Origin of the sequence: Blastococcus saxobsidens, assembly GCF_002938435.1 — a bacterium.
Taxonomy (GTDB): domain Bacteria; phylum Actinomycetota; class Actinomycetes; order Mycobacteriales; family Geodermatophilaceae; genus Blastococcus; species Blastococcus saxobsidens.
This window is the reverse complement of the sequence record NZ_POQT01000011.1, coordinates 1-113,072: the sequence shown is the minus strand read 5'-3', so window position 1 is coordinate 113,072 and position 113,072 is coordinate 1. Positions and strand designations below refer to the sequence as shown.

At 73.6% G+C, this 113,072-nt stretch carries 108 protein-coding genes and 2 pseudogenes; 50 read left to right on the top strand and 60 right to left on the bottom strand.

Translation table 11 applies throughout. From position 1 onward, the window contains the following. Positions 1-258, top strand: a pseudogene (locus C5507_RS23095) (hypothetical protein); the annotation flags it as partial. Between the two features lie 272 nt (positions 259-530). Here the strand turns inward: C5507_RS23095 and C5507_RS09390 are convergent. The 4 genes from C5507_RS09390 to C5507_RS09375 form a co-directional block, all read right to left on the bottom strand. Continuing rightward, positions 531-722, bottom strand: coding sequence for a hypothetical protein (locus C5507_RS09390; protein ID WP_104528245.1), 192 nt, complete (start codon positions 720-722; stop codon positions 531-533). A gap of 105 nt (positions 723-827) precedes the next feature. Continuing rightward, positions 828-2,129, bottom strand: coding sequence for a citrate synthase (locus C5507_RS09385; RefSeq protein ID WP_104528244.1), 1,302 nt, complete (start codon positions 2,127-2,129; stop codon positions 828-830). Then, entirely contained in the window at positions 2,129-4,045 is a 1,917-nt protein-coding gene (locus C5507_RS09380; protein WP_104528243.1) for a glycosyltransferase family protein, read from the bottom strand. Before C5507_RS09380 ends, C5507_RS09385 begins: the two co-directional genes overlap by 1 nt. Before the next feature lie 48 nt (positions 4,046-4,093). Then, positions 4,094-4,312, bottom strand: coding sequence for a WxcM-like domain-containing protein (locus tag C5507_RS09375; protein ID WP_207225918.1), 219 nt, complete (start codon positions 4,310-4,312; stop codon positions 4,094-4,096). Positions 4,313-4,498: 186 nt separating this feature from the next. Between C5507_RS09375 and C5507_RS22820 the strand changes: the two genes are divergently transcribed. Further along, on the top strand, positions 4,499-5,644 hold the full coding sequence (locus C5507_RS22820; RefSeq protein ID WP_207225919.1) for a CatB-related O-acetyltransferase: 1,146 nt from the start codon (positions 4,499-4,501) through the stop codon (positions 5,642-5,644). Between the two features lie 25 nt (positions 5,645-5,669). Here C5507_RS22820 and C5507_RS09365 read toward each other — a convergent pair whose 3' ends face one another. Further along, positions 5,670-7,085: a class II fumarate hydratase gene (locus C5507_RS09365; RefSeq protein ID WP_104528242.1), complete on the bottom strand. Its 1,416-nt coding sequence runs from the start codon at positions 7,083-7,085 to the stop codon at positions 5,670-5,672. A gap of 170 nt (positions 7,086-7,255) precedes the next feature. Here C5507_RS09365 and C5507_RS09360 point away from each other — a divergent pair, with 170 nt between their 5' ends. Beyond that, positions 7,256-7,921: a hypothetical protein gene (locus C5507_RS09360; protein ID WP_104528241.1), complete on the top strand. Its 666-nt coding sequence runs from the start codon at positions 7,256-7,258 to the stop codon at positions 7,919-7,921. A 69-nt stretch (positions 7,922-7,990) separates the two neighbouring features. On the opposite strand, the gene glpX is transcribed toward C5507_RS09360, so the two are convergent. Then, a complete protein-coding gene (gene glpX / locus C5507_RS09355) occupies positions 7,991-9,055 on the bottom strand; it encodes a class II fructose-bisphosphatase (protein ID WP_207225920.1) in 1,065 nt (354 codons plus the stop codon). 113 nt (positions 9,056-9,168) lie between these two features. On the opposite strand from glpX, the gene C5507_RS09350 reads away from it, so the two are divergent. Beyond that, entirely contained in the window at positions 9,169-9,795 is a 627-nt protein-coding gene (locus tag C5507_RS09350) for a DUF4245 domain-containing protein (RefSeq protein ID WP_104528240.1), read from the top strand. On the opposite strand, the gene C5507_RS09345 is transcribed toward C5507_RS09350, so the two are convergent. From C5507_RS09345 to C5507_RS22205, 3 genes are all read right to left on the bottom strand, one after another. Beyond that, positions 9,783-10,007: an exodeoxyribonuclease VII small subunit gene (locus C5507_RS09345; RefSeq protein ID WP_104528239.1), complete on the bottom strand. Its 225-nt coding sequence runs from the start codon at positions 10,005-10,007 to the stop codon at positions 9,783-9,785. The genes C5507_RS09350 and C5507_RS09345 overlap by 13 nt on opposite strands. Continuing rightward, positions 10,004-11,236, bottom strand: coding sequence for an exodeoxyribonuclease VII large subunit (gene xseA, locus C5507_RS09340; protein WP_104528238.1), 1,233 nt, complete (start codon positions 11,234-11,236; stop codon positions 10,004-10,006). Before xseA ends, C5507_RS09345 begins: the two co-directional genes overlap by 4 nt. Before the next feature lie 168 nt (positions 11,237-11,404). Next, entirely contained in the window at positions 11,405-12,466 is a 1,062-nt protein-coding gene (locus tag C5507_RS22205) for a hypothetical protein (protein WP_130504327.1), read from the bottom strand. A 135-nt stretch (positions 12,467-12,601) separates the two neighbouring features. Here C5507_RS22205 and C5507_RS09330 point away from each other — a divergent pair, with 135 nt between their 5' ends. Further along, positions 12,602-13,573 (top strand): 4-hydroxy-3-methylbut-2-enyl diphosphate reductase, encoded by a 972-nt coding sequence (locus C5507_RS09330; RefSeq protein WP_104528237.1) that lies wholly within the window; start codon positions 12,602-12,604, stop codon positions 13,571-13,573. A gap of 73 nt (positions 13,574-13,646) precedes the next feature. On the opposite strand, the gene C5507_RS09325 is transcribed toward C5507_RS09330, so the two are convergent. The 7 genes from C5507_RS09325 to C5507_RS09295 all read right to left on the bottom strand — a co-directional run bounded on the left by C5507_RS09325 (position 13,647) and on the right by C5507_RS09295 (position 21,388). Continuing rightward, positions 13,647-14,192 (bottom strand): DUF6542 domain-containing protein, encoded by a 546-nt coding sequence (locus C5507_RS09325; RefSeq protein WP_158657551.1) that lies wholly within the window; start codon positions 14,190-14,192, stop codon positions 13,647-13,649. 298 nt (positions 14,193-14,490) lie between these two features. Next, positions 14,491-15,594: a DNA recombination protein RmuC gene (locus C5507_RS09320; RefSeq protein ID WP_104528235.1), complete on the bottom strand. Its 1,104-nt coding sequence runs from the start codon at positions 15,592-15,594 to the stop codon at positions 14,491-14,493. Positions 15,595-15,649: 55 nt separating this feature from the next. Then, complete coding sequence (locus C5507_RS09315) at positions 15,650-16,201, bottom strand: methylated-DNA--[protein]-cysteine S-methyltransferase (protein ID WP_104528234.1); 552 nt, start codon at positions 16,199-16,201, stop codon at positions 15,650-15,652. Next, the gene (locus tag C5507_RS09310; protein ID WP_104528233.1) at positions 16,201-17,700 is read right to left on the bottom strand and encodes a DNA-3-methyladenine glycosylase 2 family protein; all 1,500 of its coding nucleotides are present in this window, start codon (positions 17,698-17,700) and stop codon (positions 16,201-16,203) included. Before C5507_RS09310 ends, C5507_RS09315 begins: the two co-directional genes overlap by 1 nt. Before the next feature lie 112 nt (positions 17,701-17,812). Continuing rightward, positions 17,813-18,247, bottom strand: a complete 435-nt coding sequence (locus tag C5507_RS09305) for a hypothetical protein (protein ID WP_130504328.1) — start codon at positions 18,245-18,247, stop codon at positions 17,813-17,815. Positions 18,248-18,350: 103 nt separating this feature from the next. After that, positions 18,351-19,091: an LmeA family phospholipid-binding protein gene (locus C5507_RS09300; protein WP_104528231.1), complete on the bottom strand. Its 741-nt coding sequence runs from the start codon at positions 19,089-19,091 to the stop codon at positions 18,351-18,353. Beyond that, positions 19,088-21,388, bottom strand: a complete 2,301-nt coding sequence (locus tag C5507_RS09295) for an MMPL family transporter (protein ID WP_104528230.1) — start codon at positions 21,386-21,388, stop codon at positions 19,088-19,090. The genes C5507_RS09300 and C5507_RS09295 overlap by 4 nt, the downstream gene beginning before the upstream one ends. A 122-nt stretch (positions 21,389-21,510) precedes the next feature. Between C5507_RS09295 and C5507_RS09290 the strand changes: the two genes are divergently transcribed. Together C5507_RS09290 and ychF are read left to right on the top strand one after the other, a co-directional pair. Beyond that, positions 21,511-22,017 (top strand): hypothetical protein, encoded by a 507-nt coding sequence (locus tag C5507_RS09290; protein WP_130504329.1) that lies wholly within the window; start codon positions 21,511-21,513, stop codon positions 22,015-22,017. Between the two features lie 103 nt (positions 22,018-22,120). Beyond that, positions 22,121-23,194 carry a redox-regulated ATPase YchF gene (gene ychF / locus C5507_RS09285; RefSeq protein WP_104528228.1) on the top strand — a complete coding sequence of 358 codons (1,074 nt, stop codon included), beginning with the start codon at positions 22,121-22,123 and terminating at the stop codon, positions 23,192-23,194. Positions 23,195-23,213: 19 nt separating this feature from the next. Here the strand turns inward: ychF and C5507_RS09280 are convergent, their stop codons facing one another. The 6 genes from C5507_RS09280 to C5507_RS09255 all read right to left on the bottom strand — a co-directional run bounded on the left by C5507_RS09280 (position 23,214) and on the right by C5507_RS09255 (position 28,427). Next, complete coding sequence (locus C5507_RS09280) at positions 23,214-24,368, bottom strand: tyrosine-type recombinase/integrase (protein WP_092200919.1); 1,155 nt, start codon at positions 24,366-24,368, stop codon at positions 23,214-23,216. Between the two features lie 151 nt (positions 24,369-24,519). Next, positions 24,520-24,945, bottom strand: a complete 426-nt coding sequence (locus C5507_RS09275) for a type II toxin-antitoxin system VapC family toxin (protein WP_104528227.1) — start codon at positions 24,943-24,945, stop codon at positions 24,520-24,522. After that, a complete protein-coding gene (locus C5507_RS09270; RefSeq protein ID WP_092200914.1) occupies positions 24,942-25,202 on the bottom strand; it encodes a hypothetical protein in 261 nt (86 codons plus the stop codon). The genes C5507_RS09275 and C5507_RS09270 overlap by 4 nt, the downstream gene beginning before the upstream one ends. A 395-nt stretch (positions 25,203-25,597) precedes the next feature. Then, on the bottom strand, positions 25,598-27,073 hold the full coding sequence (locus C5507_RS09265) for an aldehyde dehydrogenase family protein (protein WP_092200911.1): 1,476 nt from the start codon (positions 27,071-27,073) through the stop codon (positions 25,598-25,600). 53 nt (positions 27,074-27,126) lie between these two features. Next, a complete protein-coding gene (locus tag C5507_RS09260) occupies positions 27,127-28,002 on the bottom strand; it encodes an alpha/beta fold hydrolase (RefSeq protein WP_092200908.1) in 876 nt (291 codons plus the stop codon). Positions 28,003-28,019: 17 nt separating this feature from the next. Then, complete coding sequence (locus C5507_RS09255; RefSeq protein ID WP_092200905.1) at positions 28,020-28,427, bottom strand: hypothetical protein; 408 nt, start codon at positions 28,425-28,427, stop codon at positions 28,020-28,022. Between the two features lie 166 nt (positions 28,428-28,593). Here C5507_RS09255 and C5507_RS09250 point away from each other — a divergent pair, with 166 nt between their 5' ends. Then, positions 28,594-29,562 (top strand): LysR family transcriptional regulator, encoded by a 969-nt coding sequence (locus tag C5507_RS09250; RefSeq protein ID WP_104528267.1) that lies wholly within the window; start codon positions 28,594-28,596, stop codon positions 29,560-29,562. Between the two features lie 905 nt (positions 29,563-30,467). Further along, the gene (gene mobF / locus C5507_RS09245) at positions 30,468-34,124 is read left to right on the top strand and encodes a MobF family relaxase (RefSeq protein ID WP_104528225.1); all 3,657 of its coding nucleotides are present in this window, start codon (positions 30,468-30,470) and stop codon (positions 34,122-34,124) included. A gap of 455 nt (positions 34,125-34,579) precedes the next feature. Here the strand turns inward: mobF and C5507_RS09240 are convergent, their stop codons facing one another. Further along, a complete protein-coding gene (locus C5507_RS09240; protein ID WP_242611341.1) occupies positions 34,580-35,557 on the bottom strand; it encodes a bile acid:sodium symporter family protein in 978 nt (325 codons plus the stop codon). A 444-nt stretch (positions 35,558-36,001) separates the two neighbouring features. Further along, entirely contained in the window at positions 36,002-36,520 is a 519-nt protein-coding gene (locus C5507_RS09235; RefSeq protein ID WP_104528224.1) for a hypothetical protein, read from the bottom strand. A 171-nt stretch (positions 36,521-36,691) separates the two neighbouring features. Between C5507_RS09235 and C5507_RS09230 the strand changes: the two genes are divergently transcribed. Continuing rightward, complete coding sequence (locus C5507_RS09230; RefSeq protein WP_130504330.1) at positions 36,692-37,042, top strand: hypothetical protein; 351 nt, start codon at positions 36,692-36,694, stop codon at positions 37,040-37,042. A gap of 12 nt (positions 37,043-37,054) precedes the next feature. Here the strand turns inward: C5507_RS09230 and C5507_RS09225 are convergent, their stop codons facing one another. The 3 genes from C5507_RS09225 to C5507_RS09215 all read right to left on the bottom strand — a co-directional run bounded on the left by C5507_RS09225 (position 37,055) and on the right by C5507_RS09215 (position 39,200). Then, positions 37,055-38,239, bottom strand: a complete 1,185-nt coding sequence (locus tag C5507_RS09225; RefSeq protein ID WP_104528222.1) for an NAD(P)/FAD-dependent oxidoreductase — start codon at positions 38,237-38,239, stop codon at positions 37,055-37,057. Positions 38,240-38,365: 126 nt separating this feature from the next. Beyond that, the gene (locus C5507_RS09220) at positions 38,366-38,596 is read right to left on the bottom strand and encodes a hypothetical protein (RefSeq protein WP_104528221.1); all 231 of its coding nucleotides are present in this window, start codon (positions 38,594-38,596) and stop codon (positions 38,366-38,368) included. A gap of 64 nt (positions 38,597-38,660) precedes the next feature. Next, positions 38,661-39,200 (bottom strand): dihydrofolate reductase family protein, encoded by a 540-nt coding sequence (locus C5507_RS09215; protein ID WP_104528220.1) that lies wholly within the window; start codon positions 39,198-39,200, stop codon positions 38,661-38,663. Between the two features lie 145 nt (positions 39,201-39,345). Here C5507_RS09215 and C5507_RS09210 point away from each other — a divergent pair, with 145 nt between their 5' ends. The 6 genes from C5507_RS09210 to C5507_RS09185 all read left to right on the top strand — a co-directional run bounded on the left by C5507_RS09210 (position 39,346) and on the right by C5507_RS09185 (position 45,385). After that, positions 39,346-39,798 carry a nuclear transport factor 2 family protein gene (locus C5507_RS09210; protein ID WP_104528219.1) on the top strand — a complete coding sequence of 151 codons (453 nt, stop codon included), beginning with the start codon at positions 39,346-39,348 and terminating at the stop codon, positions 39,796-39,798. Between the two features lie 93 nt (positions 39,799-39,891). Beyond that, entirely contained in the window at positions 39,892-40,209 is a 318-nt protein-coding gene (locus C5507_RS09205; RefSeq protein ID WP_104528265.1) for a PspC domain-containing protein, read from the top strand. Positions 40,210-40,306: 97 nt separating this feature from the next. Continuing rightward, on the top strand, positions 40,307-40,933 hold the full coding sequence (locus C5507_RS09200) for an LURP-one-related family protein (RefSeq protein ID WP_242611342.1): 627 nt from the start codon (positions 40,307-40,309) through the stop codon (positions 40,931-40,933). Positions 40,934-41,021: 88 nt separating this feature from the next. Further along, on the top strand, positions 41,022-42,011 hold the full coding sequence (locus C5507_RS09195) for an LLM class flavin-dependent oxidoreductase (RefSeq protein WP_104528218.1): 990 nt from the start codon (positions 41,022-41,024) through the stop codon (positions 42,009-42,011). A gap of 46 nt (positions 42,012-42,057) precedes the next feature. Next, positions 42,058-42,963 (top strand): DUF1028 domain-containing protein, encoded by a 906-nt coding sequence (locus C5507_RS09190; protein WP_104528217.1) that lies wholly within the window; start codon positions 42,058-42,060, stop codon positions 42,961-42,963. A gap of 130 nt (positions 42,964-43,093) precedes the next feature. Beyond that, positions 43,094-45,385: a putative bifunctional diguanylate cyclase/phosphodiesterase gene (locus C5507_RS09185; protein WP_104528216.1), complete on the top strand. Its 2,292-nt coding sequence runs from the start codon at positions 43,094-43,096 to the stop codon at positions 45,383-45,385. 95 nt (positions 45,386-45,480) lie between these two features. On the opposite strand, the gene C5507_RS09180 is transcribed toward C5507_RS09185, so the two are convergent. Genes C5507_RS09180 through C5507_RS09170 form a run of 3 tightly spaced genes read right to left on the bottom strand, consistent with a single transcriptional unit; the run spans position 45,481 to position 48,942 of the window. Further along, the gene (locus C5507_RS09180) at positions 45,481-46,290 is read right to left on the bottom strand and encodes a succinate dehydrogenase/fumarate reductase iron-sulfur subunit (RefSeq protein ID WP_242611343.1); all 810 of its coding nucleotides are present in this window, start codon (positions 46,288-46,290) and stop codon (positions 45,481-45,483) included. Beyond that, the gene (locus tag C5507_RS09175; RefSeq protein ID WP_104528215.1) at positions 46,287-48,233 is read right to left on the bottom strand and encodes a fumarate reductase/succinate dehydrogenase flavoprotein subunit; all 1,947 of its coding nucleotides are present in this window, start codon (positions 48,231-48,233) and stop codon (positions 46,287-46,289) included. Before C5507_RS09175 ends, C5507_RS09180 begins: the two co-directional genes overlap by 4 nt. A 10-nt stretch (positions 48,234-48,243) precedes the next feature. Continuing rightward, a complete protein-coding gene (locus tag C5507_RS09170; protein WP_249027816.1) occupies positions 48,244-48,942 on the bottom strand; it encodes a succinate dehydrogenase cytochrome b subunit in 699 nt (232 codons plus the stop codon). 164 nt (positions 48,943-49,106) lie between these two features. On the opposite strand from C5507_RS09170, the gene C5507_RS09165 reads away from it, so the two are divergent. The 3 genes from C5507_RS09165 to C5507_RS09155 all read left to right on the top strand — a co-directional run bounded on the left by C5507_RS09165 (position 49,107) and on the right by C5507_RS09155 (position 52,087). Beyond that, the gene (locus C5507_RS09165; protein ID WP_104528213.1) at positions 49,107-49,715 is read left to right on the top strand and encodes a sulfite oxidase-like oxidoreductase; all 609 of its coding nucleotides are present in this window, start codon (positions 49,107-49,109) and stop codon (positions 49,713-49,715) included. Positions 49,716-49,836: 121 nt separating this feature from the next. Next, positions 49,837-50,496 carry an FAD-binding oxidoreductase gene (locus C5507_RS09160; RefSeq protein ID WP_242611345.1) on the top strand — a complete coding sequence of 220 codons (660 nt, stop codon included), beginning with the start codon at positions 49,837-49,839 and terminating at the stop codon, positions 50,494-50,496. A 19-nt stretch (positions 50,497-50,515) separates the two neighbouring features. Further along, on the top strand, positions 50,516-52,087 hold the full coding sequence (locus tag C5507_RS09155; RefSeq protein ID WP_104528212.1) for a succinic semialdehyde dehydrogenase: 1,572 nt from the start codon (positions 50,516-50,518) through the stop codon (positions 52,085-52,087). A 57-nt stretch (positions 52,088-52,144) separates the two neighbouring features. Here C5507_RS09155 and C5507_RS09150 read toward each other — a convergent pair whose 3' ends face one another. Beyond that, positions 52,145-54,268 (bottom strand): catalase, encoded by a 2,124-nt coding sequence (locus tag C5507_RS09150; RefSeq protein ID WP_104528211.1) that lies wholly within the window; start codon positions 54,266-54,268, stop codon positions 52,145-52,147. 199 nt (positions 54,269-54,467) lie between these two features. On the opposite strand from C5507_RS09150, the gene C5507_RS09145 reads away from it, so the two are divergent. From C5507_RS09145 to C5507_RS09135, 3 genes are read left to right on the top strand one after another with little or no spacing between them, the layout of a single operon-like run. Continuing rightward, complete coding sequence (locus C5507_RS09145) at positions 54,468-55,334, top strand: formate/nitrite transporter family protein (protein WP_242611346.1); 867 nt, start codon at positions 54,468-54,470, stop codon at positions 55,332-55,334. Between the two features lie 47 nt (positions 55,335-55,381). Beyond that, positions 55,382-56,284, top strand: coding sequence for an ABC transporter ATP-binding protein (locus tag C5507_RS09140; protein ID WP_104528209.1), 903 nt, complete (start codon positions 55,382-55,384; stop codon positions 56,282-56,284). 8 nt (positions 56,285-56,292) lie between these two features. Continuing rightward, entirely contained in the window at positions 56,293-57,030 is a 738-nt protein-coding gene (locus C5507_RS09135) for a hypothetical protein (protein WP_130504331.1), read from the top strand. On the opposite strand, the gene C5507_RS09130 is transcribed toward C5507_RS09135, so the two are convergent. Further along, positions 57,015-57,572, bottom strand: coding sequence for a DUF1990 domain-containing protein (locus C5507_RS09130; RefSeq protein ID WP_104528207.1), 558 nt, complete (start codon positions 57,570-57,572; stop codon positions 57,015-57,017). The genes C5507_RS09135 and C5507_RS09130 overlap by 16 nt on opposite strands. Positions 57,573-57,598: 26 nt before the next feature. Continuing rightward, the gene (locus C5507_RS09125) at positions 57,599-59,161 is read right to left on the bottom strand and encodes a putative bifunctional diguanylate cyclase/phosphodiesterase (protein WP_130504332.1); all 1,563 of its coding nucleotides are present in this window, start codon (positions 59,159-59,161) and stop codon (positions 57,599-57,601) included. A 154-nt stretch (positions 59,162-59,315) separates the two neighbouring features. Between C5507_RS09125 and C5507_RS09120 the strand changes: the two genes are divergently transcribed. From C5507_RS09120 to C5507_RS09110, 3 genes are all read left to right on the top strand, one after another. Next, a complete protein-coding gene (locus C5507_RS09120) occupies positions 59,316-60,173 on the top strand; it encodes a HipA family kinase (protein WP_104528205.1) in 858 nt (285 codons plus the stop codon). After that, on the top strand, positions 60,170-60,559 hold the full coding sequence (locus tag C5507_RS09115) for a DUF3037 domain-containing protein (protein WP_104528204.1): 390 nt from the start codon (positions 60,170-60,172) through the stop codon (positions 60,557-60,559). The genes C5507_RS09120 and C5507_RS09115 overlap by 4 nt, the downstream gene beginning before the upstream one ends. A 110-nt stretch (positions 60,560-60,669) precedes the next feature. Beyond that, positions 60,670-62,904 (top strand): PhoX family protein, encoded by a 2,235-nt coding sequence (locus tag C5507_RS09110; RefSeq protein ID WP_104528203.1) that lies wholly within the window; start codon positions 60,670-60,672, stop codon positions 62,902-62,904. Positions 62,905-62,961: 57 nt separating this feature from the next. On the opposite strand, the gene C5507_RS09105 is transcribed toward C5507_RS09110, so the two are convergent. The 6 genes from C5507_RS09105 to C5507_RS09080 all read right to left on the bottom strand — a co-directional run bounded on the left by C5507_RS09105 (position 62,962) and on the right by C5507_RS09080 (position 67,209). Beyond that, the gene (locus C5507_RS09105) at positions 62,962-63,252 is read right to left on the bottom strand and encodes a 4a-hydroxytetrahydrobiopterin dehydratase (protein ID WP_104528202.1); all 291 of its coding nucleotides are present in this window, start codon (positions 63,250-63,252) and stop codon (positions 62,962-62,964) included. An 85-nt stretch (positions 63,253-63,337) separates the two neighbouring features. Continuing rightward, complete coding sequence (locus C5507_RS09100; protein ID WP_104528201.1) at positions 63,338-64,048, bottom strand: phosphoadenylyl-sulfate reductase; 711 nt, start codon at positions 64,046-64,048, stop codon at positions 63,338-63,340. Further along, complete coding sequence (locus C5507_RS09095) at positions 64,045-64,209, bottom strand: Insertion element protein (RefSeq protein WP_104528200.1); 165 nt, start codon at positions 64,207-64,209, stop codon at positions 64,045-64,047. The genes C5507_RS09100 and C5507_RS09095 overlap by 4 nt, the downstream gene beginning before the upstream one ends. Continuing rightward, positions 64,206-65,879: a nitrite/sulfite reductase gene (locus tag C5507_RS09090; protein WP_104528199.1), complete on the bottom strand. Its 1,674-nt coding sequence runs from the start codon at positions 65,877-65,879 to the stop codon at positions 64,206-64,208. Before C5507_RS09090 ends, C5507_RS09095 begins: the two co-directional genes overlap by 4 nt. A gap of 260 nt (positions 65,880-66,139) precedes the next feature. Continuing rightward, positions 66,140-66,676, bottom strand: coding sequence for an adenylyl-sulfate kinase (gene cysC, locus C5507_RS09085; RefSeq protein ID WP_104528261.1), 537 nt, complete (start codon positions 66,674-66,676; stop codon positions 66,140-66,142). Positions 66,677-66,726: 50 nt separating this feature from the next. After that, complete coding sequence (locus tag C5507_RS09080; RefSeq protein WP_249027815.1) at positions 66,727-67,209, bottom strand: RrF2 family transcriptional regulator; 483 nt, start codon at positions 67,207-67,209, stop codon at positions 66,727-66,729. Between the two features lie 27 nt (positions 67,210-67,236). Here C5507_RS09080 and C5507_RS09075 point away from each other — a divergent pair, with 27 nt between their 5' ends. Both C5507_RS09075 and C5507_RS09070 read left to right on the top strand, forming a co-directional pair. Further along, positions 67,237-67,998 carry a (deoxy)nucleoside triphosphate pyrophosphohydrolase gene (locus C5507_RS09075; protein ID WP_104528260.1) on the top strand — a complete coding sequence of 254 codons (762 nt, stop codon included), beginning with the start codon at positions 67,237-67,239 and terminating at the stop codon, positions 67,996-67,998. Between the two features lie 120 nt (positions 67,999-68,118). Next, the gene (locus tag C5507_RS09070) at positions 68,119-69,003 is read left to right on the top strand and encodes an endonuclease domain-containing protein (RefSeq protein WP_104528197.1); all 885 of its coding nucleotides are present in this window, start codon (positions 68,119-68,121) and stop codon (positions 69,001-69,003) included. Between the two features lie 139 nt (positions 69,004-69,142). Here the strand turns inward: C5507_RS09070 and C5507_RS09065 are convergent, their stop codons facing one another. Continuing rightward, positions 69,143-69,316 carry a CsbD family protein gene (locus C5507_RS09065; RefSeq protein WP_104528259.1) on the bottom strand — a complete coding sequence of 58 codons (174 nt, stop codon included), beginning with the start codon at positions 69,314-69,316 and terminating at the stop codon, positions 69,143-69,145. Positions 69,317-69,691: 375 nt separating this feature from the next. Between C5507_RS09065 and C5507_RS09060 the strand changes: the two genes are divergently transcribed. From C5507_RS09060 to C5507_RS09030, 7 genes are all read left to right on the top strand, one after another. Beyond that, a complete protein-coding gene (locus C5507_RS09060; protein ID WP_211295508.1) occupies positions 69,692-71,344 on the top strand; it encodes a peptide ABC transporter substrate-binding protein in 1,653 nt (550 codons plus the stop codon). A 141-nt stretch (positions 71,345-71,485) separates the two neighbouring features. Beyond that, positions 71,486-72,409: an ABC transporter permease gene (locus tag C5507_RS09055; protein WP_104528196.1), complete on the top strand. Its 924-nt coding sequence runs from the start codon at positions 71,486-71,488 to the stop codon at positions 72,407-72,409. Next, entirely contained in the window at positions 72,402-73,352 is a 951-nt protein-coding gene (locus tag C5507_RS09050) for an ABC transporter permease (protein WP_104528195.1), read from the top strand. Before C5507_RS09055 ends, C5507_RS09050 begins: the two co-directional genes overlap by 8 nt. Next, positions 73,349-74,401, top strand: a complete 1,053-nt coding sequence (locus C5507_RS09045) for an ABC transporter ATP-binding protein (protein ID WP_249027814.1) — start codon at positions 73,349-73,351, stop codon at positions 74,399-74,401. The genes C5507_RS09050 and C5507_RS09045 overlap by 4 nt, the downstream gene beginning before the upstream one ends. Beyond that, the gene (locus tag C5507_RS09040; protein WP_249027813.1) at positions 74,394-75,449 is read left to right on the top strand and encodes an ABC transporter ATP-binding protein; all 1,056 of its coding nucleotides are present in this window, start codon (positions 74,394-74,396) and stop codon (positions 75,447-75,449) included. Before C5507_RS09045 ends, C5507_RS09040 begins: the two co-directional genes overlap by 8 nt. Before the next feature lie 146 nt (positions 75,450-75,595). Continuing rightward, entirely contained in the window at positions 75,596-76,492 is an 897-nt protein-coding gene (gene mshB / locus C5507_RS09035) for an N-acetyl-1-D-myo-inositol-2-amino-2-deoxy-alpha-D-glucopyranoside deacetylase (RefSeq protein WP_104528194.1), read from the top strand. Further along, the gene (locus C5507_RS09030; RefSeq protein ID WP_104528193.1) at positions 76,489-76,914 is read left to right on the top strand and encodes a hypothetical protein; all 426 of its coding nucleotides are present in this window, start codon (positions 76,489-76,491) and stop codon (positions 76,912-76,914) included. Before mshB ends, C5507_RS09030 begins: the two co-directional genes overlap by 4 nt. 65 nt (positions 76,915-76,979) lie before the next feature. Here the strand turns inward: C5507_RS09030 and C5507_RS09025 are convergent. Further along, positions 76,980-77,705, bottom strand: a pseudogene (locus C5507_RS09025) (GNAT family N-acetyltransferase); the annotation flags it as partial. Further along, positions 77,683-80,544: a bifunctional diguanylate cyclase/phosphodiesterase gene (locus tag C5507_RS09020; RefSeq protein WP_158657550.1), complete on the bottom strand. Its 2,862-nt coding sequence runs from the start codon at positions 80,542-80,544 to the stop codon at positions 77,683-77,685. The gene C5507_RS09020 and the pseudogene C5507_RS09025, both read right to left, overlap by 23 nt. Positions 80,545-80,730: 186 nt before the next feature. Between C5507_RS09020 and fdxA the strand changes: the two genes are divergently transcribed. Beyond that, positions 80,731-81,057 carry a ferredoxin gene (gene fdxA / locus C5507_RS22815; protein WP_091448234.1) on the top strand — a complete coding sequence of 109 codons (327 nt, stop codon included), beginning with the start codon at positions 80,731-80,733 and terminating at the stop codon, positions 81,055-81,057. Beyond that, positions 81,054-82,172, top strand: coding sequence for a succinyldiaminopimelate transaminase (dapC, locus tag C5507_RS09010; protein ID WP_207225922.1), 1,119 nt, complete (start codon positions 81,054-81,056; stop codon positions 82,170-82,172). Before fdxA ends, dapC begins: the two co-directional genes overlap by 4 nt. Positions 82,173-82,229: 57 nt before the next feature. Here dapC and C5507_RS09005 read toward each other — a convergent pair whose 3' ends face one another. The 4 genes from C5507_RS09005 to dapD all read right to left on the bottom strand — a co-directional run bounded on the left by C5507_RS09005 (position 82,230) and on the right by dapD (position 86,342). After that, complete coding sequence (locus C5507_RS09005; RefSeq protein WP_104528190.1) at positions 82,230-82,736, bottom strand: nucleotidyl cyclase domain-containing protein; 507 nt, start codon at positions 82,734-82,736, stop codon at positions 82,230-82,232. A 167-nt stretch (positions 82,737-82,903) separates the two neighbouring features. Beyond that, the gene (locus C5507_RS09000; RefSeq protein ID WP_104528189.1) at positions 82,904-84,502 is read right to left on the bottom strand and encodes a zinc-ribbon domain-containing protein; all 1,599 of its coding nucleotides are present in this window, start codon (positions 84,500-84,502) and stop codon (positions 82,904-82,906) included. Between the two features lie 75 nt (positions 84,503-84,577). Next, positions 84,578-85,273 (bottom strand): hypothetical protein, encoded by a 696-nt coding sequence (locus C5507_RS23305; protein ID WP_130504111.1) that lies wholly within the window; start codon positions 85,271-85,273, stop codon positions 84,578-84,580. 79 nt (positions 85,274-85,352) lie between these two features. After that, positions 85,353-86,342 (bottom strand): 2,3,4,5-tetrahydropyridine-2,6-dicarboxylate N-succinyltransferase, encoded by a 990-nt coding sequence (gene dapD / locus C5507_RS08990; RefSeq protein ID WP_104528187.1) that lies wholly within the window; start codon positions 86,340-86,342, stop codon positions 85,353-85,355. Positions 86,343-86,452: 110 nt separating this feature from the next. On the opposite strand from dapD, the gene dapE reads away from it, so the two are divergent. From dapE to C5507_RS08965, 5 genes are all read left to right on the top strand, one after another. Beyond that, positions 86,453-87,565: a succinyl-diaminopimelate desuccinylase gene (dapE, locus tag C5507_RS08985; protein WP_104528186.1), complete on the top strand. Its 1,113-nt coding sequence runs from the start codon at positions 86,453-86,455 to the stop codon at positions 87,563-87,565. Then, on the top strand, positions 87,562-88,392 hold the full coding sequence (locus tag C5507_RS08980) for an LOG family protein (protein WP_104528185.1): 831 nt from the start codon (positions 87,562-87,564) through the stop codon (positions 88,390-88,392). Before dapE ends, C5507_RS08980 begins: the two co-directional genes overlap by 4 nt. Before the next feature lies 1 nt (position 88,393). Next, positions 88,394-88,762, top strand: coding sequence for a DivIVA domain-containing protein (locus C5507_RS08975; protein ID WP_242610891.1), 369 nt, complete (start codon positions 88,394-88,396; stop codon positions 88,760-88,762). After that, positions 88,755-89,213: an SRPBCC family protein gene (locus tag C5507_RS08970; protein WP_104528184.1), complete on the top strand. Its 459-nt coding sequence runs from the start codon at positions 88,755-88,757 to the stop codon at positions 89,211-89,213. The genes C5507_RS08975 and C5507_RS08970 overlap by 8 nt, the downstream gene beginning before the upstream one ends. Positions 89,214-89,401: 188 nt before the next feature. Further along, on the top strand, positions 89,402-90,304 hold the full coding sequence (locus C5507_RS08965) for a DMT family transporter (protein WP_104528183.1): 903 nt from the start codon (positions 89,402-89,404) through the stop codon (positions 90,302-90,304). Between the two features lies 1 nt (position 90,305). On the opposite strand, the gene C5507_RS08960 is transcribed toward C5507_RS08965, so the two are convergent. Further along, a complete protein-coding gene (locus C5507_RS08960; protein WP_242610892.1) occupies positions 90,306-91,808 on the bottom strand; it encodes a glycosyltransferase family 39 protein in 1,503 nt (500 codons plus the stop codon). Between the two features lie 92 nt (positions 91,809-91,900). Here C5507_RS08960 and C5507_RS08955 point away from each other — a divergent pair, with 92 nt between their 5' ends. Next, a complete protein-coding gene (locus C5507_RS08955) occupies positions 91,901-92,176 on the top strand; it encodes a hypothetical protein (RefSeq protein ID WP_104528182.1) in 276 nt (91 codons plus the stop codon). Here C5507_RS08955 and C5507_RS08950 read toward each other — a convergent pair. From C5507_RS08950 to C5507_RS08935, 4 genes are read right to left on the bottom strand one after another with little or no spacing between them, the layout of a single operon-like run. After that, entirely contained in the window at positions 92,128-92,688 is a 561-nt protein-coding gene (locus C5507_RS08950; RefSeq protein ID WP_104528181.1) for a hypothetical protein, read from the bottom strand. The two genes, C5507_RS08955 and C5507_RS08950, sit on opposite strands and share 49 nt — an antisense overlap. Continuing rightward, entirely contained in the window at positions 92,685-93,923 is a 1,239-nt protein-coding gene (locus C5507_RS08945; protein ID WP_104528253.1) for a molybdopterin-dependent oxidoreductase, read from the bottom strand. Before C5507_RS08945 ends, C5507_RS08950 begins: the two co-directional genes overlap by 4 nt. Then, positions 93,920-94,591: a TIGR04282 family arsenosugar biosynthesis glycosyltransferase gene (locus C5507_RS08940; protein ID WP_104528180.1), complete on the bottom strand. Its 672-nt coding sequence runs from the start codon at positions 94,589-94,591 to the stop codon at positions 93,920-93,922. The genes C5507_RS08945 and C5507_RS08940 overlap by 4 nt, the downstream gene beginning before the upstream one ends. Then, positions 94,588-95,241, bottom strand: coding sequence for a glycosyltransferase family 2 protein (locus C5507_RS08935; protein WP_104528179.1), 654 nt, complete (start codon positions 95,239-95,241; stop codon positions 94,588-94,590). Before C5507_RS08935 ends, C5507_RS08940 begins: the two co-directional genes overlap by 4 nt. Before the next feature lie 98 nt (positions 95,242-95,339). On the opposite strand from C5507_RS08935, the gene C5507_RS08930 reads away from it, so the two are divergent. Continuing rightward, positions 95,340-96,704 (top strand): hypothetical protein, encoded by a 1,365-nt coding sequence (locus C5507_RS08930; RefSeq protein ID WP_104528178.1) that lies wholly within the window; start codon positions 95,340-95,342, stop codon positions 96,702-96,704. A gap of 10 nt (positions 96,705-96,714) precedes the next feature. On the opposite strand, the gene C5507_RS08925 is transcribed toward C5507_RS08930, so the two are convergent. Further along, positions 96,715-97,779 (bottom strand): NAD-dependent epimerase/dehydratase family protein, encoded by a 1,065-nt coding sequence (locus tag C5507_RS08925; protein ID WP_104528177.1) that lies wholly within the window; start codon positions 97,777-97,779, stop codon positions 96,715-96,717. Between the two features lie 78 nt (positions 97,780-97,857). Between C5507_RS08925 and C5507_RS08920 the strand changes: the two genes are divergently transcribed. Beyond that, positions 97,858-98,403, top strand: coding sequence for a DNA-3-methyladenine glycosylase I (locus C5507_RS08920; protein ID WP_242610893.1), 546 nt, complete (start codon positions 97,858-97,860; stop codon positions 98,401-98,403). 112 nt (positions 98,404-98,515) lie between these two features. After that, positions 98,516-98,683 carry a DUF3117 domain-containing protein gene (locus C5507_RS08915; protein WP_012947303.1) on the top strand — a complete coding sequence of 56 codons (168 nt, stop codon included), beginning with the start codon at positions 98,516-98,518 and terminating at the stop codon, positions 98,681-98,683. Between the two features lie 141 nt (positions 98,684-98,824). Here C5507_RS08915 and C5507_RS08910 read toward each other — a convergent pair whose 3' ends face one another. Continuing rightward, on the bottom strand, positions 98,825-99,484 hold the full coding sequence (locus C5507_RS08910) for a class I SAM-dependent methyltransferase (protein WP_104528252.1): 660 nt from the start codon (positions 99,482-99,484) through the stop codon (positions 98,825-98,827). Positions 99,485-99,729: 245 nt separating this feature from the next. Here C5507_RS08910 and C5507_RS08905 point away from each other — a divergent pair, with 245 nt between their 5' ends. Both C5507_RS08905 and C5507_RS08900 read left to right on the top strand, forming a co-directional pair. After that, positions 99,730-101,193 (top strand): hypothetical protein, encoded by a 1,464-nt coding sequence (locus C5507_RS08905; protein WP_104528175.1) that lies wholly within the window; start codon positions 99,730-99,732, stop codon positions 101,191-101,193. An 88-nt stretch (positions 101,194-101,281) separates the two neighbouring features. Continuing rightward, on the top strand, positions 101,282-102,295 hold the full coding sequence (locus C5507_RS08900) for a class I SAM-dependent methyltransferase (RefSeq protein ID WP_242611347.1): 1,014 nt from the start codon (positions 101,282-101,284) through the stop codon (positions 102,293-102,295). 2 nt (positions 102,296-102,297) lie between these two features. On the opposite strand, the gene C5507_RS08895 is transcribed toward C5507_RS08900, so the two are convergent. The 3 genes from C5507_RS08895 to C5507_RS08885 all read right to left on the bottom strand — a co-directional run bounded on the left by C5507_RS08895 (position 102,298) and on the right by C5507_RS08885 (position 106,805). After that, entirely contained in the window at positions 102,298-103,800 is a 1,503-nt protein-coding gene (locus C5507_RS08895; protein ID WP_104528251.1) for a phytoene desaturase family protein, read from the bottom strand. A gap of 90 nt (positions 103,801-103,890) precedes the next feature. Continuing rightward, positions 103,891-105,549 (bottom strand): SpoIIE family protein phosphatase, encoded by a 1,659-nt coding sequence (locus tag C5507_RS08890; RefSeq protein WP_104528250.1) that lies wholly within the window; start codon positions 105,547-105,549, stop codon positions 103,891-103,893. A gap of 137 nt (positions 105,550-105,686) precedes the next feature. Continuing rightward, entirely contained in the window at positions 105,687-106,805 is a 1,119-nt protein-coding gene (locus tag C5507_RS08885) for a spore photoproduct lyase family protein (protein WP_104528173.1), read from the bottom strand. A gap of 52 nt (positions 106,806-106,857) precedes the next feature. Here C5507_RS08885 and C5507_RS08880 point away from each other — a divergent pair, with 52 nt between their 5' ends. Beyond that, positions 106,858-107,631, top strand: coding sequence for a LamB/YcsF family protein (locus tag C5507_RS08880; protein ID WP_242610894.1), 774 nt, complete (start codon positions 106,858-106,860; stop codon positions 107,629-107,631). Between the two features lie 4 nt (positions 107,632-107,635). Here the strand turns inward: C5507_RS08880 and C5507_RS08875 are convergent, their stop codons facing one another. Both C5507_RS08875 and C5507_RS08870 read right to left on the bottom strand, forming a co-directional pair. Then, positions 107,636-108,364 (bottom strand): ANTAR domain-containing protein, encoded by a 729-nt coding sequence (locus tag C5507_RS08875; protein ID WP_242610895.1) that lies wholly within the window; start codon positions 108,362-108,364, stop codon positions 107,636-107,638. 58 nt (positions 108,365-108,422) lie between these two features. After that, positions 108,423-109,544, bottom strand: a complete 1,122-nt coding sequence (locus C5507_RS08870; protein ID WP_242610896.1) for a hypothetical protein — start codon at positions 109,542-109,544, stop codon at positions 108,423-108,425. Between the two features lie 100 nt (positions 109,545-109,644). Between C5507_RS08870 and C5507_RS22665 the strand changes: the two genes are divergently transcribed. Together C5507_RS22665 and C5507_RS22660 are read left to right on the top strand one after the other, a co-directional pair. After that, positions 109,645-110,271 carry a 5-oxoprolinase subunit B family protein gene (locus C5507_RS22665; protein WP_242610897.1) on the top strand — a complete coding sequence of 209 codons (627 nt, stop codon included), beginning with the start codon at positions 109,645-109,647 and terminating at the stop codon, positions 110,269-110,271. Next, positions 110,272-111,120: a 5-oxoprolinase subunit C family protein gene (locus C5507_RS22660; RefSeq protein WP_130504113.1), complete on the top strand. Its 849-nt coding sequence runs from the start codon at positions 110,272-110,274 to the stop codon at positions 111,118-111,120. 119 nt (positions 111,121-111,239) lie between these two features. Here the strand turns inward: C5507_RS22660 and C5507_RS08860 are convergent, their stop codons facing one another. Next, complete coding sequence (locus tag C5507_RS08860) at positions 111,240-112,031, bottom strand: ABC transporter ATP-binding protein (RefSeq protein ID WP_104528171.1); 792 nt, start codon at positions 112,029-112,031, stop codon at positions 111,240-111,242. Further along, positions 112,028-113,072: FecCD family ABC transporter permease (locus C5507_RS08855; RefSeq protein WP_346193780.1), on the bottom strand; the 1,045-nt coding region annotated here is incomplete at its 5' end. The genes C5507_RS08860 and C5507_RS08855, both read right to left, overlap by 4 nt.

Below are 113,072 nucleotides of genomic sequence, written 5' to 3'. Positions count from 1 at the left end.
AAGTCCAGGGATCTCGCCTACGTCGCCCTCTTCGCCGCGATCGTCGCGGTGCTGGGTCTGCTGCCGCCGGTGAACGTGCCCGGCTTCCCCGTGCCGATCACGGCACAGACCCTCGGGGGTCACGCCGGGACGCGCAGCAGCGGCCTGGCGCAGCGCCAGGGCCTCCCGGAGCGCCTGGGCCTCCGCCGGGGTCAGGGGCGGTCGGCCCGTGGCACGTCCGCCGCCGGTGGCGCGGGGGGCCGGGGCGGTGCGCGGTGAGGAGGCGGCGCGGGGTGAGGAGGCGGCGCGGGTGGAGGCCGAGCTGCGGGAACGGGTCCGGCCGGTCGTCGTGGCGCGCGCGGGCGTACGCGTTGCAGGCACTGCGGCGTCCCCCGGGCGTCGTCGTCGTTACGGATGGGGCTCCTGGTGCGGGTGGGCACAGGAGCCGTCGACCATCCATCGACACGCCGGGGGAGGTGCTTGAATTCGTCCCGGAACGGGTTCACCCGTTCGGGGTGGGATGAACCTCGGGTGAGGCGGGGGGCCCCGGATCAGGGCGCCCACCAGGCGCCGTGCCGCTCGACGAGGGGGATGCGCAGCTCCGCGCCGTCCTCGGTCGAGACGACGAACTCGAGCTTGGTGATCCGCACCGGTGGTCCGTCGCCGTCGGGCTCCAGGAGCTGGCCGGTCGCCAAGGGCATGGGCGGCAGGGCGAGGAAGTCCTCGCCGGGGAGCTCGGCCATGCGCGGTCCTCTCGAATGCAGGGGCGCATCCACCGTAGGGACCGCACCGGGGTATGCAACGGGCCGGGTGACCCCGGAGGGTCACCCGGCCCGGTGGCGGGTCGGTCAGCGCTCGCTGATCGGCACGTAGCCCCGTTCGGTCGCGCCGGTGTACAGCTGGCGCGGGCGACCGATCTTGGTGGTCGGGTCGGCGATCATCTCGCGCCACTGGGCGATCCAGCCGGGCAGCCGGCCCAGCGCGAAGAGGACGGTGAACATCCGGGTCGGGAAGCCCATCGCCTGGTAGATCAGCCCGGTGTAGAAGTCCACGTTCGGGTAGAGCTTCCGCTCGACGAAGTAGTCGTCCTCCAGCGCGAGCTGCTCGAGCTGGCGGGCCAGGTCGAGCAGCTCGTTGCTGCCGCCCAGCTTGTCCAGCACGGTGTCGGCGGTCTGCTTCACGATGGCCGCGCGCGGGTCGTAGTTCTTGTAGACCCGGTGACCGAAGCCCATCAGCTTGACCCCGGGCTCCTTGTTCTTCACCCGGGCGACGAAGGACGGGATGTCGCCGCCGTCGCGCCGGATGGCCTCCAGCATCTCCAGCACCGACTGGTTGGCGCCGCCGTGCAGCGGGCCGAACAGCGCGTTGATGCCGGCCGAGACCGAGGCGAAGAGGTTGGCGTGCGAGGAGCCCACCAGCCGCACCGTCGACGTCGAGCAGTTCTGCTCGTGGTCGGCGTGCAGGACGAACAGCATGTCCAGGGCCTTCACCAGGTCCGGGTCCATGTCGTAGGGCTCGGCCGGGAAGCCGAACGTCATCCGCAGGAAGTTCTCGACCAGGCCGTAGGAGTTGTCCGGGTAGAGGAACGGCTGCCCGACCGACTTCTTGTACGCGTAGGCCGCGATCGTCGGGACCTTGGCCAGCAGGCGCAGGGTGGAGATCTCCACCTGCTCCTCGTCGAACGGGTCCAGCGAGTCCTGGTAGAAGGTCGACAGCGCGCTGACCGCCGAGGAGAGCACCGGCATGGGGTGCGCGTCCCGGGGAAAGCCGTTGAAGAACTGCTTGAGGTCCTCGTGCAGGAGCGTGTGCCGGCGCAGCTTGCCGTCGAACTCGGCGAGCTGGTCGGCCGTGGGCAGCTCGCCGTGGATCAGCAGGTAGGTGACCTCGAGGAAGCTGGACTTCCCGGCCAGCTGGTCGATCGGGTACCCGCGGTAGCGCAGGATGCCGGCGTCGCCGTCGATGTAGGTGATCGCCGACGTGCAGGACGCGGTGTTGACGAAGCCGATGTCCAGGGCGACCGTGCCGGTCGTGGCCAGCAGCTTGCTGGTGTCGAGGCCATCGGCTCCTTCGGTCCCGCGCTTGACGGCCAGGGGAAGTTCGCCACCGGGGTAGCGGAGGGTGACGTCTGAGGTGCTCGAAGTCTCGGTCATCAACTCAGCACGCTACCCAGTTCTCGGGCCGTGGGCACGGGCGCCTGCACGGGCATCGGCTCGGGTGCTGCGGGAGGGGTCCAGCACGGCGAGGCCAGCAGCACGGTCAACCGGTCCAGCGCCTCGGGCACCGGGCGCAGCTCCCCGGCAAGTCGCGGGCCGCCGTCCTGCGGTGAGGGCGGGCCCACGCTGATGTCCCCGCACGTCTCCGGGGTCTGCCCGATGTCCGCCAGCAGGGCGCCGATGGTGGCGCCGCTGATCGTCCCGTGGGCGTCGTCGGCGGCGACGAAGGGCAGGCTGACCGCCAGCCGGGGGTGGGCCCCGGCCAGCTCGAGGAGCCGCATGGTCCACTCGGGGTGCTGCTCCCAGCCGGCGGCCGCCTGCACGGTGAGCTTCGGGCCGGCATCCCGGTTGCACACGGCGAACACGTCGGCGAGCAGGCCGTCGTCGAAGAGCTCGCCCAGCGGCCCCCCCGACGCCTCCGCCGGCGGGCTCTGCGTCTGGGTCGGCGTGTAGCCGAGGAGGAAGGCCCCGTAGGTCCGGTCCTCGACGGCCGCGGGTGCGTCGTCGATGTCGCAGGCGGGCAGGGCGCGCGCCTGGCCGTAGAGCCGCTCCATCGCGGCGAGCCACTCCGGCCCGTCGTGCGCCCGGCGCACGGACTCCCGGGCCGCTGCTCCGTCCCGGGCACGGACCGCCGGGTCGTCCACCAGGCGTCGCAGCGCCACGGCGTACTGCTCGCGGGTGCGGACGCGGGGCAGGCCAGCCATCCCGGGGGAGTCCGCCTGGAAGATGTGCGCGGCGGAGTCCTCGGGGATGTCCTCGATGGTGAGTACCGGCAGCCCCAGCAGGGCCGCCTCCAGCACCGACGTGACCGCGCGGGTCGGGTAGCTGTCCAGGTAGATGTCGGCCAGCGCGTAGTAGGGCCCCGGGTCGGGCACCTGCCCGGTCGGGAAGACCCGGCCCGGGTGGCGCTTGGCCAGGCGCTCCCACACCCCGGTGGCCGGCGGGCCGACGAGCACCACGGCGAGCCGGGGCGACATGGCCAGCGCCCGGTCCAGCAGCTGGTCCATCCCGCGTCCCCACGTCGCGGCGATCTTGTGTTCTGCGGAGACCGCCACGGCGATCACCGCGTCGGGCCGGATGCCCAGACCGGCGCGCAGCTCCGCCGGGTTCACCGGCGACGGCGGGGTCTCCAGTGGTAGCGGCAGGATGCCCACCCGCTCCGGGGCGACGCCGCGGAGCGAGCGGGTCAGCCGGCTGGCCGCGGGGCGGAGGTCGCAGACCAGGTCGGCCGCCCCGACGCCGAGCCAGTAAGCGTGGTCGGCGTGGTTCTCGTAGATGGCCGGCGGCCGCGGCCCCGGCAGGTTGACTGCGGCGAGCGCGACCGCGTCGTTGGGGTGCACGTGCAGGACGACCAGGTCGGCGCGGTCCATCAGAGCGCGCAGCGCGGTGACCCGTGACGTGAGGTCCGAGGTGGTCGCCCGGAGGTCGTGCAGTCGGCCGCCCCGCGACAGCGTCACCTCGACGAGGGTGTCGGGGACCGGCACGTACTGGTTGGTGAGGACGACGTCGGAGGCCCGCGGGTCGCGGTCCATCCAGCGCCACGCCAGCCGGGTGTGGCCGCCGGTCCCGTAGGCCTCGGTGAGGACGTGCAGCACCCGGCCCGTGTCCCGTCCTCCGTCCACGGTCGGAGGCGTGGCACCACGCACGGCGTGGACCACCAGCCGCTCGAGTTCGGGATCGCTGAGCAGCCCGGTCGGCGCCTGCCACCCGTACGACGCGGCCATGGTCGCGGTCCGCAGGACCCGCTCGACGTCGCCGCGCGCCGCGTGCGTGCGCACCAGTTCGACGAGCCGGTCGTAGGTCCGCCGGTTGTCGTCGAGGACCTGGTGGGTGTGGGCAGGGGGGCGGTGCACGATGGGCCTCCAGCTACTCGGCCGGGCGCACGCCCGGGTCCGGGGTCGTCATCGGCGGACGGGCCGGAGGGCGTGACCGCTGTCGCCCCCGGCCCAGGACCCGGCGCGCACCTCGGCGAGGTACTCGTCGTGGTCGCGGATGTAGTCGTCGGGGTCGTACGGATCGAAGGCCAGGACCACCAGCACGGCGTCGGCCGTGCAGCGGTACTGCGTCCCCCAGATCATCGGGGCCATGTGCAGGCCGATGTCAGGCCGGTCGAGGACCAACTCCTGGCGCCGCGCTCTGAGGCGGGGAAACGCCGACGGTGCCGGTGCCGGGGGAGGACGGTGCGGCCGGGTTAGCGTCCCGGCTCAGTGCCAGGGCGCTGAGTGCCGCGTCTGGTTGCGGTGGTTGGAATCCTGGTTCGCGGCACCGGCCTGCCTGCCGGCAGCGGCTTGACATAGGAGCAACCCATGAGTCTGACCGTCGTGCTCGTGGCCGACACCCGGGCCAGTGCGGTGGAGGCGTCCCTGCACGCGCTGGTGCCCGCCGTCGAGCAGGCCGAGGCGGCTCTCGGCGCCGAGGTCGAGGTGCTCGTCATCGACAGCTCCGGGCGCACCGACGTCGCGGCGTTCCTCCGCACCGTGGACGGTGCTCGCGTCGTGCCCGCCGAGGGCGTGGACCGCGCGGGCGCCCTGAGCCTCGCGCTGTCCGGGACCACCGCCGACGTGGTGTGGTTCGGGGGCACCGAGGCGTGCGCCGCCCCCACCGCGCTCGCTGCCATGGTGCAGGTCGCGCTGCGCGTCGGAGGTCTGGTGGTGGCCTCGCCCGACGACCCCGCCCCCCACGTCGCCGCGCCGGCCGACCTCCTCCGCCGCCTGTGGGCGAGCGCCGGGGAGGGCGCCGATCCGGCCCCGGAGCTGGTCCGCCGGGCGCGCGCCGAGGAGGTCCCCGTGATCCCCGCCCCCGCCGCGGGGCTGGTGCGCGAGCGCGTCCGCCGGCCGCTGCAGGAGGCCGGCGCGGTCACCGGGCCGGGCACCTACGCCGGGAAGAATTTCGTGCTGCAGACCTACACGCCGCTGGACCGGGTGGAGATGGGCGCGTACTGCTCGATCGCCGACCAGGTCAGCATCGTGCTGCCCGGGGGCCGGCTGTACGACGAGGAGGGCGCCGAGCTGCAGCTGACGCTGCGGGGCCACCACCGGGAGCAGACGGCGTCCACGTTCCCGATCAGCATCCTCGTGCCGGACGAGCCGTACGACCTGCCGCCGCCCGGTGCCGTGGGCGAGCGGCTGGTCATCGGCGACGACGTCTGGATCGGCTACGGCGCCACGGTTCTCGGCGAGGTCACCGTGGGCACCGGCTCCATCGTCGGCAGCCGGGCCCTCGTGGTCAACGACGTCCCCCCCTACTCGGTCGTCGGCGGGGTGCCGGCGCGCGTGCTGCGCAAGCGGTTCGAGGACGACGTCGTCGAGCGCCTGATGCGGGTCCGCTGGTGGGACTGGCCGGAGGTCGCGGTGCACGGCGCACACCTCTGGTTCCTCCGGCCGGTGGCCGAGTTCCTCGACCACTTCGACCCGGGCTCGGTCGGCGGAGCGGGGAGCACTCCGCCGAGCTGAGCCCGGGCCGCACGGTGCTCGAGGCTCAGGGGTGGGTCATGGAGAGGACGTCGAGCGCCTCGTCGAGCTGCTGCTCGGTGAGCTTGCCCTCCTGGACGTAGCCACGCTCGACCACGACCTCGCGGATCGTCTTCTGCTCGGCCAGCGACTGCTTGGCGACCTTCGCCGCCTCCTCGTAGCCGATGTACTTGTTGAGCGGCGTGACGATCGAGGGCGAGGACTCGGCGTAGGTGCGGCACTGCTCGACGTTGGCCACGACGCCGTCGACGCAGCGGTCGGCCAGCAGCCGGCTGACGTTGGCCAGCAGGCGGATCGACTCCAGCACGTTGCGGGCCATGAGCGGCAGCGTCACGTTGAGCTCGAAGACGCCGGTGGTGCCGGCGTAGGTGACCGCGGCGTCGTTGCCGATGACCTGGGCGCCCACCTGGATGACCGCCTCGGGGATCACCGGGTTCACCTTGCCCGGCATGATCGAGCTGCCCGGCTGCAGGTCGGGCAGCTGGATCTCGCCCAGCCCGGTGCGCGGGCCCGAGCCCATCCAGCGCAGGTCGTTGGCGATCTTGACCAGGCCGACGGCGATGGTCTTGAGCTGGCCGGAACCCTCCACCAGGGCGTCCCGGGAGCTCTGCGCCTCGAAGTGGTCGCGGGCCTCGGTCAGCGGCAGCTCCAGCTGGGCGGCCAGCTTCTCGATGATGGCGGCGGCGAACCCGGGCGGGGTGTTGATGCCGGTGCCGACCGCCGTGCCGCCCAGCGGCAGCTCGCCGATGCGGGGGAGGGAGGCCTCCAGGCGCTCCACGCCGTAGCGGACGGCGGCGGCGTACCCGCCGAACTCCTGCCCCAGGGTGACCGGGGTGGCGTCCATCAGGTGGGTGCGGCCGCTCTTGACGACGGTGGCGAACTCCTCGGCCTTGCGCGACAGCGAGGCCTCGAGGTGGCGCAGCGCGGGGATGAGGGTGACCACGATGGCGCGGGTCGCGGCGATGTGGATGGCCGACGGGAAGACGTCGTTGGACGACTGCGAGGCGTTGACGTGGTCGTTGGGGTGCACCGGGGCGCCGAGGGTCTCGGTGGCCAGGGTGGCGATGACCTCGTTGGTGTTCATGTTGCTCGACGTGCCCGAGCCGGTCTGGAAGACGTCGATCGGGAAGTGCTCGTCGAACTCACCGGTGGCGACCCGGGCCGCGGCCTCGGTGACGGCGTCGGCGATCGACCGGTCCAGCACGCCGAGATCGGCGTTGACGGTGGCCGCCGCCCCCTTGATCGCCGCCAGGGCACCGATCAGCTCCCGCTCGATCGGGGTGCCGGAGATCGGAAAGTTCTCCACGGCGCGCTGGGTCTGCGCCCGCCACTTGGCCCAGGAGGGAACTCGGACCTCCCCCATGGAGTCGTGCTCGATGCGGAAGTCCCCGCCGTCCTGCGCTGCGCCGTTCTGCTGGGCCACGCTGTGCTCCCGGTGGTGTGGATGGTGACAGTGCTCCGCACGGGACCCTAGACACCCGTGGGAGAGGAGTCGGTCCCGCCCCGCGTGCGGTACGCCGAGGAGGACGTCGAGCGCCGGTGGCGCCCGGTCGATCCACGTGCCCTCGCGGCACGAGCCCCGAGGAGGGCCCCATGTCCCAGCCGCAGAGCCCTGACGGCACCACCTCCCCCCAGGGGCAGCCGGCCCCTGGCTGGCCGGCCCCGGACGCCTCCTGGCCCGCACCGGGCGGTCAGCCCACCCCCGACTGGGCGGCCACCACCCCCGCCTGGGGACCGACCGCTGCTGCGCCCGCCACCGCGCCGCCGGCCTCCGCGGATCAGGCCGGTCGCGGCCGCTGGGTGCTCGCCGGGACGGCGCTGGCCGGGGTGGCCGCCGGCGCGGTGGGGGCCACCCTGCTGGTGAGCGCGGTCTTCATCGGCAGTGCCGAGGACATCGGCCGGGCGATGGCCGAGGAGATGGCGCCGGCGATCACCGAGGGCGTGCGCGACGGCATGGTCGAGGGCAACCAGGAGTCGATGGATGCGCTGATGGGCGGGATGCTGGGCGAGGAGGGCATGGGCTGGTACGCCGGCGGCCCGATGGAGGACGTAGAGCAGTTCCCGCCGGTCGAGCCGGAGGACCTCGGGCCCGACCCGGCGCTCGACGGCTACGCCCAGAGCTGCTTCGAGGGCGAGCTGCAGGCGTGCGACGACCTGATGTACGAGTCGCCGCCCCTGTCGGCCTACGAGGAGTACGCCAGCACGTGCGGCGGCCGGGTCAAGGAGTTCACGGTGCCGGCCTGCACCGAGCTGGAGTGACGTGGTCCCACGGCTGACGACGACGGGGGCCGGGCCACGGCGGCCGGGCCCCCTGTCGTGCTGCCCGGGTCAGTCCTCCGTGTCGTTCCGGTCGAACGGCACCGCGGAGTAGGCCCGCAGCTTCTCCAGCGAGTGCAGGCTGTCGATCGAGCGGATGGTGCCCGACCGCGAGCGCATGACCAGCGACTGGGTGGTGCAGCCGCCGGCGCTGTACCGGACGCCGCGGAGCAGTTCCCCGTCGGTGATGCCGGTGGCGACGAAGAAGACGTCACCGCGGACCAGGTCGTCGATGTGCAGCACCCGGTCGAGGTCGTGGCCGGCGTCGAGGGCCTTCTGCCGCTCGTCGTCGTCCTTGGGCCAGAGCCGGCCCTGCAGCGCGCCGCCCATGCACTTGAGCGCGCAGGCGGCGATGATCCCCTCCGGGGTGCCGCCGATGCCCAGCAGCAGGTCGACCCCGGTGCCCTCGCGGGCCGCGGCGATTGCGCCGGCGACGTCGCCGTCGGTGATGAACTTGATGCGGGCGCCGGCCTCGCGGACCTCGTGCACGAGCTGCTCGTGCCGCGGGCGGTCGAGGATGCAGACGGTGACGTCCCCGACGGAGCCCTTCTTCGCCTTGGCGATGCGACGGATGTTCTCGGCGACCGGGACGGTGATGTCGACGACGTCGGCCGCGGCGGGGCCGGTGGCCAGCTTCTCCATGTAGAAGACCGCCGACGGGTCGTACATGGCGCCGCGCTCGGCCACCGCCATGACGGCGATGGCGTTCGGCATGCCCTTGGCCATCAGCGTGGTGCCGTCGATGGGGTCGACGGCGACGTCGCACTCCGGGCCGTGGCCGTCGCCGACCTGCTCACCGTTGTAGAGCATGGGCGCCTCGTCCTTCTCGCCCTCGCCGATGACCACGACGCCGTTCATGCTCACCGTGCCGATGAGCGCACGCATGGCGTCGACGGCGGCGCCGTCGCCACCGTTCTTGTCGCCGCGGCCGACCCAGCGACCGGCCGCCATGGCGGCGGCCTCGGTGACCCGCACCAGTTCCAGCGCCAGGTTGCGGTCGGGGGCGGGCCGGTCGGCGCTGAAGCCGTGACCGGCGGTCGTGGACGGGAGAGGGCTTTCGGGGACGGGCAGCGACACGGGTCCTCCAGGAGTTGGACCCTGTCCTTCCCCACCCTTCACGTGCACAGGGCAGGGCCCGGGACGGGGCCATGGGCGGTGAAGCCGGAGAGATTGCCTGCGATCCTAGGGGCATGACCGGAATCGGCCCGACGAGCCAGCGTCCCCAGCTCCCCGACGAGGCGGCCGGGAGCGACCAGCTCCCGCCGGCGCCCTCGGCGGTGGAGCGGGCCAACCGGCTGAGCGCGGCGAACATGCTGCGGTCGCTGCTGCCGCTCGTGCTGATCTGCCTGGCCGTCGTGGGATGGGCGGCCTTCCGGCAGAACTCCGTCGACCCGGTGCGCGAGATCGACCCCACGAGCACGATCCGTGCGGCCGACGCCCGGGCCGGCTACACCCTGCTGGTGCCGACCGGGTTGGACGAGGGCTACCGGCCCACCAGTGCCAGCACCGACGTCGGCTCCACGCCGGAGGGCGGCCCGGTGGCGCTGGAGATCGGTTACGTGACCCCGTCGGAGGCGTACGCCGGGTTCGTCGTCAGCGACTTCGCCGACGCCGACCCGGTGGTGGAGGTGCTCGAGGGGGCCACCGAGGAGGGCAGCGTCGTGCTCGGGGGCGAGGAGTGGACCAGGTCGACCACCGGACGCGGCGAGACGGCGCTGTCGCGGGTCGCCGACGGGGTGACCGTGGTCGTCAGCGGATCGGCGCCCGACGAGGAGCTGGAGACCGTCGCGGCCGCGGTGCGTCCCTACTCCGGCTGATCGGTGGGCGTGGCGGCGGCCAGCCGCTCGCGGGCGCGGTCGAGCCAGTGCTGGCACAGTGTGGCCAGCTCCTCACCGCGCTCCCACAGGGCGAGCGACTCCTCCAGCGTGAGCCCGCCGGCCTCCAGCCGCCGGACGACGTCGGCGAGCTCCTCCCGCGCCTGCTCGTAGGTGGTGGTCGGTTCCGGGGCGCGCTCGTCGGGGCTGCTCATGCGGGGTCCTCCTGGTCGGTGCTGCGGTCGACGCGGACGGGGAGCCGGCCACCGGCGACGCGGACGCGCAGCGGCTCGTCGTCGGCCACCTCCGCGGGATCGCGCACCAGCGAGCCGTCGGCCCGCTGGACGACGGCGTAGCCGCGCTCCAGCGTCGCGGCGGGGGAAAGGGCGGCCACCCGGGCGCGGGCGTGCTCGAGGTCCTGCTCGGCGGACTCCACCCGGTGGACCAGGGTGCGCCGGGCGCGGGTGCGCAGGCCGAGGACGTCGTCCTCCCGGCCGTGCAGCAGGCGCTCGGGGTCGGCGAGCGAAGGGCGGGTGCGCACGGACTCCAGCCAGCGCACCTGCTGCTCCAGCCGGGTGCCCACCAGGTGCCGGGCGCGGGCGCGCAGGCCGTCGACCAGCCGCCGCTGCTCCCCGATCTCCGGGACGATGCGGTGCGCGGCGTCGGTGGGGGTGGCTGCCCGCACGTCGGCGACGTGGTCGACCAGCGTGGTGTCGGTCTCGTGCCCGACCGCGGTGACCACCGGGGTGCGGCAGGCGGCGATGGCGCGCACCAGGCCCTCGTCGGAGAACGGCAGGAGGTCCTCCACCGAGCCGCCGCCGCGCGCGACGACGATGACCTCCACGTCGGGGTCGGCGTCCAGCCGGCGCAGCCCGTCGATCACGTTGGCCGCGGCGTTCGGTCCCTGGACGACGCAGTGGTGGGTGGTGAACCGCACGGCGGGCCACCTGCGGCGGGCGGTGACCAGCACGTCGCGCTCGGCGGCGCTGTCCCGGCCGGTGATGAGACCGACGACGCGCGGCGCGAAGGGCAGCGGGCGCTTGCGTGCCGCGTCGAACAGGCCTTCGGCGGTGAGCAGCCGGCGGATCCGCTCGATGCGGGCCAGGAGCTCACCCAGGCCGACGGCGCGGATCTCGGTCGCGCGGAGGGAGAAGGACCCGCGCGCCACGTAGTAGTCGGGGCGGGCGCGCACGATCACGCGGGCGCCCTCGGTGAGTTCCAGGCCGGGCCGCTCGGCGACGTCCCGGTGGCAGGTGACCGGCACCGAGAGGTCGGCCGCCGGGTCCCGCAGGGTCAGGAACACGGTGGCCGCACCGCTGCGACGGGACAGCTGGGCCACCTGGCCCTCGACCCACACCTCGCCCAGCCGGCCGATCCAGTCGGCCACCTTGCGGGCCACCGTCCGCACCGGCCACGGCGACTCGGGGGACGAGGGACCCGTCATTCCGTCAGCCTGTCATGGCGCCTCTGCAGGGGCCCGCGCCGAGCGTGCGAGGCGTGGGGGGCAGAGGGGTCCTCTTCCATGGCCCGAGCGTGTCAGACGGCACCGACACCGCCCCGGACGGCCCCGTCCGCGCGACCCAGGGAGGGGCCACGCGGACGGGGGTGTCGTTCAGAGGCCGCGCGGGGCCAGCGGGCTGCTCTCGACCGCCTGCTCCTCGAGCTTCTCCAGCCGGTTGCGCAGCATCCGCAGGTACGGCTCGCGGGCCTGGTCGGCCTCCTCGTAGGCGAGCAGGTCCGCCACGGTGCTCAGCGCGTACCCGCGCAGCCGGCCGCGGAGCTGGGCCACGGAGAAGGTGCCGTAGCCGTCGACCGGCTCGCCGGCGGGCGCCCCGGTGCCCGAGGTGCCGCCGGCGGTGCTGCCGTCGTCCGTGCCGGCCGCGGCGACGGGCGTGCCACCCTCGTCGACGGCCGTGTCGGTGCCGGTGGCCGTGCCGTCGGTGGCGGCGACGGTCTCGTCGGTGCCCGTGCCGTCCTGGGGGGCCTCGACCGCGGCGACGCCCTCGTCGGTGACGGCGCCCTCGACGGTCTCGATGCCGCCGTCGGGGGTGAGCACGTCGACCGTCGCGGCGCCGTCCTCTCGGGGGTCGCTGACGCCGGTGTCGCCGGACTCGAGCAGCGCCGACTCGAGGGCGTCGGCGTCCTCGGTCGCCGCCGCCTCGGCCGCGGGGGTCAGCGGGTCGGTGTCGGCGACCTCGGGCACCGCCTCGTCGATGGCGAGCTCGTCGAGCACCTCCTCGGTGCTCGGGGCGTCCTCGGTGACGGAGTCGACGGTCCGCTCGGCGGTGGCCACGGCGTCGGCGGAGTCGACCACCGCGTCGTCCACGGCGATCCCCGCGTCCGCCGCGGCGGCCAGGACGGGGGCGACGTCGTCGTCGGTGACGCGGTCGAACGCGGAGTCGCGGAAACCGGCGGTGGGCGCGGGGTCCTCGTCGTCGTCGTCGAAGGTGGCCAGGCCGGGCTCGGCGTCGCCGCGCAGGCCGGTGAACAGCTCGTCGCCGCGGGCGATCAGGCCGGCGTAGGTCTGCTGCACCTTCATGGCGTGCTGCATCGCCACGCCGATCACACGGACGGGCAGGCCCGGCAGCGTCTCGGGCAGCTTGCGTGCCTCGTCGAGAACGGTTGCCGCCAGACCGGCGGCGGCGCGGACGACCTCGGGGATCTCTCGGGACATGCGCACAGCGTGCCCCAGATGGTCAAGGCCGACACCCCGTGTGTCCTGTCCCACCCGGTGAACAGCCCTGTGCAGGGTCCCGTCGCGAGCCTGCGAGTGACGGGGGGCACAGGGTTTTTCAACTACCATGGGTGCATGGCTGATCAGCGCGGACGGGTCCTGCTGGCCGATCCCCGGGGGTACTGCGCCGGTGTGGACCGGGCGGTGATCGCGGTCGAGCGCGCCCTGGAGATCCACGGTGCGCCGGTCTACGTCCGCAAGCAGATCGTCCACAACAAGCACGTGGTGGCGACCCTCGAGCGGCGCGGCGCGATCTTCGTGGACGAGACCGACGAGGTGCCCGAGGGCGCGGTCGTCGTGTTCAGCGCGCACGGTGTCTCCCCGGCGGTGCACGAGCAGGCCGCGGCCCGCCAGCTGCGCACCATCGACGCGACCTGCCCCCTGGTGACGAAGGTGCACCAGGAGGCCAAGCGGTTCGCGCGCGACGACTTCGACATCCTGCTGATCGGCCACCGCGGCCACGAGGAGGTCGAGGGCACCTTCGGCGAGGCGCCGGAGCACATGCAGCTCGTCGACGGCCCCGAGGACGTCGCCAACGTGCAGGTGCGCGACCCGGAGAAGGTGGTGTGGTTGTCGCAGACCACGCTCTCGGTCGACGAGACGCTGGCGACGGTGGACCAGCTGAAGAACCGGTTCCCAGGGCTGCAGTCCCCGCCCAGTGACGACATCTGCTACGCCACGCAGAACCGGCAGCAGGCCGTCAAGCAGATGGCGGGGGAGTGCGACCTCGTGCTCGTCGTCGGCTCGACCAACTCGTCGAACTCGGTGCGGCTGGTCGAGGTCGCGCTCGAGGCCGGTGCGCGGGCGTCCTACCTCGTGGACTTCGCCTCGGAGATCGACGAGGCGTGGCTCGAGGGCGTCTCCACCGTCGGCGTCACCAGTGGCGCCTCGGTGCCGGAGATCCTCGTCAGCGAGGTGCTGGACTTCCTCGCCGAGCGCGGCTTCCCCGACGTCGAGACCGTGAAGGCTGCCGAGGAGCGGCTGGTCTTCGCGCTGCCGCACGAGCTGCGCCGGGCCGAGAAGGCAGCCAGGGCCGCCACCGATTGAGCGATCCCCCGCACGACGAAGCCCCGGTCCGCCTGCTGCGGACCGGGGCTTCGTCGTTGGTTCTCGGCGGGGCTCAGCGGCGGGTGGCGAGCCGGAAGAGCGCGAGGACGAGGGCCGCGGCGGTGGCGGCGGCCATGGTGGGAAAGCCCCGGACCAGCAGCGTGGCCATCGTGGGCAGGTTCAGGGTGGCCGACGGGGCCAGGCCGACGTTCACCGCGGCGACGAGGGCGAAGACCAGCGGCGGGGCGACGATCACCGAGAGCATGTCGCGGCGGCGGACCAGCAGGACGGCGGCCGCGGTGCTCGCGGTCAGGGCGACGAGGGTGATCAGACCCAGACCGGAGCCGGTGAAGGAGTCGACGGCGCAGCCGGCCAGCGTCAGCAGGAAGACCGCGACGATGGCGAGGAGGCCGCGCAGCTTGCTCTCCCGTTCGCGGGCGGGTGCGCCGACGCGGGCCACCGGTCGCTCTGCGGCACGGTCGCTCGCGCGCGGGCGGCCGGTCTCACGCGGAGCCGGCGCCGCCTGCTCGTAGCGGTCCCGGACGCGGTCGCGCTCGACGGGGCGACGTCGGTCGTCGGAGCGGCCGGGGCCGGGGACGCTGGAACGGGAACTGCGCATCGGGCGGTCCGCCGCGGCGGACGGGCGCGGGGCGCGGGCGGGGTAGGGCCGCTCCGGCCGCGCGCCGCTCTGCCAGGCGCCCGCTGTGCTCGCCGTGGCCATGGCGCACCTCCGTCCCGTTTCCCGGCTCCCCCGTCTGGTCGGCCGTTGGAACCACGGTAGCGACAGAAGTCGCCAGTCAGCCGGAGGACGGCGCCGCGTCGTCCGCTTCCACTGGTGACCCAGCGACGCGGGGCGATGGGTGTGACTCGCGGTGCGAACGAGTTGCCAACCTCCCGCAGCCTTCGGGGCCGGGCCGTCAGCCAGATGTGCCGTCGCGGTCCTCCTCCAGGGCGTCGAAGCGTGGCGGACCGAACGGCGCGTCGCGGTCGGTCGGTTCGGCGGGGCGCAAGGTGCGGACGGTCGCCTCCACCGCCGCAGGCTCCGGCACCGGTGACTCCGCCACTCCCAGGTCGTCGAACCGGCGGGCGGCGGTCAGCACCGAGCGCTCGTAGGAGCCGACCGTCTCGTTGTAGCGGGTGAGCGTGGTCGACAGCGCCGAGCCGAGGCGGGTGAGGTGCCCGGACAGGGTGCTGAGCCGGGCGTGCAGCCGCCGGCCGACCTCCAGCACCTGGTCGGCGTCGCGGGCCAGGCGCTCCTGCCGCCACGAGTAGGCGACCGTGCGCAGCAGGGCGAGCAGGGTGCTGGGCGTGGCCAGCACGACGTCGCGGGCGAAGCCGTACTCCAGCAACCCCGGCTCGGCCTCCAGGGCGGTGGTGAGGAAGCCGTCGGAGGGGACGAACAGGACGGTGAACGGCGCGGCCGGCCGGAAGGCGGTGGGGTAGCGGCGGGCGGAGAGCTGGTCGACGTGCGCGCGCAGCTGCCGGGCGTGGGTCGTGACCCGCTCCGCCCGCACCGCGCGGTCCTCGGCCTGCACCGCCTCGATGTAGCCGGTGAAGGGCACCTTCGCGTCGACGACCACCTGCCGGCCGTCGGCCAGGGTGACCACCAGGTCGGGGCGGACGCCGGCGCCCTCGTCGTTGGTGCCGGACGGTTGCTCCACGAAGTCGCAGTGCTCGAGCAGGCCGGCCACCTCCACGACCCGGCGCAGCTGCACCTCTCCCCAGCGGCCGCGCACGTGGGGCGTGCGCAGCGCGGTGACCAGGGCCGCCGTCTCGTGCTTGAGCTGCGCCGAGGCCTGGCCGACGGTGCCCATCTGCTCACGGAGCTCGCCGTGCGCGGTGGCCCGGGCGCGCTCCATGCCGGCGAGCAGCCGGTGCAGGTGGTCCAGCGACTCGTGCACCGGTTCCAGCCCGGCCTCCTCCGGGCGTCGACGGGCCAGCAGCATGACCACGCCCAGGGTGACGGCGGTGGCCAGCAGCGCACCGAGGAGGAGCCCGAGGAGCAGGGAAGCGGCGTCCATGTCGCGGAGACTGCCGGATGCGTCCGACAGTTCCGTGGAGGTCGGGCCGCTGCGATCAGGCCGGAACGGGAGCGTGCTCCGACTCGTGGTCGAGCAACCAGCGCTTCACCGGTGTTCCCCAGCGGAAGCCGCCCAGCCCGCCGTCGGAGCCGAGCACGCGGTGGCAGGGCACGAACAGCGCGGCGGCGTTGCGCGCGCAGGCGTTCGCCGCGGCCCGCACGGCGGCGGGCCGTCCGCAGCGGACGGCGAAGGCGGCGTAGGTGTCGGGCCGGCCGGCGGGCACCGTCCGCAGCACCTGCCAGGCCTCCTCGAGGAACGGTCCCGAGCGCTGGGCCACGGGCACGTCGTCGATCGCCGTGACGTCGCCGGCAACGAAGGCCTCCACCGCAGAGAGGACGGGCAGCCACGGGTCCTCGTCGGCGCCGCCGGGCCGCAGTGCGCGGTGGATGACGGGGAAGAGCTCACCGAGGTCCGCCGTCCACCCGCTGGCGAGGACGACGTCGCGGCCGGCGGGGTCCTCGCCGACGACCACGGTGAACGGGCCCGGGGGCGTGGACACGGTGGCGTACCGGACGCGCGGGGCGCCGGCGTCGAGCAGGGCGATCATCACGCGCTCCTGGACAGGTCGGGGGCGGAGGGAAGGGCGGGGCGGGTGAAGAGGGAAGGCACGGCCAGCGCCCACAGGTGCATGACGGCGTAGGAGCTCCACGGCCGCCAGCGGGTGGCTGCGTCGGTGTCGCTGCTGCCGAGCGCCGCCAGCGACTTCCGCAGGGCGAGGTCGCCGGGCAGCCAGACGTCTGGGTCGGCGAGGCCGCGCAGGCCCACGAGGGCGGCGGTCCAGGGGCCGATGCCGGGCACCGCGCGCAGCGCCCGTTCCGCCTCCGCCCGCTCCGCGCCGGGACCGAGCGCGACCGCGCCGTCGGCCAGCGCGGTGGCCAGCGCGTGCACCGTCCGGCGGCGGGCGCCGGTGAGGCCGACGGTCGTCAGGTCGGCGTCCGCCAGCGCCCCGGGGCGGGGGAAGGCGTGCGTGAGCGTGCCCACCGGCTCGGGCAGCGGCGTGCCGGTCGCCGTCAGCAGGCGTGCGGTGAGGGTGCGGGCGCCGGCCACCGACACCTGCTGGCCCAGCACGGCCCGCACGGCGAGCTCGTCGGCGTCGGGTGCGGCGGGGACCCGGCGTCCGGGCGCGCCGGCCACCAGCGGGGCGAGCGCCGGGTCGGCCCCGAGCACGTCGTCGACGGCCGCGGGGTCGGCGTCGAGATCCAGCATCCGCCGGCACCGGCTGACGGCAACCCCGAGATCGCGCAGTTCGGTGAGCCGGAGCCGCGCGGTGATCGCGGCAGCGCCGTCGGCCGCGGGGGAGAGCTGCACGACGGCCGGGCCGTGCGGCAGGTCGAGCACCCGGGAGAACGTCGTCCCGTCCCACTCCTCGAGCCCGGGCACCGCATGCACCCCCAGGAACAGCAGCACCTCGTCGGCCGCGTACGGGGCGCGCGCCGCCAGCCGGAGCGTCAGCCAGCCGGGCTGCCCGCCGGTCGTCGCGCGCCGGCCGCGGCGCAGCTCCGTGGGGGTCAGCGCGAACACCTCGCGGACGGTGTCGTTGAACTGCCGGATGCTGGCGAAGCCGGCAGCGAAGGCGACGTCGGCCATCGGCAGGTCGGTGGTCTCGATGAGCAGCCGGGCGGTCTGGGCCCGCTGGGCGCGGGCCAGGGCCAGCGGCCCGACGCCGAGCTCACCCACGAGCAGCCGGTTCAGCTGCCGCTCGGAGTAGCCGAGGTGCGCGGCCAGGCCCGGGACGCCGGAGCGTTCGACCTCGCCGTCGGCGATCAGGCGCATGGCCCGGGCGACGACGTCGGCGCGCACGTCCCAGTCCGGAGAGCCCGGCGCGGCGTCCGGGCGGCAGCGGCGGCAGGCGCGGAAGCCTGCGCCCTGGGCGGCCGCGGAGGTGCTGAAGAACGAGACGTTGCGCGCCAGCGGCGTGCGGGCGGGGCAGGACGGCCGGCAGTAGATGCCCGTGGTGTGCACGGCGGTGAAGAACCAGCCGTCGAAGCGCGCGTCCCGGCCGGCGACGGCGCGGTAGCAGCGCTCGTGGTCCAGGGCTTCGCTCACGGGTCGATCATGCCAGTGCCGGACGACGCGTTCTGGCGGTTTTCGGACGCCGCCGTGGCGGGGGCCATGCCGCCGTCGTCGACCGGGCGGCGGACCTTGCGCCCTCGCGGGATCAGCCGAGCGAGGCCGTCATGGAGAGCCTGTCCTCCGAGACCGTCGTGCACTCGAGCGTCAGCGGGCCGGCCTCGACCGACTCACCTTCCGCGCACGTCACGGTCCGGTCGCCGACCACGACGGTGGCCTCGCCGTCCTGGACGCCCTCGTACGCCAGGCGCGTGCCGAGCACCTCGACGTCCCCGGCGTCGGGGCTCAAACTCACGGTGCAGGAGGTCCCGGAGCAGTCCACCTCCCCGTCGACGCTCTCGGCGGCCGATGCCGCGGCGGAGGTGGCCGACTCGACCCCCTCGCTCGCGCTGGGGAGGACCGATGAGCCGGTGTTCTCCTCGGTGCCGGTGCCGGTGCCGGTGCCGGTGCATGCGGCCAGCGGGACCACGAAGAGGCCGCCGGCGAGGACGATCGCTGATCTTCGGCTGTGTCTGGTACCCATGGAACCAGGCTAGGGTGATCCAGGTCACAAATGGACCGATCGAGGGCGATCGCCACACACCTGTCATCAACCCTGACCGGGGGTCCGGACGACCTCCCCGGGGTCACGGCGCGACGACCACCCCGCTGCCCCCGGCCTGGACGTGGAATGCGGTGTCTCCCGCGGCGACCGCGACGATCCGCTGCCCGAAGGGCAACGGATCCATGGGCACCAGGAAGGTGAACCGCTGGCGCAGGAGGGCCTCGCCGGCGCCGTCGAGGACGGTGCCCGTCTGCAGTCCCGTCGGCCTCACCGACAGGCTGCCGTCGTCGGTGCCCACGGCGATCCGGGACGACGCCGAGATCGCCTGGCCGAACACCTCCACCGCCCCGGTGAGCAGCACCTCGCCGTCCGGGGCGCTCTCGACCACGACCGGTCGCCCGGTGACGTCCAGGTAGTGGTTGAGGTCCTCGAACGTGAGCGTCGCGCGTTCCCGGCTCTCCTCGATGTAGAGGGGGACGACGTTCTGCCCGACGAGGTCGCGGAACGCGACGTGCACGCCGGTCAGCTCCGCGGTCATCCGCTCCAGCCGCAGCGGCCCCGAGCGCAGGTCCTCGATGCCGATCTCCACGTGCTCGTACCGGCCGCTGAGCATCTGCGGCAAGAAGAAGGTGCCGCGGACCTCGACCGACGGGACCTCCAGCACGCCGGTCAGAGCCTGCACCTGCCTGGCCACGTAGCCCTCCACCGTCCAGCGGGCGAGGGTGTCGGCGCCCCACAGCAGCAGGGCGGTGCCGAGCACGACGCTGGCGGCGAGCACCGCGGTCGAGATCCGGACCCGGAGGGCCGAGAGGACGGCGGTCATCGCTTCGCCCCGACGAGCTCCAGCGCCTCGCCGCTGCCGGTGCTGCCGCTGGGGTCGCGAGCCGCTGCCAGTGCGGTGCGCCGCAGCTCCTCGGCCGACACCGCTTCGGTGCGCACCCTCCGGCTCGGCCAGCTGGCCGTGCGACCGAGCAGCACGAGCACGGCGGGCGTGAGCACCGGTCGGATGAGGAAGGTGTCCAGGAGCAGGCCGACCGCCATCGTGAAGGCCACCTGGCGGAAGGTGTCCAACGGGATGATCCCCACCATCGCGAACGTGGTGGCCAGGATGAGACCGGCTGCGCTGATGGCCCGGGCCGTGCTCGGCATCGCGACGGCGATGGCCCTGCTCAGCGGCAGCCGGCCGGACGCCTCCCAGATGGAGCCCACCGCGAAGACGTTGTAGTCCGAACCGAGGGCGACCAGCAGCACCGCCGTCGCGAACGGTGCGTAGAAGGTGATCCCGGGATCGCCGAGCAGGTACTGGAAGACGACCACGGTCAGCCCCAGCGCTGCGGCGACACCCAGCGCGCTGGTGATCAGCAGGGCGATCGGGGCCAGCAGTGCACGCAGGTAGGCCACGAGGATGACCAGCTCGACCGCCAGCGCCACCAGCAGCGTCAGCCGCAGGTTGTCCGCCGTCAGCTCCGCCAGCTCCCCGGCGATCGCGGTCTGGCCGGTGAGGGAGACGGTCGCGTTGCCGAGTCCGGCCTCTGCGGCGAGCACCTCCAGCCGGGAGTCCAGCGCCCGGAGGTCGTCGATGGCCGGCGCAGCCAGCGGATCGCTGTCCAGGATCACCACGAAGCGCGCCGCGCTCCCGTCGGCGGAGAAGACGACGCCGTAGTTGTCGGGCAGCGGGTTCTGCGCGGGGCCGAGCACCTCGGCGACACCGGGCTGGTCGGCGATGGCCGCCTGGAGCCGCTCGAGGTCCTCGCGTCGATCAGCGACCCCGGGCTCCTCCACGAGGATCTCCGTCGGCGCCTCCACGCCCCGCAGCCCGGCCTCCTCCAGGACCGCCGCCCCGCGGGCCACCGGGTCTCCACCGGGCAGGCCGCCGGTGAACGACAGGTCCAGGCGGAGGCTCGTCAGTGGCAGCGCGGTGAGGGCGAGGAACCCCACGCTCAGGGCTGCGGCGACGGCGGCCCCGCGCCGGTCGACGATGATCCGGACGAGCGTCCCGACCCCTCGCCCGGCCTTCTCCCGCGACAGACGGGGACCTCCCGGGGCGAACAGGCGCGCACCGAGGATCGCCATCAGCGCCGGCACGAGGGTGAGCGAGACCAGCACCCCGACGACCACCGTGAGCGACAGCGCGGGGCCGAACGCCCGGAACAGCTCGAAGTCGGCCGCCAGCAACGCCGCCGTGCCGGCCGCGACCGTGATGCCGGCGACGGCGATGATCGGCGCCTCCACCCGGGTGGCCTCGTAGGCCGCCTCCAGCCGGGGGAGGCCCCGCTCGAGCTGCTGGCGCAGGCCGGAGAAGAACAGCACGCAGTAGTCGGTGATCACGCCGATGAGCAGGGCGGCGATCAGCGGTTGCAGCTGGTCGGGGAGCGCGAAGCCCAGCGAGGAGGCCAGCAGTCCCAGGCTGCGGATCGCGACCAGGTAGCCCAGCCCGGCGGTGAGGAGGACGACGAACGGTGCGACGACGGAGCGGAAGGCCAGCCCCACCACCATCGCGATGAGCACCAGAGTCGCGATCTCGAAGATGTGGATGCGGGACTGCAGGTAGAACGCCTGCCGCACCTGGGCGGGGACCACCCCGGTCACGTAGGTCTGCACCGACCGCTGGTTGTCGAAGTGCGCCGCGTACTGCTGGGCGAGCGCCGCGGTGTCGTTGAGCGACGTCCCGCCGGTGACGTACAGGTAGGTGACCGCCGTCGTGGGCGACGAGGTGGGGATGGGGACGGCGGCGACGATGTTGCCGTCACCGGACGGCGCGGTGCCGTCGAGGTAGGTCTGGGTGTAGGTGAGGGCCCATAGCGCGATGTCGGCACGCGTGAGGACGCTCAGGCCGTCCGGGTCGTGGACCACCACGGAGGTCTCGGAGAGCACCGGTACGCGGAACGACGCCAGGCTGCGCGCCTGGGTGGCCACCGCTTCGCTCTCGGCCGGCAGCAGGCTGCCGATCCGGCCGCCACCGCCACCTCCGGAGGACGGCAGGGCCATCGACACGACGACGGTGGCGAGGATCCAGCCCGCGACCACGAACCAGCGGCCGCGCACCACCGCCCACCGGTAGCCGTGCGCGAGGCCGGCCAGGGGTGAGGACCGCGCCGGTCCGCGTCCGGGGGTGGTCATGGCTGCGCCCGAACGCTGGTTCCGGGCACCCGCACCTGGGCCTCCCCGTCGCGCCGCCGTCTGGCTACCGCACTGGCAGGGTAAGGGCCCCGAGGAGACGCCGCTGGACGCGAGGAGCCCCCATGTCCGAGCAAGGCACCAGGTCACCGGAGACAGGGGGCGTGCTGCGACGGGCGCTGCGCTGGTGGGCGCTCACCGGGGTGTTCCTGCTGGGGCTGGTCATCGGAGCGGTCACCATCGCCCTGCTGGCCGGGCGCGCGCCGGTGCCGTCGAGCGCCGCTCCCGGAGCCGCGGGGACGTCCGACCCGGGGGGCCCGGCCGCGGCAACCCCTGGCTTGCCGGCCGGCGTCACGGGGGAGCTGGCGGTCAACGCCGCCTGCCTGCGGGCGATCAACGCCGCGCAGGACACCGTGGACGTCGTCGACGATCTCGCCGAGGGCCTCGCCGCGATGAACGCGGCACGCCTCGACGAGGTCGTCCGCCGGCTGCAGCCGCTCCAGGAGCGGTTGCAGGTCAACATCGAGGACTGCGAGGTCGTCGGGCAGGTGCCGAGCCGGTCGCCCGGAGAGGCGCCCGCCACCTCCGGGAGCCCGGGGGCATCGGAGCCCCCGGCCTCACCGACCGGCTGACCGCTGCCGGGGAGATCCGCGGTTCCGTCGAGCGGTCCGGGCGCCCGGTCGACCGTCGATGACCCAGCCGGGTCGCTGCGACCGGCCCGTACGCTGGACTCCCGTGAGCCTCACCATCGGGATCGTCGGCCTGCCCAACGTCGGCAAGTCGACGCTGTTCAACGCCCTGACCAAGAACGACGTCCTCGCGGCGAACTACCCGTTCGCGACGATCGAGCCGAACGTCGGTGTGGTGGGCGTGCCCGACCCGCGGCTGGACACCCTCGCCGGGATCTTCGGCAGCCAGAAGATCATCCCGGCGACCGTCTCGTTCGTGGACATCGCCGGAATCGTCCGCGGCGCCAGCGAAGGCGCCGGCCTGGGCAACAAGTTCCTCGCCAACATCCGCGAGAGCGACGCGATCTGCCAGGTCATCCGCGTCTTCACCGACCCCGACGTCGTGCACGTCGAGGGCAAGGTCAGCCCGGCCGACGACATCGAGACGATCAACACCGAGCTCGTGCTGGCCGACATGCAAACGCTGGAGAAGGCCGTTCCGCGGCTGGAGAAGGAAGCCAAGAAGGACAAGGAGCGCGCCGGCCTGCTGTCCGCCGCCCAGGCCGCGCAGAAGATCCTCGACGAGGGCCACACCCTGTTCGCCGCCGGCGTCGACCCCGAGCCGCTGCGCGAGCTGAGCCTCATGACCACCAAGCCGTTCCTGTACGTCTTCAACGTCGACGCCGACGAGCTGGCCAACACCGAGCTGCTCGACGAGCTGCGCGGGCTGGTCGCCCCGGCCGAGGCGATCTTCCTGGACGCGCAGACCGAGTCCGAGCTCATCGAGCTGCCCGCCGACGAGGCCGCCGAGCTGCTGGCCTCCATCGGCCAGGACGAGCCGGGGCTGGACCAGCTGGCCAAGGTCGGCTTTCGCACGCTGGGCCTGCAGACCTACCTGACCGCCGGGCCCAAGGAGGCGCGCGCCTGGACCATCCCGGTCGGCGCGACCGCGCCCCAGGCCGCCGGTGTCATCCATACCGACTTCCAGCGCGGCTTCATCAAGGCCGAGATCGTCAGCTTCGACCAGCTGGTCGAGGCCGGCTCCATGGCCGAGGCCAAGTCCAAGGGCTGGGTCCGCATGGAGGGCAAGGAGTACGTCATGGCCGACGGCGACGTCGTGGAGTTCCGCTTCAACGTGTAGATAGGTATAAAACCGCAGGTCAGCGGCTTGTTGATCCCTCCGAATCCACACTCAGTCCACAAGAATCTGCGAGCAAGGCCTGCGCGGCGGTCCGGGTGCGGTCCTCGGCGCTCGGCCACAGGTGGCTGTACGTGTTCAGTGTCGTGGTGGCGGAGGCGTGCCCGAGGGCCCGCTGCACGGTGACGACGTCGCAGCCGGCCGCGATCAGGCCGGAGGCGTAGAAGTGCCGGAGGTCGTGCAGTCGAAGCCCCGCGATGCCGGCCGCCGCGGTGGTGGTGCGCCAGCGGTAGCCGACAGTGTTCTGGTGCGGGGGCTGTCCCGCTTCTCCGGTGAAGAGCCATCCACCACCCGGGCAGAACGCGGCGACATGCGCCGCCAGGATGTCGACAAGCCCCGGGGCGAGGAAGACGACCCGCTCGCTTCCGTACTTGGGCGGCCGCACCTCGACCCGGCCCGCGCCGCCTCGCTGCACCTGGCGGGTGACGGTGAGCGTGCGCCGCAGGAAGTCGATGTCTTCGACCTGGACGGCGGCGGCCTCGCCGAGCCGCAGGCCGGCGAACGCGCAGAGGGCGACGAACGGGCGGAAGGCGTCGTCGGCGGCCTGGAGGACGTCGCCGACCTGGGCTGCGGTGGGCAGGGTCATCGCGGCTGCCGCCCGGCGGCGCCGGGGGAGCGCGACGCCGACGCTCGGATCACTCGCCATCAGCCTGTCGGCGACGGCGCCGCGGAGGACGGCGCGCACGTTGTTCACCCGCGTGTGCACGGTGCCGGGGGCAAGACCGCGGTTGACCATTGCCTTGACCCAGCCCTCGACGTGCGAGCGGCGCAGCGATCTCAGCGGGAGGTCGGCGAACGGCACCGAACCGGCCGCGAGGTTCATCGCGAGGACCGTCCCCGGTGCCCACACCTGCCGGCTGGACCAGTCCGCGTAGAACTCGGCGAACGTAGTGCGACCGGCGCCCGGGTCGACGTAGGTGCCCCGAACGATGTGGGCGGTCTGTTCGGTCAGCCAACGCTGCGCGTCCCGCTTGAGCGCGAACCCCTTCATGATCTGGCGGCCCGACGGGTCCCGGAACTGCGGGCGGTAGCGCAGCCCCTTGCCGTCCAGCCCCGTGGGCACCAGGCGGCCGGTGGCCGGGTCCTTGCGACGCCACCGGTCCTGGATGCTCGCCATGGCTCCGCCCTTCAATCCGCATGGACCTCGCCGGACACCGACGCGGCCGAACGTAGTCCGAGGGCCTGACACTGCGCCGTGTCCGGGCCCCGACGCCGTCCTCGGAGTTCGACCGCGCGCCGCGCCCCGCCCGGCCCGGCGGGGCATCCGGTCAGCTTGACGTGATCCCGGGAAGCAGCGTGAACGTCGCGACGTGGGCGGGGCGGACGACCGTGAAATGGCGCCGGTCGAAGGTGGCGATCCGATCGATGCGCAGGCGCTCGGCGATGGCGACGAGCGAGGCGTCGGTTCCGCCGAGACGGAGGTCCGCGTACCGCTCAACCAGATCGGCCATGCGTGCGACGTCGGCAGTGGTCAGCTCGGCGAGTCGGAGGCCGCCGGGTCGGAGGTCGCGAAGGAACCGGACCTCGGCGCCGGGTCCACCCCACTCGTTGAGGAGGTAACAGACCTCCGCGAGCACGGTGGGTGGAACCAGCGGCGGCTCGTCGAGGGTCTCGAGCAATTGCGCCGCGGCGTCGTGATTGGTGTCGGCGGTCCGGGCAGCCGCCACGAGAACGTTCGTGTCGACGAGGATCACTCGCGGCCGAAGCCTCGCTGCAGGTACTCGTCAGTGCGGATGGACAGGTCCGCGGGACCACCGTGCACCGAACCGATGAAGTCGAGCTTCGCGCGGGTGGGCCGGGCAGCGTCTTCGCCGCTTGGCTGCTCCGGCTCCTTATCCGCGCGCACCACATGCAGGCGCTGGCCGGGCCGCACGCCGTGGCGACGCAGCTCAGCGAGCAGCTCGGCTGCATCCTCGGGGACCGTCAGGTCCCAGCCGTCGGCGGAACTCATGATCGCAGCGTACCGGGATTCTCGGACAACGAGCCAAGCCAAGATCGCTGGAGCCGCTCCCTCCGCGCCAGTATGCCGGCATCGTTGGTCGCCGGAAGGACGCTGCGCGGCCCTCCGGGCTGGGCCTTCGGCCCACCCTTCCCCCGACCCACCCCAGCCGGCCAGGAAGCGGTTAGCGGGAGCTGGCTGGGAAGTGACCAACCGTCGCACCCCGGCAGTTCCGTTTGGGGATCCTCAGCGGGATAAAAACGACGCGCGGCTGGTCGAGCGGAGACGCGCCCGCCACATGGTTGCGACGAACTTACGCACCGGTTGTCCCGCGGCCGACAGAGTGAACGATTAAATCGGCAGTCCTCACGTGGGCACCCGGTCTGCTGCGGGTCTGGTGAGTGCCCTCAGAGGTCGATGCCGGTGAGGACCAGGGTACGGTCGTAGGTGAGGTCTTCCATCGCGTAGCGGACGCCTTCGCGTCCGATGCCGGAGCCCTTCGTTCCGCCGTAGGGCATCTGGTCGGCGCGGTAGCTGGGGACATCGCCCACGATGACGCCTCCGACCTCGAGGTCGCGGTGTGCGCGGAATGCGGTGGTGATGTCGTGGGTGAAGACCCCCACCTGCAGTCCGAAATCGGAGTCATTGACGGCGGCGAGCGCCTCGTCGAGGCCGTCGACGGCTCGTAGGGACAGCACGGGGGCGAAGACCTCGTCGCGGTCGACGCGCGCTCCGGGGGGCACGTCGACCAGCACGGTCGGCTCAAGGCGGGCGTAGTCGCGTCTGCCGCCGGTGAGGACGTGCGCGCCGGCGTCGACGGCTTCGGTGATCCAGGAGTGCGCGCGCTGGGCGGCGCGTTCGTCGATCATCGGGCCCAGGGTGGTCTCTTCCCGCTCTGGGTCACCGAGCACCTGCGCTTGGACTTCGGCGACGACGAGGTCGCGCAGTTGGTCGAACACGCTGCGGTCGGCGATGACCCGTTGCACGGAGATGCAGGACTGGCCGGCTTGGCCGACGCCGAACGTGGCAATCCGCTGGGCAGCGCGCTGCAGGTCGGCGAGGCTGTTCCAGTCGGCGCACACGACGACGGCGGCGTTGCCGCCGAGTTCGAGGGTAACGTGCTTACGGGGTACGAGGTCGCGGATCCCCCAGCCGACTGGCCCGGAGCCGGTGAAGGACACGACCGGTAGTCGCGGGTCGGTAACCAGAGGGTTCATGCGTTCGTTGGGCACGGTGAGAATCGACCAGGACCCGGCGGGGAGGTCTGTCTCGGCGAGTAGGCCACCCAAGAAAAGGGCTGACAGTGGTGTGGCGGGGGCGGGCTTAAGCACGATGGGTGCGCCCACGGCCAGGGCGGGGGCGACCTTGTGGGCGACCAGGTTCAGCGGGAAGTTGAACGGGGTGATGCCCAGGACGGGTCCGCGGCTCACGCGCCGGTTGAGCGCTATGCGGCCTTCTCCCGACGGGTCGGTGTCCAGGCGCTGCAGGTCACCGACCCAGCGGCGGGCCTCCTCCCCGGCCAGGCGGAACGTCGCTGCGGCTCGATCGACCTCTGCCCGGGCCCAGCGGACCGGCTTGCCGCCTTCGGCGACGATCACCGCGGCCAGATCCTCGCGGGACTCCGTCAGGCGTCGCGACACGTGGGCCAGGGCGTCGGCACGGCGGTGGGCGGGCAGGCCCGCGAACTCCGGTGCCACGTGGTGCGCGGCGGACACCGCGGCCTCGACGTGCTCGGGGTCGGCGACGGTCACATGCCCGGCGGGGTCACCGCCGTCGGGGCGGGTGACCGGCTGGGTCTGCGAGCCCCACACCTGGGCGCCGGCGACGCGGATGGGGGTCGTCTCGAGCTGCACTCCGGGTCCTCTCGGTGAGCTGCTGGGCATGGCGATGCCGCAGGTGGTCGACCCGGTCGGGCCGACCACCCTGCGGCGCGCGGTCAGGCGTTGGCGGCCTTCTTCTCCCGCTTCTCCTGCAGTAGTTCCAGCGCCTGGATCAGGTAGGTGCGGAACACCGGGTGGTTCTCACTCATCGGAAAGTGCCCGATCGCGGGCATGTAGATGAAGGACCCGTTGGTGATGGCGTTGGCGGTGCGCTCGCTGTCCTCGGGGGTGGTGAGGTAGTCGTACTCGCCGGTCATCATCACGACCGGGCACTTCTCGCCGTCGATGTCCCCGAGCTTGCCGCGCAGGTCGTGGTCGACGGAGTAGAAGTGCAGGTCACCCTTGAAGGCCTCGGAGCCCTGGGTGTAGTAGAACCAGGTCTTCCACCGGTCGGCCTCGGGAGACTGCGGGGCCATCAGGTCCCAGGTGCCGCTGGCGCAGACCTGGGCGGCGTTGGCGTGCGGGTGCTGCCACCAGTCCAGGTAGAAGCCCGGGGAGTAGTCGGCGCCCTCGACGCTCAGGACACCGGCGAACCGGTCGGGCCGGCGCAGGGCCAGCTGCAGGGCGACGTTCCCGCCGAACGAGGACCCCATGAAGATCGGGTCCTCCAGCTCGAGGGCGTCGGCGAGGGCGATGATGAAGTTGGAGTAGTGCTCGGCGGAGAGCTGGTACTCCTCCTTCCACCACTCGGTGTTCTCCGGCGGGTCGGACTTGCCGTGGCGGGGCAGGTCGTAGGCGATGACCCGGTAGTTGGCGGTGATCTCCTCGTCCTCCAGCAGCCCGCGCCACTGGTGGTTGTGGCAGCCGGCGGTGTGCTGGCACAGGATCGGCTGACCGGTCCCGTTCTCCAAGTAGAAGACCTTGTACTGCAGGCCGTCGACGTCGACGGTCACGTAGTGGCCGGTGACGGGTGAGATCTTGCTGTTGCTCATGGGGGTTATTCCCTTCCTCAGACCGGGGAGCCGACGACGCGCAGGAGCTCGACCTGGCGGGTGATGCAGCGCAGGTTCTGCATGAGGATCAAGAGGTCGCCCTCGAGCTTCATGTCTCGCTGGAAGCTGGCCGCCCAGATGCCGTGGAACATGGCAGCGGGGGTCTCCTCACCGAACCCGCGCCAGGTCTCAGCGGAGGCCCGGATGGCGAACTGGTAGGCGACGTCCAGGGGGCCCGGGTCAACGGTGACGTGGGTGACCTTGCCGGACTCGACCTGGATGACGTAGGTCCGCTCGGTGGCGTCCAGGAGGTAGGAGCAGGTGAAGTACTTGCCGTGCGCCTGGATCTCGGGGTCGGTGTTGCTGGCGTCGGTGAAGGCCGTGGCCCATGCTTCGGCCGACGGGGCGCGGGTGGGCGCACTCATCGTTGAGTCCTCTCTGAGGGAACGGGGATGACCGGCCACCGGGCGAGCCCTGTGGCGGCTGTCACCATCAGACGGCGGCGCCGGCCGCACGTCCAATACCTGCTCCCTACGGACCGATAGGCACGCTCTATTGGTGTCCGCGCAGCTCACGGCCTAACTTGGTGTGGTGCCGGACACGCCTGAACTGCGCTCACTCCGGTACTTCGTCGCCGTGGCGGAGGGACTTCACTTCGGCCGCGCCGCCGCCCGGCTGCACATCTCCCAACCCTCGCTGAGCGTTCAGATTCGCAAGCTGGAGCACTCCCTGGGTGTGCGGTTGTTCGAGCGCACCAGCCGGCACGTCGAACTCACCGTCGTAGGCACGGTGCTGTTGGAGGAAGCGCACCGCCTGCTCACCGGTGCCGACCGGCTGGTCGCCGCGACCCGGGAGGCCTCGCGAGGAGTGCACGGCACGCTCGTCGTCGGGTTCCAGGGCAACGCCGCCGCCGAGCTGACCCCCAAGATCCTCACCGCCTTCCAGACCCGGCATCCCCGGGTGCAAGTCGAGATGCGCTCTCACGACTTCGCCGACCCCTACGTCGGCCTGGCCACCGGTAGCGTCGACGTCGCCTTCGTCCGCCCACCACTGCTGGTGCACGACTGGCTGAGCATCGAGACGCTCTTCGTCGAGCCCCGCCTGCTGGTCACCTCGACCGACTTCCCGCTGGCCAGCCGTCGCCGGATCAGCGTGGAGGAAGTCCTCGACAAAGCCTTCGTCGCGCGACGCGCCCCCGAGTACTGGCGGGACTTCTGGCTGGCCACCGACACCCGCGGCCCGCACACAGTCAAGCTCGGCGCCGAGGTCGGCAGCGTCGACGAGTGCTTCGAAGCCATCCTCTCCGGCCGCGGTGTCGCGTTCACCCAGGCGTCGACGCAGCGCTTCTACGACCGCCCCGGCCTCACGTTCATCCCGGTCGAGGGGCTGCCGCCCTCGTCGCTGGCGATCGCCTGGCGCAACGACATGGACGCCCCACCCGTGAACGACTTCGTCGAGACCGCGCGCATGCTCGCCGCCCTCGACCTCGTCCCCGGTGCGCTGACTCCCCCCCAACCCACGGCTGCCGCGCCACTGGGGCTGGCCGTCGTGGGTCAGTAGAACCGCCGCGCCCGCCGCCGACGCCCGCGCGGCCTACGGCGCCGGCACCGGGGCAGCGCTACCTGTCTTCTTCGACCATTCAGCGGGGCGGCCGTGCCGCGAGCTGCGCGTTCATCGTCTGCACGAGGTCGACCCAGCCGGGGTTGATGGCGGACAGCTACTCGAGCTCGACGCCGCACTCCCATCGGGCCAGGCCCATCTGGTGGCGGGCGTATACGGGGTCTAGGCCAAGCCCGGCGACACCCGCCCCCTTGAACAGCGCCTCGCCCACAGGGACGACATCCCCGAGACCGCCGTCCGCCACCGCTTCTGCCGCACCCTCGGTGGCCTGGCCGCCGCTGCCTCACGCCTTCCAAGAAGCCCTCAACACAGCCGGGGCCTAGCGACGCGTCGCTGTCGCGTCGGAAGTTATCACCGGCCTCATGCGCGTGCCGGACGGATTAGCCGCGCAGCGGTCAGGAAGGCTGGGACTTGGTAGAGAAGAGACCCCATGGCGATAACCGGCCCACGAGTGGAAGCCTCCGCCACAGCAGCCCGTTGGCGAGGCGGTCCCTCGGCTCAAGGTTGTGGTGCCCGTGCGCCACGGCCGGCGGCGGCTCCGGGACGGCCAGGCGGCGGACGGTGAACACCGCCTGGGCAATCGCCGCAGCCAGCAACGCGTCCCTCGCTCAGCGCGTTTCCGCAAATCAATCATTCAACGGTTACCAACGCTTCTGACCAAGCAAACTCCGATACCGCGCGAAGCGGTCCGCTCAACCTAGTCTGACGACATCGAGTCACCTCCCCTGAGAACGGCACGCATGCTACCTTCGGAGGTAGTTCGGGCCCCGCTTTGCGGGGCCCATCGTCGTTTCTAGGGGTGACCTGTTGGTCATTATCGATTGGCGTTGAAAATGCACGGGGGGATGAAGGTGTACGTCGGCGACCCGGCAGCCGCCCGTGCCTATGTGGAGGCCGACCGGGGTCGGGCCGATGACTACTACCTGGCCGAGGGGACCGGCTTCGCTCGCCGCTTCACCGCCACCGACGGGCACGTGACCGAACTCGCGCCGCTGACCGGCGACAACTACGAGACCTGGGTCGCGGGCCGCGACCCGGGCACCGACCACCCGCGGGGGCAGCTGCGCGACGACGAGCGGGCGGTGCGGTTCGTGGAGGTGGTGGTCAACGGCCCGAAAACCTGGTCGCTGGCTGCTGCACTGCATCCGGACATCGCCGCCGCGTACGATGCGGCCCAAGACCGCGCCGCCGGGCAGATCATCGGCTGGCTGTCGCAGCACGCCACCACCAGGGTCGGCCCGCGCGGCGGGCAGGTGCAGGTGCCGCTGGAGGTGCTGGAGGCGGCGACGGTGCGGCACTACAGCTCCCGGGCAGAGGATCCACACTGGCATCTGCACCTGCAAATCCTGTCCCGCGTGTTCGCCGCCGGGAAATGGCGGGGCCTGCACACCATCGGCATCCGAGACTCCCTGAATGCGATCAACGGCATCGGGCACGCGGCGATGGCGTGTGACCCGGAATTGAACGCCGCCTTCGCCGCGCACGGCTACACGAAGGACGCTACTGGAGAAATACAGGAGCTCGCCGACTATGCCGGCCCGTTCAGCGCACGGCATGCGCAGATCGCCCGGAATGTGGACCGCTACGAAGCCGAATGGACCGCCACGCACCCCGGCGAACGCCCCGGCCCGGCGCTGCGGCGCGCGTGGGACGCCCGCGCCTGGGCCGACGGCCGCCCGGACAAGGTGACCCCGCAGCCGGGGACGAACGTGGCGGAACGCTGGCGGACGAGGGTGTACGACCTGGGCTACCGCGACCCGGCCGGCCCCGTGGACCTGACGCCCACCCCGGTCGGCGCCCTCGACCGAGACCAGCTGGTGCAGCGCACGCTGGCCCGGCTCGCGGCCGGCCGGTCGGCGTGGAACGCCGCCGACGTCCGCGGCGAGGTCGAGCGGCTGATCGCCGCCGCGGGCGTCGTCGCCGGGGCGGCGGTGCGTTTCGAGCTGGCCGAGGACCTCACCGCCCGCGCGATGGACCGCTGCCTGCCGCTGCTGGACCGCGACGGGGTGCCCGAGCACCTCCGGGCCTGGACGTCGCAGCTGGTGCTCGAGGTCGAGGCCGACCTGACCGCCCGGCTCGCCGCCCGCGCCGCGACCGGCGGACCGGACGCGGACCTGACACTGCCGGTCGGCCTCGCGGGCGGCGGCGCGAGGCTGGATGCCGGCCAGTCAGCGGCGGTCGCCGCGCTGTCCGGCGACCGGCCGCTGGCCGTGGTGGAGGGTGCGGCCGGCGCGGGCAAGACCACCACCCTGGCCGCCACCCGGGCCCTGCTCCACGACCAGGGCCGCGGGATGGTGGTGGTCACCCCGACGCTGAAGGCCGCCAAGGTCGCCGCCGCGGAGGTGGGCGCGGCGGCCGGGTCGGCGGCGTCCCTCGCCTACCAGCACGGCTGGCGGTGGAACGCCGACGGCGCCTGGACCCGGCTCGCGCCCGGCGACACCGATCCGGTCACCGGCCGGGTCTACGCCGGCCCGACGGAGGCGGGGGCGCGGCTGCGTCCGGGGGATCTGCTGGTCGTCGACGAGGCCGGGATGCTGGACCAGGACACCGCCCGCGCCCTGCTCACCGTCGCCGACGAATGCCAGGTGCGGGTGGCGCTGCTCGGCGACCGGCACCAACTGGCCGCGGTCGGCCGCGGCGGCGTCCTGGACCTTGCCGCCGACGCAGTCGACCCGGCGGCACACCTGACACTCGAGGCGGTGCATCGCTTCACCCGCAGCGACGCCGGCCTGGTGCTGCCCGACACCGAGTACGCGGACCTGACCCTGGCCATGCGCACCGGCGCCGACCCCGCCGCGGTCTTCGACGCGCTGCTGGCGCGCGGGCAGATCCGGCTGCACCCGGATGCGACCGCGCTGCAGGATGCGATCGCGGCGGCCGCCGCCGGCCACCACCGCCGCGGCGAGTCCGTGGCGGTGGTGATGAACACCCGCGAGCAGGCCGCCGACCTCAACGCCGCCATCCGCGACCGGCTGGCCGCCGACGGCCGCGTCGACGACCAGCGCGTCGCCATCACCGGGGCCGGGCAGCGGATCGGCGTCGGGGACCGGATCGCCACCCGCCGCAACGACCGCGACCTGGGCGTGGCCAACCGCGACATCTGGACCGTCACCGCCGTCGGCCGAAGCGGCGCGCTGCTTGTCACCCCCGCCGGCCCTGCCAGCGGGGACGTTCCCGGCGGTGTCACCCCGGACCCGCAAGGGACGCGGGTGCTGCCCGCCGACTACGTCACCGCGCACGTGGATCTGGCTTACGCGAGCACCGCGCACGGGGTGCAGGGGGAGACGGTCACTGCCACGCACCTGGTGGTTGGGGAGCGCACCGGGGCGGCGTCGGCGTACGTGGGGATGACCCGCGGCCGGACCGCCAACACCGCCCACCTGGTCGCCGCCAACGTGGACGAGGCCCGTGAGCAGTGGGTCGCTGTCTTCGCCCGTGACCGCGCCGACCTCGGCCCCTCCCACGCTGCTGAACAGGCCGCCGCCGAGGCCGCCCGCTACGCCGCACCTCGTCCCCTGGAGCACGTCGTGGCGGACCTGCATCGGGCGTGGACCGTCGAGCAGAACTGCCTGGACCGGCTGGCCTTCTGGCAGCCGCAGCGCGACCAGCTGCGAGAGGTAGTCGCGCTCGAAGCTCCCCACGCCGGCGAACTCGCGAGGTTGGGGGCCGCCCGGGAGCGGGCGGCGATCGCCGCCCAGCAGGCCCACCAGCGGGCCCAGGCCAGCGCGGCCGCGGTCGCCACCGAGGCCGACCGGATCCGCGACAGACTGCTGGGCTCCTGGGACGGCGAACGCGGGGCCGCCCGCGCGGCGGCGAAGGTCGTGCTCGACGGGCCCGGCCGGCTCGGGCTGCGCCGGGGCGCGGTCGCCCGCGCCGGCGAGCAGCTCGCCGACTGGGCCGACCGATGGCGCGCCCACGTTTCCTCCCTGCCCAGCGATGCGAAGGAGCTTGCGCGCCTGGCCGGCTGGTTCGATGACCGACCAGCGCTGTGGGCGGCACTCGACACCTCCGCTCAGCGCGCCGCCGAAGCCGCCCACCCCGAGCACGGCGCCCAGGGCGCCGCCGCCGACGCCGCACGGCAGCAGCACGAGCAGGCCCGGTCCGCGCTGGCCGAGGCCCACGGCCAACGCGACCAGCGACTCCGAGGATTGGAACCAGCCGCCTGGACCCCCGAGCCCGAGGCGCGGCTCGCCGAGCTGGACCGAGACATCGCCGCCACCCGGCAGGAGCTCACCGACGCCCGGGCACGCATCGCCACCCTCCGGGCCGAACACCTCGCCATCCCCGCCGCCGAACCGGCCCAGGCGCAGCCTGCCGAGCGGCTCGCCCATGAGCACGACGCGTGGCGTGCCCGCCGACGGAACGCCGAGCGGACTGCCCGCCGAGCAGGCGACGTTCGGAGAACCCCGAACGAGTGGCCCGTCCATGTGCCACCGCCACCGCCACCGCCACCGTCGAGCCTCGGACCACGTCCGGGTGCCGGACCGCGTATGGGACGGTGAGCCCCCCGCAGCCCGTCTACCGACGGGCACATTGCCAGCGAGTACCTGCGCCCATGGCCTTTGGGGGAGACGTCGCGACCGTCACGGAGAGTGCGGATGTGCCCGCCTCAAGACGGTCTGCGACACGCCCGAGCGCGTGGACGTCAGGCAACACTCAGTCCACAAGAATTTCATTTGAGGCCGTCGACCACCAACATCAGCCAACGGCGAAAGCGCAGGTCAACGCGGGTTTTCAGTCATGCTCAAGATCGCTCAATCACGCAGGGAACGTTCCGCTTCAACGTGTGACTCCCGCTCGTGCGTGCAGGTCAGCGCGTGGCTGACTGCTCGGATACCACTGCTGAGTCGCCCCTGCGCAGGCTGGCTCTACGGCCGGGAAGCCGACCGGCTCAGCGTCCGTGGATCGACCCGACCTTCCCCGCCGGGTCGCCGGCTCGGGGGCCGAGGGTGCCCGGTCACCGTCCGGTCTCCTGGACCGGGGCCGCGCTGAGGACCGCCCCACGGGCCTCGTCGGGGTCTCGCCGGGCCCAGTAGCTGGCCAGGAGCGACCCCGAGACGTTGTGCCAGACGGAGAAGATCGCAGCCGGCAAGGCAGCCGCGGGGCTGAAATGAATCGTCGCGAGACCGGCCGCGAGTCCGGAGTTCTGCATGCCGACCTCGATGGCGATGGCCCGGCGCGCGGTCGTGGGCATCCTGGAGCTCTTTCCGATGGCATATCCGACGCCGTAGCCCAGCAGGTTGTGCAGCACCACCGCGACGACGACCAGGAACCCGACCGACAGGATGGTCTCGGAGCTGGCGGCGACCACGACGACCACGACGGCGGTGATCCCGGCGACCGAGATGAGCGGCAGCGCCGGCAGGATGGTCTCCACGACGCGTGGGACGACGGCGCGCAGGACGACACCGAGCACCACCGGCACGACGACGATCTGGACGATCGAGACGAACAGCCCCCCGGCGTCGACCGGCAGGTACTCGCCCGCGAGCCAGAGGACGAGCAGGGGCGTGAGCAGCGGCGCGAGCAGCGTCGACACCGAGGTCATGGCCACGGACAGGGCGGTGTCCCCCTTCGCGAGATACACCATGACGTTCGATGCCGTGCCTCCCGGGGCTGCGCCGACCAGGATGATTCCTGCGGCCACAGCGGCTGGGAGGTCCAGGGTCTGCGTGAGCAGCCAGGCCAGGCCCGGCATGACCACGTACTGCGCCGCGACACCGATGAGCAGCGCCCAGGGCCGTCGGGCGACGATGGCGAAATCGCTGACCCGAAGCGTCATGCCCATCCCGAGCATGATCACCATCAGCAGGTAAGGGACGGCGACCGTCCCTCCCGCGAAGGTGTCGGGCACGAGGAGCGCGATTCCGCCCGCCGCCACGACGATGAGGGCGAACCATCGCCCGACGAAGCCACTGACCGCTGCGACGCTCACAGGTGTCCCAACCTTTCCCAGGTATGACGTGAGCGACATGGTCGGCGGCATTGGTGGGCGGTGACAAGGATGCTGCTCGTACCAGTACTGGCACTACTACCCCGGCGGGCGGGCCAGGTGAGGCCCCGCCGGCGGCCTTCGTCCAGCCCACCACCGGCTGTCCCTGTCAGACGACCCCGGCATCGACCTGATCGTCTGCACCGCTGTCCCCGGACGGGAGCGGCCGGGCGCCTCGGCCCCCTGGACATGGACGATCGCGCTGTCGCCAGGACCGATCATCATCCGCGACGTCCGCACCCGCTCCCAGCTCTGGCGCGCCCGGGCCCGAGGGCGTGCCCCGTCCCTCTGACCATCGGGACCCCCGGCGGCCGCGGCCCCCGGAACGCGACCGGGTGGCCGCCGGGCTGCTGCCCCGACGGCCACCCGGGTGGGGAGCGCTGCCGGTCAAGTCGTGACGAGGCTGCGCACGCTCTGGGCGAGCACCAGGGTGAAGCGGCGGGCCACGCGCAGGCCCTGGTCGGCCAGCGCGTAGGTGGTCTCGATGACCTCCTCGGGCCGCACGAGGACGGCGGGCACGAGGCTGCGCACGATCGTCGTCACGCCCTTCACCAGACCGGCGACGGCGTCCTCGCTGCTGTCCGCCGCGGCGGCGAGCTGTCGCCGGGCCTGCTGCTGCTCGTGCTCGCGCAGCTCCAGGAGCAGGTCGCGCCGGACGGCGAGGACCAGCTGGCGGGCGCGCTCGTCGTGGGACCCGTTGCGCGACTCCTGCAGCACCTGGGCGGCGAGCAGCTCCCGGGCCCGGTCCTCGGCCTCGTCGCGGGTACGGGCGAGTTCCTCCATCTCGTCGCCGGCCGGGGCGGTGGCCCGGCCCGTCTCCGGCTGGTGCTCGGTGTCCTGGGCGCGCTTGCGGGTGCTCTCCGCGGTGTCGGGGGCGGTGGTGGCCTTGGCTGAGGGCGTGGTCATGGCTTCCTCTTGGACGGTCGGCGTTCAGGGAGCTCGAGCGTGCGGCGGCGAGATGACCCGGGAGCGAGCACCGGGCGCACGGGATGCGAGCCGGTGCCCAACAGTCGGCGTCGGTGATCGGACCGTGCCGCGGGGGGTGTGGCACCACCAGCCCTCGCTACTGTGCCGCTCGTGTCCTATGACGTGGCGGTGTGGGCCGGTCCCCGGCCGGCGGACGACGAGGCCGCGGCGGAGCAGTTCGAGCTGTTCGTCGAGGTGCTGGATGACGACGAGCCGCCCGCGCCGTCCTCCGCGATGGTGGCGTTCCTCGAGGACCTGCTGTCGGTGCTCCCCGCGCTGGACGAGTCCGAGGACCCGCGGAGTCCGTGGGCGACCGGACCGGAGCCGGGCGACGTCAGCGGGGACTTCGCGTACCTGACGATGACGTACCCGGGCGCGGAGGCGGCGCTGGACACCGTCGCGGCCGTGGCCCGGCGGCACGGGCTGGTGTGCTTCGACCCGCAGGACGAGCGGCTGCTCTGACCCGTCCGCCGGTCAGACGTTGCCGCGGAGGATGCGACGCCAGTACACCTGCGGCAGCCCGTAGCGGTCGAACAACCACGACCAGCGGTGTGGCTCGAACGGGTCGACGAACGGCACCGACGGGCTGGGCCGGCCGTCGCGGTCCACCTCGTTGAGCATCAGCTTCCGGCGGCTCACGGTGATGGGCATGACCGTGTAGCCGTCGTACCGGTGCAGCGACCTGCCGCGCGCGGAAGCGGCCAGGTTCCGCGCCAAGACGTCGACCTGCTTGCGAAGCGCGCCACCCGACGGGCGGGTGGCGAGGTCGGCCGCGTCGCCGATCGCCCAGATCGACTCGTGCCGTCGGGACCGCAGCGTCTCCGGGTCGACGTCGACCAGGCCGGGTGCCGCGTCGGCGGCGAGGCCGGCGTCGGCGATCCACGCCGGTGCCCGGTAGTGCGGCACGGCGTGCGCGAAGGCCACGTCCTCCAGCACCCGGCGTCCCGTGGGCGACGTGAGGGTGAGCGCGTGCACGTCCCAGTCCACCCGCTCGGTCCGCGCCTCGCGGATCACCTCGATCCCGTAGCCCTCGAACGTGCGCTCCAGCAATGCGTCGGCCTCCGGCAGGCCGGTCGCGGTCGCGGCGGGCAGCACGAGCGTCACGTCGAGGGAGGGCAGCACGCCGGTCCGCCGCCAGTGGTCGCACGCCATGAGCAGCGGCTTCAGCGCCGTCGGACCGCAGGACGCGGGCTCCGGCGGCACCGTGAACACGACCGAGCCGCTGCTCAGGGTTGAGAGCCGGGGCCACACCTGCGGCGTGCTGCCCGGGACGTAGGTCGAGGCCGCCCACCCGTCGGCGTAGGCCTGCAGCAGCCCCGGCGTCGCGTCCCAGTCCTCCACGAGGCCGGGGCAGACGACGAGCGTCGACCCGCTCAGCGTGCGACCACCGCGGGTCCGCACCGACGCCGTCGCCGGGTCGACCGACTCCACGGCGTCGCGGATCCACGTGCACCCGTCCGGGACCACGTCGGCCATGGGCCGCTCCAGGTCCGCCATCGTCGCCTCGCCGGCGCCGACGTAGTTGAGCAGTGGCTTGTACCGGTGCACCGGCTGTGGGGCGACGACGGCGACGTCCCGGACGCCGTCCCGGAGCAGCCGGGCCGCCAGCGAGATGCCGGCGTTGCCCCCGCCGATGATCAGAACCTCGTGCCTTTCCATGTCCGCTCCCTGATCGAGGGCCACGGACCTGGGTCACCGCCGCGGCTCGGCACTGAGGACGTGCCTGCCCACTTCGCGCCCGTTCTGCACGGCGCGGATGCGGTGAGATCGGTCGCCGCCGACGGGTCAGCCCGCGATGCGGGCGCACTCCTCGCAGCGCACGGCGTGCCGGGCCGACGGCCAGTCCTCGGCGGCGGTCGCGGTGACCAGCACACCGCACACCGAGGACTCCAGCCCGTCGACCGCCGGTTTCGCGACCGCGTGCGCCACTGCCACGCGGTTGGCCGCGCCCTCCCGCGGGAGGGCGCGTCCCTGGACACCGGCACCGGTGCCGATCACGAAGAGGCTCGCCGTCATGCCGCCAGGGTGGGCCCTCCGGGTGTCCACCAGGTGACGGCGCATCGAACACTCCCGAGGAGTCTCAGCCCTTGCGCGCGGGCCGGTAGACCAGGTGCAGCACCCCGGTCGGCAGTGTCTCGCCGGACACCAGCTCCAGCGGCGTGCGGCCCAGCTCGTCGGTCCAGCGGCGCTCGCCGGCGACCACGATGGGGTCGACCAGCAGCACCAGCTCGTCGAGGAGGTCGGCCTCCAGCAGCGACCGGACCGTCGACAGGCTGCCGGACATGCCGATCGTGCCCGCCGTCCGCTCCTTCAGTTCGCGCACCTCGTCCAGGCCGCGCAGCACCGTGGTGCCCGCCCAGTCGGACTTCTCCAGCGTCGTCGACAGCACGTACTTGGGGATCGGGTTGATGAAGTCGGCGAACTCGTCGGTGGTGTTGCCCGGCCAGTACTCCGCCCACTGGTCGTGCAGGACGCGACCCATCAGGTAGGCCTCGCACCGGTCGGTGTGGCGGTCCACGGCCTTGCCCATGGCGTCGTCGAAGTACGGGAAGTGCCACTGGTCGGGGCGCTCGGCGGAGCCGTCGAGGGTGGCGAAGAGGTTGGCGGCGATCTGGCCCACGGGGATTACTCCTTCGGTGCGGTGGTTCGTCAGGGGGGTAGACCGGGCGCCGGCCAGGAACTCATCGCACTCGCAGGCCCCGCGTGCTCCGGGCAGGGTAGGAGAGTGCGGTCGGGCAGCGGCCGCCCAGTCGAGGAGGTCCCGCGTGTCCCGTCCGCCGTTCCCGCCGTTCACCCCTGAGACCGCCCGGCAGAAGGTGCAGGCAGCGGAGGACGGGTGGAACACCCGCGACCCCGAGAAGGTGGCACTGGCCTACACGGAGGACACCGTCTGGCGGAACCGTGACGAGTTCCTGCACGGGCGCGACGAGGTGGTGGCCTTCCTGACCCGCAAGTGGGAGCGGGAGCAGGACTACGCGCTGCGCAAGGAGCTGTGGGCCTTCACCGACGACCGCATCGCGGTCCGCTTCCAGTACGAGTGGCAGGACGCCGAGGGGCGCACCTGGCGTTCCTACGGCAACGAGAACTGGGAGTTCACCGCCGAGGGGCTGATGCGCCGGCGGGAGGCCAGCATCAACGACGTGCCCATCGCACCCGAGGAGCGCTGGATCCTCGGCCCCCGTGAGGACGGCGACACCACCCCGCTGCCGCTGCAGTGAGACGTGGGGAGGGTAGACCCTGACCGCGGAACCAGGGACGGACCAGGGGCTCACCTGATGGTGCCGGCGCCGCCCGCCCGGCAGGCTCGCACCATGACCTCAGCAGCTCCCACCCCCGCCCAGCCCGCCGACCAGCCGCGCCCTCCGGTCCGGCCACTCCTGCGCAGCGGCACCGACCGGATGGCCGGCGGCGTCTGCGGCGGATTGGCCGAGCACACCGGCATCGACGCCACCCTGTGGCGGGTCGCCGCCGTCCTCTTCACCCTCACCGGAGGGGCCGGACTGCTGGTGTACCTGCTCCTGTGGGTGGTCGTCCCGAGCGCCCCGCTCCCCGACGGCGACCGGCCCAGCATCCTCGAGCAGTGGGCCCAGCGTCTGCGCAGCGTCCTGGTCGGCGACCGGAACGGCTGATCCCGGCGGATCGACGACACGGCACGGAGGCGTTCCGCGCGGGGTGGCGGTGCGACAGGATGAGCGCCACCCAGCTGACCAGGATCGGAGCCCTACCGTGACCACCCCGCCGCCCGCCGGCCAGCAGCCGCCCGCCCCGATGGTGGTGCCGCAGTTCTTCGTCAAGCAGCGCTTCACCGTGATGGTGAACCGCTACGAGATCCGGGCGATGAACCCCGACGGCAGCGAGGGCCAGCTGATCGCCCTCGCCCAGCAGAAGCGGATGAAGATCCGCGAGGAGGTCATCTTCTACTCCGACGAGTCCAAGACCCGCCGGGTGTTCTCCTTCAAGGCGCGGCAGCGGCTGGACGTGCACGCCGAGCACGACGTCCTGGACGAGTACGGCACGGTGATCGGCTACTTCCGCAAGCAGTTCGGTGCCAGCCTGCTGCGCTCCACCTGGAACCTGTCCGCGCCCGGCGTCGACGCGGTCGGGCAGGAGCGCAACCAGTTCATCGCGGTGCTGCGCCGGATCTGGGGCTTCATCCCCTACCTCGGCAACGTCTGGGTGCCGTTCCTCTTCCACTTCGACTTCGTGGACCAGGCCACCGGCCGGCCGGTCATGTCCAGCCAGAAGAAGATCGGGATCCGCGACAGCTACACGGTCACCGTCCCCGACCCGCAGCTGGACTTCCGGGTCGCGGCGGCGATGGCCGTGGCCCTGGACGCGCTGCAGAGCCGCTGACGGAGCACGGCCGGCTGCCTCCCCGGGGAAGCAGCCGGCCGCGTCGGGTGTTGCCCACTGCAACCGACGTGAAAGGCCCGCACCGCACATGAGCATCACGCTGTCCGTCCTCGACCTGGCCCCCATCCCGCGCGGGGAGACCGCGACCAGCGCCATCGCCGCCAGCGTGGCGCTGGCGCAGCGCGCGGAGGAGCACGGTTACGAGCGGGTCTGGTACGCCGAGCACCACAACATGCCGTCGATCGCCTCGTCGGCCACCAGCGTGCTCATCGCGCACGTGGGCGCGCGGACCAGCAGCATCCGGCTCGGCGCGGGTGGGGTCATGCTGCCCAACCACTCGCCGCTGACCATCGCCGAGCAGTTCGGCACGCTCGACGCGATGTACCCCGGCCGCATCGACCTCGGCCTGGGCCGCGCACCCGGCAGCGACCAGAACACCATGTACGCGCTGCGCCGCGACCCGCACTCGGCCGAGACGTTCCCGCAGGACGTGCTGGAGCTGCAGGCCTACCTGGCCGGTGAGACGCGGGTGCCCGGCGTCGACGCGATCCCCGGCAAGGGGTCGCGCGTGCCGCTGTACGTCCTCGGCTCCTCCATGTTCGGCGCGAAGCTCGCCGCTGCCCTGGGCCTGCCCTACGCCTTCGCCTCGCACTTCGCCCCCGCGATGCTCGAGGCCGCGGTCGCGGCCTACCGCAGCGAGTTCCAGCCCTCCGAGCAGCTCGACCGGCCCTACGTGATCGCCGGCGTGAACGTCGTCGCCGCCGACACCACCAGCGCCGCGCAGGAGCAGCTCGCCGCCGTCCGCCGCAACCTCGCGATCGGCCTCTTCGGCCGCGGCCAGGCGCTCACCGACGAGCAGGCCGACCAGCTGCTGGCCCAGGGGGCGGGGCAGCACGTCGGCACGATGCTCACGCACACCGCCGTCGGCACTCCGGACCAGGTGCGCCGGCACCTCGAGGGCTTCGTGGAGCTGGCCGCCGCCGACGAGCTGATCGTCGCCCACCAGTCCGGCTCGCTCGACGGCCGGCTGCGATCGGTGGAGCTGCTGGCCGAGGCCATGGCATCGGTCACGGCCTGACCCTCAGGGGTTTCGCCCCCCGGGGAGGGGCGGGTACGCGCAGCGGGTGACCTACTCGATCGTGGCCCGTGATCCCGAGACCGGGGAGATGGGCGTCGCCACCCAGTCGCAGGCCTTCGCCGTCGGCAACAGCGTGCCCTTCGCCCTGCCCGGGCACGGGGTCATCGCCACCCAGTCGATGGCCGAGCCGATGTACGGCGCCGTCGGCCTCGACCTGCTCCGCGGCGGGTTCACCGCCCAGGAGGTGCTGACGGCGCTCAGCAGCGTCGACCCGCAGCCCGAGCGCCGGCAGGTCGCCGTGCTCGGCCTGGCCGGTGATTTCGCGGTGTACACCGGCACGAGCTGCGTCGACGCCGCCGGCCACCTGCTCGGCGACACCTGCGTCGCCCTGGCCAACATGGCGAGCTCCCCGGCGGTGTGGGAGGCGATGGTGGAGCGGTTCGAGGGCTCCGCCGGCCCGCTCGCCCCGCGGCTGCTCGGCTCGCTCATGGCGGGGGAGGAGGCAGGGGGCGACTTCCGGGGACGCCGGTCAGCCGCGATCATCGTCGTCCGCGCGACCACCACCGGCCGCCCCTGGCACGACATGGTGGTCGACCTCCGGGTCGACGACTCCCCGGACCCGCTCGGCGCCCTGGCCGACCTCACCGTCACCCGTGCCCGCTACCAGGACGTCGTCCGCGCGTTCCAGCAAGCCATCGACGGCGACCCGGTCACCGCCGACCGCGAGCTGGAGCTGCTGCGGCCCATGGACCCGGTGACCGAACCGGACCAGCTGATGTGGCGGGCCGTCGTCGCGGCGCTCGCCGGGCGCGAGGACGACGCTCGCGCGATGCTCGTCGACCTCGCCGCCAGCGCGCCGCAGTTCATCGAGGCGGCCAGCCGCTTCGGCAAGGCCGGGCTCATGCCGGCCGACGTGATCGAGCGGATCATCCCGCCGGTGCCCGCCACCTGAGCGGGGGCCTCAGCCCAGGTGCCGGGCTGCACGGGCCCCGGCGGCGCTGGATCGCCGGGCTCACCCGGGCGGGGGAGGGCACAGGTGACGTGGGTTTCAGTCGGCCCCGATTCCAGCCGAAACAGTTCCCATGTGGACACGGCGGTCCGAGGCGTCCCGGGAGGCGCGCGCCCACCAGCGCGGCGGCGACCGGTCGCTGCGCGCTGTCCGGGTCATGGGGATCGTCTTCGGAGGTTCCTGGGTCCTCGCCTCGCTCGCCAGCGCCGCCGGGGTCGGCGCGGTCGCCTCCCTGCTGGCCGAGAAGGGCAAGCTGCTCTTCCTCGCCTCGCTCGTGGTCATGCTCGTCGTCCGGGGTGCGGCCGGGGCCGGTCGCGCCGTCTGGTGGTCCTTCGCCGGTGCCGTTGCGTGCTACCTGACCGGTGCGGCGGCGTACGAGTTCCACTACCGGCACGTCGCCGTCGTCCCGCAGCCGTCGTGGTCCGACGCCGCGTCCATGGGCTTCTACCCGCTGGCCTTCGTCGGGCTGCTCCTGCTGATCCGGCGGCGCACCCGGCGGCTTCCCCTGAGCACCTGGCTGGACTGCGCGGTCACCGGGCTGACCGCGGCCGCGGTGGCCGCGGCCCTGGCACTCGGAGCCCTTCTGCAGGAGGCGGGGCAGGACCTGGCCCTGATCGCCAGCATGGGTTACGCCGCCGCCGACCTCTTCCTCTTCGGGCTCGTCGCCGGCGGGCTGGTCCTCGTCGGCCGCGAGGCGAGCCCCGGCTGGTGGTGGATGACCGGTGGGCTCGCGCTGTTCGTCGTCGCCGACACCGCCTACGCCTACCAGGTCGTGCGCGGCACCTACGTCGTCGGCGGACCGCTGGACACCCTCTGGGGCCTGGCCTTCATCGCCTTCGGGCTGGCAGCCTGCGTCGCGCCCCGGCCGGTCCGGCTGGACACCGCCGTCGCCGCCCAGCGGCCGCTCGTCGTGCCGGCCGCCTGCGCGCTGGTCGCCCTCGGCATCCTCTTCCACGGCTACCTGGCCGACGGCGACCCCGTGGCCGGCTCGCTGGCGATGGCCGCCGTGCTGGCCGCCCTCGCACGCACCGGTCTGACCTTCCGGGACGTGCGGGCGCTGGCCGACAGCCTCAAGCAGGCGCGGACCGACGAGCTCACCGGGTTGCCCAACCGGCGCTCGGTCTTCGAGTCCTTCGTGGCCGCCGACGAGCGGCTGGCCGAGGGGACCTCCATCGCCGTCCTGGTGCTGGACCTCGACCGGTTCAAGGAGATCAACGACTCGCTGGGCCACTCCGTGGGCGATGCGCTGCTGCGCGAGGTCGGCGACCGGCTCCGCGACCGGCTGCGGGCCGAGGACCTGCTGGCCCGCCTGGGCGGCGACGAGTTCGTGGTGCTGGCCGAGGACCTCGACGTCGCGGCCGCACTGGCCCTGGGCCACCGGCTGCGGGAGCAGTTCCACCGGCCGTTCGTCTTCGGCGGGGTCGAGCTCGGCGTCGAGGTCAGCATCGGCATCGCCGTCGGCCCGACGGACTCGACGAGCACCGCCGAGCTGCTGCAGCTGGCCGACCTGGCCATGTACGCGGCCAAGGGGGGCCGGCAGGGCGTCAACGTCTACGACGAGGCGCGCGACGGCCACGGACGCCACCGCCTGGAGGACGTCGCCCAGCTGCGCCGCGCCCTCGACCAGCACGAGCTCGTGCTGCACTACCAGCCGAAGCTGGCGCTGAGCACCGGGCAGATCGACGGTGTCGAGGCCCTCGTGCGCTGGCAGCACCCGACCCGCGGACTGCTCTACCCGGACAGCTTCATCGACCTGGCGGAGTCCGCCGGGCTGATGAGCCGGCTCACCACGCAGGTCATCGACATGGCGCTGGCCCAGGCGCGGAGCTGGGCCGACGAGGGCCGGGAGCTGACCATGGCGGTCAACGTCAGCCCGTCGAACCTGGTCGACGAGCAGTTCCCCGACCACGTCGCCGCGCTGCTCCGCGACCACGGTCGGTCGGCCCGCTCGCTCGTCCTCGAGGTCACCGAGTCCCTGCTCATGGAGGACCGGGAGCGTGCCGTGCGCGTGCTCGGCCGGCTCCGCGACGCCGGCGTCGGGGTCGCCATCGACGACTACGGGACCGGGCACTCCAGCCTCGCCTACCTGGCCGCTCTGCCGGTGACCGAGCTGAAGCTGGACCGCACCTTCGTGTCGGCCATGACCGGCAGCGCCCGCGCCGAGTCGATCGTCACCTCCACGCTGCAGCTGGCCCACGCGCTGGGCCTGGTGCTGGTGGCCGAGGGCGCGGAGGACCAGGCCACCGTCGACGCCCTGGCCAACCTGGGGTGCGACCTCGTCCAGGGCTACCACCTCAGCCGGCCGCTGCCGCCCGAGCAGCTCTGGCTCTGGCTGGAGGATCGGGCCACCGCCCGCATCGGCTGAGCGGGGCCGGCCACAGCCGCCCGTGCGCGCAGAAGGCCCCCTCCGGGCATCCGGAGGGGGCCTCTTCCGCGCATCGCCCCAGGGGGCGATGCGGCTCAGCTCTTGGGTCGCGCGCCGGCGCGCAGGGCGCCGAGCAGGTCGTGGTTCAGCCGCGAGATGGTCTCCATCGAGATGCCCTTGGGGCAGGCGGCCGAGCACTCGCCGATGTTCGTGCAGCCGCCGAAGCCCTCGCGGTCCTGCTGCGCGATCATGTTGACCACCCGGTCGTTGCGCTCCGGCTGGCCCTGCGGCATCAGCCCGAGGTGGGTGACCTTCGCGGCGGTGAACAGCATCGAGGACGCGTTCGGGCAGGCCGCCACGCAGGCCCCGCAGCCGATGCAGGTCGCGGCGTCGAACGCCGCGTCCGAGTCGGCCTTGGGCACCGGGGTGGCGTGCGCGTCCGGCGCGGTACCGGTGGGCACGCTGATGTAGCCACCGGCCTGGATGATCCGGTCGAACGCCCGCCGGTCGACGGCGAGGTCCTTGATCACGGGGAAGGCGGTCGCGCGCCACGGCTCGATGTCGATCGAGTCGCCGTCCTTGAACGAGCGCATGTGCAGCTGGCACGTGGTGGTCTGCTGCGGGCCGTGCGCCTGCCCGTTGATCATGACTCCGCACATGCCGCAGATTCCCTCGCGGCAGTCGTGGTCGAAGGCGACCGGGTCGTCGCCCTGCAGGATCAGCTGCTCGTTGAGCACGTCCAGCATCTCGAGGAAGGACATGTCGGGGGAGATGTCGGTGATCTTGTAGGTCACCATCTTGCCCTTGGCCGTGGGACCCTGCTGGCGCCAGATGCGCAGGGTGAGGTTCATCCCGCGCTTCTCCGCGCCGGGGTTGCCGACGCTGGACTGCATGGTGGCTGTCACTTGTAGCTCCGCTGTGCGAGGTGGACGTACTCGTACTCGAGGTTCTCCTTGTGGAGCACCGGGGGCTGACCCTCCGGCGTCCACTCCCAGGCGGCGACGTAGGCGAAGTTCTCGTCGTCGCGCAGCGCCTCGCCCTCGGGGGTCTGGCTCTCCGCCCGGAAGTGCCCGCCGCAGCTCTCGCGGCGGTGCAGGGCGTCGACGCACATGAGCTCGCCGAGCTCGATGAAGTCGGCGACGCGGCCGGCGTGCTCCAGCGTCTGGTTGAACGAGTGCCAGTCGCCGCTGACCTTCAGGTCCGTCCAGAACTCCTGGCGGATCTCCCGGATGCGGTCGATGGCCTTGCGCAGCCCCTCGTCCGTGCGCTCCATGCCGCACAGGTCCCACATCAGCTGGCCGAGTTCGCGGTGGAACGACGCCGGCGTGCGGGTGCCGTTGATGCTGAGCAGCTTCTGGGTCTGCTCCCGCACCCCGGTCAGCGCCTCGACGGCGGCCGGGTGGGACTCGTCGACCTTCTCGAACGGGCCGTCGGCCAGGTAGCTGCTGATCGTCGACGGCAGGACGAAGTAGCCGTCGGCCAGGCCCTGCATGAGTGCGCTGGCACCCAGGCGGTTGGCGCCGTGGTCGGAGAAGTTGGCCTCACCGATGACGAACATGCCGGGGATGGTCGACTGCAGGTCGTAGTCCACCCACAGGCCGCCCATCGTGTAGTGGACGGCCGGGAAGATCCGCATCGGCGTCGCGTAGGGGTCCTCGCCGGTGATCTGGGCGTACATGTCGAAGAGGTTCCCGTACTTGGCCTCGACCGCCGGGCGCCCCAACCGCTTGATCGCCTCGGCGAAGTCGAGGTAGACCCCCAGCCCACCGGGGCCGACACCGCGGCCCTCGTCGCACACGTTCTTCGCCTGGCGCGAGGCGATGTCGCGGGGCACCAGGTTGCCGAACGAGGGGTAGAGCCGCTCGAGGTAGTAGTCGCGCTCGTCCTCGGGGATGTCGTTGGCCGGGCGGTCGTCGCCGCGCTCCTTGGGCACCCACACGCGGCCGTCGTTGCGCAGCGACTCCGACATGAGGGTCAGCTTCGACTGGTAGTCGCCCTTGACCGGGATGCACGTCGGGTGGATCTGCGTGTAGCAGGGGTTGGCGAAGTACGCCCCCCGCTTGTGCGCCCGCCAGATCGCCGTGGTGTTCGAGCCCTTGGCGTTGGTGGAGAGGTAGAAGACGTTGCTGTACCCGCCGCTGGCCAGCACCACGGCGTCGGCGAAGTGGGTGCTCAGCTCGCCGGTGACGAGGTCACGGGCCACGATGCCGCGGGCGCGGCCGTCGACGACGATCAGGTCGAGCATCTCGGTGCGCGCGTGCTGCTCGACGCTGCCGGCCGCGATCTGCCGTTCGAGGGCCTGGTAGGCGCCGTAGAGCAGCTGCTGGCCCGTCTGGCCCCGGGCGTAGAAGGTGCGGGAGACCTGCGTGCCACCGAAGGAGCGGTTGTCCAGCAGGCCGCCGTACTCGCGGGCGAAGGGCACGCCCTGGGCGACCGCCTGGTCGATGATGTTGACGCTGACCTCGGCCAGGCGGTGCACGTTGTTCTCCCGTGCCCGGAAGTCGCCGCCCTTGACCGTGTCGTAGAACAGCCGGTGCACGCTGTCGCCGTCGTTGCGGTAGTTCTTGGCGGCGTTGATCCCGCCCTGCGCGGCGACGCTGTGCGCGCGGCGCGGGCTGTCCTGGTACCAGAACGACTTGACGTTGTAGCCCGCCTCGCCGAGCGTTGCGGCGGCCGAGCCTCCGGCCAGCCCGGTACCGACGACGATGATCGTCAGCTTCCGGCGGTTGGCCGGGTTGACCAGCCGGCCGCGGAACTGGCGCTCGCTCCAGCGCTCGCCGATCGGGACGTCGGTGGGGGCCTTGGTGTCGGCGATCGGCTCGCCGGTGGTGAACAGCTCGAGAGGCATCTGGGGGTCCTTAGTCGATGAGCCCGAAGAGGACGGAGAGGGGCACGAGCAGGAAGCCGGCGGTGATCAGGGTCGCGAAGGCGAACGCGAAGGCGCTCACGGTCTTCTCGCGGCGGCGGTTGCTCTGACCGAGGGTCTGCGTGGCGCTCCAGATGCCGTGCCGCAGATGCATACCCAGCAGGATGACCGAGATCGCGTAGAAGGCGGTGACGAACGGGTTCTGGAAGCTCGCGACCAGCCGGTCGTACGGCGTGCTGTCGAAGCCCTCGGGGTTCACCGTGCCCGTGGTGAGGTCCAGGATGTGGTAGATGATGAAGGCGAGGATGATCACGCCGCCCCAGCGCATCGTCCGCGAGGCGTAGTTCTGCGCCACGGCCTTCTTGGTCACGTACCGCTCGGGGCGGGCGCGCTTGGCCTGACGCCACAGCGAGACCGCCGCCCAGATGTGGGCGATCACCGCGACGAGCAGCACGATCCGGATGACCCACAGGGCCGTGGCGCCGGGGAGTGCCGGGTTGCCGACCGTGCGGATCCACCCGGAGTAGGAGTTGAAGGACTCCGCCCCGGAGAATGCCTTCAGGTTCCCGATCACGTGGGCGATCAGGTACAGCACCAGGATGATGCCGCTGACGGCCATCACGGCCTTCTTGAAGACCGACGTGGTCTTCGAAGCCTTCGGGGTCCTGCGCGTCGCGTGCGTCACCGTCACCACAACTGACAACGCTATGACCACACGGGCCTTGCCACCAAGCCAACGCGAGGTGACACACCTCATGTAAGGGTGCCCTCACCGCAGCCAGGCGGGTGGTGGTGACATCCTGCAGGTCAGGGAGGCGCCGGTTGGGCCGCCTCGCGGCGGGGGAGAATGCGTCCGTGCCCACACCCACCCGCGGTTTCCTCGGCCGCCGGCGCGAGCGCGACCCGCGCCTCCCGCCGGGTCAGTACGACGTCGGCGCCGACTGGCCGGTGCTCGCCGCAGAGCCGACCCCCCGCATCGCTCCGGAGACCTGGAGCATCACCGTCGACGGGCGGGTCGAGAACCCCACCACCTGGTCCTGGGACGAGGCGCACCGGCTGCCGCCGTCGGAGTACCGCGGCGACATCCACTGCGTCACCACCTGGTCGAAGTTCGACACCCGGTTCACCGGCATCAGCGTCGACTCGCTGCTGGAGGTGGCCCGGCCGACCGCCGAGGCGCAGTTCGTCATGGCGACGTCGAAGACCGGCTACACCACGAACCTGTCGCTGGCCGACGTCACCGGGGGCAAGGCGTGGCTGGTGTGGGAGTTCGACGGCCGGCCGCTGACGCCCGAGCACGGTGGCCCGGTGCGGCTGCTCGTGCCGCACCTGTACTTCTGGAAGAGCGCCAAGTGGATCAGCAAGCTCTCGCTGCTGGCCCGCGACCAGCCGGGCTTCTGGGAGCAGAACGGCTACCACGACCGCGGCGACCCGTGGCGGCAGCAGCGGTACCAGGGTGACTGAAGAAGGACCCCGTCCTCCTCACCCCTCGCAAGCTCGGGGCGAGCCTCTGGACGGGGCCGTGCTCGGTGCCGGGGTCGCCGGTGCGCCCAGCGGCGGGTGGCGCACCGCCACGGTCGCCGGCGTGCGACGTTCCGTGCCGCGCTCGGTGCAGCTGCGGCTCGACGTCGCCGACCGCGTGGACCACCTGCCCGGCCAGCACTACGTGGTGCGGCTCACCGCGCCCGACGGCTACACCGCCCAGCGGTCGTACTCGATCGCCTCCGCCCCGGGCGACCCGCTGGTGGAGCTGTTCGTCGAGCGGCTGGACGACGGCGAGGTGTCCACCCACCTGGCCGACGTCGTGGAGCCCGGCGACGAGCTGGAGGTCCGCGGTCCGATCGGCGGCTGGTTCGTGTGGGACGGCGCGACGCCGGCCCTGCTGGTCGCCGGCGGCAGCGGCGTCGTCCCGTTCGTGTCGATGCTGCGCACCGCCCGGGCCCTCGGGCGCACCGACCTGCTCCGCATCGCGGTCTCGGTCCGCGAGCTGGAGCTGCTGCCCTACGCCGACGAGCTGTGGGCCGCCGGGGCGCTGGTCGCGACCACCCGTGAGCCGAGCGGCATCCGCCCCGCCGGCCGGCTCAGCGCCGCGGACCTCGTGCCGCTGTGGGAGCCCGGTCAGACGGCGTTCGTGTGCGGCTCGGCCGCGTTCGCCGGGGCGGCCACCCGGCTGCTCGAGACGCTCGGCATCCCGGCGGCGGCCATCCGGGTGGAGCAGTTCGGTCCCAGCGGCGGAGCCACCTGACCTGCGGCAAGGTGGCGCCATGACGACGACCGCCCCGCACCCGTCCCCGGCTCTGGACCCGGCGCTGGTCTCCCGGCTCGCCGCCCTGGTCACCGCCGCGCCCGACCGGCCCCGCCAGGCCTCGTACGCGCCGTTCACCGGAGACGTCGTCGGCGAGGTGCCGACCTGCACCGCCGACGACGTCCGGGAGGCACAGCGGCGGGCGCGGGCGGCGCAGGCGGAGTGGGCGCGGCGTCCGCTGGCCGAGCGGGCCGCGGTGATGCTGCGCTACCACGACCTGGTCCTGGAGCGGCAGGAGCAGATCCTCGACGTCGCGCAGGCCGAGACCGGCAAGGCGCGGGTGAGTGCCTTCGAGGAGCTGGCCGACGTCGCCATGACCGCGCGGTACTACGCGAACACCTCGGCCAGGCACCTGCGCCCGACCCGCCGCCAGGGCGCCCTGCCGGTGCTGACCCGCACCGTCGAGCACCACCACCCCAAGGGCCTGATCGGCGTCATCAGCCCGTGGAACTACCCGCTCACGCTCGCCGTCTCCGACGCGATCCCGGCGCTCCTGGCCGGGAACGGCATCGTCCTCAAGCCCGACGCCCAGACGCCGTTCACCGCGCTCATCGCCGTCGAGCTGCTCCTCGAGGCCGGCCTGCCCCGGGAGCTGTTCCAGGTGGTCACCGGCGCCGGCCGCGACCTCGGCACCCCGCTGATCGAGGGCGTCGACTACCTGATGTTCACCGGCTCCACCGCCACCGGGCGGATCGTCGCCGAGCAGTGCGCGCGGCGGCTGATCGGCTTCTCCGCGGAGCTCGGCGGCAAGAACCCGATGGTCGTGCTGGCCGACGCCGACCTGGACAGGACCGTCGAGGGCGCGGTGCGCGCCTGCTTCTCCAACTCCGGCCAGCTGTGCATCTCGGTGGAGCGCATGTACGTGGAGGACGGCATCTACGACCGCTTCGTCCCGGCGTTCGTCGAGCGGGTGGAGCGCATGAAGCTGGCCGCGGGGCTGACGTGGGAGGCCGAGATGGGCTCGCTGGTCAGCGCCGACCAGCTCGACGTCGTCTCCCGGCACGTCGACGACGCCGTCGCGAAGGGGGCCCGCGTGCTCGCCGGCGGGAAGGCGCGGCCCGACCTCGGCCCGCTGTTCTACGAGCCGACCGTGCTCGAGGGCGTCACCGACGACATGGAGCTGGCCCGGGGCGAGACCTTCGGGCCGGTCGTGGCGATCAGCCGGGTGCGCGACGCCGAGGAGGCGGTCGAGCGGGCCAACGACACCGAGTACGGGCTGAACGCCAGCATCTGGACGACGCCGGCGCGCGGTGCGGAGCTCGCCACCCGTATCCAGGCCGGCACGGTCAACGTCAACGAGGCCTACGCCGCGGCCTGGGCGTCGCACGACGCGCCCATGGGCGGCATGAAGGACTCCGGCGTGGGCCGCCGGCACGGGCGCGAGGGCATCCTCAAGTACACCGAGAGCCAGACCGTCGCCGTCCAGCGCGGGCTGCCGGTCGGCCCCATGCCGGGCCTGCCGCTGGACCGCTACGCGAAGGTGATGACGGCCGGCCTCAAGGCGCTCGAGCGCGCCCCCTTCATCCGCTGACACGCACGAGAGCGCCGGTCCCGCACGCGCAGGACCGGCGCTCTCGCGCGCAGTGGGTCAGGCGCGGACGGTCGGCGGCACCATCGACGAGCGAACCAGCGGGGTGCGGTCCCAGGCGCGGTGCATGCCCAGGGCTGCGACGGTCTCGGCGGCCATCGCGGCGTTCGCCTTCCTGCCGGTGATCACGCCCGGGGCCTTCGGGTCGATGCCGGCGGCGCGCAGCACCTCGACGCCGTCGCCCCAGGCCCCGATGCCCTTCAGGTGGCGGAACGCCTCCTGCAGCATCACCAGGGCGCGGAAGTCACCGTCCTTCGGTGCGCCGTCGGCGACGACGATCGCGTCGAACTCGATGGACCGGCCGGTGGCGAAGGTCCGCTCGACGATCTCGACGTCCTTGCCGCTGACCAGCTGCCCGCCGTGCGGGGCGACGACCTTGACCTGGGCGCCCTCGGCCTCGAGCGCCGCCCGCAGCTTCGCGATGCCCCTGAGGTCGGCCTCCGGCCCGGCGACGACGCCGATGATCCGGCCGTCGATCGGGAAGGGCGTGGGCTTGATCTGGCGCAGGGCCGGAGATTCACCCCGCACCTTCTCCGCCTTGATCTTCTTCGGCACCGGGAGCCCGAGCCCGGCGGCCACCTGCGAGCACAGGTCCGCGTGGATGCGGGCCAGGACGGTGAGCGCGCGCTCCTTGATCGGCTGCTCGAAGCACTTGCCGAGCTCGAAGGTGTAGGCGTCGACCACGTGCTGCTGCTCGATGGTGGTCAGGCTCTTGTAGAACAGCGCCGGCTGCGAGTAGTGGTCGTCGAAGGACGCCGGTGCGGTGCGGGCCACCTGGCCGCTGACCACGCGCGGCACGTGCACGTACCCGCCCTCCGACCAGTCGGCCGGGAAGGGGCTGCCGCCGTCGACCGAGTTCGGCGTGTACGGCGCCTGCCCCTGGTGGACGGCGTGCTGGTGGAAGCCGTCGCGGGTGTTGTCGTTCACCGGCGCGTGCGGGCGGTTGATCGGGATCTGGGTAAAGTTCGGCCCGCCCAGCCGGGAGAGCTGGGTGTCCAGGTAGGAGAAGTTGCGGCCCTGGAGCAACGGGTCGTTGGTGCCCTCGATGCCCGGCACCAGGTGACCGGTGTGGAAGGCGACCTGCTCGGTCTCGGCGAAGAAGTTGGTCGGGTTGGCGTTCAGGACCAGCCGGCCGATGGGCTGCACCGGGGCGAGCTCCTCCGGCACGATCTTGGTCGGGTCGAGCAGGTCGATCCCCTCGAACGTCTCCTCGGGGGTGTCGGGGAAGACCTGGATGCCGAGCTCCCACTCCGGGAAGGCGCCGGCCTCGATCGACTCGTAGAGGTCGCGACGGTGGAAGTCCGGGTCGACGCCGCCGGCGATCTGCGCCTCCTCCCAGGTGAGGGAGTGCACGCCGAGCTTCGGCTTCCAGTGGAACTTCACCAGGACGGTCTCGCGCTCGGCGTTGACCAGCCTGAAGGTGTGGACGCCGAAGCCCTCCATCGTCCGGTAGCTGCGCGGGATGCCCCGGTCGCTCATGTTCCAGATCGTGTGGTGGGTGGCCTCGGTGTGGAGCGTGACGAAGTCCCAGAACGTGTCGTGGGCCGACTGCGCCTGGGGGATCTCGTGATCCGGGTGCGGCTTGCCCGCGTGGATGATGTCCGGGAACTTGATCGCGTCCTGGATGAAGAAGATCGGCATGTTGTTGCCGACCAGGTCCCAGGTGCCTTCCTTCGTGTAGAACTTCGTCGCGAACCCGCGGGTGTCGCGCACCGTGTCGGCCGAGCCGCGCGAGCCCAGCACGGTGGAGAACCGCACGAAGACCGGCGTCTGCAGGCCCTTCTCGGCCAGCACCGCGGCGCGCGTGACCTTGGACGCCGTGCCGTAGGCGGTGAAGACGCCGTGCGCGCCGGCGCCCCGGGCGTGCACGACGCGCTCCGGGATGCGCTCGTGGTCGAAGTGCATGATCTTCTCGCGGAGGTGGAAGTCCTCCAGCAGCACCGGGCCGCGGGGCCCCGCCTTGAGCGAGTGGTCGGTGTCGGCGACGCGGACACCGTTCGGGGTGGTCAGCGTGTCGCCGGCCTGGGCCCGCGGGTCGCGGCCGTCCTCGGGTCCGTCGTAGCCGACGCCGGTGGGGCTGACGGTCCTGGGGGCGGACGTGTTCGGCTTGCGCGTGGGGGGCACGGGTTCTCCTGATCATCGGGCTGCTTCGATCTCCGGGCGGCTACCCGGGCCGTCGCATCGGGGAAACGGCGCCTTCCGCAGGGCGGGAGGCGCCGGCCGGTGACGGGGCAGTCGGTGTGGGCCGCATCCGCGCGGGTAGCCCGCCATGCGGACACGCCGCCGAGCCGTGGCGTCGGCGTCCGGAGCCGGAGGAGGCCCCGTGGCACTGGACCATGCCCGTGACGAGCGGAGCCCGCAGGACGCCGCGGACGAGCAGAGCGCACGCGAGGAGCTCGGCAGCAGCGACGCCCCCGTCGAGGACGAGGTGGTGCAGGCCTTCGACCGCGTCGTCGACGAGGGGGCCCAGCGGCTGCACCGCACCTGGCGCGAGGTGCTCACCACCGGTCTGGCCGGCGGCTTCGAGGTCGGCGTGGGCGTGCTCGCGCTGCTGGCCGTGTACGCCGAGACGGGCAGCCACCTGCTGGCCGGCCTGGCCTTCAGCGTCGGCTTCATCGCCCTCCTGCTGGCCCGCAGCGAGCTGTTCACCGAGGGCTTCCTCCTGCCGGTGACGGCCGTGGTCGCCGGCCGTGCCCGGATCGGCCAGCTGGCCCGGCTGTGGAGCGGCACCCTGGTGGCCAACCTGGTCGGCGGCTGGCTGGTCATGTGGGTCGTGGTGGTCGCGCTGCCCGAGCTCGGCGCGACGGCGGTGGAATCGGCCACCGAGTTCGTCGACGCCCCGCTGAACCTGCAGTCGATGGCCCTGGCCTTCCTGGCCGGCAGCTCCATCACGCTGATGACCCGCATGCAGCAGGGTGCGGAGAGCGAGGGCGGCAAGATCGTCGCCGCCGTGGCCGGAGCGTTCGTGCTCGCCGGCCTCGTGCTGTTCCACTCGGTCCTGGACTCGCTGATCATCTTCGCCGGCATCCACGCCGGCGGGCCGATCGGCTACGGCGACTGGATCGCCTGGTTCTGGTACACGGTGCTGCTCAACATGGCCGGCGGGCTGCTGGTGGTCACGCTGCTGCGGCTGGTGCGCAGCAAGGAGCTCATCGAGCGGGAACGGGCGGCTGTCGCCGACGGTCACTAGGCGCGCGCCTGCGGTGTGCGCCGCGGCGCGTTCGCCATGCTTGCCCCGTGATCGAGCTGCGCTCCCTGACGAAGCGGTACCGCTCCCGCGTCGCGGTCGACGCGCTGACGGTCACGATCGAGCCCGGCCGGGTGACCGGCTTCCTGGGGCCCAACGGTTCGGGCAAGACGACGACGATGCGGTGCGTCCTCGGCCTCACCCGGCCCACCGCGGGGACGGCGACGGTGCTCGGCCACCCCTACCGCGAGCTGGCCCGCCCGATGCGCCGCGTCGGCGCCCTCATCGACCCCCGCGCCCGCCACCCCGGGCGGACCGCCCGCTCGCACCTGCTGGCCCTGGCGCAGAGCAACGCCCTGCCGCGGGCGCGCGTCGACGAGGTCATCGAGCTGGTCGGGCTGGAGTCGGTCGCCGACGACCGGGTGGGCGGCTTCTCCCTCGGCATGGGGCAGCGGCTGGGCATCGCGGCGGCCCTGCTCGGCGACCCGGACGTCCTGCTGCTCGACGAGCCGGTCAACGGGCTGGAGCCCGAGGGCATCCGCTGGGTCCGCGGGCTGCTCCGGGTGCTCGCCGACGAGGGCCGCACGGTGCTGGTCTCCAGCCACCTGATGAGCGAGATGGAGGACACCGCCGACCACCTGGTGGTGCTCGGCCGTGGCCGGCTGCTCGCCGACCTCCCGATGGCCGACCTGCTGGGTGCGCACGCCGCCGTCCGGGTGCGCAGCCCGCAGGCGCCGCTGCTGGCCTCCGCGCTGCAGCGGGCGGGCGGACACGTCGAGCTGGAGATCGACGGCGCCCTCAAGGTCGAGGGGCTCGACGCCGCGGCCATCGGCGACATCGCCTTCGCCACCGGTGCGCGGGTCCACGAGCTGGCCCGGATCACCGCGTCGCTCGAGGCGGCCTACCTGGAGCTCACCGGCGACGACGTCGAGTACCGGGCGGCGCCCCGGTGACCCGGGGGGTGCCGTTCCGCTCTCTGGTCGCCAGCGAGTGGACCAAGCTGCGGTCGCTGCGCTCGACGTGGTGGTGCACCGCCCTGTACCTGCTGGTGGTCGGCGCCGGCGGGTGGTTCGGTGCCGCGATCACCCAGTCCGCCCCGCAGCCCGACCTCGCGGTCGGCTCCGCGCTCACCGGGTTCGGCTTCGGGCAGATCGTCCTGGTCGTGTTCGCCGTCCTCGCCGTCACCGGCGAGTTCCGCACGGGCATGGTGCTGGCCTCGTTCACGTCGGTGCCGCGGCGGGGGAGGCTGCTGCTGGCCAAGACCGTCGTCGTCGCCGTCTGGTGCGTGCTGCTGTCGTCGTCGCTCGCGCTGTTCTGCTGGTTCGCCGCCGGCCGGCTCACCTACGTCGAGGGCGGCATCCCGCTCACCGACCCGGGCGTCGTCCGCCAGCTGGGGGTGCAGGTCGCTGCCGCGACGCTGACCGGCGTGCTCGCCCTCGGGCTGGGCGCGCTGCTGCGCTCGTCGGCGGGCGCGCTGGGCGTGTCCTTCGGCGTGCTGTTCCTGCTCCACCCGCTGCTCGCCATCTCCGAGACCTCGGCCGGCGAGCGGATCGGGCGGTTCGTGCCGGCGCTCCGGGTGGGGGAGGACGCGTTCCTCGCCGTCCAGACGACCTGGCAGCTGGGGCTGCTCGTGCTCGGCTCCTGGGCGGTGGCCACCTGGGTCCTCGGCGCCGTGCTGCTGGCTCACCGGGACGTCTGACCTGCGGTGGCGCGGCGGATCGCCGACACGTAGCGGGCGGTGGCCGCCCGCTGCAGCACGAGGCTGAACGGACCGGCCAGCCGGGCGGCCGGGGAGGCCAGCCGGAAGAAGACCCGGATCGTGTAGACGACGTCGCCGTCGTCGGTGAGGCGCACGGTGAACCGTTCCTCGCCGCTCTCCGGATGGCCGGGCAGCGTGCCGTAGGAGAACCCCCGCTCCGGGCCCTCGGTGCTGGCCCAGACCACGCGGCAGGGGATGTCGTAGCCGAGCCGGGGCAGTCCGGCGGTGAGGACGACGACGGTGCCCGGCGCGCTGGCCGGACCGGTGGCGCGGATGCGCAGACCGGCGCCGCGCTGGGCCCGCCAGTCGAAGACGGCCGCGGCGGCCCGTTCGAGGGCCTCCTGTCCCGCGCCCACCACCGCGGAGTGCTCGGCGAGGCGGTAGCCGGTCGGCAGCAGGTCGTCGCCGGTGGCACCCACCTCCGCATAGCTGAACGGGAGGTCGGTGAGAGCGGCGGGATCGGTCGTCCGGAACAGGCCCACGGGGGCAGTGTGCCCCGCCGGAGCTGTCAGGCCGGCCGGGACGCGACGAGCCGCTGCTGCAGCTCGGCCACGCACGCGGGCAGGTCCGTCTCCGGCAGCGGCCGGGCCAGCCAGTAACCCTGGGCGGCGTCGCAGCCCAGCATCCCGAGCTCGTCCCAGGTCGCGCGCGTCTCGACGCCCTCGGCCACCACGTGCAGGCCCAGGCTGTGCGCGAGGTCGATGGTCGACCGCACGATGGTCCGGTCGCTGGCGTCCAGCTCCATGGTCTGGACGAAGGAGCGGTCGATCTTCAGCGTGCTCACCGGGAGGCGGGTCAGGTACGCCAGCGAGGCGTGCCCGGTGCCGTAGTCGTCGACGGACAGCTCCAGGCCGAGATCGCGCAGCCGGTGCAGCACCTCGAGGGCGCGGACGGGGTCCTTCATGGCTGCGCTCTCGGTGATCTCGAGCTCGAGGCAGTCCGCCGTCAGCCCGTGCCGGCCGAGCAGCTCGCCGATCCGGTGGGGGAGCCCGCCGTCCAGCAGGCTGCGTGCCGACAGGTTGACGCTCACGGTCAGCTGCAGGCCCCGGTCGCGCCACCGCCGGCAGGCGGCCAGCGCCTGCTCCAGCACCACCTCGGTCAGCGGTTGGATCAGGCCGGTCTGCTCGGCCAGCGGGATGAACTGGGCGGGCGGCACGAGCCCCCGGTCCGGGTGCTGCCAGCGGACCAGCGCCTCGACGCCGAGGACCCGTCCGCCGGGGAGTGCGACGCGGGGCTGGTAGTGGACCACCAGCCCGCCGTCCCGGATGGCCCGGCGCAGGTCGCCGAAGAGGGTCAGCTGGCCGGGCGCGTCGGTGTCGAGGGAGGGCCGGTAGACCGCCACCCCCAGGTGGTCGGCCTTGGCCGCGTACATCGCGACGTCGGCGTGCCGGAGCATCTCCGCGGCATCGGACCCGGACACGGCGATCCCGCAGCTGCCGTCGACCTCCAGCACCAGCCCCTCGACGGCGAAGGGACGGCGGATGGCGCGCAGCGCCCGTCCGGCCACCTGCTCGGCCTCCTCGGGGTCGCAGTCGCGCACCAGGAGGACGAACTCGTCGCCCCCCAGGCGGGCCAGCAGGGTGCCGTCGCGGAGCTCGTCGGCGAGGCGGAGCGCCACCGAGCGCAGGAGGATGTCGCCGACGTGGTGGCCCAGGGTGTCGTTGACCTCCTTGAAGCGGTCGAGGTCGATGAGCACCACGGCGGTCCCCGGCCCGCCGGAGGCCGTGTCCGCCACGGCTGCCGTCACCTCCTCGACCATGGCCGACCGGTTCAGCAGACCGGTCAGGGAGTCGTGCCGGGCGCGGTGCCTGAGCGCGCGCTCGACGGCCCGGCGGGACTCCACCTCGGCCTTGAGCTCGTCGGACCGGCGCTTGCCGAAGACCATCATCAGCAGGTGCGAGAAGGCGAGCACGAGCACCACGTCGTCGGCAGGGCCCCCGAGCAGGTCGGACCAGTCCCAGGTCACGCTCGCCACGGTGAAGGCTGCGGTCATCAGCACGACGACGGCGACGTCGCGCAGCACGCGGGCCCGGAGTGCGGAAATGCCGGCGGTGGCGGCGGTCCGGTCCACGCGCACCTCCCAGATCAGGGCCGTCCTCTCCCCGCGGAATCGGCGGCCGTGGGTCTCGCCTTGAGCATGTCGGAGCCGCTGTCCCCCTGCCGGGGGGCGACCTGCCCCGGCACGGGGGCCGTCCGGCGGACCGCGGGCGTAGGTTGACCGCACTGTGCTGCCCGCCGTCACCGCCACCCGCTACGTCACCCCGCTGCGCGAGGGTGGCTCGCTGCCTGGGCTCATGGAGGCAGACGACCTGGGCACGTACGTGGTGAAGTGGCGCGCCGCGGGCCAGGGCGTGAAGGTGCTGGTCGCCGAGATCGTCTGCGGCGAGCTGGCCCGTGCCCTGGGTCTGCCGGTGCCCGCGCTCGTCACCGTCGACGTCGCCCCGGAGCTCGCGGTGGGGGAGCCCGACCACGAGGTGCAGGAACTGCTGCAGCGCTCCGCCGGGCGCAATCTCGGCCTGGACTACCTGCCCGGGGCGCTGGACTTCGAGGCCGGTGCGGACGGGGTGGACCCGGAGACCGCCGGCCGGGTGCTGTGGTTCGACGCGCTGGTGGGCAACGTCGACCGTTCCTGGCGCAACCCCAACATGCTGTTCTGGCACGGCCGCCTGCAGCTCATCGACCACGGCGCCGCGCTGACCTTCCACCACCACTGGCCGGGCGCCGAGGCCGCGGTCACCCGTCCCTACGACGCGTCGGCGCACGCCCTGATCGAGTGCGCTCCGGACGTGCCGGCGGCGAACGCCGCCCTGGCGGGGCGGGTCACCCGGCCGCTGCTGGAGGACGTTCTGGCGCAGGTGCCCGACGAGTGGCTGGAGGGCGAGACGCCGGAGGACCCGGCGCACGTCGTCCGCGACCGCTACGCGGGGCAGCTGCTGGCGCGGCTGGCGGCCCGCGACGCCTGGTTGCCGGGCCTGGTCGCCGCCGCGGCGGCAGGAGGCGCGGGCCGCCGGCGCCCGCGCGTGGGGGAGAACCGCCCCGGCTGGCTCGGGCCACCGCCGCCGGAAGGGATCAGCCAGCGATGAGGGACACGTTCGAGTACGCCGTGCTGCGCGTCGTCCCGCGCATCGAACGGGGGGAGTCGCTCAACGCGGGGGTCCTCGTCTACTGCCGGCAGCGCGACTACCTCGGCTCGCGGGTGCACCTCGACGCCGACCGGCTGCACGCCCTGGACCCGACCGCCGACGCGTCGGCCATCGCCAGGGCACTGCAGGCGGCCACCGACGTCTGCGCCGCGGAGCCAGGCGCCGGCGCCGCCGGACGCGAGGCCCTGGGCTCGCGCTTCCGCTGGCTGACCGCACCCCGCAGCACGGTCGTCCAGCCGGGGCCGGTGCACACCGGGCTGACCGCGGACCCCGACGCCGAGGCCGACCGGCTGCTGCGCCTGCTGGTGCTCCCCGTCGGGACCTGACCGCAAAACGGTGGCCGGAGGACATCCTCCGTTCACCGGATGTCCACCGGGTGGTGGCGGCGGTCGGTTTGGGTGCATAGGCCCCCACCGCCTCGCGACCAGAGGGACCGATGACCGACATCCGCAAGCCTCGTGCCCGCGCGCTCCTGCCGTTGCTGTCGAGCGTGCGTCACGGCAACCGCAGCCACGTCACCTGCTACTACAAGTGCGGCAACGCCTGCGACGCGCCCGTGCCGAACCAGACGGACAACCCCACCTTCGCCGACGTCGTAGAGACGGCGATCAGCCGGCGATCGGTCTTCAAGGCGGCCGGTATCGGCGCGATCGTCCTCGCGGCCGGGCCGGTAGGCGTCGCCGCGGCCGCGCCGAAGGACGACGGCAGGTCGCTGACCTTCCGGCCCGTGGAGCAGAACACGCTCGACGAGCTCGTCGTCCCCTTCGGCTACGGCTCGAAGGTGGTCATGCGATGGGGCGACCCGGTCGTGGCCGGCGCCCCCGCCTTCGACATCGACCGGCAGACGCCCGAGGCGCAGGCCATGCAGTTCGGCTACAACTGCGACTACATCGGGCTCCTGCCTCTCGACCCGGAGTACCGCCGGGCCCTGATGGTGGTCAACCACGAGTACACCGACGAGCAGCTCATGTTCGCGGGGGTGGAGAGCGAGGACGCGCCCACCACCGACCTGCAGAAGCGGATCGCCCTCATGGCGCACGGCATCTCGGTCGTCGAGGTGCAGCGGCAGGGCATCGGCGGCAAGTGGAAGGCGCTGCCGGGCCGCCCGCGCAACCGCCGGATCACCGCCTACACGCCGATGGCGCTCACCGGCCCGGTCGCCGGCACCGAGTACGTGCGCACCAGCGCCGACCCGGCGGGCAGCACCGTCCTGGGCACGCTGAACAACTGCGCCGGCGGCATGACCCCGTGGGGCACCACGCTGCACGGCGAGGAGAACTTCAACCAGTACTTCGGGGCCACGACCCCCGTCGCGGAGGACCCCAAGCAGCCGGTCTACAGCCGCTACGGGATCAACCGCAACGAGCCGCCCGGCCGCCGCTGGGACGAGGTGGACAGCCGCTTCGACCTCTCCCAGGAGCCGAACGAGGTCAACCGGTTCGGTTGGGTGGTCGAGCTCGACCCCTACGACCCGAACTCCGTTCCCATGAAGCGCACCGCGATGGGCCGGTTCAAGCACGAGGGCGCCAACGTGCGCATCGCCGAGGACGGCCGGGTCGTCGCCTACTCCGGCGACGACGAGCGCTTCGACTACATCTACAAGTTCGTCTCGAAGAAGAGCTACCGGCCGGGCGACGACGCCGCCGCGCGCGCGCACAACCTGACGCTGCTCGAGGAGGGGGACCTCTACGTCGCCCGCTTCGACGGCGACTCGCCGAAGGAGGAGATCGACGGCAGCGGGAACCTGCCTTCCGACGGCCAGTTCGACGGCACCGGTGAATGGATCCCGCTGGTGCTGGACGGCGAGTCGCAGATCCCCGGCAAGGACGTCGCGTGGGTGCTCACCTACACCCGCCTGGCGGCCGACCGGCTGGGCAAGCAGCTCGACGCACAGGGGGACTTCCCCGACCCGGCGGCCCCCGTCGTCGTCGACGCGTCGAAGGTGCCGACGAAGATGGACCGGCCGGAGGACATCCAGGTCAACCCGGTCAACGGCCGGGTCTATGCGGCCCTGACCAACAACTCCAACCGTACGGGTGCCAACGGCCGCCCGGGCGCGGACGAGGCCAACCCGCTCACCCGGTCCTACGCCTTCACCCCCGCCTCCGACACCGCGCCGGGGGCATACACGACGCGGCCCGGAAACCGCAACGGGCACGTCATCGAGTGGCGGGAGACCGCCGGCGACGCCGGTACGACGTTCGAGTGGAACATCTTCATCGTGTGCGGCGACCCGGGGTACCCCGGCACCTACTTCGCCGGGTACGACAAGTCCAAGGTCAGCCCGATCTCCTGCCCGGACAACCTCGAGTTCGATCCGGCAGGCAACCTCTGGATCTCCACCGACGGCAACGTCCTGTCGACGGTGAACCGCGAGGAGGGGACGATCGCTGGGGCCAACGACGGGCTCTTCGCCGTCCCGACCGAGGGCCCGGAGCGCGGTCACGTCAAGGCCTTCCTGACCGTGCCCGTCGGGGCCGAGTGCAGCGGCCCGCTGATCACGCCGGACCACAAGGCAGTCTTCGTCGCGGTCCAGCACCCGGGGGAGACCGAGGGCTCCACTCGCGAGAACCCGTCCAGCACGTGGCCGGACAAGCAGCGCTCGGGGGGCTTCCCGCGGCCGAGCGTCGCGCTGGTCTATCGCAGCGACGGCGGACGGCTCGGTCGCTGATCGACGGCTCGTCACACGACGGCGCCGGCCCCGACCGGGGCCGGCGCCGTCGTGCGTTCATGGCAGGAGCGCGTCGATCCGGCGGGCGAGCTCGAGGTCCAGCTCGCTGACGCCGCCGGCGGAGTGGCTGACCAGGGTCAGGTGCAGCGTCCGGTAGCGGAGGTCCACGTCGGGGTGGTGGTCCATCTCCTCGGCGACGTCGGCGATCGCCCCGATCGCGGCGACGGCGTCCCGGAAGCTCGGCAGTTCGACGGTGCGGCGGATGCCGTCCCCGTCGCCCGACCACAGCGGCAGGCCGTGCATCGCGGCGGAGAGCTCGTCAGGGGAGAGTCGCGGTGGGCGAGGCACGAGCCCATGGTGACGTGTTGGAACGGTCTTGTCCCAGGGGCCCGCCCTGAGCTCGCGAAGGGTGGGGGAGGGACGAGGTCCTTCGTCAGGTGTGGAGGCCGCACTCGGTCTTGTTCGACCCCGCCCAGCGCCCGGCGCGCGGGTCCTCGCCCGGGGCGACCGGGCGGGTGCACGGCGCGCAGCCGATGGAGCCGTAGCCCAGCTCGAACAGCGGGTTCACCGGGATCCGGTGCTCGGCGACGTAGGCGTCGACGACGTCCTGGGTCCAGGCCGCCATCGGGTTGACCTTCACCATGCCGCGCTTGGCGTCCCAGTCGACCAGCTTCGTGCCCGCCCGGGTCGGCGACTCGTCCCGGCGCACCCCGGAACCCCAGGCCGCGAAACCGGCCAGGGCCTGGGCCAGCGGCTTGACCTTGCGCAGCTCGCAGCACAGATCGGGGTCGCGGTCGTGCAGCTCCGGCCCGAAGGAGAGGTCCTGCTCCGCCACGGTCTGCGGTGGGGTGACGTTGTGCAGGGTGATCGGCAGCACGCTGCTGATCCAGTCGCGGGTGCCGATGGTCTCGGCGAAGTGGTAGCCGGTGTCGAGGAAGACCACGTTGACGCCGGGGACCGCCCGGGAGGCCAGGTGCGACAGCAGCCCGTCGGCCATGGAGGAGGTGATGGCGAACTGGTCGCCGAAAATCTCCCCGGCCCAGCGCAGCACGGCCAGGGCCTGCTCCACCGGGTCGGCGATGCCCTCGAAGCGGGCGTCGGCGTCGGCAGCGAGCTCCGGCGTCGGCGAGATGGCCGTCGTCATTCCTGGACTCCCGTCGCGATCAGGCGGACCGAGAACGCACGCAGGCAGGCGCCGCAGCGCCAACCCTCGTCCTCGTGCGGCGTGAGGTCCTCGTCGCCGCAGTACGGGCAGTGGAACACCGGCAGCTGCCGGGTCCTTCCCGACGTCGGCTCCTCGGTCACAGCAGCCAGTCCTCCTCGGCCCTCGAGACGTAGTGGGCGAAGGACTCACCGGGCGTCCGCCGCTCCTGGAAGCCGCGCAGCACCCGCTCGCAGTAGTCGGCGGACTCGGCCTTGGTCACCTTGTGGCCGCGGAACTTGCGGCCGAAGGTCGCCTCCACGCCGAGGTGCCCGCCCAGGTGCACCTGGAAGCCCTCGACCATCTCGCCGCTGTCGTCCTTGACCATCGAGCCCTTGAACCCGATGTCGGCGGTCTGGAACCGGGCGCAGCTGTTCGGGCAGCCGTTGACGTTGATCCCGATCGGGGTGTCGAAGTCCGGCAGCCGCCGCTCCAGCTCGGCGTAGAGATCCTGCGCGTGCTGCTTGGTCTCCACGATCGCCAGCTTGCAGAACTCCAGGCCGGTGCAGGCCATGGTGCCGCGGCGGAAGGCGCTGGGCCGCACCTGCAGGTCGTGCTCGGCGAGAGCGGTGACCAGCGCCTCCACCTTCTCGTCCGGCACGTCCAGGATGACCAGCTTCTGCTGCGTCGTCGTCCGGATGCGGCCCTGGCCGTACTCGTCGGCGAGGTCGGCGATCGTGGTGAGCAGCGAGCCGCTGATCCGGCCGGTGCGCAGCGCGAAGCCGACGGCGTTGCGGCCGTCCTTCTGCCGGCTGACGCCGACGTGGTCGCGCTGGTCGTGCTTGGCCGGGGCGGGGGCGGGACCGTCGGGCAGCTGCTCCTCCAGGTACTCGTCCTGGAGCACCTGCCGGAACTTCTCCGGACCCCAGTCGGCCATGAGGAACTTGATCCGGGCCCGGTTGCGCTGCCGGCGGTAGCCGTAGTCGCGGAAGACGGCGGTGCAGGCGGCCCAGACGTCGGTGACCTGGTCGGGCCGGACGAAGACGCCGATGCGCTGGGCGAACATCGGGTTGGTCGACAGGCCGCCGCCGACCCACAGGTCGTAGCCGGCCTCGCCGGCCTCGTTCACCACGCCGACGAAGGAGACGTCGTCGATCTCGGGCTCGGTGCAGTGGTCGACGCAGCCGGACATCGACGTCTTCCACTTGCGCGGCAGGTTGGAGAACTCGGGGCTGCCCACGTACTTGGCGACGGTGTCGGCGATGACGTCGGTGGCGTCGATCACCTCGTCCTCGAGGATGCCGGCCAGCGGGCAGCCGAGCATGACCCGCGGCACGTCACCGCAGGCCTCCATCGTGGACAGGCCCACCGACTCCAGCCGGCGCCAGATCTCGGGCACGTCCTCGATGCGGATCCAGTGGTACTGGACGTTCTGCCGGTCGGTGACGTCGGCGACGTCCCGGCCGAACTCGGTGCTGATGCCGCCGAGGACCCGCAGCGCATCGCTGGTCAGCTGCCCGCCGTCGATCCGGGCGCGCATCATGAAGTAGGAGTCCTCGAGCTCTTCGGGCTCCAGCACGGCGGTCTTGCCGCCGGGGATGCCCTGCGCCCGCTGGGTGTAGAGACCCATCCAGCGCATGCGGCCCCGCAGGTCGCCCGGGTCGATGCCGTCGAAGCCGGTCTTCGAGTAGATGTCGAGGATCCGCTGCCGGACCTCGAGCCCGTCGGAGTCCTTCTTCATCCGCTCGTTGGGGTTGAGCGGCTCGCGGTAGCCCAGCGCCCACTGGCCCTGACCGCGCTGCGGCCGGTTGCTGGTGCGGGTGGGGGTGCTCACGTGGCGTACTTCTTCCTGCGCTCGCCGCCCGTCCGGCAGCCGGGCCGGAGGACGGGGGCGCTGCTGGATCGGGGCGTAGCGGGAGAGCTGCGCGGGTGAACCTGGGTCAGCGCGCGGCGCGACAGGCGGCGCTGGAGACGAGCGCCAGATCGATGTGCAGCCGCGCGACGAGGAGAGCGCTGCCATCGGTCATGCGTCGATGGTGCCACAGCGGCGCCGGTGCGCCACGGCGCACCGGCCCGTACGGGGGACGGGGCGGGTCAGGACGCGTCGATCTCCGCGCGGATCCGGGCGACCGAGTCGGCCAGCGGGGTGACCGAGGTGTCGATGACCAGCTCGGCCCGGGCCGGCGGCTCGTAGGGGTCGCTGACGCCGGTGAAGCCGGGGATCTCGCCCGCGCGGGCCCGGGCGTACAGCCCCTTGACGTCGCGCTGCTCGCAGACCTCCAGCGGGGTGGCGAGGTGCACGAGGACGAAACGGCCGTGCTTCTCGACCAGCTGCCGGGCCTCCTCGCGGGCGGCCTCGTACGGCGCGATGGCCGCCACGACCGCGGTCCCGCCGTGCTTCACCACCTCGCCGGCCACCCAGCCGATGCGCCGGATGTTGAGGTCGCGGTGCTCCTTGGCGAACGTCAGCTCGCTGGACAGGTGGGTGCGGACGACGTCGCCGTCGAGGACGGTGACCGGCCGGCCCTCGGCCTCCAGCTGGGCGACCAGGGCGTCGGCGATCGTCGACTTGCCCGCGCCGGACAGGCCGGTGAGGAACACGGTGACGCCAGGACGCGGTGCAGCGGTCATGCCGCCAGTGTCGCCGCCGGGTCCCGCGTCGCGCACGACCGGGTCCGTCGTCAGTCCCGGTCGGTCTCGCTGAAGGACCGCCAGGCGTTGTCGATCGCGACCAGCTCGGCGGCGTGCGCCGGCAGCTGCCCGGCGACGACGTCGGCGACGGTCACGCCCTCCAGCACCCGCCGGTAGGCCTCGCGGGCGGCGACCCACACGCTGGCCAGCTCGGCCGCAGGCCCCGGGTAGCTGACGTCCTCCGGGCGCTGGCCGTGCACCTCGGCCAGGAACCCCTGCTCCACGCGCATGACCCGGGCGATCGAGATCTCCGAGGCCGGCAGCGCCAGCCGGTAGCCCCCTTCCCGGCCGCGCTGGCTGGTGACCAGCCGGGCGCGCTGCAGATCGGTGAGGATCGCCTGCAGGAACCGGTTGGGGATGTCCTGCGCGGTCGCGATGCGCTCGGCTGTCAGCGAGCCCGGCGCGGCCGCGGCGAGCTCCACGACGGCTCGGACCGCGTAGTCGACCCGGGCATTGATGCGCACGACGGCCATCCTGCCGTGGTCTGGGAGGGTGGACCCGTGTTCCAGCTGCGTTTCACCACGTTGGTGGAGGCGCCGCTGACCGTGGCGTTCGACGTCGCCCGCGCGCTCGGCCGTCCGTGGCCGTTCCCCCTGGAGGAGGTCGTCTCCGTCCGGCCGGAGCGGGACGTCTTCGCCTCCGGCTCCCCGGCGGGCCGGCGCCGGGTCTCGCACTCGCGGAGCTTCTCCGCCACCGGCGCCGGCACGCTGGTCGAGGAGCAGGTGGACTGGGAGGGCGGACTGCCCGGCGTGCTCGGCGGGTTGGTCGACCAGGTGGTGCTCCGCCGCCGGATCGTCCGCGCGATGCAGGCGCACCTGGACGCCTACGCCGCGGCCGCCGCACGGCGTGCCCTCGACGTCGTCCAGGTCGTCGGCGCCGCGCTCGTCGACGGCGACCGGGTGCTCGTGGCGCAGCGCGCCGGAGGCCCCTTCGACGGTTGCTGGGAGTTCCCCGGCGGCAAGGTCGAACCGGGGGAGGCAGAGCTGACCGCGCTCGTGCGCGAGTGCGCGGAGGAGCTCGGCGTCGCCGTCGTGCCGCAGGCGTTCCTCGGCGAGGTGCCGCTGGACGGCGTCGTCGGCGGTGGGGCACCGGGCGCCTCGACCATGCGGGTCTGGTGGGCGCGGGTGACCGACGGGGAACCGGTCGCGCGCGAGCACCGCGAGCTGCGCTGGGTCGGCGCCGGTGAGCTGGCCGCGCTGGACTGGATCCCGGCCGACCGCCCGCTCCTGCCCGCGGTCCGCGCCCTCCTCGCCCGCCTCTGACCCCAGTTCCCAGCCGTTCGTGCACTTTTCGCCGGGCGGTTCGTGCACGAACCGCCCTGGGATGGGTGGGGATGTGGATGACCGGAGCGGCCGGACCACCGATTGGGCCACGATCCCTCGGTGCTACTGCGGAGCCACGGTCTGCGCGGCGTGTTCATCGGGGCCCATGCCGTGTCGGAGGGCGTGCTGACGGTGCGCCAGCTGCGCGAAGGTCCCTACGTCCGGGTGCTGCGCGGCGTCTACGCGGACGCCTCGCTGCCGCGCGACCACCTGCTGCGGTGTCGTGCGGCGGCTCTCCTGATGCCGTCCTGTGCGGCGCTCGCCGCACGATCCGCGGCCGCTGTTCTCGGCGCGCCGGCGCCCGGCTACGGCGAGCCCGTGACCGTCGTCGTGCCGGCCGACGTCCAGTGGCGGGGGCCGGTCGGCGTGCGGGTACGCCGCGGTCCCTTACCGCCGCAGGACGTCGTCGTCACCGACGAAGGCCTCCGGTTCACGACGGCCGTGCGAACCGCATGGGACGTCGCCGCGGTGGAGACGACGGCGACGGCCGTGGGGGTGCTCGACGCGCTCCTGCGCTCGCGTGCCCTGGTACACGCGGACCTCGGTCGGTCGTTGCAGGACGGGGCCCGGCGATGGGGGGTGACGCGCGCCCGCCGGGTCTTCGAGCTCGTGGACGGCAGGGCGGAATCGCCGCCGGAGTCGTGGGTCAGGGTCGCGTGCGCACTCGGCGGGCTGCCGGCTCCCGTCCCGCAGTACGAAGTGGCGGACGACGGCGTCTGGCTCGCGCGGGTCGACCTCGCCTGGCCGGAGCAGCGGCTGATCGTCGAGTACGAGGGGGAGCACCACTTCGACGGCGTGCAGGTGGTGCGGGACGACGCACGGTTGGCGCGGTTGCTGGCTGCGGGCTGGCGGGTGATCCGCCTCAGCGCCGCAGACCTGCGGGACCTCGACGGCGTCGTCCGGCGCATCGCCGCCGAGCTGGCCGGCGCCGCCGACCGGGCGTGACCGTGCCGGCCGGGCGCCCGGCGGAAGGTGCACGAACCGCCCGGCGGAAAGTGCACGAACCGCCCGGCGGCCGGACCGGGGGACGGCGACGGGCGCCCCTCCCGGTGGGGAGCGGCGCCCGTCGTCGGAGAGGGCTACCTCAGGACTTGAAGGCGTCCTTGACGTTCTCGACACCCTGCTTGAGGTTGCTCTTGGACTCTTCCTTCTTGCCCTCGGCCTGGAGGTCGCGGTCGTCGGTGGCGTCACCGACGGCCTGCTTGCCCTTGCCCGACATCTCTTCGATCTTGTTCGTCAGCTTGTCCGTGCCACTCATCTCGAGCACCTCCGCGTCGTTGTCGGTCTGTGTCCAGAAGGCACTACCCAGACCGGAGGGCGGCGACACGCCGCGGCCCCCACCTGCGGGAAGGCCTCCGGTCTGCCCGCGGCGGCGGCGGAAAGACGGGGCCCGGGCGGGGGTGGGAGATGTGGAAGTTGCGGTTGGCGCGCGGATCGTGAGCCCAGGTCACAACTCGATGACGTCCGTGGACACCCTCTCCGAAGCGCGCCTAGGGTCCACCCGTCGCAGTCCTGGTGGCTCCGTCACCCGGCTGCGTTCGGCTCGTGACCAGTCAGTCGTCCACATGCCCGAGGGGCCGTGGCCGACCTGTCCGTTCCCCCCGCGATACGCGGGACGAGGGAGGCATTGCACGTGAACCTGAGCAAGCGCAGAGGTGCGCTCGTCGCGGCGAGCATCACCGCCGCGATGGTGCTGTCCGCCTGCGGCGGTAGCGACGAGGGCGGTGAGGGTGGCGCCGGCGGCGAGGCCGGCGGCACCTTCAGCATGTACATCAACGAGCCCGAGAACCCGCTGGTGCCCGGCAACACCACCGAGAGCGAGGGTTCCCAGGTCGTCAAGTCCCTGTGGACCGGCCTGATCCAGTACGGCCCCGAGGGCGAGGCCGAGTTCAGCGGCGTCGCGGAGTCGATCGAGTCCGAGGACAACGTCACCTGGACCGTCACGCTGAACGACGGCTGGACCTTCCACGACGGCACCCCGGTGACCGCGCAGTCCTTCGTCGACGCCTGGAACTACACCGCCTACAGCCCGAACGCCCAGGGTGCGTCGTACTTCTTCTCGAACATCGAGGGCTACGAGGACCTGCAGGCGCCGACGGACGAGGAGGGCAACGTCACCGGCGAGCCCGCCGCGACAGAGATGTCGGGCCTCGAGGTCGTGGACGACACCACCTTCACCGTCACGCTGACCGGGCCGTTCGCCCAGTTCCCGGTGACCGTGGGCTACAACGCCTTCTTCCCGCTCCCCGAGTCCTTCTTCGAGGACCCGGAGGCCGCCGGCAAGAACCCGATCGGCAACGGCCCGTTCAAGGCCGACGGCGAGTTCGTCCCCGGTCAGGGCATCACCCTGTCCAAGTACGAGGACTACGCCGGCGAGAACGAGGCGCAGGCCGACGGCGTCGAGTACAAGGTCTTCGCCGACCTGAACACCGCCTACACCGAGGTGCAGGCCGGCGGTCTGGACATCACCCGGGACGTGCCGCCGGACGCCATCACCACGGCGGCCGACGAGTTCGGTGACCGGTTCCTCGAGTCGCCGTCGTCGCAGTTCACCTACGTGGGCTTCCCGACCTACGACCCGCGCTACCAGGACAAGCGGGTCCGGCAGGCCTTCTCGCTGGCCATCGACCGCGAGCAGATCACCGACGCCATCTTCAACGGCACGCGTGCCCCCGCCGACGCCGCCATCGCGCCGGTCGTCGACGGGTACCGCGAGGGTGCCTGCGAGTACTGCGAGGTCGACGTCGACCGGGCCAACCAGCTCCTCGACGAGGCCGGCTTCGACCGCAGCCAGCCGGTCGAGCTGTGGTTCAACTCGGGCGCCGGTCACGACGCCTGGATGGAGGCCGTCGGCAACCAGCTGCGGGAGAACCTCGGCGTGGAGTACCAGCTCCGTGGCGACCTGGACTTCTCGCAGTACCTGCCCCTCCTCGACGAGAAGGGCATCACCGGTCCGTTCCGCCTCGCGTGGGCGATGGACTACCCGAGCCCGCAGAACTACCTGGAGCCGCTGTACTCCACCGCGGCCCTGCCGCCGGCGGGCTCGAACGCCTCGTTCTACTCGAACCCCGAGTTCGACGAGCTGGTGGCCCAGGGCAACCAGGCCTCCAGCAACGAGGAGGCCATCGAGTTCTACAACCAGGCCGAGGACGTCCTCCTCGAGGACATGCCGATCATCCCGATGTTCTTCGGGCTCGAGCAGGCGGTCCACTCGGAGAACGTGTCCGGCGTCTTCGTCGACATCTTCGGGCAGGTCGACACCTCCAAGGTGACCGTCAACAACTGACGCTCGCCCAGCACGACCCCTGCCGCCGCCGGGGGTGCTGTCCGCAAGGGCAGTCGCCCCCGGCGGCGCCCGTGCGGGGGACTTTGGCACGATGGTTCCGCGTCGCCGGCGCGCCGGCGACGCACACACCCGAGGGGGAACATGGGCCGCTACGTAGCGCGCCGCCTGCTGCTGACGATCCCGGTCCTGTTGGGTGCGTCCTTCCTCATCTTCGCGATGGTGTACGCCCTGCCGGGCGACCCGATCCGCGCGCTCGGCGGCGACCGCCCGCTCGCGCCGGCCGTCGTCGCCCAGCTGCGCCAGGAGTTCAACCTCAACGACCCGCTCGGCATCCAGTACCTCAAGTACCTCGGTGACCTCGCCCAGGGTGACCTGGGCACCGACTTCCGCGGCCGCCCGGTGCTCGACACGATCGCTCAGCGGCTGCCCGTCACCATCAAGCTGACCGTCGTCGCCATCCTGATCGAGGCGATCATCGGCATCGTCGCCGGTGTCCTCGCGGGCATCCGCCGGAACAGCTTCTTCGACAACGTGGTCCTGGTCTCCACCACGCTGGTGGTGTCCATCCCGATTTTGGTGCTGGCCTTCATCGCCCAGTTCGTGTTCGGCCTGAAGCTGGGCCTCTTCCCGATCTCGGGGGTCCAGGAGGGCTGGTACAGCTTCCTGCTCCCGGGCCTCGTGCTCGCGTCGGGCTCCCTGGCCTACGTGGCCCGGCTGACCCGTACCAGCGTGGCCGAGAACATGCGGGCCGACTACGTCCGCACCGCCCGGGCCAAGGGCCTGCCGAACCGGACGGTCGTCGTCCGGCACACCCTGCGCAACAGCCTGATCCCGGTGGTCACGTTCGTCGGCGCCGACATCGGCACGCTGCTCGGCGGGGCCATCGTCACCGAGTCGGTGTTCAACCTGCCCGGCATCGGGCGGGCGATCTTCGACGCCGTCCGGGCCCAGGAAGGTGCCGTCGTGGTCGGCATCGTGACCCTGATGGTCTTCTTCTTCATCTTCTTCAACCTGGTCGTCGACGTGCTCTACGCCGTCCTCGACCCGAGGATCCGCTATGAGTGACCAGCAGCAGGCCGACCTCCGCAAGGACGAGGTCGAGGCCGGCACCACCACGGGTCTGGCCAGTCCGTCGGTCGACCCGGCCAGCGACCGCCAGAACAGCCTGTGGAGCGACGCCTGGAAGCAGCTGCGGCGCAACGTCCTCTTCTGGATCGGGGCCGTGCTCGGGCTCCTCTTCCTGCTGATGGCGCTCTTCCCCGGGGTGTTCTCCCGCGGCGTCGACCCGCGTGACTGCAGCCTCTCCCGGTCCGGGCAGGCGCCTTCGTCGGAGCACTGGTTCGGCTTCGACCAGCAGGGCTGCGACTACCTGGCCAACGTCGTGCACGGTGCCCGGAACTCGCTGATCATCGGTCTGCTCGCCGTGGTGGTCATCCTGCTCATGGGCGTGGTGGTCGGCGCACTGAGCGGCTTCTTCGGCGGGTGGATCGACAGCCTGCTCTCGCGGGTGGCCGACATCTTCTACGCGCTGCCGCTGATCCTCGGGGCGCTCGTGGTGCTGCGCAGCGGCTTCCTCGGCCGCGGCGTCGTGGCGGTGGCGATCGCGCTGGCCGCCTTCGGCTGGATGACGGCGATGCGGCTGGTCCGCTCCCAGGTGATCGCCGTGAAGAGTTCCGACTACGTGGCCGCGGCCCGCGCCATGGGCGCCTCCAACGGCCGGATCCTGGTGCGGCACATCCTGCCCAACGCGGTCGCGCCGGTGCTGGTCTACGCGACGATCACCATCGGGGTGCTCATCGCCGCGGAGGCGACGCTGACCTTCCTCGGCGTGGGCCTGCAGCGTCCGGCCATCTCGTGGGGGCTGCAGATCGACGCCGGGCAGCGGCTGCTGCGCATCGCCCCCCACCTGGTCCTCTTCCCCAGCCTGATCCTGACGATGACGGTGATGGCGTTCGTGATGATGGGTGACGCGCTGCGCGACGCCCTCGACCCGAGGCAGCGTTCATGAGCACCGCGTCGATGTCCGTACCGTCCGGTTCCGCCCGCGGCGCGTCCGCCCCGGTCCTGGAGGTCCAGGACCTGCGGGTGCAGTTCCGCACCGGCTCCGGCCTGGTCAACGCCGTCAACGGCGTCAGCTACACGGTCTCCGAGGGGGAGACCGTGGCGATCCTCGGCGAGTCGGGCTCGGGCAAGTCGGTCTCGGCGCAGGCGATCATGGGCATCCTCGACATGCCGCCGGCGGAGATCACCAGCGGCCGGATCATGTTCGAGGGCCGGGACCTGCTCACGGCGTCGGCCGAGGAGCAGCGCAAGGTGCGCGGCCCCGGCATCTCGATGATCTTCCAGGACGCGCTCTCGTCGCTGAACCCCGTCTACAGCGTCGGCTTCCAGATCGGCGAGATGTTCCGGGCGCACCGCGGCACGTCGCGCAAGGACGCCAAGAAGCTCGCCATCGAGCTGATGGACCGGGTGCGCATCCCCGCCGCCGCCCAGCGGGTCGACGACTACCCGCACCAGTTCTCCGGCGGCATGCGGCAGCGCGTGATGATCGCCATGGCGATCGCGCTGGACCCGCGCATCCTCATCGCCGACGAGCCGACGACAGCCCTCGACGTGACGGTCCAGGCGCAGGTCATGGACCTGCTCAAGGACCTGCAGCGCGACACCGGCATGGGCCTGGTGCTCATCACCCACGACCTCGGCGTGGTGAACGAGGTCGCCGACAACGTGGCCGTCATGTACGCCGGGCGCATCGTGGAGCGCGGCACGGTCGACGACGTGTTCGGCAACCCCGCGCACCCCTACACCGAGGGGTTGATGGCCTCCATCCCGATGCTCGAGGCGAAGGGTGGCCGGCTGCAGCCGATCGGCGGCCAGCCGCCGAACCTCTCCTCGATCCCGTCGGGCTGCCCGTTCCACCCCCGGTGCCCCAAGCGCCGGCTCGGTGCCGACGCACCGCCCGGCCGTCACTGCGCCGAGGACGTCCCGCCGCTGCGGCTGGTCGTCCCTGGGCGCGAGGCGGCCTGCCACTACAGCGAGGAGGTCCTCGGTGTCTGACATCACCGACGCCGCCGCGGCACCGCGCCCGGCCGCTGCGCCCGGAGAGGTCCTGCTCGACGTCAAGGACCTCAAGAAGCACTTCCCGCTCACCCAGGGCATCGTCTTCAAGCGGACCGTGGGCCACGTGCGTGCGGTCGACGGCGTCAACCTGACGCTGCGCCGCGGGGAGACGTTGGGCCTGGTGGGCGAGTCCGGCTGCGGGAAGTCGACCGTCAGCAAGCTGCTGGTCGCGCTGGAGAAGCCCACGAGCGGGCAGATCCTCTACAAGGGCGACGACGTCGCGAAGATGGGCGGTCGCGCGCTCAAGCAGTACCGGCGCGAGGTCCAGATCATCTTCCAGGACCCCTACGCCTCGCTGAACCCGCGGATGACCGTCGGTGACATCGTCGCCGAGGGCTGGTCCGTGCACGCCGACATCGCTCCCCGCAAGGGCCGGCTGCAGCGCACCCAGGAGCTCATGGAGCGGGTCGGGCTCAACCCCGACTTCGTCAACCGGTACCCGCACCAGTTCTCCGGTGGCCAGCGTCAGCGCATCGGCATCGCGCGGGCCCTGGCCCTGCAGCCGGAGATCATCGTCTGCGACGAGCCGGTCAGCGCCCTGGACGTCTCGGTGCAGGCCCAGGTGGTCAACCTGCTCGAGGACCTGCAGGACGACTTCGGCCTGTCCTACCTGTTCATCGCGCACGACCTGTCGGTCGTCCGGCACATCTCCGACCGGGTCGCCGTGATGTACCTCGGCAGCGTGGTCGAGGAGGGCACGGACGCGCAGGTCTACACCGCCGCGTCCCACCCGTACACGCAGGCGTTGCTGTCCTCGGTCCCGGTGCACGAGCCGCACCTGCGGGGGCTCAAGGAGCGCATCCTGCTGGAGGGGGACGTCCCGAGCCCCGCGAACCCGCCGTCGGGCTGCCGTTTCCGCACTCGCTGCTGGAAGGCCCAGGACATCTGCGCCACCGAGGCGCCGGCACTGGTCGATCGCGGCCAGGGGCACCCGTCGGCGTGCCACTTCGCCGAGGCGCGGACCGTCGTCCCCACCGAGGCCTGAGCACCTCGCGCGGGGATCAGGTCACCTGATCCCCGCGCGTCCTCCCTCACCGTGCGCGGTGAGGGAGGACGCGTTGCGGTGGGGGAGGACGCGGGTGCACCCCGACCCGTTCGCGCCCCGGGCCGCCTCAGGGAGAATGCCTCCTCGTGACCTCCGACCGCCGCATGCTGCTCGTGCACGCGCATCCCGACGACGAGACCATCAACAACGGCGCCACCATGGCCCGCTACGTCGCCGAGGGCGCGCAGGTCACGCTGCTCACCTGCACGCTGGGCGAGGAGGGCGAGATCCTCGTCCCGGAGCTGGAGCAGCTGGCCGCCGACCAGGCCGACCAGCTCGGCGGCTACCGCATCTGGGAGCTGCGGGCGGCGATGGACGCCCTCGGCGTCACCGACATCCGGTTCCTCGGCGGGGCCGGCCGGTACCGCGACTCCGGCATGATGGGCGTGCCGGCCAACGAGCACCCCCGGGCCTTCTGGAACGCCGACCTCGACGAGGCGGTCGCGCACGCCGTCGCGGTCGTGCGCGGGGTGCGCCCCCAGGTGGTCGTCACCTACGACGAGAACGGCGGCTACGGCCACCCGGACCACATCCAGGCGCACCGGGTCGCCATGGGCGCCGTGGCGGCCGCGGCGGACCCCGCCTACCGGCCCGACCTGGGTGCGGCGTGGGCGGTCGCGAAGGTCTACTGGTGCTGCATGCCCCGGTCGGTGCTCCAGCGCGGCATCGACGCCATGGCCGCCGCCGGCGACCAGACGTTCTTCGAGGGCGTGACCAGCGCCGACGACCTGCCCTTCGGCGTGCCGGACGAGCAGGTGACGGCGGCCGTCGACGGGAGCCGGTACGCAGCGGAGAAGGACGCCGCCATGCGGTCCCACCCCACCCAGATCATGGTCGACGGCCCCTTCTTCGCCCTGTCGAACAACCTGGGCCTGGAGATGATGGCCGTCGAGCACTACCGGCTCGTCCAGGGCGAGCGCGGGCCGGCCGGGCCCGGTCCGGAGGGCTGGGAGGACGACCTGTTCGCCGGTCTGCCGGGGTGAGCCGACTGCTGCTGGCCGGCTGGGCGCTGGCCGCGGTGCTGGTGGCGGGCTGGCTGGCCGTCGTGGAGGTCTTCTGGCTGCCGCTGCGCGTCGGCGGCGTCCCCGTGCCGGTGTCGGTGCTCGCCGCCGTCGTCGGCAACGTGCTCCTGGTGCGTGCGGCGCTGCGCGTGTCCGGCTCCAGGCTGGTCGCCGCGGTGCCGGCGCTCGTCTGGCTGGTCGTGGTCGTCGCCGCGATGGGCCGCCGGCCGGAGGGCGACCTGGTGATCACCATCGGTACCGGTGGATACACCGTCGTCACCACGGCGTTCCTGCTGCTCGGAGTGCTCGCCGCCGCCTTCTCCGTGGGGACGGCGATGGGCGGAGGGCCGCGGCCCGTCAGCTCTCCGCGGGCGCCCACCGGTAGTGGTAGCGGTGGTGCGTAGGTGTTCCCCAGGCGGGCGTAGAGCGACAGCGCGGCGGCGTTGCCGGCGGCCACCTGCAGCAGGCAGGAGTGCCCGCCCTGGGCCAGCGCGTCGGTGGCCAGCGCGGACATCACCCGGGTGGCCAGCCCGCGGCGCCGGTAGGCGTCGTCCACGGTCACGGCGCTGATGACCAGCCATCCGTCGGCGAGCACGCCACGTGCGACGGCCGCCAGCGGCGCGGGGGCGGCGTCGAGGCGCACCGAGGCGAACAGCGGGCGATCGGCGTGCCGGAGCACGGCGGCGGCCGCGGCGGGCAGAGGAGCGCCCCGGTACCGGTAGCCGGCCAGCCAGGCGTCGTCGGGCTCGGTCGCCAGGGGAACGGCGACGTCGTCGGCCGCGCCCGCCCACGGTCGCAGCGCCGAGGTGAGCACGAGGTTGTCCTCGTCCCGGGTCCAGCCCGCGGCCGCGAACGCGTCGTCCGCGGCGACCGGCCCCGGGGTCGGGACGGCGGCGCACGGCCGCAGGCCCCGGTCTTGGTACCAGCGGGTGACGTCGCCGACCGCCGTCGTCGGGTCCGCCGGTGGATCCCCGACGACGAGCACGGAGTTGGCGCGGCCGGTGAACCCACCACCGGCCCGCAGCAGCCAGCCCCCGAGCGGCTGCTCTTCCAGCCCGCGCCAGGTCCGCGCCGCCAGGCGTTCGAGGTCGTCGACGGTTCCGGCAGGGACGGCGCGCACGGCGACGATCCTGGTGCCCGCCCCCCGTGACCGACCGGGCGACCCCCTCCGGTCAGCGCGGCAGGCGCCCGGCATGGACGACGTCGGCCTGCATGGGCCGGGCGTCCAGCCAGCCGAGCACGCGCTCGGCGGGCATGGGCCGGGAGATGTGGTAGCCCTGCGCGATGTCGCAGCCCCACTCCCGCAGCGCGGCGAGCGAGGCGGCGTCCTCGACCCCCTCGACGACCATGCTCATGCCCAGGTCGCGGCTCAGCTGCAGCGTGCTGCGCACGATGGCGGCCGCACGCGTGTCGCTGGTCAGGTGGGTGACGAAGCTGCGGTCGAGCTTCAGCTCGTCCACCGGCAGCGCCCGCAGGTAGGCCAGCGAGGAGTAGCCGGTGCCGTAGTCGTCGACCGAGAGGCGCACGCCCAGGCGGCGCAGCCCGGCCATGACCTGCTGGCTGCGCGCGGCGTCGGCCATGAGGACGTCCTCGGTGATCTCGAGGATCAGCGCCTCCGCCGGCACGGCGAAGCCGTCCAGCAGCATCTCCACCTGCTCCGGCAGCGCGACGTCCTGCAGGTTGGAGACCGAGAGGTTCACCGCCACGGAGAGGTCGTGGCCCTGCGCCCGCCAGCCCCGGAGGTCGCGCAGCGAGCGCTCGAGCACGCGCAGCGCCAGCCGGCGCATGAGGCCGGCCTGCTCGGCCAGCGGGAGGAAGACGTCGGGGAACAGCAGCCCGCGCTCGGGGTGGTTCCACCGCACCAGCGCCTCGACACCGACCACGACGCCGCTGCGCAGGTCCAGCTTGGGCTGGTAGTGGTTGTCCAGCTGCTCGGTGTCCAGGGCCGCGCGCAGCTGCTCCAGGGTCTCCAGCCGGTCCCGCGGGGCCGGGGTGCCGTCCGGCGCCCACACCTCGTAGCCGTGCCGGGCGCGCTTGGCCGCGTACATCGCGGTGTCCGCCCGGGCCAGCAGCAGCGAGCGGTCCCGGCCGTGGTCGGGGCACAGCGCGATGCCGATGCTGGCGTCGACGTGCAGGGGCATCCCGTCCAGCACGAAGGCGTCCCGCAGCGCCGCACCGAGGCTCTCGGCCACCTCGCGGGCCCGCTCGGCGCCGGCGCCCGGCAGGAGGACGGCGAACTCGTCGCCGCCCATGCGGGCCAGCAGGTCGCCCGGACGCAGTGCCTGCTCCAGGCGCGGGCCGACCAGGCACAGCAGGTCGTCGCCGACGCTGTGCCCGAAGCTGTCGTTGATCTCCTTGAACCGGTCGAGGTCGATCATGAGCAGCGCGCTGTCGCCGTCGCCGTCGCCGTAGACGGTGGCCTCCACCTGCTCGATGAACCGGCGGCGGTTGGCCAGGCCGGTGAGCGGGTCGTGGTGGGCCTCGGAGGCCAGCTGGGCCAGCCGCTGCTGCTCGGCGGCCCGCAGCTCGGCGTTCTCCACCACGAGCGCGCCCTCGAGCGTGACCTGCCGGACGGCGTCGCGGACGGACGGCGTCCAGGTGCGCCGGGTCCCGATCGACCCGGTGACGACCAGGCCCAGGAGCCGGTCGCCGGACATGAGCGGCACGCTGATGTAGGAGGCCAGGTCCAGCGCCTCGGTGAGCCGGGGGTCGAGCAGCTCGCTGCCCGGGGCGTCCTCGACGAACACCGGCGTCTTCTGGTCGGAGGTCAGCCGCCACAGCGGCACGTCTGCGGCCGGGCGGCCGATCAGCTGCGTCTGCACGACCTGCTTGTGCGCCTCCGGCCAGTCGATGTGGCGCACCTCGCCGACGATGCCTCCGGGGCCCTCCAGGTAGGCGGCGCTGCGGTCGGTGCCGGCGAGGCGCTGGACGGCACGGGCCAGGACCTCAGCGGCCTCGGCCGCGCCGGTCACCCCCGAGCCGTCCACCAGCATCTGGCGGACGACACGGGCGGTGGTCAGCGAGGCCGCACGCGCCTGGCTGGTGCGGGCCTGCTCGATGACGCCACCGAGGTGCGCGCCGGCGGCCGCGGCGAGCCGGCGGACGTCCTCGGAGAACGGCCGCACCTGGGTGCTGTCGAGGGTCAGGACGCCGGCCAGGTCGGGAGCGCGGCCCAGCGGCACGGCGAGGGCGGAGGCCACCTGGAAGGAGTCGACCCACCACCCCGACACCAGGCCGGAGTTCCGGTCCGCGGTCATGGGTTCGCCGGTGCGCAGCACGGTCTCGGCCAGCTGCAGCCCGACCGGCGCGTTGCGGAACTGCTGCCAGGTCGCCAGGTCGCGGCGACCGTCGGCGTAGGCGGCCATGCGCGGGACGAGCTCGTCGTCCTCCAGGAGGAAGACGCACGCCCGCTCCACTTCCCCCAGCTCGGCGAGCTGGCGGCAGGCGGAACCCAGCAGGTGGTCCATGGACTGCGCCTGGGCGGCGGACTCGATGAGGCCGAGCAGCACCGCTGCCTGGTCCAGCCGGCGCTGCTGCGAGCGGCGCTTCCACGCCTCGGACATGGCCGCGGCGAGCTTGGGGGTCACCTGCCGCAGCAGGTGCGGGGCCGCGGCCGCGGCCGGTTCGACGGTGAGGACGCCGACGACCTCGCCGTCGACGACCAGGGGCTCGCCGTGGGCGGACCGGATGCCCAGCGCGGCCAGCTGCTGGTCACTGGCCCGCCGGCCGTCCGCCCGACCGGTGACGGGCCGCCGGGTGCGGATCACGGCTTCCAGGAACGGGGTGTCCGAGACGAGGGCGGGGGTGCGCATCGCCGGGTGGGGGAGGGCAGGGTCGTCGCCGGGGCGGATGGCCCGCCGGAAGGGGATGACGAGATCGGTGGTGGCCTCGTGGACCCACACGGAGACGCGGGTGGCCCCGGCCGAGGCGCGCAGCCTGCCGAGGAGGTGTTCCAGAGCTGCCTCGGCGTCGTAGGGCGACACCGACGACGGATGCCGCGGCGTTGCCCGGGAATGCGTCTTCTGCTCCGACACGTCGTCAGGATCGGCGTCCGCGACCCCGTCTTGAGCGGGGACCTGCGCCGCACCCCCAACGGGTGAGGGCCCCCTGACCAGGTGGCCCGCCGAACGGACGGCGACCGGGCAGGTGATACTGGACGCGCATCTGGCGCCCCGGTCCCGGCCGAAGGCGCCGCCCGAACGTCCCCGGGAGGGAACCCCGTGACCTACGTCATCACCCAGGCCTGCGTCGACGTTCTCGACAAGGCGTGCATCGACGAGTGTCCGGTGGACTGCATCTACGAGGGCGACCGGATGCTCTACATCCACCCCGACGAGTGCGTGGACTGTGGTGCGTGCGAGCCGGTGTGCCCGGTCGAGGCCATCTACTACGAGGACGACGTCCCGGACAAGTGGAAGGACTTCTACAACGCCAACGTGGAGTTCTTCTCCGACCTGGGCAGCCCCGGCGGTGCGGCGAAGACCGGCAAGGTCGGCAAGGACCATCCGCTGGTGGCCGCGCTGCCGCCGCAGGGCGAAGGCCACTGACCACTCCGGCGCCCGGCGCGCCCCGCGCGCTGCCGGACTTCCCGTGGGACTCCCTTGCCGGGGCCCGGGCGCGTGCCGCCCAGCACGCCGGCGGGGTCGTCGACCTCTCGATCGGCACCCCGGTCGACAGCACGCCACCGGTCCTCCGGGAGGCGCTCGCCGCTGCCGCTGATGCGCCCGGGTACCCGACGGCCCTGGGGACGACGGCGTTGCGCGCGTCCGCCGCCGGCTGGCTGCGGCGCCGGCTCGGCGTCGAGATCGCCGATCCGGCCGGCGCGGAACCGTCGGTGATCCCCACGGTGGGGTCCAAGGAGCTCGTCGCCCTGCTACCGACCCTGCTGGGCCTGCAGGGCAGCGCGACCACGGTGCTGCTGCCCGAGATCGCCTATCCCACCTACGAGGTCGGCGCGGTGCTGGCCGGGCTCTCGGTGCGCCGGTGCGACGCCCCGCCTGCCGATGCCGGCGCGGTGTCGCTGGTCTGGCTGAACTCGCCGGGGAACCCGCACGGCCGGGTCCTCACCGACGAGCAGCTGAGGGCCTGGGTCGAGTGGGGCCGGGCGCACGGCGTGCCGGTGGTCGCCGACGAGTGCTACATCACCCTCGGCTGGGACGTGTCTCCGCGCTCGATCCTGCACCCGGCGATCGCGGGGGAGGACCACACCGGTCTGCTCGCGGTGCACTCGCTGTCCAAGCAGTCGACCGCCGCCGGGTACCGCGGCGGTCTGCTGTCCGGTGACCCCGTGCTGGTGCGCCGGGTGTGGGAGGTCCGCCGCCACCTGGGGCTGCTCGTCCCGGCGCCGGTGCAGGCGGCGATGGTCGCGGCCCTGGACGACGACGCGCACGTCGACGCCCAGCGCGAGCGCTATCGCGCCCGCCGCGAGCGGCTGGCCGCCGCGGTGCGGGGCGCGGGCATGCGCATCGACCACTCGGAGGCGGGCCTGTACCTGTGGGCCACCCGGGACGAGGACTGCTGGACCACCATCGACCGGCTCGCCGGGCTCGGCATCGTCGCCGCTCCCGGGAGCTTCTACGGAGCCGCCGGAGCCCGGCACGTCCGGCTGGCGCTGACCGCCTCGGACGAGCGGATCGATGCCGCAGTGGAGCGCCTGCGTTAGGCCCCCTGCAGGGGCCCACGGCGAGCGTGCGAGCCGTGGGTGGCAGGGGGTCCTTCTTCAGACAGGCTCGCGGTACCGGATGACCGTGCCGGCACCCACGCGGCGGGCCGCCGTCAGGCTCAGCGTCGCGCGGCGGAAGACCTCGCTCGCCGGGAGCCCGGGCCGCAGCGTGGTGTAGCCGGCCGCGGCGGAGAGCCCCGGGACGCCGAGCGCGGTGATCGCGGTGATCAGGCGCGCCCCGGCGACCTCCGCGGCGGTGGTGGCACCGGCGACGACGATGGCGAACTCGGCCGCCCCGCAGGCGCCGAGCCAGTCGTCGCCACGGACGGAGCGGGCGAACAGCTGGGTGACCTGGGCCAGGGTGCTCGTCGGGGTCGGCCAGCCGTCGTCGCGGCGGAGGAGCCCGATGACCAGGAGCGTGGTCGGCTGCTCACCGGAAGCGGGGAGGTCGGCGGCGAGCCGCTCGAGCAGGCCCTCGCGGGTGGGGAGCAGCACCGGCATGTCGGCGACCGCGGAAGCGGCGGCGCGGGCCGCCGGGGAATGGTCGTTCGGCGCGATCGTCATGGCTGAGCAGTCGGTGCCACGGCCCGGTTCGTTGAGAGCCCGGACCGGGATGTCCCTCCGGAGGGGGACGGGTCCGGACGCAACTGTGGGGGACGCCACCGATCAGGAGCTCCGCGGACCGTCCACCGCCGACGCCCGGGCGTTCGCCGGCGACGGCTCAGCTGGCGTCAGTTGCCGCTTCGGCGTCGACCGCAGCCGCACCCTCCGTCCGGTCGACGGTTGCGGGACTGTGGGCTCGTCACCCAAGTGGCATCACAACGCGGGCATCGCCATTCGCAGCTGTCCGTGCTGTTCGGCTTGAATTCCCGCGGGCCGACGCCTGGGTGTGTCCTGTTGGCGATGAACTGGTCGACCAGTTGCGGGTTGCGGTCGGCGAAGCTGTTCCCGGGTGCGGCTCGTGCTGCGAGCCGCCCCCCTTGCTGATAGCGACAGGGCGGACAGCCGGTCCCGAGGCGCGTCCGGTTTTTCGTCTTGGTCTGCCATTCGTGGAGGCAGGCCGTGCAGCGCCAGAGAACGAGGTCGTCACCGGCCGGTGCAATATCTGCGGCGGTGAGTCCCGGACGATCGACCACAGCCACGAACTCGGTCGCGAGATGCGGATGCTCACTGGCAAGGCTGCGAGCCCGAGGTTCGTGATGGCGGTCGGCCCACCGCCGAGCGGCTCGTCCCAATGCCTGGGCCTTGGCGGCTCTCGGCAGGGTCAGGGGGGTGGAGGTCTGGGCGGAGCCCTCTCGCAGAATCGGAACCAGGGCCGCGAGCCACAGCTCCGGGTCCCCGTCAGCACTACCGGAAAGAATTACCTGACGGGCTCGACTCCCCGGCGGCAGCGGGACATCCAGCGCTCCGAGTTGAAGCGATCGCGCGCGTACGTAGTTGCGGGATGCCAGGCGGCGGAGCTTCCGCGCGTCGCGCCTTCTGGCCGCCTCGCCGCGGTGCCACCGTTCCGGGTCGAGATCGATGAGCATGTCCAACTCTTGGATCCAGAGGTCGATGCGCTCCACATCCGCCCTGTCCTGCCGAGGTTCCTCGTGCGAGACCTGGACGCCCAGCCCGGTGGCCACGGTGATCAGCTCAGCGACGTCGTACTCCAGCCGGCTGCTCCTGAAGCCAGGGCGACATCCGGGGCAATTGGTCCTATGTGAGACGCGCTGCTTGGCGCTGGCGACCCACTCGTGCCCCGCTCGGCATCGCCAACGAATGCGGTCGTGGCTGCCCGCCGGCGTAGATGAAGCATCCCTCTGGGGGACTGTTTCGTTCTCCACGAACTCTGCGGCCAGCTCAGGTCGGACGAGTGCAAGGGCCGGCGTCTTCGCCCGAGTGGTCAACGCGGTCTCTCGATTGCGTCGGCGCGCGCACGAGGGGCAACCCGAGCCGCGCAAGGCGCGATTGCTGACCGTGGCTTCCCACTCGAATGCGCAGGAGGCGCACCGCCAGCGGCACCGGGCGGGTGCGCCGAGGGTCAGGTGCTCGGGTCCGCGCCTGCGCGAGCCCCCCACTTCTTCCAGGAATTCGGCCGCCAGGGTGGGCGTCAGCACGGCCATGCTGACCGCGCCGGCTCGGAGACTTCGTCCGTCGAGTCCCCACTTCCTCGCGATGCGCCTGATCTGGCCAGGGTCCCGACGAAACAGAGCGCCGATCTCTGCGGCCGTCAACCCCAGCAGGAACAGTTGCGTGAGCACTTCCGCGGTCAGGGGCGACTTGGGATCCAAAGGGGCTGCGCCCAAGAACTGGCTGATGGCGGTCGAGTGCTCGGGTGGCGCGGCCATGCACGCATGATCTCGAAGGGTGGTGACAATTCGCCGTCGTGTTCCAGGCGCGCTGCTTGGTCACCACATGGTGTCTCACATGGGCGTGGGGCGCGAGCAGTTGTCGTCCATCATAGCACCGGACTGCAGCATGGTGGTCAATTCTTGTGCAAATTCCTGCCACTTTTGGTACAATTCTGGATGGCCCGAGATCTGGACGGCCTGGGCGATATTCGTCAATCGACCGGACTCCCACTCAGGGATCTGGACCAGGCGGTCGTAGAACTGGCCGGCCGCGTAGACGGGATCCTGCACCTGCTCGGGTGTGCCCCAGCCCTGCGAGGGTCGCTGCTGGAAGAGCCCGAGCGAGTCCCGGTCGCCGTAGTCGAGGTTGCGCAGGGTCGACTCCTGCATCGCCGTCGCCAGCGCGATGACGACTGCCCGGTCCGGGAGGCCCCGGTCCCAGCCCACCTCCGCGATGGTGGCCGCATTGGCCATCTGGTCGGCGGAGAGGGTCACCGACGAGCCGGGCAGGGTGCACGTGCCGGGCCTGGGTGCCCGCTCGGTGCCCCAGGCGGCTCCGGCGACGAGCGCTGCCGCGATCAGCAGGGCCGGCCACCAGCGCATGATCCCGGCGGCACCGCTGCGGCGCGGCGCGCGGCGCTTCCTCTTCGCCGGCCGGCGGGCCGGTGCCCGGCGCCCCGCCCCCCGGCCGCGGCCGTCCGAGCGCGCACCCGCTCGTGCCCCCGTGCGTGCCGCGGCAGGGTGCGACGCGGTGCGGAGGCTGGTCATCGCCTGCGACTGTAGGTGCGGTTCCTGGGTGGTTCCTGTGCCTGCGGAAGAGATGTCCGTCGCTCGGGCGGCCGGGGCGTCAGTTGGCGTGCAGCTCCGCGTTCAGCGCGCCCCAGGTGCCCTTCCGGACGACGACCTCGAGCGCACCGCTGACGCTGTTGCGGCGGAAGAGCAGGCCGTCGCGGCCGGAGAGCTCCCGGGCCTTGACCACCGAGCCGTCGGGCAGCGTGACCCGCGAGCCCCCGGTGACGTAGCAGCCGGCCTCGACGATGCAGTCGTCGCCGAGCGAGATGCCGATGCCGGCGTTGGCCCCGAGCAGGCACCCGGTGCCGATCGAGATGACCTCCTTGCCGCCACCGGAGAGCGTGCCCATGATCGAGGCGCCGCCGCCGATGTCGCTGTCGGCGCCGACGACGACACCCGCGCTGATCCGGCCCTCGATCATGGAGGGGCCCAGCGTGCCGGCGTTGAAGTTGACGAAGCCCTCGTGCATGACCGTGGTGCCCTCGGCCAGGTGGGCGCCCAGGCGCACCCGGTCGGCGTCGGCGATCCGCACACCGGTCGGGATGACGTAGTCGACCATCCGCGGGAACTTGTCGACGCCGAACACGGTCACGTGGCCGACGGCGGCGCGCAGCCGGTGCGCGTTGAACCCGGCCGCCTCGACCGGGCCGGCGCTGGTCCAGGCGACGTTGGTGAGCAGGCCGAAGGCGCCGGTCATGTCCGCCCCGTGCGGCTGGATCAGCCGGTGCGAGAGCAGGTGCAGCCGCAGCCAGACGTCGTAGGTGTCGACCGGCGGCTGGGCGAGGTCGGCGATCACGGTGCGGACGGCGATGATCTCCACGCCGCGGGCCTCGTCGGTGCGCACGAGGCCGCCGTAGTCGGGGCCCAGCTCGCCGGAGAGCTCCAGCGCGCCCAGCCGGGTCGTCCCCGTGGCGGCCCCGCCGGGCGCGCCGAGCCGGGGCTCGGGGTACCAGGTGTCCAGGACGGTGCCGGACGGGGTGACGGTCGCCAGCCCGGCGGCGACGGCGGAGGTGGCGGAGACGGGGGCGGACGCTGCGTCAGTCACGGCGACGACGCTACCCAGCCGTGGTGACGTGCTGGAACGGCCCCGCTGCAGGGGCCCGCCGCGAGCATGCGAGGGGCGGGGGGTAGCGGGGTCCTTCTAGGCTCGCCCGCGTGAGTGCCGTGCCAGAACTCGATCTCTCCTCCGACGTCCTCGCGCTGACCCGCGCCCTGGTGGACGCGCCGTCGGTGTCGGGGAGCGAGACAGCTCTCGCCGACGCCGTCGAGTCCGCTCTGCGGGCCCTGGGCGGTCTGGAGGTCGAGCGGGTGGGCGACGCCGTCCTCGCCCGCACCGACCTCGACCGGCCGACGCGGGTGGTCCTCGCGGGGCACCTGGACACGGTGCCGATCGCGGACAACGTGCCGAGCGTGCTGGACGAGGCCACCGGGCGGCTCTACGGCTGCGGCACCAGCGACATGAAGGCCGGCGACGCGGTCATGCTCCGGCTGGCCGCCGTCTTCGGGGTCCCGGGCGCGGAGCCCGCGCACGACCTGACGTTCGTCTTCTACGACAACGAGGAGGTCGAGGCGGTGAAGAACGGCCTCGGCCGGGTGGCGCGGGAGCGCCGGGGCTGGCTCTACGGCGACCTCGCGATCCTGCTCGAGCCGACCGACGGCGAGATCGAGGCCGGCTGCCAGGGCACGCTGCGGGCGGTGCTGCGGACCAAGGGCCGCCGGGCGCACAGCGCGCGCAGCTGGTTGGGGCAGAACGCCGTCCACGGGCTGACCGGGGCCCTCGCCGCGCTGGCCGCCTACCGGCCGCGCGAGGTGGAGATCGACGGCTGCACCTACCGCGAGGGGCTCAACGCGGTCGGCATCTCCGGCGGGGTGGCGGGCAACGTCATCCCCGACGAGGCGTCCCTCACCGTCAACTTCCGCTACGCGCCCGACCGCGACGAGGACGCCGCCGAGGCCCACGTGCGCGAGGTCTTCGCGCAAGCGATTGCCGACGGGGCCACGCTCACCGTCGTCGACAACTCCGGGGGAGCGCTGCCGGGTCTGTCCGAGCCCGCCGCGGCCGCCTTCATCGCCGCCGTCGGGCGCCCGGCCCGGGCCAAGCTCGGCTGGACCGACGTCGCCCGGTTCGCCGCCTTCGGCATCCCGGCCGTCAACTACGGCCCGGGCGACCCGCAGCTGGCCCACACGCGGGAGGAGCACGTCCTGGTGGACCGGCTCCAGCCCGCCGTCGACGCCCTGACCGCCTACCTGTCCGGGAGCAGCTCATGAGCATCCCCCCGTCCGACGGCCGCCGCGGCAGGACCGCCCGGCACAAGGGCCCGGTGATGCTGCGCGGTGGCGAGCCGGACCCGAAGAACCAGGGCACGACCACCGACCAGCGGCTGCTGGACCGCGACGGCGGTGCCGACTTCGTCCACACCGACCCCTGGCGGGTCATGCGGATCACGTCGGAGTTCGTCGAGGGGTTCGGTCTGCTCGCCGAGCTGCCCCGGGCGGTGAGCGTGTTCGGCAGCGCCCGCACGCCTCGCGACCACCCCCACTACGCCATCGGCGTCGAACTGGGTGCCGCGCTGGTGGAGGCCGGCTACGCCGTCATCACCGGGGGCGGGCCGGGTGCGATGGAGGCCGCCAACCGCGGGGCCTCCGAGGCCGGCGGCATGTCGGTCGGCCTGGGCATCGAGCTGCCGTTCGAGCAGGAGCTCAACGAGTGGGTCGACGTCGGCATCTCGTTCCGCTACTTCTTCGTGCGCAAGACCATGTTCGTTAAGTACGCCCAGGCCTTCGTCATCCTGCCCGGCGGGTTCGGCACCCTCGACGAGCTCTTCGAGGCCCTCACCCTGGTCCAGACGCGGAAGGTCACCCGGTTCCCGGTGATCCTGGTCGGCACCGCGTACTGGTCGGGTCTGGTCGACTGGATCCGCGACGCCATGATCGCCGACGGCATGATCAGCCCCGGGGACCTCGACCTCATCACGGTGACCGACGACGTCGCCGAGGCGGTGTCGGTCATCCAGGCGGCGGACGCGGCGCGCTCCACGGGCGACGACCGGGCGGCGCCGCGGCCGCCGGCGGACACCGGCCCGTCCGACGCCTGACGTGCTGTCGTTCGTCCTGTTCGTGGTCGTGGTCCTGCTGGTCGGCGGGGCGCTCTTCCTGGTGGCGTCGCTCGTCCTGGGCCGGGGGGAGACCCGGCCGCCGGCCGATCCCGACCGCTCGCCGGTGGAGCTCCCCGTGGACCGGGCGGTGACCGCCGCCGACGTGCGGGCCCTGCGGATGACCGTCACGGCCCGCGGATACCGGATGGCGGAGGTGGACTGGCTACTCGACCAGCTCGCGCGGACGCTGGACGAGCGCGACGCCGTGATCGCCGGGCTGCGGGCCGAGATCGGCGCGCGGTCGACGCAGGAGACGCCTCCCGAACCGGGGGCCGCCCTGCCCGAGAGAGGGGTGGACCGCGATGCCTGAGCTCGTGGAGCGGATCGACGTCGACGCACCGCCCGAGCAGGTGTGGGCGGCGCTGACCGCCTGGACCCGGCAGGGGGAGTGGATGGTCGCCACCGACGTCCGGACGGTCGCCGGGCCGGCCCAGGGCGTGGGTGGCAGGCTGGCCGCCCGCACCGGGCTGCCGCTGCCAGGTGGGCGGCACGTGGGCCTGCTCGACACCATGGTCATCACGAAGTGGGACCCGCCGCGCCTGGTGGAGGTGCAGCACACCGGCCGGCTGGTGCGGGGCCCGGGGATCTTCCGGATCGAGCCGCGGGGTGCTCACTCGACCTTCGTCTGGACCGAGCGGCTGTACCTGCCCTACGGGCCGCTCGGCGTGGTCGGCTGGGTGCTGGTGAAGCCGTTCGCGCTGCTCGGCATCCGCTGGTCGCTCCGGCGGTTCGCCGCATTCGCCGGCACGTTCGCCGCCTGACGCCCGCGGGGGCCCGGGAGGCGGCGGCCCGGACGGCTCCTTGGCCGCGGCCGCGGCCGGCCGCCTCGGTGCTCTTCGCGATCGTCCTGGAGGTCGGCCTCCGCCTGGAGTGGTGACGTCGGGAGCCGTCGGGGCATGGGCGATCATGACCGGGTGCGCGACGGGACCGGGACGGGCGAGGGGGCGGCGTGAGCCGCCGGGGCTGGGTGCTGTTCCTGGCCATGTCGGTGATCTGGGGCGTGCCGTACCTGCTGATCAAGGTGGCGGTCGGCGAGGTGTCGCCGGTCGTCGTCGTCTTCGCCCGCTGCGTGGTCGGCGCGGCGCTGCTGCTGCCGTGGACGATCGCCCGCGGGCAGCTGCGCCCCGCGCTGCGGCACTGGAAGCCGCTGCTCGCCTTCACGGTCCTGGAGATGACCGGGCCCTGGCTGCTGCTGTCGTGGGCCGAGCAGACGCTGTCCAGCTCGCTGACCGGTCTGCTGGTGGCCGGGGTGCCGTTCGCCGCCGCGCTGGCCGCCCGGCTGGCCGGTGAGGAGGAGCGGCTGACCGCGGTCCGCCTGTGGGGCATGGGCGTCGGCGTCGTCGGGATCGCGGTGCTGCTCGGGCTGGACCTCGAGGGCGCGCAGCTGCTGCCGATCCTCGCCGTCGCGCTGGTCGTGGTCGGCTACGCGACCGCGCCGCTGATCGTCTCCCGGGCGCTGCCCGAGGTCCCCGGGGTGGCCGCCAGCTCGGTGGCGCTGTTCGTCACCGCGGTCGTCTACGCGCCGTTCGCCGTGCCGCGGCTGGGCGAGGTGGCCGACGCGTCTCTCGACGCCGTGGCCTCGCTGGTGACCCTCGGCGTGCTCTGCACGGCGGTCGCCCTGGCCCTGTTCTTCGTGCTGATCCGCGAGGTGGGACCGCAGCGGGCGCTGGTCATCACGTTCGTGAACCCGGTGGTCGCGGTGCTGCTCGGGGTCTGGCTCCTCGACGAGCCGTTCACCCTCGGCATCGCGCTGGGCCTCCCCCTGGTGCTGGTCGGCTGCGTGCTGGCCACCCGGCGCAGCGCACCACGGGTGGAGCCCAGCGTCGAAGCCGTGGACGCCGCCGCGCGCTGAGTCAGGCCAGCCGGCGCAGCTCGGACCAGATCTGCGACCAGGGCACCTGCCGCTCGGTGGCCAGCCAGACGGTCGTGCCCTGCTCCTCGTTGTCCAGCCCGACGCCGTTGTCGATGCGGCCGGCGGCCCGCACGGAGCCGAACCAGCGCTCCAGCTGCTCGCGCGGCAGCCCCACCACCACGGCGGCCGTGGCCTCCTCCGGCGGCGGCCCCCACGTCCAGTAGGAGTTGTGGCCGCTGTACGCCGGCCCCAGCTCGGGTGCGTACCGGTCGACGGCGCCGGCCTGGCCGTAGTTGCCGGTGAGGACGACGGCGCGGTCGCCGTCGGGCAGCCGGCCGTGCGCCTGCTCGACGGCGGCGGCGAACCGCGGCCACCCCACCGTCTCGCCCGCGTCGTAGTTGACCGCCGGCACCGGTGTGGACGCCAGCCAGCGGACCGGCAGGACGGGCAGCATCAGGACGGCGGAGACGACGAGGCTGAGCGCCAGCGCGGACAGCAGCACCGTCCGCGCCCGGGCGCCGAACCGCCGGGCCCAGCGCAGCGCCGGGTCGGCGCCCGCGGCCAGCAGCAGCGGGTACAGGCCGGCCAGGTAGTACGGCTTGCCCCCCGTGACCAGGAACAGCAGCGCCAGCACGGCGTAGGCGACGGCGAAGCACCCCCAGGTCCGCAGCTGCCGGTCCCGCGCCAGCCGCCACCACCCCGCCATCCACACAGGGAACAGCAGCGGGCCGACCAGCACCAGCTGGAAGGGCACGAACAGGTACCAGGGCTCGCTGGTCCCCGAGCTCCCGGCAGCGATCGCGTCGGCCAGCGCCAGCTGGGGCCAGTCGTTCCTCGCCTGCCAGACCAGGTTCGGCGCCCAGACCAGCAGGGCCACCAGGCCCCCCGCCCACGGCCAGGGGGAGCCGAGGACCCGCCGTGGGCCGACGGCCAGCAGGCCCAGCACCACCGCGCCCAGCAGGAACGCCGGGTGCAGCTTGTTCTGCAGGGCCAGCCCGGCCACCCCGCCGACCAGCAGCCAGGTGCGGCCTCCGTCGCGGACCGCCCGCACCAGGAGCCAGGAGAGCAGCGTCCAGAACAGCAGGTCGAACGTCGTCGTCGACAGCAGGTGGCCGACGGCGAGCAGCACCGAGGACACCGCCATGCAGGCGGCGGCGAACAGCTGCGCGGTGCGTCCGCCCCCGAACTCCCGCGCGAGCAGGCCGGTGAGCACCACCACGGCCCCCGCGGCCAGCGCCGAGGGCAGTCGCAGGGCCACCAGCGACCCGGGCGCCAGCGCGTCCATGGCGGCGGCCACGATCGGGGTGAAGGGCGGCTGGTCGACGTAGCCGGCCGCGGGCTCGGACCCGGCGCGCAGGAAGTACAGCTCGTCCCGGTGGTACCCGTAGCGGCCGGCCAGCGCGAGCAGCGCCACGGCGAGGGCCGCCCCCAGCGCCAGCAGGGCCGAGGTGGCCGGGCGGGTGGCCGCGGTCCGGTCGTGCTGCGCCTGCGCCACCGCGGTCACCCGAGCGACCGTAGTGGACCCACCGGGCCCGCAGGCGCCGTGCGCACGGCGGTCGCCACGCCTTCTTCGCCACCGCGTCGGGGCAGCTGCCCGTGGACACGAACGGGCACACCGACCACTACCGACGCGACCTGGGCGGTGGCGTCGCCGGCCCGCTGGTGCTGGTGACCAGCGACTCCGACGGCCGGACCACCGGCGGCCCGATCGGCTCGGTCATGCCCCCGGAGTACGGCCGGCTGATCGCGCTCACCGCGGACCGCGTCGTCGTCACGACGTCGCAGGCGCTGGTCTCGGCCGACACCAACCGGCTCCGCGACCTCTACCTCAAGGACCTCGGGACCGGGGTGGTCTCCTCGCCGCTGGGCTGACCGGCGCGGCCCCGCGACCGGCGGCGTGTGCGCACCGCCGCCCAGGTCCCGGCGACGGCGAGGGTCCCGGCGACGAGCAGCAGCAGGTTCCGGGAGTAGTCCTGGGGCAGGAACCCCGGCTCCGGCACGCCACCCGGGTCGAGCGCGAAGGGCAGGGCCACCAGGGTCAGCACCCCGCAGACGACCAGCCCGACGGCGATGGGTGCCCTGGCGGGCCGGGGCAGCAGGCGGGCGAGGAGTGCCCCCACGAGCACGACCAGGGGCGCGATCACCACGTCGTGCAGCAGCGCGCTGCCGAGGAACCACACGGCCCACGCCGGCAGGGGCACCCGGTCGCCGGCGCCGAGCAGACCGGCGACCCCCCAGGCGACGGCGGCCAGACCCGGGACCAGGAAGAGCCACCGCCACCACGGCCGGGCGGCCGACGCCAGCGGGCGGGCCGGATCGGAGGCGTACGGGTCCTGGTCGACCCGGCCGGCCGCGCGGTCGTCCCGTGAGACGCCGGTGCTCATGCCGGCCGCACCAGGGCCAGCCACTTCGTCTGCATGACCCCCGGCCGGTTTGGCGCGATCAACCGCACCGGGTAGCCGTGGTCCAGGGCGAGCGGCTCGCCCCCGAGCTGCAGCGCCAGCAGGGTGCGCGGATCGGTGACGTGCGGTGGGGCCACCACGCTCGTCCGGTACAGCCCGCCGGTCTGCAACGACTCGACCACGACCCGCGCGTCGCGGGGCAGCCCGGCCTCCTCGAGCAGATCGGACAGGCGCACCCCGGTCCAGCGGCCCGACGCGCTCCAGCCCTCGACGCAGGTGATCGGCAGGGTCTCGGTGTGCTGCGGACGGCGGCGCAGCTCGGCGAGCGACAGCTCCAGCCGGCGGGGTCCGTCGACGATGAGGCGGTAGCCCGGGTCGGTCGCGGCTTCCTCCACCTGCGCCGCGGCCGCCGTCTGGTTGACCGGCAGGTCCTGCGGGCCGGCGTGCGGCAGCCGCGGCGCCAGGACGGACACCGGGGCGAGGGGGGTGACCGTCTGGCCCAGCGTGGTGATCGTGACCGCGGCGACGCCCAGCCCGGAGGCGAGGACGAAGGTGCGGCGGTCGATGGCGCCCTCCTCCGCGGCCGCTTCCGCCGCGCGCAGCTCCTCGGCCTGCTCGGGCACCAGCCCGGCCGTGGCGGCGGGGGAGCCGCGGCGGGCCAGCCCCCGCCGGATCTCCGGTGCCTTCGCCCCGACGTGCACCGCCACCGCGCCGATGGCGATCCACCCGGTCCAGTAGTGGGCGGTCGGGAAGAAGAAGCCGAACGGGTACCACTGCGCGATGTTGAACAGGCCCGTGACCAGCTGCATGGCGGCCGTGCCGACGAGCACCAGGATCGACAGCCGGCTGGCGAGCCGGGCGAGCGAGCCGGCCGGCGGCCACTCGAACAGCAGCGGGTAGACCGTCCAGAGCTTGACCAGCAGCAGCGGGATCGCGGCCAGCCCGGTGGCCACGTGCAACCCCTGGGTGAGCTCGTAGAGCCACACCGGGGACGACGGCCAGGAGAACCACTCCGGCCCCGACTGGATCAGGTCGCTGACCAGCCCGGTCAGGAAGCACACCAGGAAGGCCGCCCCCAGCCACACCCCGACCCGCGCGGCGCGGCGCTCGGAGTGCAGGGGGCTGGGGAAGGCGCCGGCGCGGAACGGCCCGCGGCGCAGCCGCTCGGGCGGGTCGGGCAGGCGGGCACCCAGCAGGCGGTCCAGCCGGCCGGTCACGACGCCGTCCCGAGGGTGGCGGCGAGCCCGGTCACCACCCGGTGCGTCCGCGTGCCGGGAGCGCACCGCTCCGCGACCGCCAGCGCGTCGGGGAAGTGGTCGATGTCGGTGAGCACCGGCAGGTCGAGCACGGTGAGCCCCGCCTCCTCCAGCGCCGCGCGGGTGCGGACGGCGGTGTCCTCCCGCGACATGGGGACGCCCGGCAGCACCTGCGCCGGCTCCGGTGCGTGCAGGCCCAGCGCCCACCAGCCGCCGTCGGGGGCGACGCCGAGCACCGCCGTGCCGGGGCCGGCCCGCACCAGCCGGTCGAGGCAGTCGGCGAGCAGCTCCGGGCTCACCTGCGGGGTGTCCATCCCGATGAGCAGGGTGGGCAGCGCGCCGTCCGGCCCGCGCATGGCGTCGGCGAACGCGGCCGCGAGCCGCACGCCGAGGTCGCCGTCGGCCTGCGGGACGACGACGCAGCCGGTCAGGTCCAGCTCGCCCGGGGCGCCGTCCAGCGCCACCACCCGCCGGGCGACGGGTGCCGCGCGGACGGCGTCCAGCGTGTCGCCGACCGCGGCCGCGGCGATGGCCGCCGCCTGCTCGGGCGTGCACGGGGGGCTGAGCCGGGTCTTGCTCCGGCCCGGCACGGGGGCCTTGGTGATGACCAGCAGCTGGGTGGGTGTCACGACGAGAGCACCTGGCGCATGTCGCGGATCGTGCGCACCGTGCCCAGCACGGTGCCGGTGACCTTGGAGCGGGTGCCCTCGGCCCGCGGCGCGTACGGCACGTCCAGCTCGTGCACCCGCCAGCCCGCGTCGGCGGCCCTCGTGACCATCTCCAGCGGGTAGCCGAACCGGCGGTCGGTGAGCCCGAGCCCGAGCAGGTCCGTGCGGCGGGCGGCGCGCATGGGACCCAGGTCGTGCAGCGCCAGGCCGGTCCGGCGGCGCAGCATGATGCCGAGCGCGACGTTGGCCACCCGCGCGTGCGCCGGCCAGGCGCCCCGTCGGGTGGGCCGGCGGCGGCCGAGCACGAGGTCGGCGCTGCCGGCCAGCACGGGGTCGGCGACCAGCGGCAGGTCGGCCGGGTCCATGGAGCCGTCGGCGTCGCAGAAGCACACGACGTCGTCGGTGGCCGCCTCCAGCCCGGCGTGCGCGGCCGCACCGAAGCCCCGCTGGGGGACGCGCAGCACCGTCGCGCCGTGGGCAGCAGCGATCTCCGGCGAGCCGTCGGTCGAGCCGTTGTCGGCCACGATGGCGCGGTAGCCGGCCGGCAGCCGGCCGAGCACCCACGGCAGTGCACCGGCCTCGTCGAGGCAGGGGAGGACGACGTCGGGCACGCCAGCACGAAATCACGGATGTACCGGTCCTGCCCGTCCAGAGCTCCTGTCCGCGGCCGAGGGGCGGGGGAGGAGCGGGGGCCCTACCCTCCGGGCTGATGACGCAGGCCACCACCGGTACGCCGCAGCGGGGGGCAGACCCTCCGCAGGCGCGTCCGTGGCGCCCGGTGGCCGGCTTCCTGGTCGCCGTCGTCCTCGTCGGTGGAACGGCGCTGGCCGGCCGGGAGCTGGCCCGCGACGGCGTCGTGCTCCACCTCCTCGGCGGGTACGTGCTGCGCGGCGGCTGGGACCCGCTGCTCGCCCCGCGGGTGCTCCTGCCGGTCGTCGTCGCCGTCGTCGTCGTGCTGTGGGGCCCCACGGCGGCCCGGAGGGCCGGCTGGCGGGCGCTCCTGGTCGGCTCGGCCGTGGTGACCGCGGTCTGGGCGGTCGCCCTCGCGCTGGCCTCCGGCTGGGGGCGGCTGACCGAGCCGCTGGACAGCGTCTACGAGTACCCCTACGACGTCGGCCGGGTGGCGGGGATCGGCGAGCTGCTGCGCACCTTCAACGACTCCGTCCTCGCCGACTCCGCCGATCCCTGGACCACCCACGTAGCGGGGCACCCCCCGGCGGCGCTGCTCGCCTTCGTCCTCCTGGAGCGGGTGGGACTCGGCGGGCTGGGCTGGGCCGCGGCGATGTGCGTCGCCGGCGGGGCGCTGGCGGTCCCCGCGGTGCTGGTGACCGTGCGGGCGGTGGCGGGGGAGGGCACCGCACGGACGGTGGCGCCGTTCCTCGTGCTGGCGCCGACCGCCCTGTGGGTCGCCACCAGCGCCGATGCGTTGTTCGCCGGCGTCTTCGCCTGGGGCGTGGCCCTGCTGGCCGCCGCGGCGGCCCGGGGGGCGGGCGGCGGCGCCGGGCGGGCGCTGGGCGGCGGGCTGCTGCTCGGGCTGGCGCTGCACATGTCCTTCGGGATGACGTCGCTGGGGCTGCTCGCGCTCGCGGTCGTGGTCGTGCACCGGCGGAGGCTGGGCCGGAGCGGGGTCGTCCGCGTCCTGGCGCTCGCGGCCGCGGGTGTGCTCGTGGTCTTCGCGGTCTTCGCAGCGTCCGGGTACGGCTGGTTCGAGGGGCTGTCCCTCACTGCCGAACGGGTGCGCTCGGGACCGTCCTACGCCAACCGGCCGCTGGCGTTCTTCCTGTTCGCCAACGTTGCCGCCGCGACGGTGGCGGCCGGGCCCGCGGCGGTGGCCGGACTGGCCTGCCTGCGGCGCACGCGCCTGGCACTGCCGCTGCTCGCCGTGCTGGTCGCGCTGCTGGTCAGCGACGTCACGGGACTGGTGCGGGGCGAGACGGAGCGGATCTGGCTGCCGTTCACCGTCTGGCTGCCCGCCGCCGCGGCCTTCCTGCCCGTGCGGGGCGCCCGGCTGTGGCTGGTGCTGTCGGCGGTCACGGCGATCGCGGTGGAGGTGCTGGTCCGCACGGAGTGGTGATCGGCCGGGGTCACCCCTGCGGGGCCGCGCGGAGCGGGACGGTGGCGAACTCCCGCATGCCGTCCAGGAAGTCGACCCGCGCCCGGAAGCCGAGCTCGGTCTCCGCCCGGGCGGGGCTGGCCACGACGTGCCGCACGTCCCCGAGCCGGTACTCGCCGGTGACCACCGGCGCCGGGCCGTCCATGGCGTCGGCAAGCGCACGGGCCATGTCGCCGACGGTGTGCGGTCGTCCCGAGGCCACGTTGTAGGCGCGCAGGACGGACTCCCCGGGCGGGTGCTCGAGGGCGCGAAGGTTGGCCGTCGCCACGTCGGAGACGTGCACGAAGTCGCGCTGCTGGCCGCCGTCCTCGAAGACGGCCGGGGCGCGGCCGGACTCCAGGGCGCTGCGGAAGATCGACGCCACGCCCGCGTAGGGGGTGTCCCGCGGCATCCGGGGGCCGTAGACGTTGTGGTACCGCAGGGCGACGACGCTGCCGCCGGTCGCGCCGGCCCACGCGGCCGAGAGGTGCTCCTGGGCGAGCTTCGTCGCCGCATAGGTGTTCCGCGGGTCGGGCACGTCGTCCTCGGTGACCAGGTCCCAGCCCAGCTGCCGGCCGCAGCGCGGGCAGGGCGGCTCGAAGTGACCGGCATCGAGGTCGGCCCGCCGCCGCGGCGCCGCCGGCACCGGACCGTGCTCGGCGCAGGAGTACCGGCCCTCCCCGTAGACGACCATGGAGCTGGCCAGCACCAATCGGTCGATCCCGGCGCGGGCCATGGCGGCCAGCAGCACGGCGGTGCCCAGGTCGTTGATGCCCGCGTAGAGCGGCATGTCCTGCACGTCGACGCCCAGCCCCACCATCGCCGCCTGGTGGCACACCGCATCCACGCCGTCGAGGGCCCGGTCGACCGTCGCGGCGTCGCGCACGTCGCCGACGAGCAGTTCCGCTCCTGCTGGGAGCGGCGGCCCGTCGGGGTACGCGGGGTGGACGGCCGGCAGCAGGGCGTCGAGCACCCGCACCTCGTGGCCGCTGTCGCGCAGGGCGGTCACGACCGCCGAACCGATGAAGCCGGCACCGCCGGTGACGAGGACACGCACGAGCGGCGAGGCTACTGCCGGGCGGCCTCCCCCGCCGGTCGAGCGGTGGTGTCGGTGCCCGGGGCTACGGTCCGGGGCGTGCAGCGCTGCGCCTGGGCCACGAGTGCCCCCGACTACATCGCCTACCACGACGAGGAGTGGGGCAGGCCCCTGCGCGGCGACGACGCGTTGTTCGAGCGGCTCACCCTCGAGGCGTTCCAGTCGGGGCTCTCCTGGATCACCATCCTGCGCAAGCGGCCTGCGTTCCGGGCCGCCTTCGCCGGCTTCTCCATCGGCGCGGTGGCCGCCTTCACGCAGGCCGACCAGGAGCGGCTCATGGCGGACGCCGGGATCGTCCGCAACCGGGCCAAGATCGCCGCGGCGGTCAGCAACGCCCGTGCGGCCGAGCAGCTGCCCGAGGGCCTCTCCGAGCTGCTGTGGTCCTTCTCCCCGCCCGGCCCGCGGAGCCGTCCCGGCACCCTCGCCGACGTGCCGGCGACGAGTCCGGAGTCGGTCGCCATGGCCCGGGAGCTCAAGCGGCGCGGATTCGTGTTCGTCGGCCCGACCACCGCCTACGCCCTGATGCAGGCGACGGGCATGGTCGACGATCACGTGACCGGCTGCTTCCGGGCGTCACCCGTATAGGCCCGATGTTGGACGGAATGCGGTCATACGGGATCATTGCTGCGGAGCTCACAGCATCGGACACCGCGCGCCTGTTCACGAGGCAGGCGAGCGGCTGGCGAAGGAGGCACGCATGGCGGCCATGAAGCCGCGCACGGGTGAAGGTCCCCTCGAGGTCACCAAGGAAGGGCGCGGACTGGTCATGCGGGTCCCGCTGGAAGGTGGCGGTCGCCTGGTGGTCGAGCTGTCGCCCGACGAGGCGGCGGCGTTGTCCGAGGCACTGAAGGGCGCGACCAGCTGAACCGGAGCGGGCCTGCCTCGGGCAGGCCCGCTCGGGCGACACGGCCCCGGCCGCCGGCACCTCGCCGGCAGCCGGGGCCGTGTCGTTCCCCCGACCGGTCGTGCAGCGCCGCTCCGTCGCGGCGCAGGGACGAGGACGAGGTCAGCGGCGCAGTGCCACGAACCAGCGGCCCCCGTCCTGCCAGGTCTCGCTCGGATGGAGGCCCGCCGAGCCGGCGAGCTCCTCGACGGCGTCGCAGCCGACCTCGGCCCAGTCGAACCAGGCGCTGACCGCGTCGACCCGTTCGAGCCGCAGGCGGGTGGTCCGCAGCCCCGCCCCGGGGCGCTCGGTCTCCACCAGCACCAACCCGTCAGGTGCGAGCAGTGACCGGCACCGCCGGAGCAGGACCGTGGGATCGCCGCCGATGCCGATGTTGCCGTCGGCGAGCAGCGCGGTACCCCACAAACCCTCCGCGACGACGGGCTCGAAGACCGATCGCTGGATGACGGTGGCCCCTGACCGGCGAGCCAGCCGCAACGCCGCCGGGGAGATGTCGAGCCCCAGCGCGTGCACGCCGGTGCGGGCCAGTTCAGCGGCCAGCCGACCCGGCCCGCAGCCGATGTCGAGCACGGTTCCCCGGGCGCGGCCGAGGAAGCGTCGGTCCACGGCGTCGGCGCGCCCGGTCCACCGGTCCAGCGCACCGGCAAGGGGGAACGCGCGTCCGTCGTGGTCGCGTACGGACCACGGCCGGGATCCGGCCACCTCGTCAGATCGGACGGATTGCAGAGCCGCCGCGTAGAGGTCGGTGGCTGCAGGAGGCATGTGGATCTCGCTTTCCGTGCCGTCGGACACCTCGGTCGCTCGCCGCCCGGACGTGGGGCGCCCGGGTGGCGACGCGGCTCGACCGGGTCGGGTCGGCCCCGTGCTGGACCGGTTCGGTGCTCATAGCCCGGATCGGACGTGCTCAACCGAGCGAGGCCGCGCGGGCGTCGCCGAGGTGGTGGGCAGGGAGCCGGCTGGCCGCGGTCGGGTGCGCCGGTGAAAGCTGGGGGAGTGGTGGAGCAGCTGTGAGCGAGCAACGTGGTGTCGTGTTCCCGGCCGGACCCGACGGACGACGCAGCACGGGCGCGCTCGGTCGCGCCGTCGTCGCCGATGCGCTGCGCCCGGTCGACGCAGCGGGAGCACTGGCCGCGGCGCACGAGACGAACTGGCGGGCCGGCTACCTGACCCACTTCCGGCGGCTGGTCGAGGCCGGGCTGCCGTCGGCCGAGGCGGCTCGGACGATCGCCGCCTTCGGGCTGGACTCGCTGCACGCGCGCATGCGGGTCGCGGGCCAGGACGGCGAGACCGACCTGGGGGCCCTGACCGCCGCGCCCGCCGGCCGGTCGCTGCGCACCGTGGAGGTGACGGGCACGGCCGAGCCCGAGCGGGAGCTCTCGCTGCCCTTCCACGGGGAGCGGTTGCGCGGGGACGCGCTCCTGCGCCGGCTGGACCGCTGGGCCGAGGACGGGATCGTCGAGCCGTCGTGCGCCGAGGCGGTGCGGACCGTGGCGGCCAACCCGGGGTGGCTCTCCCTCCCCGACAGCACCGTCGTCGTCCTCGGTGCGGGCGCGGAGATGGGGCCGCTGACCGCGCTGCTCCGCTGGGGTGCCCGCGTGGCCGCGGTCGACCTGCCACGGGCGCCGCTGTGGGAGCGGGTGCTGGACACCGCGCGCAGCGGGGCCGGCACCCTGCTGGTGCCGATGGACGGGACCGGGACCGACGCCGACCCGCGCCGAGCGGGCGGGGATCTCGTCGCCGAGGTACCGGCGTTCGCCGACTGGGCCGCCGGCCTGCCCGGGCGGCCGGTGCTCGGCAACTACGTCTACGCCGACGGCGCCACGAACGTCCGGGTCTCCACGGCCGTCGACGCGCTGACGGTGCGGCTCACCGCCGCGCGACCCGAGCTGGCGCTGGCCTTCCTCGCGACACCGACCGACGTCTTCGCCGTGTCCGCCGAGGCCGTGCAGCAGTCGGTGCGGGCATACGCCGCCCGGTCCCGGACGGCGAAGCTCCTCGGCCGGCCGCTGCGCACGGTGTCCGGCGGACGGCTGCTGCGGCGCGCGTACGTACCGGGCGCCGACCCGGGCATCGCCGACAGCCTGGTGGCCCAGCAGGGCCCCAACTACGCGCTGGCCAAGCGTCTCCAGCGCTGGCGGGCGACGGTGGCGCGCGCGTCCGGGAGCACCGTCTCGATGAACGTGGCGCCACCGACGCGCACCCGGTCGGTGGTCAAGAACCGGGCGCTGGCGGCGGCCTACGCCGGGGCGCACCGGTTCGGTGTCCAGATCTTCGAGCCCGCCACGGCCAACGTGCTCATGGCCGCGCTGCTGGTCCACGACCTGCACACCGGCGGCGGGCCGACGCACGCGCACCCGTGGCAGGACGAGGCCCACGAGGCCGCGCACGGCGGTCTGTGGCGGGCCGCCTACGCCCCGCGCAGCGCCCTCGGGCTCGCGGCGCTGCTCGGTTACGGGGCCGCCCGGGCCTGAGCCGGGTTGCGGGCGAGGCACTGGTGCGCTTCGGCCGGCCGGGCCACAGTGGGTCCCCGGCCGACCCGAGGAGGCGCACGTGGCCCGGATGTTCAGCCCCCGCACCCTGGTCACGGTGCTGCGGGCGGGGAACGCCGCGGCCCGGCTCCGGGCCACCCGCGACGGCCAGGCGGCGGTCCGGCTGCACGTGGGAGCGGCGGGACTGGGCACCGGGGTGCTGGACGCCGTCCGGGACGGGCCCGCGACGACCGCCGACCTGGCCCGACGGCTCGGGGTGGCGAGGGAGGACCTGCTGGAGGCGTTCCTGCGGGTCCTGAGCGTGGCCGACCTGGTCCGGGAGGAGGACGCCCGGTGGTCGCTGGCCCCCGCCGGGCGGGCCGTGGTCTCCGACGACCTGGTGCGCGCCTCGTACGAGGCCTTCGCCGGGTTCCACACCGGCGTGTACCGCGAGCTGGACGGCCTCCTCGCCGGTGCGCCGGGGCGGCGCGACGTCGTCGAGCAGGGTGCGGTCATCGCACGGGTGTCGGCCGCCTTCGAACCGTTCGTCGACGACGTCCTGCGGGAGGCGGTCGCCGAGGCGTCGCCGCGCAGGGTGCTCGACGCGGGCTGCGGCGCGGGGCTGCAGCTGGCCACGATGCTGGCGGCCGCCCCCGGAGCGGAAGGCGTGGGGATCGATCTCGACGAGGCCGCCGCCGCGCTGGCCCGGCGGACCCTGGACGACCGGGGTCTCGGCGTGCGGGGACGGGTGCTGCGCGCCGACGTCCGGGACCTCGCCGTCGGGACGGCGGGGACGTTCGACCTCGCACTGCTGGCCAACGTCGTCTACTACGTGCCGGCCGAGGAGCGGCCCGCCCTGCTGGCGGGCATCGCCGCGCTGCTGGCGCCGGGAGGGACGCTGCTGGTGGTCACGACGATCGCGACGCCGCACCTGTTCAGCCGGCACTTCGACCTGCTGCTGCGCGCCCAGGAGGGGGACATGTCGCTCCCGGACGTCGACTCGCTGTCGGCCGCGCTGCGGGCGGCCGGCCTGCTGCCGCGCGAGCCGCGGCGGATCGCACCGGGGGCCCCGTTGATCGCCCTGGAGGCCACGCGGCTCCGCTGATCTCAGGCCGGTCCGACGAGGCCCGCCACGATCTGCGCCGAGAGCCCGACCAGGGGCAGCCCGCCGCCCGGGTGCGCGGACCCGCCCACGAGGAAGAGGCCGGGCACCTGCGAGGCGTTGGCCGGGCGCAGGAACGCCGCCCGGCTGCCGTTGCTGGACGTGCCGTAGATCGAGCCGCCGACGCTGCCGGTGTCCCGTTCCAGGTCGGCCGGGGTGCGCACCACGCGCCAGCGCAGCCGGCCCCGCACGTCGTGCCCGCGGGCGGCCATCACCTCCAGCACCCGGTCGGCGTACCGCTCGGCGAGTCCGGGAGAGCTCCAGTCCACGCCACCGACCGGGTCGTGCCGCGGGGCGTTCACCAGCACGAACCACGACTCGCTGTCGGCGTCGGGCACCAGCGCGGGGTCCTCGGGGGCGCTGATGTAGACCGTCGGGTCGGCGACCGGGGCGGGGTGCCCCGCGTGCCGGCCGACCCCGAACACCGCGTCGAACTCGGCGTCGTAGTCGTCGGGGAACAGCACGGTGTGGTGCGCCAGCCCCTCGGTGCGGCCGCGCAGCGCGAGGAGCAGGACGAACCCCGACAGCGACGGCGTGGCCCGGCCGAGGTCGCGGCGGGCGGCGCGGGTGCGCCTGTCCTCCGGGAGCAGGTCGGTGTGCAGGGCGGCGGCGTCGACGCCGGAGACGACGACGTCCGCGGCCACCCGCTCCCCGCCGGCCAGCTGCACGCCGGCGACCCGCCCGGCGTCCAGCAGCACCCGGGCGACGGCACTGCCGGTCCGGACGACGGCGCCGTGCGCGACGGCCCGCTCCAGCACCGCCCGGGCCAGCCGGTGCAGGCCGCCGCGCACGTACCAGGAACCGAACGCCTGCTCGGCGTACGGCACGGTCGCGAGCACCGCGGGGGCGCGTCGCGGATCGGAGCCGGAGTACGTGGCGTAGCGGTCGAGCAGCGTGCGCAGGTGGGGGTGGCGCAGGTACTGCCGGCCGAGCCCCCGCAGCGACTGCCACGGGGCGATCGCCCGCACGTCGCCGGGACGGCGGGCCAGCCGGGCGAGCGTGGCGGCCCCGGCCAGCGGGGTGCGCAGGAAGGGTTCCTCGCTGATCCGCCACATCGTCGCGGCCCGGTCGAGCAGGGCGCTCCACTGGCGGCCGGCGTCCGGACCCAGTGCGTCGTCGAGCGCGGCGGGGACGGCGTCGAGCCGGCCCGGCATCGCCAGCGCGGTGCCGTCGGCGAAGCGGTAGCCGACGGCCGGGTCCAGGCGCACCAGGTCGACGGCGTCCTCGAGCCGGGCGCCGGTGGCCGCGAAGAGGTCCCGCTGCACCTGCGGCAGGGTGACCAGGCTCGGCCCGGTGTCGAAGGAGTGCCCGTCGCGGGTGAACCAGCCGAGCTTCCCGCCGAACTCGGCGGCCTGCTCCAGGACCGTCACGGCGTGGCCCAGCGCCGCCAGACGTGCCGCGGCGGCCAGCCCGCCGAGCCCGGCGCCCACCACCACGACGCGCGCCACGCCCGCCACCGTAGCGAGCCGCCGCGTCACGTCGGCGCTCGACGGCTCACGTGCCGAGCGCCCTCGTCGTCGGTGTCCCGGGCGCGAGCCTCAGCGAGGGATGGAGAGCGCCAGGACGGCGAGGTCGTCGTGCTCGTGGCGGGAGCCGGCCAGCTGCTGCTCGACGGCCGCGGTCACCGCTCCGACCGTCGCCTCCGCGTCGGCGGGGGCGCCGGTGAGGACCCGGAGGAGGGCGTCCTCCCCGAACTGGCGCCCGGCGTCGTCCCGCGCCTCGGTCACCCCGTCGGTGTAGAGCACCAGCGTCGACCCCGGAGGGAGGTCGAGGGCCGACTCGTCGAACTCCACGTCGGCGTCGATGCCGAGCGGCCGGCCCGCGGTCCCGACCTCCCGGGCCGCCCCGGTGGCACCGCGGAGGATCGGGAGCGGGTGGCCGGCGACGCTCAGGCACACCCGGTGCCCGTCCTCGGCCGGTTCCAGCACCAGGCAGCAGGCGGTGACGAAGCGCAGCGGGGCCTGGCCCTGCTCGTGCAGGAGGGCGGTGTTGACGGCCGAGAGGATCTCCGCCGGGCCGCCGGAGGCGGCAGCCGCGCGGGCGGTGTGCCGGGTGACCGCCGTGACCGCGGCCGCCTCGGCGCCGGTGCCGCAGACGTCGGCGATGAGCACCATCCAGCGCCCGTCGGGCAGCGGCATGACGTCGTAGGTGTCGCCGCCCACCAGCGCTGTGTCGCCGCCGGGGCGGTACCGGGCGGCCAGCTGGACGCCCGGGATGGTGGGCAGGTGCGAGGGCAGCAGGCTCCGCTGCAGGGTGTCGGCCAGCTCGCGGACGTCGGACTCGGCCCGGAGCCGGGCGAGGAACTGGCCGATCTGCCGGCCGGCGTGGGAGAGCACCTCCAGCAGCTCCGGCGGGACCGGCCGCGGATCGGTCGAGAACAGTTCGCAGACGGCGAGCAGCGTGTCCCCGCGCAGCACGGGGAAGGCGACGCCGGTGCTCAGCCCGTCGGCCCGCATCGCGCTGCGACGCACCACCCGTGGATCGGAACCGAGGTTCTCGACCACCACGGGCTCGCGCTGCTGCCACGCATGCCCCGGCAGCCCCTCACCGCGCCGGAACGATCGGCCGGTGGACTCGGCGACGAGTGCGGGCACGGGGCTGGCGGGTGCGCTCCAGGTGCCGGCGTGGGCGAGCCCGCCCCGCTCGTCGGGCTGCCACAGCATCGCGGCGTCCCAGTCCAGCTCCATGCAGAGCGTCGGCAGCAGTTGCTGGAAGGCGATGTCGGCGTCCCGCGCCTCGGTGAGGGCGGCGGTCACCCGGAGCGTGGCGGCGAGGTACCGGCTCACCTGGAACTGGCGCTCCAGGAGGATCGTCGTGCTGGCGTCACGGAGCACCCCGACGACGAAGGCGTCCGTGGCCGTGGCCCCGGGCGTCGCGGCGAGGCGGGAGAGGGTGAGGTCGACGGCCACCTCGTGGCCGGCGGCGTGCAGCGCCGGCACCTGGGTGGTGGCCCCGACGAGCTTGCCCTCGCCGGTGGCGCGGAAGCGGGAGAAGCCCTCGCCGTGCCCCCGGCGCAGACGCTCGGGCATCAGCACCTGCAGCGGTCTCCCGATCAGGTCCGCCGGGCGGTATCCGAGCAGCGCCTCGACGGCGGGGCTGACGTAGGCCACCATGCCGTGGGCGTCGGCGACGACCACGGTGTCCGGGAGCGCGGCCAGCAGATTCTCCGCAGGCACCCCGGAGCTGTACTCGGGCACCAGTTCCCCCTCGTGCCGCGACATCCCCCGTGTGGGAGCGGCAGGACCCCACGTCCGTCAGCGTCTCACACGAGGGGTGAGCCTCCGTATACGTTTGGTCGACAAGTGGTCACGTCGACATCGCGACGTGTCGACCGTCAGAACGCGTACCGGACCCGCAACCAGGGCGCGTGCGCCGCCAGCAGCCCCCGGAGGCGGTCGAGCGCGGCCCGCTTCACCCCGGCCCGGTACCGGACGTTGTCCTGCCCGTTCTGGCTGCGCTTGGGCTCCTGCAGGTCCGGCCGCCACAGCAGCCCCTCCGCCGTCGGGTGCCACCCGAGGTTGACCTCGTGCAGCGGTTCGTTGTGGGTCAGCATGATCACCTCGGCTGCCGTCTGCGCCTTGGCGGCCGGGCCGAGCCCGTCGTCCAGCTGTCGCAGCAGGTCCGCCCACGCCGGCTCCCAGCCGTCGCGGAGCACGACGGGGGAGAGGTTGAGGTGCACCTCGTACCCGGCCTCGACGAAGTCGTCGACCGCCGCGATGCGCTCGGCGACCCGGCTGGTGCGCACGTCGAGGACCCGGGCGTCGTCGTGCGGCATGACCGAGAAGCGGATGCGGGTGCGACCCGCGGGATCGAGGTCCAGCAGCTGCCGGTTGACGTACTTGGTGGCGAACGAGGCCTTGGCCGTCGGCAGCCCGCGGAACGTGGCGACCAGGTCGGCCACGTTGTCGCTGACCAGTGCGTCCACCGAGCAGTCGCTGTTCTCCCCGATGTCGTACACCCAGGCCGTCGGGTCGCGCTGGTCCGGCTCCTGCTTGACGCCCTGGCGGGCGACGTGCCGCCGCAGGTGGGCGGTGATCTGCTCGATGTTGGTGAACACGGTGATCGGGTTCGCGAAGCCCTTGCGCCGGGGCACGTAGCAGTAGGCGCAGGCCATTGCGCAGCCGTTGGCGGCCCCGGGCGCGATGAAGTCGGCCGACCGGCCGTTCGGGCGGGCGGCCAGCCCCTTGCGGACGCCGAGGACCAGCGTCTCGGTCTTCACCCGCACCCACCGGTCGACGAGCTCGTCGTTGCCGTGCAGGCCCGGGATCTGCCAGTGCGACGGCACCTCGACCACCTCCGCCCCGGGAACCCGGCCCAGCACCTGACGGCCGCGGGGCGAGTCCAGCGCCGCGGGTTCGGCGTAGACCCGGCGGATCGCCAGCAGCGGGTTGGGCGGCATCGGGGACGCTGGGGGACCGAGGTCGAAGAGCGAGAGCGGCTCGGCGGCTGCCATGCCCGGTGCACCGTCCTGGGGACGGGCGCCATTCCGGTGCGAGACTGCCCCGGTGAGCGCACCGGGGCCCCGCATCGACCTGAACGCCGACCTCGGCGAGGGCTTCGGCGTGTGGCGGCTGGGCGACGACGACGCCCTGCTCGGCGTCGTCAGCAGCGCGAACGTCGCCTGCGGCTTCCACGCCGGCGACCCGCTGACCATGCGGCGGGTGTGCGCCGCCGCCGTGGCCTCGACCGTGTCGATCGGCGCCCAGGTGGCCTACCGGGACCTGGCGGGTTTCGGCCGCCGGTTCCTCGACGTCGCTCCGGCGGAGCTCACCGCCGACGTCCTCTACCAGCTCGCCGCGCTCGACGGCATCGCGCGGACCGCCGGGGGTCGGGTGTCCTACGTGAAGCCGCACGGCGCGCTCTACAACGCCGTCGTGCACCACGAGCGGCAGGCGCAGGCGGTGGTCGACGCCGTGGCCGCCTACGACCCGCACCTGGCGGTGCTAGGGCTGCCGGGCTCGGTGCTGCTGCGCTTCGCGGCCGGGGCCGGCCTCCGCACGGTCGCCGAGGGCTTCGCCGACCGGGGCTACACCCCCGAGGGCGCGCTGGTCCCGCGGAGCGCCGCCGGTGCCGTGGTGCACGACCCGGCGGAGGTGGCGGAACGGGCGGTGCGGATGGCCGCCGACGGCGTCGTGCTGGCCGTCGACGGCACCCGCGTGGCCGTGGACGTCGAGTCGGTGTGCGTGCACGGCGACACCCCCGGAGCGGTCGACCTGGCGCGCTCGGTGCGGGCGTCCCTGGAGTCGGCCGGGCTGACCGTGGCCGCCTTCGCCGGCTGAGCCGTCATCGGGGGGCGCCGAGGTCCGCCGGCCGGCGGCGGCCGGCGAGCAGGTCGCCCGCCACCTCGTCCACAGGGCAGCCGCGGGAGACGGCGTCGTCGCGCAGCAGGCGGAGCGCCTCTTCGGCCGGGACGTCGAGGTCCAGGCTCAACCGGCCCATCGCCTCCCACACGCGGGCCCGCCGGCGGGGCGCCGGCCCGCGCAACCAGGCGGGGTCGTCGCCGGGTGACCAGCTGGACCAGATCGTGGCGTCGCTGAGCGCCGCGCTGGCGAGCTCGCCGACGGCGGTCGCGGCGAAGACGTCGACCTCGACGACCGCGGCCCCGTCGGTGAGGTAGAGATCGAGGGCGCCGCCGCCCCAGGGTGCGGGGCCCAGCGGCAGGGCGATCACCCCGCGGTACGGGGACAGCGAGAGGAACAGCTCGGCGAACCGGGGCCAGCGGCGGCCGAGGTCCTCCTCGGTGGCGAGCACCGGGTGGCCCGCGCTGCGCGAGCTCATGCAGGGCCCCTCCCCGGCGCTGAACTGCAGGCGCTCCGCGGTGCTCGCCCAGGGGTCGCTCCCCCCGAGGGGCAGCCAGCGCCCGGCGCCGTCGACCGTGCTCAGGCCGGCGCCGTCGACACCGGTCACCGCGGCGCAGGCCCGGCTGAGGCGGACCGGCAGCAGCTCCGGTCCGGCGAGCTCGGGTCGGTTCTCGGCGGCGAGCGCGGCGGCGAACCGATCGGCGATGGTCACACCCGAGTGTCCCGCCGCGGACGGTCCGGCACACCCCGAGCGGCCGCCGGGGAAGCGGTCAGAGCCGCCCGGTCTCGTCGGCCACGGGCCCCGCGTGCCCGGGACGGTAGGTGTAGGCCGCCTCGCGGACGGCCTCGTCGCTCTCCAGCCCGGCGCCCAGCGCGCCGCCCACCGTGGCCAGCGAGCTGGTCAGCCAGGCGAGCTCGAGGTAGTCGGAGAACTGCGCCGGGTGCCCGAGCCCCTCGCTGAACAGCGGCTCCACGACCAGGAACAGCCCGCCGAGGAGCGCGAGGACGAAGAGGGCGAGGTAGAGGGACAGCACGCCGATCGTCACGGTGGCCGCCGTGGCGATGTTGAACAGCACGACCTGCTTGCGGACCCGGCGCCCGCGCGGCCGCTCCCACATCTCGGCGCCCACGATGAGGGTGACGGCGATGGCCACCACCGAGCCGACGCCGACCAGCAGCAGCCGCAGCCACCCGAAGGCGTCGGCCAGCCGCCAGATGTCGGCGCTCACGAGGGCGAAGACGCCGGCGGCGATGGCCGCGGTCAGCGCCCGGGAGAGGCGGACGGCGAGCCGCCACGGCCGGTTGGCGCGCACCATCCCGCTGATCACCCGCAGGTTGCCCGACAGCACCCGGGCGGTGAAGCGGACCCCGTCGTCCGGGCCGTCGGGATCGGTGGCCAGCTGCTGGAGGCGCCGGCCCAGGGTGGCCCGGTCGGCCGGGTCGTCGGGGTCGTCGTCACCGTCGCTCACCAGGGCCTGCACGAGGCCGACCGCCGTCTCCAGCGCCCGCCGGCGCCGGCCCATCGCGCCGAGCGCGGGGAGGGACAGCACCCCGACGCCGTGCAGCGGGCTGGCGTGGCCGACCACCGGCCGGCGGGACACCTCGAGCGGGACGTCGGTCAGGCAGAGCGCGAGGTCCCAGTCGGCGGCCAGCAGCCGCTCGCGGGTGGCGGCGACCAGCTCGGCGTCGTCGGCCGGGGGGCGCACCAGGCCGTCCTCGACGGTCTCCACCCGCCAGCCGACCTCCGGGTGCCGGCTCCCGAGCTCGCTCGCCAGCTCGCCGGCCAGCCCCTTCGCCAGCTCGGCCGGCGCGCCCGGGGCAGCCACGAGCCCCACGACCAGGACCGGCGGCACGTCCTCGCCGACCTGCTGCTGGGACGTCTGCACGGTCACGGCCGCCCAGCATTCCACCCACGGGGCGGGCGGGCGCTGCCGGGACGAGGTCGGAGCCGCAGATGCCACGTCCGGGTGACCGATGCCCGATCATGGGCCGGTGTCCGGGGTCGGGGGAGTCGAGCGGGTGGTGGCCTACGGCGACCGTGCGGTGCTGCTGGAGGCCGACCCGGCGCTGGTGCCGGCGCTGCGGGCCGCCCTGGCGGCGGCGCCCCTGGACGGCCAGCTGGACCTGGTGCCGGCGGCCCGCACACTGCTCGTGGTCCTCGACCGGCCGCCCACCGACCCCGACCTGGCCGCGCTGCGCCGGCTGCGCCCGGGAGCCGGCCCGCCGACGGCCCCGACGGGCCACCTGGAGGTGCCGGTGGTCTTCGACGGCCCCGACCTCGGCGACGTGGCGGCCCGCACCGGCCGCTCCGAGGCCGACCTGGTGACGCAGCTGACCGGAACGCGGTTCACCGTCGCCTTCGGCGGCTTCGCGCCGGGCTTCGGCTACCTCACCGGACTGCCGGAGGAGCTGCACGTGCCCCGCCGCCCGACCCCGCGCACCCGGGTGCCCGCCGGCGCGGTCGGGCTCGCCGGCCCCTACGCCGGCATCTACCCCCGCGCGTCACCCGGGGGCTGGCAGCTGGTCGGCCGCACCGACCTGGTCCTGTTCGACGTCGAGCGCGACCCGCCCGCGCTGCTCACCCCGGGTACGACGGTCGCCCTGCGGGCGGTGGGCTGAGTGCTCGCGGTGCTGGCGCCGGGGCCGCTGACCACCGTGCAGGACGCCGGGCGCCCGGGCTGGGCCGGGATCGGCGTGACCCGGTCCGGCGCCGCCGACGCGTCCTCGGCCGGCCTGGCCAACCGGCTGGTGGGCAACCCGGCCGGCGCCGCGGTCCTCGAGGTCACGGCGGGGGGACTGCGGGTGCGGGCCGAGCGGACGCTGCTGGTGGCCCTCACCGGGGCGCCCACGCCGGTCGACGTGGCGGGCCGCCCGGCGCCGTGGAACGCGCCGCTGCCCGTACCGGCGGGTGCGGTCCTCTCCCTCGGGACGCCGACGGCCGGGTTGCGCAGCTACCTCGCCGTCCGGGGCGGGATCGACGTGCCCCCGGTGCTGGGGTCGCGCAGCACCGACACCCTCTCCGGGCTCGGGCCGCGGCCGCTGCGGGCGGGGGACCGGCTGCCGATCGGTCCGCCGGGACCGGACCAGCCGGTCGTGGACGTCGCCCCGGTGGCCGCGCCGGGACCGACGGCGGCGCTGCGCGTGCTGCCCGGCCCCCGGCGGGACTGGCTGGCGGCGTCGGCGTGGACGGCGCTGACCACCGCGGAGTGGACGGTCGCGACGGCGAGCGACCGCGTGGGCCTGCGGCTGACCGGCCCGGCGCTGGATCGGGCCCGCGAGGGGGAGCTGGCCAGCGAGGGGCTCGTGCCGGGCGCCGTGCAGGTGCCGCCCGACGGCGCGCCGGTGCTCTTCCTCGCCGACCACCCGGTCACCGGTGGCTACCCGGTGCTCGCCGTCGTCGTCACCGCCGACCTGCCCGCCGCGGCCCAGGCCCGGCCCGGTGACGTGCTGCGGTTCCGGCCCGGCTGATCGGGGTCGTCCCGAGCGGACCCTCGGAGGGGGGCCGAGCAGGGACGACGCAGCGGCTCCACGCGGGCGGGGACGGAACCTGGTCGCGGTGCCATCCGGAGGATCGCACCGCCACCGGATCACCGCACCGGCAGGACCGCCGGTCCGTCCGGTCCGGCCACGACCTGGGCGCGCGCGCCGTAGTGGGTCGCCAGCGCCGTGGGCGTCAGCACCTCGGTGGGGGTGCCGTGGGCGGCGACCCGGCCCTCCGACAGCAGGGTCAGCCGGTCGGCGTACTGCCCGGCGAGGGTGAGGTCGTGCAGCGTGCTCAGCACGGTGAGCCCGTCCTGGCGGCGCAACCGGTCCAGCAGGTCCAGCACCTGCTGGGCGTGGCCGAGGTCAAGGGCGGCGGTCGGCTCGTCGAGCAGCAGGACCCGCGGCTGCTGGGCCAGCGCCCGGGCGAGGACGGCGCGCTGCTGCTCGCCACCGGAGAGCTGGGTGACCGGGCGGTCGGCGAGGGGGAGCAGCGCGAGCCGGTCCATCACCTCGGCCGCCACCTCGCGGTCGCGGGCCCGGGGGGCGGCCAGCAGCGGGCGGTGCGGGGTGCGGCCCAGGAGCACGTAGTCGCTGGTGCTCACGCCCTCGGGCAGGACGGGGTGCTGCGGCGCGTACGCCAGCAGGCGGGCGCGCGCCCGGCGCGGCATGCCCGAGGTCGGGACGCCGTCGATGCGGACCGTCCCCTCGTGCGGGTGGAAACCGAGCACCGAGCGCAGCAGCGTCGACTTGCCCGAGCCGTTCGGTCCGATCACCGCGAGCCAGCCGCCGGGGGCCACGGTGAGCCGGACGCCGTGCAGGACGGGGATCCTGCCGTGCGCGGCGCTCAGGTCGACCACCTCGACGGAGGCGCCCGCCGGTCCGGGTGCGGACGTCACCGCCGCCGCCCGCCCATCCAGAGCAGCCCGGCGAAGAACGGGGCGCCGACGAAGGCGGTCACCACGCCCAGCGGCAGCTCCGCGGGGGCGAGCAGGACCCGGGCGACGAGGTCGGCGACGACCAGGAAGGCGCCCCCCACCAGCAGCGACAGGGGCAGCACGCGGACGTGCGCGCCGCCGACCAGCCGGCGCACGATGTGCGGCACCACCAGGCCGACGAACCCGATCAGCCCGCTGACCGCCACCGCGGCGGCGGTGGCCATCGAGGCGGCGGCGATGACCAGGAGCCGCATCCGGCCGGGGTGCACCCCCAGCGAGCGCGCCTCGTCGTCGCCGACGGCCAGCACGTCCAGGGCTCGGCCGCAGAGCAGGAGGACGAGGCAGGAGACGCCCAGGTAGGGCAGCACCAGGGCGACGTCGGACCACTGCGAACGGCCCAGCTGGCCGAGGATCCAGCCGTAGACCTCGCGGAGGTCCTCGGTGTTCTGCTGCTGCACCAGGGTCTGGCCGGCGGCGAGGAAGGCGGCGACCGCGACCCCGGCCAGCAGCAGGGTGGCGCTGTGCCAGCCCCCCGCGGCGCTGCCGAGGGCCACCGCCAGGCCGACCCCCAGCAGCGCACCGGCGAAGGCCGCCAGCGGTACGACGCCCACCGGGCCGATGCTCTGCCCGGGGGCGTAGGCGATGACGAGGGTCGCTCCCAGACCCGCGCCCGCAGCGGCGCCCAGGAGGTACGGATCGGCCAGCGGGTTGCGGAAGACCCCCTGGTAGGCGGCGCCGGAGATGGCCAGCCCGGCGCCGACGAGGACGGCCAGGACCACCCGGGGGAGCCGCAGCTCCAGCAGGACGGCCGCCTCGGTGCCCTCCAGCGCGCCCGGCACCCGGACGCCGAAGGCCGGCCCCAGGACGCGGTCGAGCAGGGTGGCGACCACCGCCCCCGGCGGCAGCGGCAGGGCGCCGAACCACACGCCGGCCAGCAGCGCGCCGATCAGCGCCGCGACCGCGCCGGCGAGCGCCAGCGGCGTCCGTCGCCGCGACCGCGCG

Excerpts from the sequence above, each read along its gene's own strand:
- C5507_RS09055 (WP_104528196.1), top strand. The coding sequence starts at position 71,486 with ATGGGCCGCTACGTAGCGCGCCGCCTGCTGCTGACGATCCCGGTCCTG.
- C5507_RS08915 (WP_012947303.1), top strand. The coding sequence starts at position 98,516 with ATGGCGGCCATGAAGCCGCGCACGGGTGAAGGTCCCCTCGAGGTCACC.
- C5507_RS09270 (WP_092200914.1), bottom strand. The coding sequence starts at position 25,202 with ATGAGTTCCGCCGACGGCTGGGACCTGACGGTCCCCGAGGATGCAGCC.
- C5507_RS09325 (WP_158657551.1), bottom strand. The coding sequence starts at position 14,192 with ATGCGCAGTTCCCGTTCCAGCGTCCCCGGCCCCGGCCGCTCCGACGAC.
- C5507_RS09280 (WP_092200919.1), bottom strand. The coding sequence starts at position 24,368 with ATGGCGAGCATCCAGGACCGGTGGCGTCGCAAGGACCCGGCCACCGGC.
- C5507_RS09385 (WP_104528244.1), bottom strand. The coding sequence starts at position 2,129 with ATGACCGAGACTTCGAGCACCTCAGACGTCACCCTCCGCTACCCCGGT.
- C5507_RS09260 (WP_092200908.1), bottom strand. The coding sequence starts at position 28,002 with ATGAGCAACAGCAAGATCTCACCCGTCACCGGCCACTACGTGACCGTC.
- C5507_RS09320 (WP_104528235.1), bottom strand. The coding sequence starts at position 15,594 with ATGGACGCCGCTTCCCTGCTCCTCGGGCTCCTCCTCGGTGCGCTGCTG.
- C5507_RS09005 (WP_104528190.1), bottom strand. The coding sequence starts at position 82,736 with ATGACGATCGCGCCGAACGACCATTCCCCGGCGGCCCGCGCCGCCGCT.
- mobF (WP_104528225.1), top strand. The coding sequence starts at position 30,468 with ATGAAGGTGTACGTCGGCGACCCGGCAGCCGCCCGTGCCTATGTGGAG.
- C5507_RS09295 (WP_104528230.1), bottom strand. The coding sequence starts at position 21,388 with ATGACCACCCCCGGACGCGGACCGGCGCGGTCCTCACCCCTGGCCGGC.
- C5507_RS09255 (WP_092200905.1), bottom strand. The coding sequence starts at position 28,427 with ATGAGTGCGCCCACCCGCGCCCCGTCGGCCGAAGCATGGGCCACGGCC.
- xseA (WP_104528238.1), bottom strand. The coding sequence starts at position 11,236 with ATGACGGGTCCCTCGTCCCCCGAGTCGCCGTGGCCGGTGCGGACGGTG.
- C5507_RS09175 (WP_104528215.1), bottom strand. The coding sequence starts at position 48,233 with ATGCCTCTCGAGCTGTTCACCACCGGCGAGCCGATCGCCGACACCAAG.
- C5507_RS09045 (WP_249027814.1), top strand. The coding sequence starts at position 73,349 with ATGAGCACCGCGTCGATGTCCGTACCGTCCGGTTCCGCCCGCGGCGCG.
- C5507_RS09080 (WP_249027815.1), bottom strand. The coding sequence starts at position 67,209 with ATGGCCGTCGTGCGCATCAATGCCCGGGTCGACTACGCGGTCCGAGCC.
- C5507_RS09235 (WP_104528224.1), bottom strand. The coding sequence starts at position 36,520 with ATGACCACGCCCTCAGCCAAGGCCACCACCGCCCCCGACACCGCGGAG.
- C5507_RS09205 (WP_104528265.1), top strand. The coding sequence starts at position 39,892 with ATGACCTCAGCAGCTCCCACCCCCGCCCAGCCCGCCGACCAGCCGCGC.
- C5507_RS09185 (WP_104528216.1), top strand. The coding sequence starts at position 43,094 with ATGTGGACACGGCGGTCCGAGGCGTCCCGGGAGGCGCGCGCCCACCAG.
- C5507_RS09360 (WP_104528241.1), top strand. The coding sequence starts at position 7,256 with ATGTCCCAGCCGCAGAGCCCTGACGGCACCACCTCCCCCCAGGGGCAG.
- C5507_RS08930 (WP_104528178.1), top strand. The coding sequence starts at position 95,340 with ATGACGCAGGCCACCACCGGTACGCCGCAGCGGGGGGCAGACCCTCCG.
- C5507_RS09155 (WP_104528212.1), top strand. The coding sequence starts at position 50,516 with ATGACGACGACCGCCCCGCACCCGTCCCCGGCTCTGGACCCGGCGCTG.
- C5507_RS23305 (WP_130504111.1), bottom strand. The coding sequence starts at position 85,273 with ATGACCAGCCTCCGCACCGCGTCGCACCCTGCCGCGGCACGCACGGGG.
- C5507_RS08885 (WP_104528173.1), bottom strand. The coding sequence starts at position 106,805 with ATGGCAGCCGCCGAGCCGCTCTCGCTCTTCGACCTCGGTCCCCCAGCG.
- C5507_RS09300 (WP_104528231.1), bottom strand. The coding sequence starts at position 19,091 with ATGACCGCCGTCCTCTCGGCCCTCCGGGTCCGGATCTCGACCGCGGTG.
- C5507_RS09065 (WP_104528259.1), bottom strand. The coding sequence starts at position 69,316 with ATGAGTGGCACGGACAAGCTGACGAACAAGATCGAAGAGATGTCGGGC.
- C5507_RS09315 (WP_104528234.1), bottom strand. The coding sequence starts at position 16,201 with ATGATCGCCCTGCTCGACGCCGGCGCCCCGCGCGTCCGGTACGCCACC.
- C5507_RS08910 (WP_104528252.1), bottom strand. The coding sequence starts at position 99,484 with ATGCCTCCTGCAGCCACCGACCTCTACGCGGCGGCTCTGCAATCCGTC.
- C5507_RS08970 (WP_104528184.1), top strand. The coding sequence starts at position 88,755 with ATGCCTGAGCTCGTGGAGCGGATCGACGTCGACGCACCGCCCGAGCAG.
- C5507_RS09000 (WP_104528189.1), bottom strand. The coding sequence starts at position 84,502 with ATGGCCGCGCCACCCGAGCACTCGACCGCCATCAGCCAGTTCTTGGGC.
- C5507_RS09110 (WP_104528203.1), top strand. The coding sequence starts at position 60,670 with ATGACCGACATCCGCAAGCCTCGTGCCCGCGCGCTCCTGCCGTTGCTG.
- C5507_RS09195 (WP_104528218.1), top strand. The coding sequence starts at position 41,022 with ATGAGCATCACGCTGTCCGTCCTCGACCTGGCCCCCATCCCGCGCGGG.
- C5507_RS09330 (WP_104528237.1), top strand. The coding sequence starts at position 12,602 with ATGGCTGATCAGCGCGGACGGGTCCTGCTGGCCGATCCCCGGGGGTAC.
- C5507_RS08900 (WP_242611347.1), top strand. The coding sequence starts at position 101,282 with ATGTTCAGCCCCCGCACCCTGGTCACGGTGCTGCGGGCGGGGAACGCC.
- C5507_RS09100 (WP_104528201.1), bottom strand. The coding sequence starts at position 64,048 with ATGACGACGGCCATCTCGCCGACGCCGGAGCTCGCTGCCGACGCCGAC.
- C5507_RS22820 (WP_207225919.1), top strand. The coding sequence starts at position 4,499 with ATGAGTCTGACCGTCGTGCTCGTGGCCGACACCCGGGCCAGTGCGGTG.
- C5507_RS09390 (WP_104528245.1), bottom strand. The coding sequence starts at position 722 with ATGGCCGAGCTCCCCGGCGAGGACTTCCTCGCCCTGCCGCCCATGCCC.
- C5507_RS08950 (WP_104528181.1), bottom strand. The coding sequence starts at position 92,688 with ATGAGCACCGGCGTCTCACGGGACGACCGCGCGGCCGGCCGGGTCGAC.
- C5507_RS09305 (WP_130504328.1), bottom strand. The coding sequence starts at position 18,247 with ATGGGTACCAGACACAGCCGAAGATCAGCGATCGTCCTCGCCGGCGGC.
- C5507_RS09115 (WP_104528204.1), top strand. The coding sequence starts at position 60,170 with ATGAGGGACACGTTCGAGTACGCCGTGCTGCGCGTCGTCCCGCGCATC.
- C5507_RS09050 (WP_104528195.1), top strand. The coding sequence starts at position 72,402 with ATGAGTGACCAGCAGCAGGCCGACCTCCGCAAGGACGAGGTCGAGGCC.
- cysC (WP_104528261.1), bottom strand. The coding sequence starts at position 66,676 with ATGACCGCTGCACCGCGTCCTGGCGTCACCGTGTTCCTCACCGGCCTG.
- C5507_RS09350 (WP_104528240.1), top strand. The coding sequence starts at position 9,169 with ATGACCGGAATCGGCCCGACGAGCCAGCGTCCCCAGCTCCCCGACGAG.
- C5507_RS09225 (WP_104528222.1), bottom strand. The coding sequence starts at position 38,239 with ATGGAAAGGCACGAGGTTCTGATCATCGGCGGGGGCAACGCCGGCATC.
- C5507_RS09345 (WP_104528239.1), bottom strand. The coding sequence starts at position 10,007 with ATGAGCAGCCCCGACGAGCGCGCCCCGGAACCGACCACCACCTACGAG.
- C5507_RS09265 (WP_092200911.1), bottom strand. The coding sequence starts at position 27,073 with ATGCCCAGCAGCTCACCGAGAGGACCCGGAGTGCAGCTCGAGACGACC.
- C5507_RS08980 (WP_104528185.1), top strand. The coding sequence starts at position 87,562 with ATGAGCATCCCCCCGTCCGACGGCCGCCGCGGCAGGACCGCCCGGCAC.
- C5507_RS09290 (WP_130504329.1), top strand. The coding sequence starts at position 21,511 with ATGTCCGAGCAAGGCACCAGGTCACCGGAGACAGGGGGCGTGCTGCGA.
- C5507_RS22205 (WP_130504327.1), bottom strand. The coding sequence starts at position 12,466 with ATGTCCCGAGAGATCCCCGAGGTCGTCCGCGCCGCCGCCGGTCTGGCG.
- C5507_RS09220 (WP_104528221.1), bottom strand. The coding sequence starts at position 38,596 with ATGACGGCGAGCCTCTTCGTGATCGGCACCGGTGCCGGTGTCCAGGGA.